This window comes from Bariatricus sp. SGI.161, assembly GCF_050313695.1.
GTDB lineage: Bacteria > Bacillota > Clostridia > Lachnospirales > Lachnospiraceae > JAFBIX01.
This window is the reverse complement of record NZ_JBNPLX010000011.1, coordinates 1-115,343: the sequence shown is the minus strand read 5'-3', so window position 1 is coordinate 115,343 and position 115,343 is coordinate 1. Positions and strand designations below refer to the sequence as shown.

The window sequence follows — 115,343 nt, the reverse complement described above, 5'->3', positions numbered from 1 at the left end:
CACAATCTGGACAATGTACGATCGGAATTGGCTCACCCCAGTAACGCTGACGAGAGAATACCCAGTCACGCAGCTTATAATTTACAGTTGCACGTCCAATACCGCGCTCCTCAATGATATGTGGTGCTTCTTTCTTCAGCACTGCAGATTCCATACCATTCCACTCACCGGAATTGATCATTGTTCCGTTCGCTTCGGTATAAGCTTCTGTCATATTTTCAATTTCTTTTCCATCTTTCGCAATAACCTGAATAATCGGAATGCCAAATTTCGTTGCGAATTCAAAGTCACGGTCATCGTGTGCAGGTACACACATGATTGCACCGGTACCATAATCGGCCAGTACATAATCAGACAGCCAGATTGGTGTCTTCTCACCGTTTAACGGATTGATTGCATAACTACCTGTGAATACACCCGTCTTCTCTTTATCCTGCATACGATCTACATTAGACTTCATAGATGCATCGTAGATGTATTTCTCAACAGCCTCTCTGGTCTCATCCGTAGCCAGGCTCTTAGCCAGTTCATGCTCTGGAGCAAGAACCATAAAGGTTGCACCATACAAGGTATCTGGTCTTGTTGTATATACCGTAATCTTTTCTTCTCTTCCTTCAACAGGGAAGTCTACTTCTGCACCGTAAGACTTGCCGATCCAGTCAGCCTGCATCTTCTTAACCTTCTCCGGCCAGTCAAGCTTATCCAGATCGTTTAACAGTCTGTCTGCATATTTAGTAATACGGAGCATCCACTGACGAAGATTCTTCTTCGTAACCTCAGTTCCACAGCGCTCACATTTTCCATTTACTACTTCCTCATTGGCAAGACCGGTCTTACAAGACGGGCACCAGTTGATTGGAAATTCCTTCTCATAAGCAAGCCCTTCTTTAAACATCTTTACAAAGATCCACTGCGTCCATTTATAAAAGTCAGGATCTGTTGTATTTACTTCACGATCCCAGTCATACAGTGCTGCAATCTCATTGATCTGACGCTTGATATTCTTAATATTCTCAGCGGTAGAAATTGCCGGATGTACTCCCATCTTAATGGCATAGTTCTCAGCAGGCAGTCCGAACGCGTCCCATCCCATCGGATGAATGATATAGTAACCCTGCTGCAATTTATATCTGCTCCATACATCAGAGATTACATATCCTCTCCAATGTCCAACATGAAGCCCATTTCCTGACGGATATGGGAACATATCCAGACAGTAATACTTCTCACGTTTTGTTCCATCTGCATTTTCTTTGACGTTAACAGGATCTTTTTCCCATCTTTCACGCCACTTTTTCTCAATTGCCTTATGATTATAAGGTACGTTTGACATCTTTCCATTCCTCCTATATTGATTACTTGGTGAGGTTCTTCACGAACCTAGTAAGCAATATACAACCTGCTGGCTTAGCGAGGTCCTTTCGAGCTTAGCAGCATGGTTGTCTCCTTACTTACTTGGTGAGGTTCTTCACGAACCTAGTAAGCAATATACAACCTGCTGGCTTAGCGAGGTCCTTTCGAGCTTAGCAGCATGGTTGTCTCCTTACTTACTTGGTGAGGTTCTTCACAAACCTGACAATAAAAAAGCCTTCACATCTCTCAAGAGACGAAAAGGCTTAGCTTCCGTGGTACCACTCTTCTTCATATGGAAGTAAAACTCCATATGCACTCATTCTTTTCTGTAACGGGAAATCCCGCTCCTGCCTATACTATTATGACTGCTTCGAACCGCCATATCATTCAACAGAAGAACTCCGAGGCGAGTTGGGAGATTACGCTTACTGTCTCGCACCATCCGACAGCTCTCTGTAAACGATAGGCTCTTAATACTCCTCATCAACGTTTCTATAATATATTAACTATTTGCCTAATTATTATATGAAGAATGTTAAAATAAGTCAAGCCCTTGTTTTACTTTCTATTATACAACAAACAAAACATTGTGCATCTTTCCATGAAAATGTATAATTTTAAGGTTGTTCCCTCTACATCTTTAGTGTATAATAGACATAAGTAAATCGTACTGAGGTGTTCAGTATAATATGATACATAAAGGAGAGATTTCCCATGGTAAATTTATTAACAGGTCCGAAAGGCAGCGGAAAAACACAACAAATGATTGAACAGGCTAACGCAAAAGCAAAAGAATGTAACGGCAATGTAGTATTTATCAAGAAAACTCACAGAGATACAGCAAGTGTTGCATTTGATATCCGTACAATTTGTATGGATGATTTTCCGACAATTACCAATACAGATGAATACATTGGATTTTTATATGGCATGTATAGTTCTAACCACGATATCGAATGTATATTTATTGATGGTATTCTAAAACATGCTGATATTTCTTTAGACAGCATGCCTGATTTTATTGAAAGACTGAAAAAGATTTCAAAGGAATGTGGCATCGAATTCTATGTAAGTATTAGTGCTGATAAATCTGATTTATCAGGAATTAATGCCGAAGGATGCACATTTTTGAACTAATATAACGATTTCAAAAGGAGAGGGCAGTCCAACCGGACTGCCCTTTATGGTACAAAAAGATGAGTGGTATCAAAGATGCAAAAAAGAAAAGAGCCAGACGCCAGAAGATGAAAAGACTTCGCATAATGTTGTGCATTCTTCTTTTTCTCTTTCTATGTATTCTACTGTTTTTGACAGTGCGTTCTTTTCATTCTGAAGAAAAAGAAGAAAAGGCAGAAACACCGCCACCTTCTGACAATATTGATACATCTAAAGTAGATGTACAGGAACTGGTTATTAACAGTACAAAACCTTCCGACTCTGAAGCACCGGTTTCTATTACCGTAAGTTCTATGGGTGACTGCACACTGGGAACGGATGTCAACTTCGCACAATCAACCAGCCTTCCCGCATATTACGATACCTATGGTCCCGATTATTTCTTCCAAAATGTACGATCCATACTGGAAGCCGATGATCTGTCAATTGTAAATATGGAAGGTACCCTTACCACTTCCGATCAACGCGCAGACAAGACTTATGCGTTTAAAGGCTCCCAGGATTACGTCAGAATTCTTACCGGCAGCTCTATAGAAGCCGCTAATCTGGCTAATAACCACAGTATGGATTATGGAGATCAAAGTTATACTGATACAATCAGTGCTTTAGATGATGCAGGCGTCGCAAGCTTTGGTTTTGATCACGTTAAAATCCTGGATATCAAAGGAATCAAAGTAGGTGTTACCGGTATCTACGAACTTGCAGAACATCTGGAAAAGAAACAGCAGGTAAAAGAGAATATAGCTGCATTAAAAGAAGCAGGCGCACAATTAATCATAATTAATTTCCACTGGGGAATGGAACGAGAATATCAGCCAAACGATACACAGAAGCAATTAGCACATCTGGCAATCGACGAAGGTGCCGATCTGGTAATCGGTCATCACCCTCATGTATTACAGGGTATCGAAAAGTATAAAGACAAATATATTGCTTACAGCCTGGGAAATTTCTGTTTCGGAGGGAACTCCAATCCAACAGACAAAGATACCATGATCTTTCAGCAGACATTTACCATTACAGAAAATGGGGTTGAAAAAGACGACAACATCAATATCATTCCATGTTCGCTTTCTTCCGCCAGCAGCTACAATGATTATCGTCCTACACCGCTAGACGAAGACGAAAAGCAACGAGTACTGAACAAAATCAAAGAATATAGTTCGAATCTGTGATGAACAAACTGACCAATAATCCATTCTTGAATTTCAACAACAAAAGTGTTAAGATGAAAGTACGCACTTGCATGGAGGTATGCTATGGATGAGACAAGTCAGAAAATCATTGACGCCACGATGTCTTTAATACGGGACAAGGGATATGTAGCTACAACTACCAAGGATATCGCAAAAACTGCAGGTGTCAATGAATGCACTCTGTTCCGTAAATTTAAAAGCAAAAAAGATATCGTTTTACATGGCGTGGCCCAGGAGAAATGGCGCGGAAATATTACTCCAGAGATCTTCCAGAATGTCACATGGGACTTGCAGCATGATCTGGAAATGTTCATGAATGCATATATGGAGAGGATGACACCCGATTTTGTGAATCTTTCCATTGGATTACGGGCACCACAGCTTTATGATGATACAGCCTCATTAATTATGAAAGTTCCACAGGCGTTCTTATCTTCTCTCGTAGATTATTTTAAAAAAATGGAAGAAAAAGGGAAATTACCACATCTGGATTTTGAATGCCTGGCGCTCACTATCTTTTCATCCACTTTTGGATATACTTTTTTACGCGCATCCTTTGATGATAAGTTGACGTCTATAGAGAAAAAAGCCTTTATTAAACAAAGCGTCGAAGTGTTTTGCCGGGGAATTCCGCAAATATAATGAATCAGGTACTATCGGATATTTATTTATCTGGCAGTACCTTAAATATTAATCTTTATGCAAGCAAGCACATGCATACAAAGGAGGTTGAAGCATGAAAATATCTGGTGCAAAATTATTTGTTAAAGCTTTAAAGGAAGAAAAGGTCGACGTACTGTTTGCCTATCCCGGAGGGCAGGCCATTGATCTGTTTCATGCCCTTTATGGCGAAACAGATATCAAAGTCATCCTGCCGCGGCATGAACAGGGATTAGTTCATGCCGCTGATGGTTATGCCCGTTCTACCGGAAAAGTTGGTGTCTGTCTTGTAACAAGCGGACCAGGTGCCGCCAATCTGGTAACCGGCATTGCGACTGCCAATTATGACAGTGTTCCAATGGTATGTTTTACAGGACAGGTGCCGACAAAACTAATCGGTAATGACTCTTTTCAGGAAGTAAATATTGTTGATATTACCAAAAGCATCAGCAAATACGCAGTTACTGTTAAAAGGAGAGAAAATCTGGCTGAAATTATAAAAAAAGCATTCTATATCGCCAAGACCGGGAAACCAGGAGTCGTGGTAGTTGACATTCCAAAAGATATTCAACAGGAATTGGGAAGCGATGATTACCCTTGCACAGTAGATACTCAGGACTGCAAGCCCAAAAACACCATTCCTTCCCTTCAGATTATCAAAGCCTTAGACATACTAGATCACTCCAAAAGGCCTGTTTTCTTAATCGGTGGTGGTGTAAATATAGCTCATGCAGGTACAGAAATGACAAAACTAATCCAACTGACCGGCATCCCTGCTGTCACGACCATCATGGGAAAAGGTGCCATACCATCCGACCATGAACTATACATTGGAAATATAGGCATTCACGGCAGTTATGCTGCAAATTCTGCAATCAGTCAGTGCGATGTACTATTTTCTATCGGGGCAAGATTTAACGACCGCATTACAGGAAAAACAGACGAATTCGCGCCAAATGCAAAAATCATCCGCGTTGACATAGATCCAATCTGCATTTCCAGAAATATTGAAGCAGATCTTTCTATCGTTGCTGACGCAAAAGATGTAATCTGCTCATTACTTGAGAAAGCCGGCCCTTTAAATATCAGAAGTTGGACAGAACAAATCAACACATGGAAAAAAGCACACCCTATCCATATATCCGGCGACGGTATGACACCTGAGTCGATTATCGGTCAGATCAACCAGATATTCAAAAATGCTATCATCGCAACAGATGTCGGACAACATCAATTATGGACGACTCAGTTTCTTGATCTCAATGAGCACAAACAACTTCTGACTTCTGGCGGTCTCGGAACTATGGGGTATGGTTTCCCGGCAGCACTTGGAGCCAAAATTGGAAACCCTGAAAAAGATGTGATCGTAATATCCGGGGATGGAAGTATACAGATGAATATTCAGGAATTAGCTACTGCTGTTGTAAATGAACTGCCGATTATTATCTGTATCTTCAACAACAGCTATCTGGGAAATGTAAGGCAATGGCAGGAGATGTTCTACCAAAAACACTATTCGCAGACCTGCCTTCGCCGCCGCAAAAGCTGTGCCGCTATCTGTAATACACCAACCCAAAACTGTCCGGAATATACTCCTGATTTTATACGTCTGGCAGAAAGCTATGGTGCAAAAGGAATCCGTGTCACAGAAGAATCGGAAATAGCAGATGCACTCACCGAAGCAAAGCAAAACCAGAAAGCACCAACAATCATTGAATTTATCATTGAACAAGAATTGAATGTACTGCCGATCGTCCCGCCAGGCAGACCGTTACAGCATATGATTTTAGAAGGCTCGCAAAAGAATGCATAATAAAAAGTGGAGGATTTCATCTTTCCTCCACTTATCGTTCCGTCAATCAGTTCAGTTCTTTATATATAAAACAGGAATTCATACAATAACGTGATCAAAGGCATGGTAATGATACAGAAAATGACAGACATTACATTAATTACGCTGGCATATTGCGCATCTTTATTATATATCTGGGCAAGCTGAGTTACCATAGCTGCCGAAGGTGCCGCTGTAGCAAGTAATACAACCATAAAGATATATTCTGCATCATTATGTAAGCCCAGGTGACCCAGGAATGCAAAGGACACTGTTGCAATCAACGGAAATACAATCAACCGCAGCAGACAGATCAGATAAGGACGTTTTTGTCTGAACACCCACAGAAGATTCACATCTCCAATGACCATACCAATGACCAGCATGCTGGCGGTACTCACCATATCGCCAAACCCACTGACACTACTGCCTATTACAACTGGAAGCCTGATTCCAGTGGCAAAAAATACGAATCCAAGGAATATGGCAATCAGATTCGGATTCAACAGAATCTTCTTATAATCTCTCTGCTGTTCCTGATTCACAACGCTTACTCCATGTGTCCAGACCAAAACAGCCTGAACCATGATAAATGCAGATGTATAGAATACCCATTCACTTCCCAGTACCGCCGATACCAGCGGAATGATCAGATAACCTGAATTCGTATAGATAATAGAAGCCTTTTCAATACTGTTAATATTTAAAGGCTTCTCAATGAGCTTTGTCACAGCAATCATCACAACATGCACAATAACTGAAAGAACCGTTGCCAGAAGCAGCCCATATACTTTGTCCTTTGTTAATTCAATTTGAAAGGAATTAAAGATTGCACATGGTGAACAGATATATACAACGATATTAGATATAATCTTACTGTCTTTCGTTTTAAATAGTCCTATCTTTACAATAATATATCCTACGACCATCGTTAAAAACATGGCCATAATCTGCTCTGCCAAAAGTATACTCAATTCCATTATTTCTCTTCCTTAATCTCCAGAGACATGACTGTGTTTGCTTCGTCCCCCTCTTTGTATTCCATGGTAATCTCCTGCCCGGTTTCACATCTGACAACATCAATATAATCAACAACTGATACGTCAAAGATATCATCAGAACCTTCCACCATGATATAATAGTGCGATGTTCCCTCTAACACTGCCTGTGCAATCTTTGTAATCTTACCTTTGATGGTTTTTACCTCTCTGGTATCTTCTTCAACCTGTTTCACCCCATTGCTCAGCAATAATTCCAGATAATTTTCTTCGCACTGGCTTACACTGTCGCCTATGGCAACAATCTGATATTTCTGAACATTTACCATAGCATACTTTTTCACAAGCCCCGCATCATCTTTTAAAGCAATAAAATATGTCGGTTCATCAGAAATATTCAACAACAGAGGAAATGTCGCAACATACCCCAGATTCTGTACCTGTCCTTCTGCGGAAGACATGGCAGAGGCTTCTGTCGCACCTTCTACTTTATAATATTTTGTCTCCATAGTACGCTGGTTCGAAAGCACAAAACCAACATTAGACTGATCTCCGTTTACAGATGTCACTCCAGTATACATCCACACATCATCATCCAGCGCCAGATAATTATATCCGTCTGTCGTTTCCAGACAGTCTTTCTGACTTAAAACGCTATTCAGGAAACCATGCTTCAATGTTCCATAATAATCAAACAACTGCACCAGAAGATCTGCAGAATATGCACGATCTACCCACTGTGGAACATCTTCAATATCATAAGTCTTGGTCTCTCCGGTAATGGCATTACATAATACTACTTTACCAACCGTTTCACCGCCAAAAAGTCCAATATTAAACTTCTTTACCGGTGCGATCCAATAAGGTACACCTTTGTCATCAATTTCAAAACTTAAGTCTCCATAGATATAGGTCGGATGTGCAAACCGCAGATGCCTGTAAATATTCCGATTCAGATGCTCGCTGGTCGTATACTTCATTCCCTCGTCAAGTTTCACAAGTTCCGTAGTCTGTGTTGCCATATTAATACGGATATAAGCCGGAATTCCATTCGAACGATTGGTAAACCATTTGATCAAATTCGCATATTTCAGCGGAGACACACGAACCGGATTATCCTGATAATTAATCTGGCTATAGATATCATCCACCTCAAACTGTGAGACCATATCTACCATACTTCCCATCTTACGGTCTCCCAGAATCTCTGCCGTATCTTTATCCAGAAGCGGAATCTTATCAAACGAAAGTTCTTCTACATCCTCCGTAAACTCTCCTTCTTCAACAGTCAACAATTTCTGATACTTTCTGGCATTTACAATCGGAGACGATAATAGAGAGCCGATCAGATAGATGATTCCGAGTCCAAGTATAATAATTCCAAAACCTTTCATCACTTTACTCTGCCGGAATTCACCTCTTCCGAGTCTTTTACGCATTGCATAACAGACCGCCAGCACAATAAATATCACAATTACAAAAAACCATGTGTCTGAAGAGTGGATATTGATTGCCGGCAATGAAATATAATAATATAAACCTGCCAGCAATACTACAATAATTGCAATTAAAAACTTCTTTTTTCCTTTCATACTACCTCCTGTTCTATACTCTAGAACTTTCTTTTCCATGCTGAAGCTGTAAATAACATTAAAAATGGAAAGATTTCCAAACGCCCTGCAAGCATATCAATGCAAAAAACCAGCTTGGATAATGGTGAAAATGCCGCAAAATTTCCTGCCGGCCCTACCCTTGAAATTCCAGGTCCGATATTATTCATTGTCGCTAACACAGAGCTGAATGTAGTCGCAAAATCCATATTATCAATAGAAATAAGCAGAACAGACCCTATCAAAAGAGCAGCGTATGACATCAAATAGACATTGACGCTTCGAAGAACTTCATGATCCACTTTTTTCCCATTGATTCTGATAATATTTACAGACTTAGGATGTGCCAGTTTCATAACCTCCTGTTTAATATTTTTCAATACCATCAGGAATCGCGAAACTTTCATTCCACCTCCGGTAGAAGATGCACAGGCTCCAACGATCATCAAAAACAAAAGTATACATTGAGAAAACATCGGCCACTCATTATAATCTGCTGTTGCATATCCTGTCGTTGTAATAATGGATGCCACCTGAAACACTGCATAGCGAAATGCTTTTAATGGATTGGGATACTGTCCGCTGATATTCAGTGTAATCGCCGCTGTCGAAAGAGATATAATCAGCAAATACGCCTTTAATTCTTCATTTTTGAAAACCATTTTGTATTCTCCGATCAACAGCAGAAAATACAAGTTAAAATTAATACCAAATAATATCATAAATGTAGTAATGACACCATCGATATATGCACTGTTAAAATATCCGACACTGGCTCCGTAATTGGCAAATCCTCCGGTACCTGCTGTTCCGAATGAAAAGATCAGGCTGTCAAAAAGTCCCATTCCACCAAAAATCAAAAGTATGATTTCTATAGATGTCAGTCCAAAGTACATTCCATAAAGAATTCTCGCTGTAGAAGTCATCTTGGGAACCAGTTTATCTTTCTCTGGCCCCGGAACCTCTGCACGCATCAGGTGCATGGTATTCTTCTTGTCCAGAGAAGTAAGCACCATAACGAATACCAGTACTCCCATACCGCCTACCCAATGAGTAAAGCTTCTCCAGAAAAGCATACATTTTGGTAACGCTTCTATGTCTTCAAGAATACTGGAACCTGTTGTCGTGAAACCGGATACCGTCTCAAAAAAAGCATCAACAAAATCAGGGATACAACCTGACAGACAAAACGGTAACGCCCCAAATAAAGACCATAAAATCCACGCACTGGCGACAATAACCATTCCTTCTTTTCCATAGATCATCCGATTCGTCGGGCTCTTTCTTCCAAACAGGAAATAAGCAACGAATAATATTACTGTGGGTATCAGAAAATACACTCCACAGAACTCCTGATAAATAAGGGATACAAAAGCCGGGAGTAGCAAAAGTACGCCTTCGACTCCCATCATCTTTCCCAATATGTATCGTATCATCTTTGTATTCATAATCTTTTCTCGTCTCCCTACGCCAAAATATCTTTCAAATCATTGATGATATGATCCTTCGTAATTACAATTACACTGTCGCCAACCTCCAGATGATCCTCTCCGTTTGGAATAATGATCCTTCTGTTTCGTCCAATACATGCAATCAGATTATTTGGCTTTGTCGGAAGATTTTTAAGCGGAACATTGGTCAGGCTACTTTCCTTTTTTATAATAAATTCCATTGCCTCTAAGCTACCATTTAATAACCGATATATAGTCTCAACATTGGCACTGCTATAAGAATTATTTCTTGCTCTTACATAACCGACAATTGCATCTGCTGCGGCACTTTTCGCCGAAATAATACTGTCAATTCCAAGACCTTCTACCATCTGCGCTCTGGAATCTTCATTCACTTTGGCAATAATCTTGCTGACTCCCTGCGTTTTAGCGAAAAGTGACATAATGATATTCTCTTCATCCATTCCTGTCAACGCAACAACTGCATCCGCATTTCCGATTCCTTCCTCCAGAAGCAGATCATGGTCTGCCGCATCTCCATGAATCACTGTAACACCTGGCAATGCCTCGCATAGATATTCACAAGTCTTTTCATTACGCTCCACAATCTTTACCTGCATACCTACCTGGAGAAGCTGTCTGGTAAGATAAAAGCAGACGTTACCGCCGCCACAGATCAAAACCTTCTTTATCTTTGCATTTCTTCGTCCTAATGCCTTAAAAAAAGCTTTCAAATCCTGATGTGCCGCTGCGATATGGAGTCTGTCACCTTGCTGCAATACAAAATCTCCATCAGGAATATAAATCTCACTCCCTCGCTTCACCGCGCACACCAATATTTTGATCTGAAACTTTCGATATATTTCAGCCAGTGACAATCCTGCTAACAGACTTTCTTCTCTCATAACATGCTCGATCAGTTCCACTCTTCCCTTCATAAAGGTCTCTACTTTACATGCCTCAGGGAGTAATAATACACGAGAAATCTCATTTGCTGCCGCAAGTTCCGGATTGACTGCCATACTCAGATGCAAATCTTCTTTTAAAATATCTATCTGGCGATAATACATCGGATTACGCACCCTCGCAATTGTATGTTTTGCACCTAGCCTCCTTGCAAGCAGGCAACTTAACATATTCATCTCATCCGTAGATGCACATGCAATAACCAGATCGGCATGTGGTACATCTGCTTCTTTCTGTATCTCAACATCAGCGCCATTCCCTGTAATACAGAAAACATCCATTTGATTCAACGATTCCCTTAACTTTCCGGCATTCTGATCAATCAAAACAATATCATAATCTTCTTCTGACAACTGTGCCGCTACTTTATGCCCGACTTTGCCATCACCAATTACTACTATCTTCATTTTCTATGATCCTCTATCTACTATTATTTTTTCATATAACAAGGAGATTATAGCACTTTTAATCTAAGAAAAAAAGCCCTTACGGGCTTTTCTTCTATGTGAAAAATCTCTATTCTTCTGCTGCTCTTTTTGCGATCTCAGCTTCCTGAACGTCAGATGGAGCCTGCTCATAACGTGCAAATTCATAAGAATATGTTCCTCTTCCTCCAGTCATAGAACGTAATACTGTACAATAACCAAATAATCCTGTCATAGGAATATCTGCAACGATCTCCTGGTAACCACCTGCAATTGGATTCATGCCAAGCACTCTTCCGCGGCGCTTATTCAGATCTCCCATAACATCTCCTGTATAATCATCCGGAACGATAACTTTAATAGAGGCAATTGGTTCCAACAGAACCGGTCCTGCTTCCATGAAACCTTTCTTGAATGCTTGAATCGTTGCAGTCTTAAATGCCATTTCAGAAGAATCTACCGGATGATAAGATCCATCATACAATACCGCTTTTACACCAACTACCGGATAACCAGCCAGAGGCCCTTTCAGAACAGACTCCTGCAGACCCTTTTCAACAGCCGGGAAGTAGTTCTTCGGTACAGCACCGCCAACAACCTCTTCTTCAAATACATATGGTGTCTCAAGATCACCGGATGGCTCGAATCTCATCTTAACATGACCATACTGTCCATGTCCGCCAGATTGCTTCTTATATTTGGTATCTACGTCTGATTTCTTCTTCAAAGTCTCACGGAAAGCAACTTTCGGAGTCTCCAGAGTAACTTCACATTTATATCTTTCTGCCAACTTGCTTACTGCTATTTCAAGATGCTGGTCGCCCATACCATAGAGCAATGTCTGACGGTTCTCACTGTCATTTACTACTTTCAAGGTTACATCTTCTGCCATCATCTTCTGCAATGCCTGAGATACTTTATCTTCATCTCCTTTATTCTTGGTTACATATTTCATATATGTATATGGCTTTGAATAATCTGTCTTACCATACAGAACCGGAGTTGTCTTAGTAGAAAGAGTGTCTCCTGTCTTTGTAGCCGTAAGTTTTGCAATTGCTCCGATATCACCGGCAAATAATTCACTTACTTCTACCGGCTTATTTCCAATCATTGTATATATCTTTCCTAATTTCTCATCCGTCTCTGAATCGGAATTGTAAAGTGTATCATCGCCTTTTAATACACCAGAGCAAACTTTAATGAATGAATATTTTCCAATGAATGGATCTACCATTGTCTTAAATACATATGCAGATTTTGCTTTTGCGAAATCATAATTTGCTTCATATATCTCATTTGTCTTGCGATTGATACCTGCACATTCTCTCCAATCAGGACTTGGGAAGAATCTGACAATATCAGATAAGAGATTTGCAACGCCCTGTGCCTGAATATTTGATCCCATTGCAACAGGAACGATACTGCCTTCCATAACCTCTGTACGCATCGCAGCACGAATCTCTTCTACAGAGAACTCATCTCCTGCAAAATAACGCTCCATATATTCATCACTGATTTCTGCAACTGCCTCTAACAATTTCTCACGATAAATTTCAAGGTTCGGTTTACAATAATCCGGAATCTCACATTCCTCTCGCTGTCCAATACCTGTATAACGTCTTCCTGCATTCTTAATAACATTGACATAACCAACTAATTTCTCATTCTCACGGATTGGCTGGAAATGAGGTGCGATTACTTTTCCGTATCTGTCAGTCAGATCCTGAACAACCTGACGGAAACTAGCATCGTCTACATCCATCTCCGTTACATATATCATACGTGGCAGGTTATACTTATCACACAATTCCCATGCTTTCTCCGTTCCTACTTCCACACCTGCCTTACCGGACACAACAATTACAGCTGCATCTGCCGCACTGACTGCTTCTTCAACTTCTCCCACAAAATCGAAGTATCCCGGTGTATCCAGTACATTAATCTTTGCTTTTTCCCACTCGATTGGTACTAAAGTTGTACTAATTGAAAATTCACGTCTCTGTTCTTCTTTATCAAAATCACTAATCGTATTACCATCTGTAACTTTTCCCATACGATTGGTAGCTCCTGATACATAAGCCATAGCCTCTACAAGGCTTGTCTTTCCGCATCCCCCATGTCCTAACAGGACAACGTTTCTAATCTCATCCGTTCTGTAAACCTTCATAATTAGCTGCCTCCTTATATTGGTAAAATCTCATGTATATATTGTACTAAAAAAAAGCTTCTATTACAACTCTTTTATACACAATTTACAACAAAGTATGCTTCTATGCTTTAAAGCGTTATAGTATTGACAAGTAATTGGGGACAGGGTAAAATGAATCGGGAACAGGGTAATTTTAATCTGGGACGGAGGAATTCTCATTTTCCCCCGTCCCCTCCCCCAAAGGAGGACTAACATGAAACATAAAATTGGTTTTGTCGGTCTGGGACTTATCGGTGGTTCTATCGCAAAAGCAATCCGGCAGTACTATCCTGAATATGAAATTGTCGCTTTTGATAAAAATAAGGAAACTTTGGCACTGGCAACCCAGGAATCTATTATTGATGTAGCTGCAACTACTATTGATGATAACTTCAATCATTGTAATTACATCTTTTTATGTACACCAGTATCTTTTAATACAGCCTATCTGAAGCAGTTAACCAATTATCTGCATGAAGATTGTATTCTTACGGATGTTGGCAGTGTAAAGTCGAGTATCCATAAGGAAGTAGAGGCTCTTGGCATTGAAGAATATTTTATCGGCGGCCATCCTATGGCTGGTTCTGAAAAAAGTGGTTTTATCAATTCTAAAGCTATGCTGATTGAAAATGCATATTATGTGCTGACTCCAACCAGGAAGGTATCGCAGGAAAAGATAGATGCCTATGTCAAGTTTGTTGAAAGTCTGCGTTCTATCCCGATTATACTGGATTATCAGGAACATGATTATGCGACCGGAACAATCAGTCATCTGCCACATATCATTGCTTCTACACTGGTCAATTTTGTCCGGGATACGGATACAGAAAATGAATTAATGAAGAATATTGCTGCCGGAGGATTTAAAGATATTACTCGAATTGCTTCTTCTTCACCGACTATGTGGCAGCATATCTGTTTAAAAAACAAAGAGAATATTTCTCATATTCTTGGAGAATATATACATTCACTTGAAAAAGCAAAAATGCTGATCGACCAGGAAGATGAACATGCACTGTACAATATGTTTGATTCATCCAGAAATTACCGTAATTCTATCCCGGATGTGTCTGCCGGTCCGATCAAGAAAACATTTGCTGTCTATTGTGATATTATTGATGAAGCAGGCGGAATCGCTGCCATTGCTACAATTCTTGCATCCAACAATCTGAACATCAAGAATATTGGAATCGTAAATAACAGAGAATTTGAAGAAGGGGTTCTGCGTATAGAATTCTACGACGAAGGTTCTTCCAAAAAAGCCGCAGAATTATTGCAGAAATTCAGGTATATTGTTTATGAGCGTTAAAAAGATTAATCCAACTACCAATTTAAAAGGAAAAATTCATATACCGGGAGATAAGTCTATCTCTCATCGTTCCGTTATGTTTGGTTCTATCGCCCTTGGCACTACGGAAATCACCCATTTTCTAAATGGCGCAGATTGTCTATCTACCATTGACTGTTTTCGAAAACTTGGCGTCGATATCGAACAACGCCCAGATTGTATTCTGGTTCACGGAAAAGGACTGCATGGTCTGTCAGCTCCCGCTGATATATTAAATGTAGGGAACAGCGGAACAACCACTCGTTTAATGTCCGGCATTCTGGCTGGGCAAGACTTTACTTCTGTGATGTCTGGCGATGATTCTCTGAATTCTCGTCCCATGGGCAGAATCATGAAACCATTGAACAGTATGGGAGCTCATATTACCAGTATTCACGGAAATAATTGTGCTCCTTTAAAAATAGAGCCGGGCAATCTGCATGGTATTGACTATCAATCACCCGTTGCATCTGCACAGGTTAAGTCTGCCGTCCTTCTGGCAGGACTTTACGCAGACGGTACCACTTCTGTTACCGAACCTGCTTTGTCTCGTAATCATACAGAACTCATGTTAAAGAGTTTTGGCGCAGACATTTCTTCCATTCAACATACCGACGGAACTGCCACTGCACATATTGCTCCATGCAAAGAATTATATGCACAAAAAATACAAGTCCCTGGAGACATCTCTTCTGCAGCATATTTTATCGCAGCCGCACTTTTAGTCCCAGGCTCAGAACTTCTGATCCAAAATGTAGGCATTAATCCGACCCGTGCCGGCATTTTAGAAGTATGCCAGAACATGGGGGCTGACATTACTTATCTGAATCAGAAAAATGCCGGTGGTGAACCAACTGCTGACCTTTTAGTCAAATACAGTCATCTCCACGGAACCACTATTAAAGGCAGCATGATTCCCACACTAATTGATGAAATTCCAATGATTGCCGTAATGGCTGCACATGCCGAAGGTACTACAGTGATTAAGGATGCTGCTGAATTGAAAGTAAAAGAAACCAATCGGATTGATACCGTCACAGAAGGACTAAAAGCCATGGGCGCTGAGATAACTCCAACCGATGACGGCATGATCATTGAAGGCGGAACATCTCTTACCGGTGCCCACATCCAAAGCTATCTCGATCATCGAATCGCCATGGCATTTGCAATTGCAGGCCTTACCGCACAAGGAGAGACAATCATTGAAAACAGCCAGTGTGTAGATGTATCATATCCCGAATTCTTTACAACACTGGAATCTCTCCAATAGGAATTTAGATTAGTTAGTTGGTAATTGGAAGGTGTACGGCGAGAGGACGGATGGGATGGTTGCCATTGCGGAGTCCTTCGCTAAGAATCCATAACAGGAAAAGAAGCAGATATTTTGTGACCAGGCTGATTCACCCCGAAATCCTGATGATTTCGAGGCTCAGCAGCCTTCTCAGATTTGGCTTGAGGCCAAATCATCGCACAAAATATCTGCTTCTTTTCCCATAACGGATTCTATCGCTTGTCCAACGAATGGCAGCCATCCCATCCATCTTCTCGCCTGACATCACCCAAATCCGCAACTTCCTCATCCGGGAGAATTCCTGCGCGTTATGCAGAGGGAAAGATCATAACAAAGATATGTCAAAAAATTGGCAGAATAACTAACTGATTCTTCCATTGAAATAATGATAAATAGTATAAAACATCGCTCCCCATTGCGCTTCGCGCTAGGAATTTCTCCAGATGAGTTCGTTCAGTAATTGGGAATGTCAGGCGCGAGGAAGCTTGGTAGGTTGGTTGCTATCCGTCTATCCAAGCGTTAGAATCCGTTGCAGAAAAAAGAGCCGCCATTTCGTGTGAGAATTTGACCTCAAGTCAAATTCGAAAGGACTGCTGAATCGAGAAATTACCCAAATTTCTCGGTGAATCAGTCCGGTCACGAAATTGCAGCTCTTGTTTCTGTTATGGATTCTCAGCGAAGGATACCGGATAGCAACCAGCCTACCAAGCTCCCTTGCGCCGTACACTTCTCAATCACCAACGAACTCATCTAAATTCCCATCAATAATATTGTACATGTACATTTTTCCCTAGATGTTCTACGCATTCTTTTAACTGTTCCACCAGATTCATCCTGACGCTCAGATTGAAAGGCAGATTGGAATTCTGATGCGCCACATTCATGGCTTTTCCTACGAACAGATTAAGTTCTGTACATTCTTCGATAATATATTTTGCCAGTTTTGCCGCTCCATTATCTGCATCGAGTTCTTCGAAGAATAATTCGTCAAATGCATCCTGTTCGTATCGTTTTAATAATCCCAAGGCTTTCCCTATCGTAAGCACACCTTCCGTTACAAGGTCAAGACCTTCTATCGTTGCTGTTGGCGGAACTGTTGGATCTGCATAATTTAACGAGGTTATAATCTCTTTTTTCAGTACTCTGGCTATGATATTCGCACTGGTACCTCCGCAGACAATCTTTTTACCTTCCTGTGCCATAAAATCACGCACCACACGCTCATCGTCTTCTTTATGTGTAGGTGGTCCGGTAAAGATGTTAATAATCCGGCGTTCGATGACCCTTGCAACTGCAACGGTTGTATCGTCCCCTGGTTTCTGCCCATACAGATCATCACATGCCTGACTTAGCATGGCGGCAAGGCGTGAAGCTGACAATGTCTGCTTTGTACATTTCAGCGTATATTCCGCCATATTTTCCCAGGTCCATCCAAAATTCAGTAATTCCCCGACTCCTGCATAGATAACACCATCACTCATGAGTACAAAACAGTCTTTTAGCTGCACTTGAAAACGATACTCTCGAATGGTCTTTCCTTCTATCACTCTTTCTTTATAAGGATAATTTACAATCTTTCCATCTCTTACAAATACACACAGCGGGTTATCATATTCTACCAGATATGCTTCTCCATTGTGGAAAATCTGCAAAATACTAAAGGTTGCATATGCTACTTCTCTGACTTTACAGACTGGTAAGGTCTTAGCAATGGTATCGACACATGCATCAATAGAAGCACCTTCCAAAAACATTGTCCCAAGGATCTTGGAAGTCAGAGTCGCAAGGATGTTCGCTTTTACACCGCTACCCATTCCATCTGCAAGAATCACGATTTCTGAATCTTCTGTCGACAACACTTCCACCTTGTCTCCACATAGTTCTTCGTGGTGTTTATTCAGACTTTTCCAAGATATATCTACACTTACACTCATCTTACTCTTCCTCTTCAAACAGAATTGAATCTCTCAGTTTTGACAAGGTCACTTTCGTCTCAGCAGTAGTCTCACCCAAAAGGCCGGCAATCTCCTGCGCCACCATCATCTGTTTATCAATAACTTTCTGTGCCATCTCTACTGTTTCCATTTTCAGGTTATAATGCTGTATTTTTGCTTTTTCTTCCCTGGTAATATCCTGATATGTCACAAGTACAGATTCCAGACTATTAATATAAATAATCGTCTCAACGACCATTAATTGCACAGACTCCAAATTGATTTTCTTGCGGATGATCTGTTGTTTTGTTCGCAATACTTCCTCAATATCCTGTGCATCAACAAATTCAAAAATGTATCGTTCCAAGGCTTCTTCTCTTGAAACCCCCAGCATCTCCTGTGCTTTTTTATTACATTCACGTATTCTGAGATCTTTATCCACAATCATAATCATATTCGGCGTTACATCCATAACTACATTGGACATAGATTCTGCCTGGGCAACCGCATATGGCAGACACATGCCGATTTCTGCTTTTTTCTGATATACTGCCACAGCTTTTGCACGACATGTCGGGTATCCACATGCCCCACAATTCAGTTCATCTTCTTTGGTATATTTTCCCATAGCATGAAGAACTTCTTTCATCTCCTGGTCCGAAGGCTTTTGATCTTCTACATGGCGATCCTTGAATATCTTATGCATATCTATCGCACTTCCATCGATTTCTGTTGCTTCTTCTCGATATGCCACCTGGTCTTCCACATCCATCTTGGCACGAATCAACGATTGATTCCATTTGTCAGAAGCAGGTCCTTTGACACACCCACCTTCACAGACATTCACTTCGAAAAAGCTATGCTGAATGTCACCTTTTTTCAATTCATCAAAAAGTTCCATGCAAGCTTTCAACCCATCAATATGTATTTTATAATAATTATCTTCTATCGAACTTGCCCGGACCGATTGAATAATACCGCCGCTGATTGGATAGAGCTGATTAACTTTGGGATTTGGATTGCCCATAGGTTTATTCTCACACTGATGTACATCTATTCCTTCTGCTTTCCACCACTTTACGATTTCTTCAAATGTCAGGATCGCGTCAATTGCTCCGCGAACACGCTCATCCCCTATAGCTTCTTCTTTCTTTGCAATACAAGGTCCTAAAAAGACAACTTTCACATCCTCACCATAGATATGCTTGATCAACCTTCCATGTGCAATCATTGGAGAAACTACCGGAGCCATCATCGGCACAAGCTCTGGATAATACTTTTCAATCAAATCATTGACACTGGGACAGCAAGTTGTAATGATATTCGTCATCTCCCCTGCTTTTAACAATTTCCAATATTCTCTGGTCACCAGTGCAGCTCCTTCTGCCGTCTCTCGCACTTCATAAAATCCTAATCTTTGCAACGCATCAACGATTTGTCCCGGTTTATCATATTCAAGGACTCCAAGATAGGACGGAGCAATAGATATGATCGTCTTCATCCCTTGGCGAAGATATCCTTTGACACGCTCCATGTCACTGGCAAATGTCTTCGCATTTTGTGGACATACCTCCAGACAATGTCCACAATTAATACAATGGTTCTTCATGATATGTGCCTGTTCATTCTCTACTGAGATTGCTTTTACTTCACAGTAGCGCACACACTTGTAACAATGTTTACAACTTGCATCTTTAAAATCAATTACCCGCACGTTTCAGCCTCCTTCAGTATCACCTCATGAAAGAAATCTTCTGCATCTTCTGGCTTTACATGATAGATTCTGTCTTTAATCTTGATACTGACCCCCTTAGAACATGCTCCCATACAGAACGAGCCGCTCAATTCAATATCAACCTTTTTCTCATATTCCTTGACCAGACTGGTCAGCGTCTCAATTACATCTCTTGATCCACGCACATGGCAAGAACTTCCAATACATATCAGAACCTTCATAATTACCTCCTTTCACTTCGACCACTCCGTGCTCTCAGTGTTCGTTGCTTCTGCACATCTACGCTCCGAACGCCACTTCGACCACTCCGTGCTCTCAGTGTTCGTTGCTTCTGCACATCTACGCTCCGAACGCCACTTCGACCACTCCGTGCTCTCAGTGTTCGTTGCACTCACATGCTTCCGCGAGAAAAGCCATGCACTTGCGAGCAGTCGCATGGCTTTCTGCACGGAAGCGCGTTCGTCGCTATGCGTTCATTATATCATTTTTGGGGGGAAAATGGAATTGTCGGGGAGTATTTGCTTTGATTTCATTTTTATTCTTTTATGTATATATAGAAAAAGAGATTTGGCACCAAATCATAGTGCCAAATCTCTCTAATTATTTTATAAATTCTATTTAATTAATACTTCTCTTTACATAACTTGTATGTAAGGTCTCATGCGCTTTATGGCTTCCTGGCTCTCCAAGATACTCTTCATAAAGCTTCTTAATTGCCGGATTCTCGTGTGACTTACGAATCGGTTTTGCAGCATCGTTCTTATACAATACGCTTGCACGGATACCGCGTACATCAGTAAAGTTGCGTACCTCACCAGATACCTGCGGCTGTCCGCCTCCGTTAACACATCCGCCAGGGCATCCCATGATCTCAATGAACTGGTAATCTGCTTCACCGGATTTTACTTTATTCAGAAGTTCTCTTGCATTGCCAAGGCCGGATGCAACTGCAACTTTCACATCCATGCCTGCCACATTATAAGAAGCTTCTTTGATACCCTGTGTTCCACGAACATCTGTAAATTCAAGATTTGCCAGTTCTTCTCCAGTCAGAACTTCAACCGCTGTACGAAGAGCAGCCTCCATAACACCACCAGTTGCACCAAAGATAACACCTGCACCTGTAGACTCTCCCATCGGATCATCGAAATCCTCATCCGGAAGTGCGGTAAAGTCAATACCACAGCGTTTGATCAGTCTTGCAAGCTCTCTTGTAGTAATCGCGATATCTACATCAGGTACCCCTGCTGCATTCTGATCATCTCTTCCGATCTCAAATTTCTTAGCAGTACATGGCATAACACTGACAGATACAATCTTCTTAGGATCAATTCCTTCTTTTTCAGCGAAATAGGTCTTCAGCATTGCACCAAACATCTGCTGTGGTGATTTACAGCTTGACAGATTCTCTGTCATATCCGGGAAGTAATGCTCACAGTATTTGATCCATCCTGGAGAACAAGAGGTAATCATCGGAAGAACGCCGCCATTCTTGATACGATCAAGCAGTTCTGTTGCCTCTTCCATAATTGTAAGGTCTGCTGCCCAGTCTGTATCGAATACTTTATCAAATCCAATTCTGCGCAGAGCTGCTGCCATCTTACCTTCTACATCAGTTCCCATTGGATATCCGAATTCTTCACCAAGACCTGCACGAACAGATGGTGCTGTCTGAACAACTACATATTTTTCCGGATCTGCAATCGCATCAATGATCTGCTTCGTGTAATCTTTCTCATATAATGCACCTGTTGGACAGACAGCAATACACTGACCACAGGATACACAACTGGTCTCACCCAGCCCCATGCCAAATGGAGAGCCGATCATAGTAGCAAATCCTCGATTATTAGTACCGATTACGCCAATTCCCTGTACTTTCTCACATGTTGCAACACACCGACGGCATAAGATACATTTATTATTATCACGAACCATATGTGCTGCGGAATCATCCAGTTCATAATGATTCATAGCACCTTTGTAATAATCTTCATCATCTACGCCATATTCACGGCATAACTGCTGCAGTTCACAGTTACCGCTTCTGACACAAGACAGACATTTTTTCTCATGGTTAGAAAGTAAAAGCTGTAATGTCTTCTTTCTGGATTCGATCAGTTTCGGAGTATTCGTATATACTTCCATTCCTTCATTGATCGGATATACACAGGCTGCCACCAGGTTTCTGGCGCCTTTTACTTCAACCACACACATACGGCATGCGCCGATTTCATTAATTTCTTTTAAATAGCACAAGGTAGGTATTTTAATTCCTGCAAGATGTGCTGCTTCAAGGATAGTAGAACCTGCAGGAGCTGATACATCAAGGCCATTAATTTTAAGATTAATATTTTCCATATTCTCCATCCTCCATTACTCTTTATAAATAGCACCGAAACGACATTTTTCCATACAAGCTCCACATTTTACACACTTATCTGGATTGATGACATGTGGTTCTCTTACTGTACCGGAAATAGCATCATTCGGACAGGTTCTTGCACACAAAGTACATCCCTTACATTTATCTGCGTCAATCTTATATGTAAGAAGTGCTTTACAAACGCCTGCCGGACATTTCTTATCTACAATATGTGCAACATATTCATCTCTAAAGTAACGTAAGGTTGAAAGTACCGGGTTCGGAGCTGTCTGACCGAGAGCACACAGTGAATTTGACTTCAGATGTGCTGCCAGCTCTTCCAGCTTATCCAGATCTTCCATAGTTCCCTGACCATTGGTAATCTTCTCTAGAATCTCTAACATACGTCTGGTTCCGATACGGCATGGAGCACATTTTCCGCAAGATTCATCTACTGTGAATTCCAAGAAGAATTTTGCGATATCAACCATACAGGTATCTTCATCCATTACGATCAATCCACCAGATCCCATCATTGATCCGATTGCAATCAGGTTATCATAATCGATTGGAACATCGAAGTGTTCTGCCGGAATACATCCGCCGGAAGGTCCTCCGGTCTGTGCTGCTTTGAACTTCTTACCGTTTGGAATACCTCCGCCGATTTCTTCTACGATCTCGCGAAGTGTTGTTCCCATTGGAATCTCAACAAGACCTGTATTTTTAACTTTTCCACCAAGAGCAAATACTTTGGTTCCTTTAGATTTCTCTGTTCCCATGGATGCAAACCAATCCGCACCATTTAAAATGATCTGAGGAATGTTTGCCAGAGTCTCAACATTGTTCAAAATTGTCGGTTTCTGGAACAGACCCTTTAATGCAGGGAATGGCGGACGCGGACGAGGTTCTCCTCGATTACCTTCAATAGAAGTCATAAGCGCTGTCTCTTCTCCACACACGAATGCTCCTGCACCAAGACGAAGCTCAATATCAAAATCAAATCCTGTATCAAAAATATTTTTTCCTAACAGGCCATATTCTCTTGCCTGTTTAATTGCGATATTTAGACGCTCAACTGCGATCGGATACTCAGCACGTACATAGATATATCCCTGAGATGCTCCGATTGCATAGCCGGCAATTGCCATTGCCTCTAATACTACATGCGGATCTCCTTCCAGAACGGAACGATCCATAAATGCACCCGGGTCTCCTTCGTCAGCATTACAACAGACATACTTCTGATCTGCAGCATTTGCAGCAGCAAATTTCCATTTCAATCCAGTCGGGAATCCTGCTCCGCCACGTCCGCGAAGTCCGCTGTCCAGAATGATCTGGATAACCTCTTCCGGTTTCATCGTTGTAAGGACTGTACCAAGAGCTTCATATCCACGGGTTCCAATATATTCTTCAATATTTTCCGGATTAATAACACCACAGTTACGAAGTGCAACTCTGTGTTGCTTCTTATAGAACTGTGTTTCCTGCAGTGGAAGAATCTCTTCACTGCTCTTTACTGTCTCATCATAAAGAAGACGTTTTACAACTCTTCCTTTTAAGAGGTGCTCGGATACAATTTCCGGAATATCTTCTTCCTTTACCATTGCATAAAAAGAGCCTTCCGGATATACAATCATAATTGGACCTAATGCACACAAACCGAAACAACCTGTCTTAACAACACCAACTTCATTCTCTAATCCGTTTTTCTTAATCTCTTCTACAAGTCTTTCTCTGATCTTCTGGCTGCCTGAGGAAGTACATCCTGTTCCACCACATACCAAAACGTGCGAACGATACATAGACCTATACCTCCTTTACTTATAATTGCTGCGCCCCTAATGTGTATTTTGTAACGACCTGTCCCTTCTTCAGATGAAGTTCAAATACCTCCATCGCTTTCTCAGGATTCATCTTCACATAAGTTACTTTTTCTTTTCCTGGTTCCAATACTTCAACAATTGGCTCATACTGGCATAATCCAATACATCCTGTTGGAGTCACACTAATCTTATCCGTCAAATATTCCTTCTGCACTGCATCTGATAGAGCCGTAAGCACCGGTCTTGCACCACTTGCAATTCCACAAGTCGCCATACCAACAACGACTCTGGTCTGTGTCTCACTTTCAGAGCGGACACCGACTTTTCCTTGATTTTTTTCTCTTATTGCTTTTAATTCTTCCAGAGATTTCATACCTTTCCTCCCTTTACGTCATAATGTTTTCCCGTCATCCACTTCTGCCTTATTCGTATCCAGATATTCCCGAATAAACTGAGACACTTCAGCATCTTTGAACGACAAGCCGCCTAATATATTCTTCATTTCCTTTGTATCAAGCACAAATCCTTTACCGTCATATTCATATTTATAATGAAAATCAATTGATTCATTGAATACTACCAGTGTATAAATAGTCGAATTAATGTCACCCAACGGCATCCTGTCAATATGAGACAATCCAAATACTGCCTTTACACAGGTGCCTTCCTGTTCCTTCGAGCAAATCGAAAAGCTTCCCCCGGTACTCTCAGCTGCCTGTTTAAAAAAAGGAATACCAAGGCCAACTCTACGGGTCGTTCTTGTCGTGTAGAAAGGGTCCGTCACCTTTTTCACTTGCTCCTCACTCATTCCACATCCATTATCAATTACCGATACTTCAAGAATGTCCTTTTCTGTATTTGCTATGACACTAATCTCTATGTAGCTGGCTCCAGCACGCACAGAGTTTTCTGTAACATCCAGAATATTCAATGCAATTTCTGTCATCATATCTATTCATATTTGGCCAGAATATCATCAATATCATCTACTGTAAGCCGGCCGTATACTTCATCATTAACCATCATGACTGGTGCCAGTCCGCAGGCTCCTACACAACGACAGGCATCCAGGGAAAATTTACCATCTGGAGTACATTCTCCTCCTACGATTCCCAGTTTTTCCATCAGCTTATTGTAAATATCACCAGAACCTTTTACATAGCAAGCTGTACCAAGACAGACAGATATACGATAACGTCCTTTTGGGTTCAAGTTAAACTGAGAATAGAATGTGGCAACTCCATAGATCTTCTCTAATGGAATACCCGTTTCATCAGAAATGATTGTCTGAACCTCAATAGGCAGATATCCATAAATATCCTGAGCCCTTTGCATAATCGGCATCAAGGAACCTTTTTCGTCTTTCAGTTCATGAATCATCTCTAACAGTTCTTTTTTTTGTTCTTCCGTTCCATTGAACTGAACTGTAGATTTTTTAGAAAGCATTCTCTTTTACCTCCCTTAGTTATTGTCAAATTTTGTCGTTTTCACCAGAAAACTCATTTCATTTTTTCATTCTAGCATACAAATTTCCAAAAATCTATAGCTTTTTCTCATGTAATTTAGTTAATTTTCCGACAGCTTCGTTTGTTATTTCACTATCATATTGTTAAAATATTTTCAATTTTAGAAACCATTTTTTGTGTATTTTGTACAATTTCATGGTTGAATTCATCTTTTTGCAATGCTATACTAAAATAAATCTATCCATTCGGGAGGTATTTATGACAATCGAAAGAATAAAAACTTTGTTAGATGCGGATGTTCTTTATGGCAATAATTGTCTGGACAGTGAAGTACATTATGCTTTCTCATCCGATATGATGAGTGATGTCCTTGCCTACGCCGATGAACACTCCGCCTTAATTACTGGTCTGTGTAATCCACAGGTCGTACGGACCGCCGAGATGCTTGACATTGTCTGTATTATATTTGTAAGAAATAAAATCCCAGACTCCAACATTCTGACTCTGGCAGAAGAAAAAGGGATTGTCATACTCTGTACACGCCACGACATGTTCACATCATGTGGCATACTATACAGCAATGGATTACTTGGAGGTGTATAACTTCATGTGTGAAAAACTTGTATTTAATTACGTTATCTCTGGAGATGACTTCACACGCGCCGGGGAAGCCAGCAGTGATGTAAAAAACAAACTAAAAGTGATGGGAATCGACAATAATGTGATACGCAAGGTCGCAATTGCTATGTATGAAGGTGAGATCAACATGGTCATTCATGCCAATGGCGGCACGATCAAGGTCGAGATCGCACCAGATAATATTCGCATGATCCTTGCAGATGTTGGCCCAGGGATTGCGGATATTGATAAAGCAATGGAACAGGGATATTCCACTGCACCGGAAGAGGTTCGCGCTCTTGGCTTCGGTGCTGGAATGGGACTCCCCAACATGAAGAAATACTCAGATTACATGAACATTGACTCAACGATAGGAGTAGGCACTACAGTCACCATGGATGTGCATTTTTAAACTGTAGGGAGGGAAACTTTTGAACAAATTCATTAATTCTGTACAACTGGATAAAAAAGCCTGCACAGGGTGTATCAACTGCATTAAATACTGTCCTACCCAAGCCATACGCGTACAGAATGGGAAGGCAAAGATCAACCCGAAATTTTGCGTAGATTGCGGCCGTTGCCTCAGGTATTGTCCACATCACGCAAAAGTGGCAATCTATGATTCCGTTGACGAAATCAAAAAATACAAATATACGGTTGCTCTACCAGCACCTTCACTCTACTCACAATTTAATAATCTTAAGAACATTGATATTGTACTGAATGCCCTGCTTTCCATGGGCTTTGATGATGTTTTTGAGGTCAGCGCTGCCGCCGAACTTGTCTCTGAAGCTTCTCACGCATATATTCAGGAACATATTGATGAAGCACCTTTCATCAGCACCGCATGCCCTACCATTGTAAGAATCATTCGTGTGAAATTCCCAACGCTGATTCCAAGGCTTCTCCCATTAAAGCCACCCGTAGAAGTCGCTGCAGAAATTGCACGAAAAAGAGCTATAGGAAAAACAGGTCTGAACTCGGAAGATATTGGCATTTTCTTTATCTCTCCATGCCCATCAAAAGTAACTTATGTAAAATCGCCTTTGGGTATTGAGAAAAGCGAAATTGATAAAGTCCTTGCAATAAAAGAAGTATATCCTATTTTACTGGAGCACATGACACACGATGAATCTACGTTAAAGCCCCTGTCTGAGTCTGGGCGGATCGGAATCGGCTGGAGCAACGCAGGTGGCGAATCCAGTGGATTGCTTACCGACAATTATCTGGCCTGCGATGGTATCATGAGTGCTTTAAGAGTATTAAGTGATCTGGAAGACGAAAAATTCCACGGTCTTAAATTTGTAGAATTAAATGCATGTAACGGTGGATGCGTAGGCGGTTCTCTGACCGTTGAAAATCCCTACATCGCTACTGCAAAATCCAAGAAGCTACATAGGAATCTCCCAGTTTCAAGATCCCATATCAAGGATTTTGAAGGACTTGATTACCACTGGTCTACCTACGTTGAATATGAACCTGTATTCCGCTTGGGCAAGTCTTTCCGCGAAAGTTTTGAAATGATGGGGTTAATCGAAGAATTGACAGAGCAGCTCCCCGGTCTTGACTGTGGCTCCTGCGGTGCACCGACATGCCGTGCACTGGCAGAAGATATTGTACGGGGAAATGCAACGAAAAATGACTGTATCTATTCTTTCCACGAATATATCGGCACTTTATCAAAAGACATCTCTTCTATGATGTCTTCTCTGGAGAAAAGCGTTGATAAAGATGAAGATACCATGCGTATGCTAAAGGATTATATATTAAAACTGACATCCGAAATCGAGAAAAAGGAGCAATGATTATGAAAACTATTCAGTCACTGATCGACTCAGGAATCTTCACACTTTGTACGGTTGGAGATTCTTCCAGAACAATATCCAAAATATTTTGCTGTGATCTTCTGAGCATTGCCATGAGTAAGGCACCTGCCGAAAGTGCATGGGTCACTGTCATGGGAAATAAAAATACAATTGCTGTTGCTTCTCTGACCGACGTTTCCTGCATTATACTGGCAGAAGGAATTACTTTTTCTGAAGAAGACCTTTCCTGTGCAGAAAAAGAGGGGATTACCGTCTTTTCAACTGATCTTCCCATCTTTGATGCCGCACTTAAATTACAGGAGTTATTACCATGATGCCCCTGTACTACGATCTGCACTTGCATTCTTGTCTGTCTCCCTGTGGTGATGATGACATGACACCCGCCAATCTTGTAGGCATGGCTGCTGTCAAGGGACTCGACGTAATCGCATTGACAGATCATAATTCATGCAAAAATTGTCCTGCTGCAATGAAACATGGGGAAGAATATGGCGTAATCGTGATTCCCGGAATGGAACTTACTACTGCCGAAGAGGTTCATGTTGTCTGCCTGTTTCCGGATCTGGAAAGTGCAATGTCCTTTGACGCATATATCTACGAACATATTCTTCCGATTAAAAACCGAGAAAATATATTCGGGAAACAACAGATCATGAATGAATTCGATCAAGTCATCGGACAAGTTGACCGGCTTCTGATCAGCGCTACTGACATATCTTTTGATCATGTATTCTCATTGGTAGAATCCTATCATGGAATTGCATATCCCGCTCATATTGATAAATCTACAACGAGCTTGCTGTCAAATCTCGGCTTTGTTCCTCCAGACAGCACATTTTCCTGTGCAGAAATTAACAATTTTGACCATCTCCATCGCATACAAAAAGAGCATCCCTACTTTTTAAATTGTAACATAATCAGTAGTTCCGATGCTCATTATCTTATAGATATCAATGAACCTTATTATCAGATTCATTCAGAATCCCGCAAGATTCCTCATATATTGAATAGTCTTATTCACCGGAATAATTAATTCCGGTGAATCTTATCCTTTGACCTTGTTCACAGATCTGCGTAATCTCCCCATCTTGTATCAGGTAAGCTTCCCCGTATATTGTCGTATTGTCGTCCTCACACAACACATAACTTCCATCTACCAGTGCATAAAATCTATTTCCCATACTGTCAGGACAGGTAATATCTTCTATTATCCGCTTTCCATCCAGCATATGTTCTCTAACTTCCTGATAATGAGGCAAAATCATCAGGTCTGTTAACCCCAGTCCTTCCATATATCTCTGATACTCTGGATCTTCTGATTCTCCTTCCAACTCCGGCTGTGCATATACGATTCTGGCACAATTCATACTTCCGGCACTGATTCCCATAACAATTCCCGAAAATCCACAGAGTAATTCTTTTAACCCCAATTCTCTAAAGAATGCATTTTGTGTTGGAACATGACCGCCTCCTAAGATCAATATATCACTCTCCTGGATCAGCCACTGGATATCCTGTGCATTCCTGCTGTCACACACCGCAATATCTGCAAGGGACAGCCCTGCATATTCAAATGCCATTCCAAAAGTATCGCACATCTCATCATTCATCTCATAATTTTCAGGGTCTGCACTGATAATCAGACACTGCGAATTCTCGTTCCATCCATCAGACAGATTCTTTACAAATTCATTTTCCTCATTCCATTGACACGGAATATCTATCCCTTCCTGTTCACACGGACAACAGGGACTGCTTGTCAAAAATACTCTCATAATAATCTTCTCCGCTTATTATCTAATAAATACCATCTTATGTTCATCAGAATATTCTTCTGTAAAATGATAATCAAGCCTGTCAAAAGTACTCATATCTTCTACACATTCTATCTGATGTTCCGCCATAAAACGCACCATCTCACCTCTTGCCATCTTGGCATACGTTCCTTTTTCCTTCACCTTGCCGCCAATCAGTTCCCCAAACACAATTTCAATCATAGAAACATTTTCCGGCAAATAACGACTTATGCATTTGCTGTATTCTTTGGAAGCCAGATTTATAACCACATCCGTTCCTTCACAGACTTTTCTGGCAATCTTATCTCCCCAGAATTCATATAGATTGTACGGTTCTTTCTGAAATCTTGCCTGCATCTCCAGGCGATATGGAACCACTCCATCTAATGGATTTAAGACACCATAAAATCCCGACAAAATTCTCAAATGTTCTTCCAGATAATCCCATGAAGTCTGATCCAGTACGGCAGGTGCCATATATTGATATTGAATTCCCTCGTATGCAAGAATTGCCGGAGTCAGGTATGTATCCAGTTTCATATTCTGAAAACGTTCATAATTCAAAGAAGCAATCTTATCATTACAATTCCAAAGTTCTTTCGCTTCCTGATAAGATAAACTCTGTATCACATTTCGCAGATACTCTGTCTCTTCCATGAAGCACGGTACTCGGCTTACTGCTATAGAATCATTGTCTATTACCATTTTTTTTGCCGGTGATATTATAATCTTCATAGTATCCTCCTCTGCTTTCTATGATTATTATACATATTTTTCTCTCAAAAGTCATTTTATTTCATCCATTATCCCAATGTCACAGCTTCGTGCATACATTCATACTCCTTCGCAAGAAAAAGTTCCGTCACGAAATCTGCCAGATCTTTCTTAAGATAATCATACATTTCTTTATTATCTTCGTATTTTTCACACATCAGTTGTTTTAATAGTTTTTCAAGCAATTTTTTTGTTGCTTCTTTTCCCATTTTATCAACTTTTCCCTGAAGTTTATAATAATCCTCTTCTGTTGCCGGTAATCCCATTGGTTTCTGTATCATCATGCATCCAAGTACATGGCGAAGCACTATTCTGCAAATATTATAAAACTGATTCTGATATTCTCCATCGTAATCATTCAGAATCTGAACAATATATTCCATCGGAAGTTTTTCCAAAAATTCCTGCTCCAGGCAGATGCATTCTATATAGCGTTCTATCGCTTCTATTCCTTGATAGGCATGGAATTGGCTAAGTGTCGGATAATCCATAGTAATCAACGTTTCCTGCGGTGCAAATCTCACATCATAATAGCGGAAGAAGCCTGGAATTGCCTTCTTTACCGTCTCTCCATAATTCTTGTTCCCATAATCACAAAATCGAACAATCATCAGATTATATTGTTCCTTGGCATCTTTTACCTTTTGAAGGATTTTCTGAACACCCGTTTCATACGCATCACTGGCCAACATCTTTTTTCGCTTTGAATCCGTGCTTGGATACATCTTTGAAGGATTCGGCTCAGCACCTGCTTCCTGCTCCTGTGCCATCCGAATGCAGAATTGAACTGCTTCCATTAATTTTCCTGCCGTTTCATAGGTGACAGAAGTACTTTCATAAGATGTATATCGTCCTGCAAGCTTTGTTACGATAGGAAGAAGTTCTTCCAGTCCATACCCTTCTTCCTCATATTCCTTTTGCATCTCATATCATCTCCCTTCTTGTTCTTCTGTCGCTCAATAAAGATCCCTAAGAGCCTGCAGATACAACTCTCGATCCCATCTGGGCACAACATCAAACCTTACATATTCTCCTCTTCCATCCGTCCTGTGATGTTCCCGGTATCCTGCACGTATCGCCCGCGCAAAAACTTCCAGGCAGGTGCTTTCCAGATATTCCAGGTCACCGTAACAGACTGTCTCATATTGTTCTTTCATAAAATGCAACAATTCATCATCCGAAATCTCATCTTGCATCTCATTCTTATACAGCATAAAGATGTCGTGTAGCCTTGCAATTGTATCCACATAATTTTCCTGAGAAATATACTGTGAATCGCAGAATTCATAGATAATCTTCGGAAGAATTCCCTCGCCAAACTCAATTCTTCTCTGCCGCCTTAAATTATCAGTCCGTTCCCGAACCAGAAGTTTTGCTTCTTCCTTCGAAAGAACCAGTCCAAACTTCTGCGCATACTCATTTGTATGAACGATAGCTGTTAATTGGTTTTGATCTGACAACATCTCTAACAGATTATTTTTTTCCACCTGACAAACGCCCCTTTCATGGTAAGTTCCATGATTATACACCCGCGGTTGGATACTTACCAGACTTGAAATTTTGGCGATTTTGTGGTAATATAAAAGCACAAAATAAAAGGATGAAGGTTTTTCAGAACTCTTCATCCTTTTTCATTTTACAGCATATACAACAATGCATTACAGATACATGCCGCGATATTGCTTCCGCCTTTTCTTCCTTTTGCTACGATGTATGGTGTATGTTCCAGTGTTAATATCATCTCCTTAGACTGCACCACATTGACAAAACCTACCGGAACACCAATCACAAGTTCCGGTCGGATCTTTCCTTCCCGGATCAGTTCATACAACCGAATCAGAGCAGTCGGTGCATTTCCAATTGCAAAGATCAGCTTTTCATTTAATTCGCAGGCTTTTTCCATACTGGCGACTGCGCGGGTCGTTCCATTTTGTTTCGCTCTTTCTGCCACATCATCGTCGGACATAAAGCAATAGACCTGACCACCATACCTTCCCAGTTCCTTTTTATTGATACCTGAACGCCCCATCTGTGTATCTGTCACAATAGATGCGCCATTTCGAATTGCCTCCAAAGCCTGTTCTGTTACGTCTTCTGAAAAGATAAGATTCCTTGCATAATCAAAATCTGCACTGGTATGAATACATCGTTTGATAATCGGAGCCTCTTTTTCCGGCAAAACGATTCCTTCCTTTTGTAATTCTTCTGTTATAATCTCAAAACTTCGCTTCTCTATCTCAGTAGGAAGCACATTTTCAATCTCCATCTTCATCAATCCGTTATCCCTCTGTCCATAATTTCATAGATTTTCTTCATATCCAGATGCTTTCGAAGGCTATCTGCCAGCAGATCATACTGAGTTTCCTTAAATGCTTTCAGATCTACACCTTCCATTTCATCTGGATCTATGCCCTTGTGTTTTGCGATTGCACGTATCATTGCCGTAGTTACTTCTTCCTTATCAAAAATGCCATGGACATAAGTTCCGTAGACATTTCCCTTAGATAATCCATCCTCACTACTTTTTTCCTGAACATAGTCTTTTATTCTGCTCATCGGCATATCCTTGCCTCTGGTCTCTCCCATATGAATCTCATACCCTTCAAATGCAATGCCAGACAGTTCCTTAAGGATTCCACCGATATGTTGAAATGTACCATTTACTCTCGTTCTGGTCTTCTGACGAACAAATGTTGTCTCCATTGGTAGTAATCCCATTCCATCGATTCTTCCACCGGCTTCCACACTTTCTGGATCACTTAGACTTTCACCAAGCATCTGATAACCGCCACAGATTCCCCATACGATCGTTCCCTTAGCTGCCGCTTTTTTCACTTCCGTCTCCAGCCCATTCTGCCGCATCCAAAGCAGATCTTCCATCGTATTCTTCGTTCCAGGCAAAATGATCATATCGGGATGTTTTAACTCTCTGCAATCTCTTACATATCTCAAAGATACACCTTTGATGTTCTCCAACGCAATAAAATCCGTAAAATTAGAGATTCTTGGCGTCCGAATTACTGCAATATCAATGAGTCCCGCTTCTTTTCGCCCATGAAAACGCTCTGTCAGGCTGTCTTCATCTTCAATCTCAACAGAAAGATAAGGAGTAACTCCTACCACTGGAATGCCGCCACGCTCTTCCAACATCTGAATTCCAGGATCCAATATTGTCTTATCTCCACGAAATTTATTAATGATCAAACCTTTGACCATATTCTTTTCTTCTTCCTCCAAGAGCATTAATGTTCCCAAAAGCTGAGCGAATACTCCTCCTCTGTCAATATCTCCAACCAGGAGTACCGGGGACTTCGCCATCTTCGCCATCCCCATATTAACAATATCATCCTGCTTTAGATTAATCTCTGCGGGGCTTCCCGCCCCTTCGATCACAATAATATCGTAAGTCTCTTCCAATTTATGGAAGGCTCTCATAATCTCAGGAACTAATTTCTTTTTATAGGCAAAGTACTCTCGGGCGCTCATATTCTGTAAGACTTCTCCGTTAACGATTACCTGCGATCCCGTATCATTGGTCGGTTTTAACAGGATTGGATTCATCTCTACCTGAGGAGCAATGCCTGCTGCTTCCGCCTGAACCACCTGAGCACGTCCCATCTCCAGGCCATTTTCCGTAATAAAAGAATTCAATGCCATATTCTGGGATTTAAAAGGTGCCACTTTATATCCATCCTGCCGGAAGATCCGACATATTCCCGCGCAGATCAGACTTTTTCCTGCATTTGACATTGTTCCCTGTATCATAATTGTCTTAGCCATGCAATCATCCTCTCATTCTCATCTTTCGTACGGACGGCAATACGATAGTAACCTTCCGATAATCCCCGGTAATTCTTACAGTCACGAATCAGGAATCCCGCGTTCAACGCTTGAGCGTAAAGCCCCGGTTTTCCCGAGAAAAATATATAGTTTGCTTTGGAACCATATATGGAATACCCCAACATCTTCATTTCTTGAATCATTGCATCTCTTTCCACAGAAATATATTCTCTTGTATCCTGTATATACTGTGCACAATCATCAAGCGCAGCTACGCCTCCCATCTGTGCCAGAATTGAGACATTCCAAGGCTGAAGCACATCTGTCATCCTTCCAAGCAATTCCTGATTGCAGCTGATTCCATAGCCAAGCCTGAGCCCAGGCATACAAAAAAGCTTCGTAAATGCTTTGACAATCAGAAGCTTAGAATAATTCTGCCTCTTTGGACACATCTCATAGAATTCAGGATAATCCAAAAAGTCGATAAAACATTCATCCAAAACCACCCAGACATCACATTCCTGACATCTGTTCAGAATCTTTTCCAATAATTCCTGCTGAATTGGCTGTCCGGTCGGATTATTGGGATTGCAGACAAAAAACATATCCATCTGTGAAGTTATCTGATCAAGAATCTCTTCTGTAACCTGGAATTCCTGAGACTTTTGAAGCTCATAATATTGAATCTCGGTTCCGACTGCCTTCAATGCCTTTTCATATTCTGCAAAAGTCGGTGCCAACAAAAGAGCCTTCCTTGGCATCACTGCAAGTACCGCTGCAAAGAATAATTCTGCCGCTCCATTTCCACAGACAATTTCTTCTTCCTGTACATGCTCGAACTTTGCGATCGCTTTACTCAATGCACTGCATTGAATGTCTGGATAATGCACAATCTGATCTGCCTGCTCACGAATCGTTTCCAATACTTGTATCGGAGGACCTAACGGATTACTGTTCACTGAAAAATCCAGGACATTTTGATTACGATAGATATCGCCTCCATGAATCTGTTCTCTCATTTATTTCTCCTGTCTAATTATTTTCTATATCATCCATAGAATGCCGATTTTAATAACACTGAAAATCACCAGTGCAGATATCGCTGTTGCATACAGCAGCGTATGTGCCTTTCTGATATCCCGAATCAAAATTGCGCGAATTGGATCTCCAATCGTTGGTTTCTCATATAATTTCCCAAAATACCATGCATTTCCTGCCAGCTGTATATCCAAAGCTCCCGCCATGACAGACTCCGTCTGCGCAGCATTCGGACTTTTATGGTTATATCTGTCTCTTCGATAAATATGGACTGCATTTTTCCAATCCATCCGTGTCAACACAGATGATAATATCATACACCATGCTGATAGTCGGGCCGGAATATAATTCACTATATCATCCAATTTTGCTGCTGCCGTTCCAAAATAAAGATATTTTTCATTCTTATATCCCACCATGGAATCCATGGTATTCACTGCCTTATAAGCAAATCCCAGCACTGCGCCACCAATCATCAGATAGAAAAGCGGTGCGATGACTCCGTCAGATGTGTTTTCTGCAACGGTTTCCACTGCCGCCTTTGTCACGCCTTCTTGTGTAAGATTCTCTGTATCTCTTCCAACGATCATGGATACTGCCTTTCTTGCCTCTTCAATCCCTTCCCGTTCCAATGCCTGATAGACCTTATCGCTTTCAGTTTTCAAGGACTTTGTAGCAAGTATCTGATAGCACATGAAACTTTCCACTGCCATTCCAAACTGCCATGCATATCCATAAGCAGCCCACAAGATCAGTGCAGGAACCGCCGCACTGATACCGACTACTATTAGCACCAGAACACCCCCACCAATACGCTCTCCTCGTTTAGACTCTGGGAAACAATTTCTGATAATTCGTTCCGCTGTCGTAATCAGATGCCCGATCAGCCGGACCGGATGATACAGCCACCTGGGATCTCCTAAGATCAGATCCAGCAAAAAACCGATCCATACTGATATTGTCATCTGTAATAAAAAGCTCATAACCTTCTCCATTTCCTACCTGATAATCATAATAACTTCCGGCAGGATACGCATATTTTTCCATAATACTCATAATCGTCCCGCCATGTACTACAAATGCTGCCCTTTCAATCCTATCTCTGCGACATTCCTCTAATGCTGCCTCAAATCCCAGAATACTTCTCCTTGAAAATTCTTGCCGACTCTCTCCGCCGGGGAATGGCAAGGTTCCGTTACTGTCAATCCACTTCTGATAATCCTCGCATTCTGCCAACTCCCGATAATTCTTATTTTCAAAAAGTCCAAAATCGCACTCTGCAAGTTCATGAATTACCGTAACTTTTCGCCCTGGATAGACAATGTCCGCCGTCTGCCTGCATCGCTTCAGCGGACTGGTATATATTCTCTGGACATCCGGATAAGATCTCTGTCTCAGAAGCTCGATTCCTTCCGTACATAAAGGTTCATCCGTTTTACCGATATATCGCTTCATTCGATTGCCCTCTGTCATCGAATGACGCAATAAAAAGATTCTCATCCTTTAATCACCTTCCCAATCCCGCAAGACACACGGTGTACACTTTCTGCCTCTTTAGCAAGTCTGGTACAGATCCTGCCCGTCTGCTCACGATATACCCTCTCAAATGGATCTGCCGGAACAATTCCGTAACCAATCTCATCACTGATCACAATCATTTCTGGATTTCTCTTTAAAATCTGCTCTGCAAAATCCTCCGGCAATATATCGTTACGCATCATCCTCTCGATATAAACATGAAAATGATGGATTCCCTGACATTCATACACATCTTCTTCTCCACAGCTTCGTCCATCTATCCATGATATCCTCGGATATATCTCCTTTGCATAATCGAGCTTACCCTGATAAGCCCCTCCGATAATTAAGATCATACAGCCAACCCTTTCACAATCACGTCCACAATGACAACCGACGCTGCCATCAGAAGTTCACACATCTGCAGAAAATATCCCGCCAGATCTCCCGTAATTCCACCAAATTTTGACATAGCCATCCGATAATAATACCAAAACACCAGCCCGGCAGTCACAATTGCCACAATTCCTAAGATCTTCCCGGTCAATACCATACTGCTGCAGATAATTGCCACATAGATAAGTAATACTCTCTTAGATGCTTTTTTTGCAGCATTCTGAGAGAATGTTGCCGCCATTCCTTCCTTTCTTGCCTGCGGAAATGTAATCACTGACAATCCGCTTAATGATCTGGATAGCAGAAAACTCCATGCAATTACGGTGACACTTCTAATCGTAAGGGAGGAATAAATTCCCAGATAAGCTAACAGATAAACCGCACAAGAGATGATGGCAAACGCTCCTGCATGAGAATCCTTCAGAATCTCAAGTCTCTTCTCCCTTGGCTGATAGGAACTGACAGCATCCTGCGTATCCAGAAATCCGTCCATATGAATTCCTCCAGTAATCGCAATCGGCACCAACAATAATAGAATGGTCCAAAAAAGATCCGAGAATAGGACACCTTGTGAAGCAGCCACTCCTTTCAAGACAAATAGTCCATATGTTATAGCTCCTATCGCACCTCCAACCAACGGAAAAAAGCACATAGCATACGATATATTTTCTTCTGTCCATTCACTCTTTGGCATAGGGATTCTGCTATACATCGAAAATGCAATTTTAAAACTATTCCATATTCTGCTCATCCTTAATTAACACTGGGATACCATACACCACTTCCGTCACTCGATCTGCCAGACTGGCAATTCTCTGATTCACCATTCCCATCATCTGCCGATACTGTTCTGTCTCAGGACTGTAACCATTGATATCCGAATTCACTTCATTGGTCACAATCGTAAGACACAACGTATGCTCTGATAAGTGAATCAATCCGTCCAGAATCTCTTCCAGTGTCTCCTTCCTTCCCTTTATCGTTCCATCCTCACGGTAGAATTCATTTGCCACAAGATTCGATACACATTCCAATAATATTCCTTCATTATCAGGAATTGGCATATTCTTTAGATCCGTGTACCGTTCCAGTGTGGTAAATCCCTTTCCGGCGCGAAGCCTGTGGTGGCGTTCTATCTTTTTCATCGTCTCTTCTCCATAAGGCTTCATTGTTGCAATATAAAGAAGGGACTGGTCCTTTCCTGTCTGCTGTCTATGCCCGATCAACCAATCCTCTGCATAAGCAGACTTACCACTTCCACTTCCGCCTGTAATCATATGTATCATTATCGATCACCAAGTTCTTCATAATCTTCTATATTATTTTCTGAAAATGTACTCATTTTGTGATAAACTTCTAAAGCCATCTCGAGAACCGGCAAAAAAGCAACCGCCCCCGTCCCTTCTCCAAGACACATATGACAATCCAGAGATGCACTTAAATTCAACTCTTCCAGGATCACATGCATTCCAGGTTCTTTTGATACATGAGAGGCAATCATATATTCCCTGGCATCAGGACATATTCTCGCTGCAATTAAGGCTGCCACAGCAGATATGAATCCATCCATCACCACCGGAAGATGGCAATAAGCTCCTCCCAGATATATGCCGGCAAGACCTGCCAGATCAAAACCTCCCACTTTACTTAATACATCCAGAGCATCTTGGGGATCCGGCTGATGGAGCGATATAGCCTTTTCAATTGTCTGAATCTTCCGATTCAGACCCTCACTGGTAAGTCCAGCACCTCTTCCAGTCATAAATTCTACCGGACGATTCAAAAGGACCGATGCCACAGCACTGCTGGTTGTCGTATTTCCAATTCCCATCTCACCAGTAGCCAGAATCTGATAACCTGCTTCTTTTTTCTCTATAGCAATCTGTATTCCAGTCATAACAGAATGAATAGCTTCTTCTCTGGTCATAGCCGGTTCCCGCGCCATATTTTTCGTTCCATACGCCACCTTATAATCGGGTACTCTGGTGTCTACCGCCATCCCAATATCAATAGGGAACAAGTCTACTCCGGCTTTTTTGCACATAATCGCTGCACTAGTGTTGCAATCCAGAAAATTTTCTGCAACAATCGCTGTTACTTCCTGACCGCTCTGTGTCACACCTTCTGCTACAACTCCATTATCTGCACACATGGCAATCAATGCTTTCTTATCAATTTTTACATCCGCAGTTCTGGTAATTCCGGCAATTCGAATGATATTTTCTTCCAGTTTCCCAAGACTGTGCAATGGTTTTGCAATAGAATTCCACTGTTTTGATGATCGTTCCATTGCCCTTCTGTCAATAGGTTCGATTGCTTTGATGATCTGCTCTAATGTCATTTTCTTTCCTCTTTTCTGCTGCATTGATCCAAAAATGCTTCTACAACCTTTAAGTTGCCGTAATAATGTATGTGCGGATATCCCGCCAATATGGTCTCTGTACTTACCATACACTTCCAGGAGCGTTCCGACAACGGCTTCTTCGCCACAAATTCCTGCCCACACTGTGTGGAATCATAGTAATGAAATTCATGTGCCGGTAATGCATCTATTTTTTTTCCGAAGGCAGTTCCCTGAGACAATGTTACATATCCAAAGCGTTTTAATGATGATGTATAGAAGCTTTTACCTTTTAACGCCCCTACCATTTCATAACTCTTTCCATCTTCAGCGGTAATACTTTCCTGCAGATACATAAAACCTCCACATTCCGCCATGCATGGCAATCCCTCTTCAAGAGCCTGACGAATTTCAAGGCGAATACTTTGATTCTGGCACAAGTCCTTTGCACATAATTCCGGATACCCTCCATAGAAGAGAAGTCCATCCAGTCTGTCAGGAAGACGCCTGTCCCTAATCGGTGAAAAGGGGATCAGTTTTACTCCCCTGTCTTCCAGAATATCCAGATTATCCTGATACATAAAACAGAATGCCTCATCTTTCGCCAAACCGATGCGCAGTCCATCATAACGTTTTTTTAAATATGAAGTCGATGTGTCCGGCAAGTCTGGCGCTGTCCGTGCCAATTTCACCAATCCATCCAGATCCAACGTCTGCTCCAATGTCTCTCCCAGATTCTTAAGTTTCAACTGAAGGGATTCTATTTCCTGCGGCATCTTAAGCCCAAGATATCGACTTTCCAACATGCAGTCTTCAATAACAGGAACGTAACCATATACTTTTACACTCGTCTCACGTTCAATCGTTTCTTTCATTCGCCCATACATCATTGGTGACAGACGATTCAAGATCACACCCGCAATCCGGCTGTCCGTCCGATATTGAAGAAACCCCTGAATCAGCGGAACAATAGAAACACTGATACCTTTACAATCCAGAATCAATACTGCCGGTGTCTCTGTCGTATCTGCCACATCATAAGCACTTGATTCCACAGATGTACCCGCAAGGCCATCATAATACCCCATAACACCTTCTATTACGGCTATATCGCATTTTGAGCCATTCTTATATAGAAGATGCCTGACTCCCTCTCTTCCACATAAAAATGTATCCAGATTATAACTATCAAGTCCAATAACTTCCCGATGAAACATCGGATCAATATAATCCGGTCCACATTTAAATGCAGCGACCCGAAATTCTCGGTTCTTTAACGCCTGTAATATTCCGCAGGTAATCATGGTCTTTCCGGTTCCACTTCTTGGTGCAGTTAACAGTATTCTAGGTATCCGACTCATTCTCTTCCATCCTCATTACACGTAAAGCTAATCACAGAGACTGGATTCTGTCCCATCATCATATGATAGCTTCCCACACTTTTTGACTTTGCCACTGATATCTGGACAATCTCTTCCTCTGTAACCTTCACCTCATCACAACACTTAACAGCTTCTGCCAAAGTTTCCAATGCAATAGCGTTAATCACTACTCGAACTTTTGGATTCTTCTGCGCCACAGTCTGTATAATTTCTTTCATATGTCCCTTACTTCCGCCAATAAACACACAATCCGGTGCCGGAAGTTCTTCTAATACATCTGGTGCTTCTCCTGCAATTACTGTAAGATTGTCGACTTTCATCCTTCTCTGATTCTGAAGTATCAAGGCAACTGCTTCTTCATTTCTCTCTATCGCATAGACATGTCCCTGATCTGCCTGAATTGCTGCTTCCACAGAAACAGAACCGGTACCTGCTCCAACATCATACACAATAGCATCTCTCTTTAGATGCAGTTTTGAGAGGCTGACACTACGAACTTCCTCTTTTGTCATAGGTACATCTCCACGCACAAATTCTCGATCCGGCAATCCATGAGTCGTCACCTGCGTTCCTCCCTTTGGATTCTCAATATACACTATTGCAAGATCTCCGCCGTTATAATCTACCAGAGATTCTGCCGTTCCCGACTCAATCTTCTCAGCTTCATACGCCAGATCGCTCCCAATGCAAACATTCAGATTGCCATACCCATATTCCATCATTTCTCGACATATGCTTCGGACTCCATCTGCATTTCCCGAAAGAGCAATCGTCTTCTTATGATTACGGATAACAGAGATTAAATTAGTTTTCCTTCCATGAACGCTGGTCAGTGCTGCATCATCCCAGGAAATGCCTAACCTGGCACAGAAATAGGCTACCGAAGAAATTCCAGGAACCACTTCCGCTTCTATATCCGGCTCCTGTTGTAATAACTGAAGCAGCTTCTTGGCACCACTATAGAACCCTACATCACCGGATAATGCGACTACAACATTCTCATACTCTGGATGTTCTTTAATATAAGCAAGTATCTCTTCCGGCTTGTAAGCCGCATAGGATGGCTGCTCTGCTTTTGCAGAAGACTCCAGCATACGCTTTGCTCCAATCAGTAACTGCGCTTTCTGACAGAGTTTTTTTCCTTGCACCGTAAAGGTATCTTCCGGCCCCATTCCGATTCCTACGATAGAAACTTTCCACTTATCTTGTAAATTTAATTCTTTCTTTAAAAACTCACACATTTCTCTATATGCAAGTCCCGTCTCCTGAAAAGGCCGTCCGATTACAACCAGTCCAACGCCCGCAAGTCTGGCAGCCTGGCATTTTTCTCTGTATCCTCCCACATTGCCAGATTCCTTCGTCACCAGATACGCAATCTCAAATTCCCGCAGCATTGCCAGATTCATCTCAACCGAAAACGGCCCTTGCATGCAGATCAGATGTCTTCCAGTAAACCCAAGATCTTCGCACTTGGCAGCTACGTTCTGCAGAGAGAGCACTCGCGCATAGACTCGCTCCTGATAATCTGTTAGTCTGGTATACTCCTCCAACTCTTTACTTCCAGTTGTTACGAGAATATTTCCTTCCGTCTGTTCCAGAAATCGAATGGCTTCCTCCATATTCTCTACACAGACACAATCCTGCATCTGACTGGATTCTCTGACCAGGCGCAGATAATCTGCATTGCACTGTTCGCAGGCAGTTCTCAGATTCTCCGTCACTTCTTTGGCATAGGGATGTGTCGCATCAACCACATAGCGTGGCCGATATTTTCGAATAAATTGTTGCATTTCTTCACAATCCATCCGATTGTGAGATACTGTAATATTCGTATCTTCTGGAAGAAGGCTCTCTCCATATGAAGTTGCAACACAGACATGTACCTGTACCTGCCTTTTCACCAAATATTCCGCCAGTTTCCTGCCCTCTGTAGTTCCTCCGAAGATTAATATCTTAATCTCTTTCATAACGATATCCCCTTGGCGTCACCATTTTTCCGTCTATTACTTTTGTATCACAATTTCCGATAAATACTGTAGAGAACATATCTACTGCTGTTTTCTGTAATTCCTTCAAGGATAGTATCTGCATTGCTTCACCTTCTCTTGCGATATTTTTTACAACACCACATACGGTATCTTCCGATTTATATCGGAGCATCAGATCACATGCCTTATCCAGATAATCTGCCCGCTTCTTACTGGATGGGTTATACAGGCAGATCACAAAATCTGCTTGCGCTGCCGCAAGAAGTCTCTTTTCGATCTTCTCCCATGGAGTCAGAAGATCACTGAGACTGATCAGACAACAATCATGGATCATAGGCGCTCCTAAGACTGCCGCACCGCCTATAGCCGCTGTCACTCCCGGAATAATCTCTAATTCAATATCCGGATATTTTTCTCCAATCTCATACATCAACCCGGCCATGCCATAGATTCCGGCATCCCCACTGCATACCATTGCTGTCGTCCGCCCTTTTGCAGCTTCTTCAAAAGCCATCTCACAGCGGCGAACCTCCTGTCTCATTGGGGTAGTCAAAAACTCTTTTTCACCGAAATATTCTCGAAGAAGATCAACATACACCGTATACCCTACGATTACATCGCATTTCTTTAACGCTTCCGCTGCTTTGATCGTCATCTGTTCATATGATCCCGGTCCGATTCCTATCACATATATCTTATTCAAAACTTATCCTCCATTCTTTTACGGCAAGTGCAACGGTGACCCCATTACCCGCTTGTTTTTTTACAATAAGCTGTCCAGATTCACTGGCACACAAAGCACTGCGTTCACACACATTATCAACACCAGTCACCCGTTCTACGAATCCAGACGACGTGAAATCGCCTTTTACCTCTTGTAATTCTTTCGAACTATATACCTGAAATTGTAATCGGTGTGCCAAACAGTATTCAAGAATTCCTGGTTCATTTGCCTTTATATCAATACTCGCAGCCTGCCAGATACTTTCCGGCCAGATATGATTCTGCCGCAGAACATTGGTGACGGCCAGTTCAATCTGTTCTGCTTCTGTATGCTTCCTACATCCGATTCCTGCGACAACAACTTTTGGAATCAGATACAATGTCTGGCTCCATGCAGGATTTCGATAAATTCCTACCGATATATCCGGTTCATTTTTTCCCTGGTCTTCTATCGGATTCCAGAGGACAAGTCCCCGTGGAAGCTTTCCTTCCACATTCTTCTCATTGCCCTGAAAATCAATCAAAACCGGCGTCTCCTTCAATATATCTGCTGAGATTCTTTTTGCTCTTTTCATATCCTGTATCTGAAGTCCGTTTTTTACTGCAAAAACATCCACTGCCCATTTTTGGTTAATATCAGTCGCTGTCGTGATCACCGGCAGTGCCTGTATCTTTTCAGAGACTAACAGAGCTAGCTCATTAGCCCCTCCAATATGCCCAGATAATAGAGGAATACAATGGATTCCCATTTCATCAATGACCAAAACAGCCGGATCCTTCTGCTTTGATCTTACATATGGCGCTATAGCACGTACTGCAATGCCTGTAGCTCCAATGAAAATCAGCGCATCCTGACTTTCAAACTGTTGTCTGGTCCAGTCTGACAGAGTAAGATCTGTCGCTTCTGGTATGCCCGTACATTTGACATCTACGGTTACCCGATACTCTTCCTCTCTCAGTCCGGCCACCACTTTGTCTGCCAGGATTTTGCCTTTTTGTGTAAAACATATGAGTGCTACATTCATTTACTCTGTTCCTTTCCGATATTCCGTAGTAAATGTAGGATCATATAACTTTGATCGCTGATAATGATTATGGCTGACAACATCTCCAACAATAATCAATGCTGTCTTTCTAATTCCATGAGACTTTGCCGTCTCTTCCAATGTCTCTATCGTACAGATATGTGTCTCTTCCTCAGGCCAGGTCGCCTTATATACAATTGCAGCCGGTGTATCCGGTTCATAACCTCCACAGATCAGTTGTTCTGTCAGTTTCGCCAGTAGTCCTGTACTTAAGAACAGTACCATGGTCGCCCTGTGCTTTGCAAATGAAGCAATGCTCTCTCTCTCTGGCACAGGTGTCTTTCCTTCTGTTCTTGTAATGACCACACTCTGCGATACATCCGGCAAAGTATATTCCAGATTCAATGCCGCCGCAGCACCACAAAAAGAGCTTACCCCCGGGCAAGAATCATATAGAATGTTCTTCTCATCCAGAATATCCATCTGCTCTCGAATCGCACCATAGAGACATGGATCTCCCGTATGCAGCCGGACAGTCATCTGACTCTTTTTTTCTGCCTGTATCATTACCTCTATCACTTCCTCCAGCGTCATGAATGCGCTATTGTAGATTTTACATCCTTCTTTCGCATATTTTAAAAGTCCCGGATTCACTAAGGACCCTGCATAGATAATTACGTCAGCCTCTTCGATCATCTTCTGCCCCCTGACTGTAATCAGATCTTCTGCCCCAGGTCCAGCTCCAACAAAATGTATCATAACGCCTCTCCTTCTTTCACAAATAACAATGTATAATACCCTGCATCTTCAGGAATCTGTTCTGTTCCATAATAGATATGCTCCGTCTTCATTCCACAGTTTTCTACCATGACAACAGATGCATCCATATCTTTTAGCTGTTCTTTTACATGCGGAAGTTTCTTTCCTGCCTTCATAAGAATCTTTGTTCCTTCTAACTGCAGAGCCTCTTCAATCTGATATGAAGCCGGAATAATGTGAATCTGTTCCGCTTTCTCAGCAATTCCTATATTCAGTCTCGCCGCTGCTGCACAGAATGATGGGACTCCGCTGACCATCTCTACCTCATATCCCTTTTTTTGAATCTCTTTATGAAGATAAATATAAGTAGAATACACTGCAGGATCTCCTAATGTTAAAAATGCCACTTTCTTTCCTTTATCCAGGCAACGACTCAAAACTTTCGCACCTTCCTCATGATTCTTTTGTAAAGTCTGCTCATCTTTTGTCATAGGCATATAAATCCCCAACAGCTCTTTTTGTTCAATCTCTGGATATGCTTCCCTGACAATCTGATAAGCAACCGTTTCCATCGGATTCCTGCCCGGAACCGCAATCACATCACATTCTCGAATAACTCGCAATGCTTTTACTGTTAAAAGCTCCGGATCTCCGGGGCCTACGCCAACTCCATATAAGATTCCTGCCATCTTCATTCTCCTTGTGTCTTTATTACTATATGATACTAGGTCATACGCTTTTGACCCTAACTTTATATTTTTCTATCAGATGTTCTGCCTGGCTGGTCTTTCCAAGAATACCATATATATTGGAAAATGTGATCGCACCAATCTGAAGCTCACCTGCTGCCCGGTAATTCAGATACTGCTCCATTCGCTCCATTATCTGCCCCATAATCCTTTCTCGCTCAGAAACTGTGCATCTGTCCAATGCATCATCTGTTGTCATACAATCCAGGAATTCACAGGTCTTTTCCCTCGAAACTCCTGCTTTTAACGCTGCCGCTGCAAGAATCTCCATCCGACAGTCCGCCCATCTTGAATGGGTATTCATAATCCCTCCGGCAACTTTAATGAGTTTTCCGATATGCCCTACCAGCAGAATACCTTTACTTCCCTGATCAATTGCCATATCTATAGTCTGTCCAATATAATTACTGCATTTAACCACTTCCTGCTCTTCAATCCCATAGGCTTGTCTCAGAAAATCCAAGCCATAATTCCCCGGTGCCGCAATCAGATATTCTTTTCCTGCCGCCATTTTCACTCTTATATCCAGGCAAATAGTATCCAACAATGCCTGCTCACTCATCGGTTCTACCAATCCGCTGGTTCCCAGAATCGACAGACCACCCTCAATTCCCAGTCTCGGATTAAAAGTCTTTGCTGCAAGACGTTTTCCTTCCGGTATGGATATCTCAACATATATGCCCCCAAGATAACCAACCTCCTCACAGGCATCCTCCACTTCTTGCAAGATCATCTTACGCGGAACGCGATTGATCGCCGCATTCCCAACTGGTTGATCCAGACCTGGTTTCGTAACTCTCCCGATTCCCTGACCTCCATCAAGAATGTACTGTCCTGTATTTGTTTTTTCCACTTTACTGTACACCATGATTCCGTTCGTGATATCAGGATCATCTCCACTATCTTTTTGGACTGCACAAGATATGCTCTGTATCTCCTTTTGATTCTCATCCCGGTATTCTATCCTGATATCATGAATCTTCAACTGAAGTTTCTTTCCCTTGGGAAGTTCCACTTCTACCTGATCTATCTGCTCTTTTGCAAATAGCATCTTCAGCGCGGCTTTCGTCGCCGCCTGTGCGCACGTTCCCGTAGTATAACCCCAGGCAAGTTTTTTCTGTGCCATTCTTTCTCTCCTGTCACATCTTTTTCTACATTCATGAATATATCTTTTTCATATGAAAGAAAAAGGAGGTGACGCCTTGCGACAATCCCTCCATACAATCAGAACTTTTCCATTCTTATGTATCATCCTGCCCTCACCGTAAGACTTTACTCTGATTACTGGCAGGTATCCTGACTTAAAACTAAAACCTAATCCCCGCCCTTCCCGTTGTCATTCTCACAACAGTGGTCCGCAGGTTTCGTCATTTCTTACAGTAGAGTGAGCTGCTGCGGATTCGCACCGCATTCCCTTTTCATCCACAAAGTGAAACCAGTCTCAATATCTATATTCTATCGGTTTATGTCAGGCATGTCAAATTCTTTTCTGCTTCCTGTTTCTATTCCCTTTTTATTCATATAAAAAACTTACATATTCATAGATTTCAGCAAAATTTATGATACATTTCCCTTCAAAAATCCTCACTGGAACTTTGTCATCAAATCCATAGATTACTGGAAATTCATCATGTTCAAAGTCATATACTAATACTTTTTTCTGTACCGGATCTACAATCCAGTATTCTCTGACTCCTGCACTGGCATATTTTTCACACTTTATAATCATATCTTTCTTTCTTCCTGATTCAGAGAGAATTTCCACAATGAAATCCGGTGCCCCATAAGTACAATGCTTAATTAATTTCCTCCGATCACACACTACAAACACGTCTGGCTGAACCATCGTCTTATCATCACAGTCGAGCTGAACATCTGCCGGCGCAACAAACGGAATACACTGCCCACCTTCTTTTTTTATATAATCTTTGATTGGCTGCCATATCTCTGTACATAATAATTGATGCAAATTCGACGGTGCCGCCATATCATAGATGACTCCATTCATTAACTCCACACGTCTTTCTTTCGGCAATGCATAATAATCTTGCACAGTATATTCCCCCGGTCTTTTCACCGAATAATCCCTTACAGATTCAGCCATCTTGTTATCTTCTTTTTTCAGCACTTTCTCTAAAGCCAACAATGTATCATATCGTGGTGAGGCAGTTACACCCGCAAAAATTTTCTGCACTGTGCCAAGAGGAACACCAGATAGTTCTGAAATCATTTCGTTCGTATAACCTAAGAGCTTCTTTCTCTCTTTCATTTCCTGTACTGTCATTTTGGTTCCTCTCTTTCATTTGTTTTCATAATTATATCTTTTATCACTCCATATGTCAATCATATTATTTCCATTTTATTTCCATATTTTTACCGTATTTCGCTCTCTCGTGCCTGAATCTCGCCACAGGCAATCATTTCTCCAGAAGCACCAGATGGCTGTGTATGAAAATCATCCGGCAACGCATGGATAATTACCGTTTTTCCAATGACATCCTCAGGATAAAACCGATCTGTATATACACACATCCACGCAATCCCATTATTACTTAGCAGAGGCGGCAAATCCCCTGCATGCTCAGGATGCTGTGATTTTACTGACTGGTAATGCCCATCAACATTTGCAAAGGGCTCCTGATCTGTTCCAGAACAGCTGCCACCTTCATGAATATGAAATCCATGAAACTGTTGACTGCTTTTTCCATTGATATCTGTAATCCCATAAATAGATGCAACCAGCACCGTTCCTCCAAACGTATCATAAAAATCCACTCTACCTCTGAGATGTGGATACTTTGCACTTCCTGCTATCTTCGCAGAAGCAGTTGGATGATTCTCCATAATCTTCATCTTACCATCACACTCCTTGTGGCATTCTATGCAAATACCTTCAGGAATATGTAAAAAGGATGGGGCGGGGAAAAAATTCATTTTCCCCGCCCCATCCTTTCATGCGTTAACAGATCAACATAGCATCTCCAAACGAAAAAAAGCGATATTTTTCTCTGACAGCCTCTTCATATGCCGACAGCACATGTTCTCTTCCAGCCAAAGCCGACACCAGCATGATGAGTGTAGACTCTGGAAGATGAAAATTCGTAATCAGACAATCCAAAACCTTAAATTTATATCCTGGATAAATGAAGATTTCTGTCCATCCACTGCATGCTTTCAAATGTCCCGTCTCATCTGCGGCAGACTCAATAGTCCTGCAGCTGGTTGTCCCTACACAGATAACTCTGTTTCCGGAATCCTTTGCCATATTAATCTTGGCCGCTGCATCTTCATCAATCTGAAAAAATTCGGAATGCATATGGTGTTCCGTAATCTCATCTACTTTAACCGGTCGAAATGTTCCAAGGCCTACGTGAAGTGTTACTCTGGCTATATCAATTCCCTTTTCTTCAATGGCTTTCAGAAGTTCCGGTGTGAAATGGAGTCCTGCCGTTGGTGCAGCCGCAGACCCTGTATGAGTAGCGTATACTGTCTGGTAACGGTTTTTATCCTCCAGTTGATGAGTAATGTACGGCGGAAGAGGCATCTGTCCCAACTGATCCAAGATTTCCTCAAAGATTCCATCATAGGTAAATTGTATCAAACGATTCCCTTCTTCTACCACATCAATGACTTCACCAATTAAAAGCCCCTCTCCAAAGCTGATCTTCGTTCCTATTTTTGCCTTTTTCCCCGGCTTTACCAGAGTCTCCCAGACATTATTTTCTTTTCTTTTTAATAATAATATTTCTATCTTGGCATCAGTTCCTACTTTTGAACCAATTAATCTAGCCGGAATTACTTTCGTATCATTAATAACCAGACAATCTCCCTCATGTAGATAATCAATAATTTCTTTAAATACATGGTGGGAAACAGCTCCAGACTCCTTGTCAAGTACAAGAAGTCTGGAGCTGGAACGATCCTCCAATGGATCCTGAGCAATTAATTCTTCCGGCAATTCATAATAAAAATCTTGACGTTTCATAATATGAATCCCTTCTTTATATATTATTGTGCATGTCCCTGATGAATCTGCTCATCCACGGACTTCTGAACCGATGGATCCTGAGGCGGCATTGCCCCTGGACCTTGCGGCGGCATCGGCGCCGGACCTTGTGGTGGCATTGGTGCCGGACCTTGCGGTGGCATTGGTGCCGGACCTTGTGGCGGCACTTGCCACCCCTGCGGGACTTGATATACTGGATATACTTTTACTTTCTTAGCATAGATAACTCTCGTGTCACAAAGCATATCATGCAATCCTCGTTTTTCACGGTCGACGCCTGCCATAATATATCCAATTCCGACAGACAAACCACACAGGAACCTCCCGACCGTCTCCCGGTAAATCACATCGATCAGATTCAGTTTCTGGCTCCCATCTTCGTTGACAACCCTCAGATTCATTGCTTTTTTTCCAAGAGTCGTCCCGGTATAATAGGTAAACAGAACGAAATACGTCACTTGAAGCACATAAAGAATAATATCTTTCCAAGTATAATGGAACAATATATTTCTTCCAGAAAGTGCACCGCCAGCTACTACCGATAATAGGATTCTCACGAGCATAAGTCCCACAAACACTACCGAACGGTCAATACAATAAGCTGCTGCTCGTACCCAAAAACCGGCGAACTCCATTGAAGGTCTATTGTAATTGTTCTGCATAGTACATCGGCACCCCGCTTTCCATATCCGCTGCGGTCTCTGTCAATATCTGAGCTTCTGATTTTGGAACCAAGTCTTTGACTTCTGCCAACAGTGAAGACAGTGTATTTTTTGAACTTTCCAATTCATAGAATTCATCAACATTTAATTCTTCACTCATTGCTTCCTTCATATCAGCGTAAAGACTGATCTCATCAATCAACCCATTTTCCAGTGCTTGATTTGCCGTATAGGTACGTCCGTCTGCAAGCTGTTTCACTTCCTCCTCGGACATACCACGTCCATCTGCTACTATCCCAACAAATTTTGAATAATATTCATCCACTTGACTCTGATAAATTGCTATCTGCTCATCAGTCATCTTGGAACTATCCTTATTGGCACCGCTGGTAATACTTACATAGCGAATTCCTAATTTTTCATATAACCCACTCATATCATACCCTGACATGATCACGCCAATAGATCCTGTTGTTGTATTTGGATTTGCATATATCTTATCTGCTGACATAGACACCATATATCCGCCAGAAGCTGCATAATGTGCCATATAATCCCAGACAGGACGTCCGGTGGTCTCCTTGTATTCTTTTAACTTCAGATAGAGCTCTTCTGATTCATATACGGTACCACCAGGTGAATCCACATACAGCAAGATGCCCTGATTATTCGAATCATCCATCAAATTATCAATATACTCCAACGTTGTTGTGTGTTGATAACCTGAAGATGTCTCAAAATAATTGCTCTCTGTCTGTTCTTGAATCGTTCCTTCTACTCTGACGATTGCAATATAGTTTTTCCCAGGCGGTTGGAAATCGTAGCCTCCCGTCAAAAGATGCTCAGCACTTTCTTCCAGCATTCTCTGTGAAAATGAATCTGTCAACGCATTTGTCAATACACTGGCCACTCCTATCGCAACAAACAGGATAGCTGCTATAATCAGACCACCAATCTGCTTTTTCTTCATGCTTTTACTCTCCATATTTTATTTACGAAGCTCGATTCCCATGCCTTCCAACGCTTTCAGAATTCTATCCATGGACTCTGAAACTTCTGAATCTTCGAGTGTCTTATCTTTCGCACGGAACACGATAGAATATGCTACTGATTTGTATCCTTCCTTAATCTGTGCTCCTTCATAAAGATCGAACAGTGCATAGCTTTCCAGATATACTCCGCCCTTTTTCTCAATGACTTCTTCAACCTGGCCTACCAGGATGTCTTTCGGCATAACCATACTGATATCACGTGTCACAGCAGGGAATCTCGCAATTCCTGTGTACTTTCTGTCAAATGATGCCCTCTCAACGATTTCAGGCATATCAATCACTGCAACGTATGCTCTTGTACCGATACCATATGCATCTGCAACATCTGGATGCAATTCTCCCAGATAACCAACAACCTTGCCATCATAAATAATATTTGCCTGACGACCCGGATGAAGATATGGTTTTCCTGCATTTGGATCATATGTTTCTTTCTTATGCAGACCAACCTTTTCAAAGAACTCTTCAACTACACCTTTCATACTGAAGAAATCTCCATCTCCATACATTCCAAGTGTAAACTGCATTCTTTCTTCCGGAAGTTCTGTGAGCGGAAGAGCCTTCGGGATGTATACATTACCTAATTCATACAGTCTGACATTCTTATTTCTTCTATTATAATTAGTTGCCAATGATGTCAGCATTCCATTCAAAGAAGTCGTACGCATGATACTATAGTCTTCTCCAAGAGGATTCATAATCTCAACCGTCTGACGAAGCGGTGAGTCTGCAGGTATCATTAATTTATCAAATACCTTTGGACTTTCAAATGAATAAGTCATTCCCTGGCTAAATCCACAGAACTCAGCAATATCACGAGCAACTTCTTCTACACGCAGCTTGAATGACAATTTACCAGTTGTAGCTTCACCTTTCGGAAGTGTAGTTGGAATATTGTCATATCCGTAGAATCTTGCCACTTCTTCTGCCAAATCAGCCATGCGGAATAAATCATGACGGAAAGTAGGCGCAATTACTTCGTTTGTCTCTTCATCATATTCAAGATCTATCTTTTTGAAGTATCCAATCATCTCTTCCTTTGAAATGTTGGTTCCAAGCAGACTATTGATTTCATCCTGATCAAAAGGAACTCTTACCGGCTCTTTTTTCTTACCATAGACATCAACCATTCCACCTACCACTTCACCAGCTCCTAATTCTTCTACCAGCTGGCATGCACGGTCGATAGCAGCCTGTGCATTATTTGGATCAAGACCTTTTTCAAACTTACCAGAAGCATCGGTACGAAGTCCGATCTTCTTACTAGATTTACGGATATTTGTTCCATCGAAACAAGCAGCTTCAAAAAGCATTGTCTGTACATCATCTGTAATCATGGAATTCTCTCCACCCATGATACCTGCAATACCGATGGATTTCTGTCCATCGCAGATCATCAGTACAGATTCGTCCATCTCTCTTTCCTGCCCATCCAGAGTTGTAAACTTTTCTCCTTTTGCAGCTTTGCGCACAATAATCTCACGGTCAGCGATTGTATCCAGATCATAGGCATGCATCGGCTGTCCATATTCTTCCATGACATAGTTTGTGATATCAACCAGATTATTGATTGGACGAATGCCTACAGAAGCCAGACGTCTCTGCATCCACTTTGGAGACGGTCCGATCTTAATATTCTTCACAACTCTTGCACAATATCTCGGGCAGAGATCACTGTCTTTTACAGTTACTTTGATATAGTCGTTAACATCCTCAGCATTTCCAGTCTTAGTTACTACCGGAGGTTGAAATTCCTTTCCGAAAGTAGCGGCAGCTTCTCTTGCAATACCTACAACACTAAAGCAATCTACACGATTAGAAGTAATCTCATACTCAAATACCACATCATTCAGTCCCAATGCTTCAATTGCGCTGGCTCCTACCTCTGCATCCTCTGGGAAGATATAGATTCCTTCTTCCGGTGCCTCTGGATACATGTCACGATTAGAGCCAAGTTCTTCAATAGAGCACATCATGCCGCAGCTCTCTACTCCACGAAGCTTACCCTTCTTAATCTTTATTCCACCTGCAACACGACTTCCCGGCTCATGTCCTCCAGCAACACGTCCCCCGTCCAGTACGACAGGAACCTTGTCTCCTTCATTCACATTATGTGCACCAGTGACAATCTGAACAGACTCACTTCCTACATTCACCTGACAGATAATCAACTTATCTGCATCCGGGTGCTTCTCAATCTTGTCAATCTGTCCAATCACAATCTTGTCCAGATCCGCATCCAGCACCTCATATCCTTCCACCTTCGTTCCAGACAACGTCATTGCGTCTGTATATTCCTGAGCAGTAACATCCAAGTCAGGAACATATGCTTTTATCCATGATAATGATGTATTCATTTTTTCTCCTTTCTGGGGACGTAGTATTCTTTCACTTTACTACGTCCCTTTTTGCATTTTATGGTGTACCCAAATGCATTTTGCCCTGTACCTTTTTAGAATTGTTTTAAAAATCTAATGTCGTTTTCGTATAATAATCTCATGTCATCGATTTCGTATTTAAGCAATGCGATACGTTCCAAGCCTACACCAAATGCAAAGCCGGTGTATTCGTTTGGATCGATTCCGCACATTTCCAATACGTGTGGATGTACCATTCCGCAGCCAAGGATTTCAATCCAGCCAGATCCTTTACAGAAACGGCATCCTTTTCCTCCGCATTTGAAGCATGTCACATCTACTTCAGCACTTGGCTCAGTGAACGGGAAATGATGTGGACGGAATTTGGTCTTTGTCTCTGGTCCAAATAATTCTTTGGCAAATACTTCCAGTGTTCCTTTCAGATCAGAGAAGGAGATGTTTTTGTCGATGACAAGTCCCTCGATCTGATGGAAAGATGGTGAATGTGTTGCATCTACTTCGTCAGAACGGAATACACGTCCTGGCGCGATCATACGAATCGGAAGTTTGCCCTGTTCCATTACACGCGCCTGTACTGGTGATGTCTGGGTACGCAGTACGATATCTTTATTAATATAGAAAGTATCTTGTTCATCTTTTGCCGGATGTCCATCCGGGATATTTAATTTTGCAAAATTATACAGATCGTATTCTACTTCCGGTCCTTCCACTACTTCATATCCCATGCCAACGAAGATTCTTTCAACTTCTTCCAGTGCAATCGTATTCGGATGACGATGTCCGACCATGTTTTTCTTCGATGGGAGTGTAACATCAATAACTTCCTGTTTCATCTTCTCCTCACGGATAGCCCTCTCCATCTTTACTTTGCTCTCTTCCAGAACAGATTCGATAGCCGCTCTTGTCTCATTGACAAGCTGTCCCACCTTCGGTCTGTCCTCTGGCGCAACATCCTTCATTCCCTTTAATACTGCGGTAAGTTCTCCCTTCTTACCCAGGAATCTTACACGCACATCATTCAATTTTTCTGGCATATCGGCAGCTTCAATTGCCTTCAATGCTTCTTCTTTGATGTTCTGTAATTTTTCTTTCATCACTTTTCTTCCTTTCTGATTTACCAACTCTTTCGAGCATAAAAAAAACTCATCCCAAAAGGGACGAGTTATCACCCGTGGTACCACCCTGATTCCCGCACCATCAATATACGGGCACTTCATTACTGCGTAACGTGCATCTACGTCATTTTCTACTATGATTTCAAAAATGCAGCTCACGTGGGAAATTCAAGCATCATCTGAACCCAAAGGGACTTCCAGCCAATGATCCCCTCTCTCTATCGGAAAATGATTCTCTACTGACACGGTCATTGCTTTTACCTATTAATACTTAATTATTGTATCATAAGAAACTATAATGTCAAGAAATTATTTCTCATTTCTCTCAAATATCTTCCCGTCCAATAACACATTCAACTCACCGCCCAGCAGAATGCAATACATACAAAAATACATCCATAACATAATCAGCACAATCGTCGTAAGACTACCATACATACTGGAAAATCCCTTAAACACATCCAGATATACAGAAAAAATCCAGGAAATTATCATCCATCCTACCGCAGAGAACATTGCACCAGGAAGCTGATAACGGAACTTGTCCCTTCTGTTTGGCAGGAATTTATAAATCATCAGTGAAAATGCAACCAAAACAATTGGCGTAATGATGATTCGTGTCTCTAACAGTTTCTCAGCCACTCCAAGCATAATTGGTATATGCTCCGCTATAAATAGATTCAGGGTATTACCAAATACAGATAACACAAGCAGAAATATAATAACGATAATGAACATAACCGTATAAATGGTTGCCCGAATACGCAAAAATACATAATTACGGGTCTCATTACATTTATACACACAATTCAACCCCGATGTCATAGCCAATACACCTTTTCCTGCTGACCATAAGGCAACTACTATAGTAATCGGGATGACTCCGGTGGACTGATTATACACCTGATTCACAATAGAAGTGATCAAAGAATCAACCGACGACGGGAACACCTGAATAACAGCAGTCATAACATCCGCTTTCGTTACCGGCGTATACTGCACCATCGTAAGCAACAGTAATATAATCGGAATCATGCACAGCATAAAAAAATAGGATGTCTGTGCTGCATATGCTCCCACATGATCTGCCGAAACTCCAGCAGTAATATTTGTAATATTTTGATAGATTTGTTTTATTTTCTTCATGGCAATCTCCAATATATTTGTTCTATATTTTACCCGATTTTTGCATATTTGTCTATCAAAACATATCTCCTTTGCTGCGTTCTGAGCATCTATTCAACTGTAATCCCTTGAAAAAAAAGCGTCAGTATATCTATATAATTCTTCCCTTTTTTAGCCATCTCATTCGCACCGTTCTGGCTCATTCCTATTCCATGTCCGTACCCGCCACCTTTGATGAAAAATATATCCCCCTCTCTTTGAATTGTAAAGAACGCACTTGGGAGCAAGGATGAACTTGCTACATTTGTTCCATCTTGTTTCCGAATCTCATATCCACTACCTCCCAATGCTCTTCTTATCTTATTCTCAGTCTCCACTGTCAGTTGACCTTTCTCTCCAACCGCACAGATTTGAAGTGCGACACCTCCTGGTCCTTCTTTGGTTACCTCTAGACTTTGCAGAGCTCCGATATCTTTTCCGGTATTAATCCCAATAAGATTCGACAAAGTCTCTACCGGTATGTCCGCCTCCCAACGATACCACGGAAGCCCTTGCTCATAATCACCTTCTGAGTCTTTTACTTCTACCGACTGAAGATAGGCATTCTGTTCATTACATTCTGTTCCCCAGGCTTCCAGATTTGTTGTCTTCCCACAAGAAGTGGAATAATAATACGTTGTGACTATCTGACCCTGATATCGAACCACCTGCCCTTTTGTCTCCTCTACCGCCTGGTTTGTCGTATTCTGAGGCAAAGAATTCCCATACACCTGATAATCCGTACTATCATTGACATGAGCCTCATATTCTGGATACGCATAATCCTGCATTTGCTGATATGCATAACTCCGAGCGCACACAGCCTGTGCTTTCAATGCTTCTAATTCATATGAAGCAGGCATCTCACTGGGTACTACTTTACATAAATACGTCTCTACCGGCAGTTCATTAATAACTATCACACCTTCTGCCGTTGTCCGAAGCTCTAATATTCCAGCATAAGACGGTGTTCCACACCCTCTTTCTATACTCTGTAATGTAATCTCTCCTCCATCTCTGGCATAGATTCGGACATTTCCGCTCTGAAACCTCGGATCATCCGGGGCGAATATAACCGACTGCATTCCTTCCGTTTCTTCTGTCTCTTCACCATATGTAATTACCAGTCCGTTAACAGCTGATATCTCCGCTGTCGGATGGGCAACTTCGGCATACCCGTCGGTCATAATCAAGACCCGAATATTCGGATTACTTATTTCCATCTGAGCTTCTGGATTCTTCTGCAGTTCTTTTTCTTTCCTATATTCTTTTTTCTCAAAATTTTGAAATGAAGAAAACAATCCTCCCACGACAAACAGGCTGATTACAAGCATCAACAAATACCGGAGACATTTATACTTTCTATATCTATTATTTCTATATCTATTATTTTTTTTCAATCTGTACGTATCCTCTTGTCCAATACTTTTTTCTCAATGTATGCTTTTTTCTCTTTAAATATAACCAAAAAGACAGCCGCATACACGACTGTCTTCTATCTTTTGTATGGCCCCAAAATGCCGGTTTCTGTATTTTGACTCCTAGCCACAGCTAGGTGGGTGTCCGCATCCGCTTTTTTGTCTTCCCCTGCACAATTCGGAGGCCTGACATATTACGGAGATATAAGAGTCCCGTTTAAAGTTTTGTAGGTTCAAAATTACAGAAGTTATCGAACATCCCAGGTTTCTACTGAGGATATTATACCCCATTTATATAGATTTTACAACCTATAAAACTGTTTTTTATAACTGTGGTCCTGCAGAAACTAATGCTTTACCTGCTTCATTTCCTTCATATTTTGCAAAGTTCTTTACGAATCTCTCAGCAAGATCCTTAGCCTTAGCTTCCCATTCAGCTACTTCTGCGTAAGTATCACGAGGATCAAGAATTGCAGGATCTACACCTGGAAGTTCTGTTGGAACTTCGAAATTAAAGTATGGGATCTTCTTAGTAGGAGCATTCAGGATATCTCCATTTAAGATTGCATCAATGATACCACGGGTATCTTTAATAGAGATACGCTTTCCAGTTCCATTCCATCCAGTATTAACAAGATATGCTTTTGCACCGCTCTTTTCCATTCTCTTAACCAGTTCTTCTGCATATTTTGTTGGATGCAGTTCCAGGAATGCCTGTCCAAAGCATGCGGAAAACGTTGGTGTAGGCTCTGTGATTCCACGCTCTGTACCAGCAAGTTTTGCTGTAAATCCAGATAAGAAATAGTACTGTGTCTGCTCTGGTGTCAGTACAGATACCGGAGGAAGTACTCCAAATGCATCTGCAGACAGGAAGATTACATTCTGTGCAGCTGGTGCAGCAGATACAGGACGAACAATCTTCTCAATATGATTGATCGGATAAGATACACGTGTATTCTCAGTTACACTCTTATCAGCAAAATCAATCTTTCCTTCTTCATCCAGTGTTACGTTCTCAAGAAGTGCATCCCTCTTGATTGCATTATAAATATCTGGTTCAGATTCTTTATCCAGATTGATAACTTTCGCATAGCAGCCACCTTCGAAGTTAAATACACCATTATCATCCCATCCATGTTCATCATCACCAATCAGAAGACGTTTTGGATCTGTTGACAAAGTTGTCTTACCTGTTCCAGATAATCCGAAGAAGATTGCTGTATTTTCACCATTCATATCTGTATTGGCAGAACAGTGCATGGAAGCAATTCCCTTCAATGGCAGATAGTAGTTCATCATAGAGAACATACCTTTTTTCATCTCTCCACCGTACCATGTATTGATAATTACCTGTTCACGGCTTGTGATATTGAATACAACTGCTGTCTCTGAATTCAGTCCTAACTCTTTATAATTTTCAACTTTTGCTTTAGAAGCATTATAAACAACAAAGTCTGGCTCAAAACTCTCAAGTTCCTCCGCTGTAGGCATAATAAACATGTTCTCAACAAAATGAGCCTGCCATGCAACTTCCATGATGAAACGGATTGCCATACGTGTATCCTTATTGGCTCCGCAAAAAGCATCTACCACATAAAGCTTCTTATCACAAAGTTCTTTCACTGCAATATCCTTTACAGCAGCCCATGTCTCTTCAGAAGCCGGATGGTTATCATTCTTGTACTCATCAGAAGTCCACCATACAGTATCTTTGGAATTTTCATCCATTACAATGAATTTATCTTTTGGAGAACGTCCGGTATATACACCTGTCATTACGTTTACTGCACCAAGTTCACTAACCTGACCCTTTTCAAAACCTTCCAATTCCGGCTTTGTCTCTTCCTCAAACAATAAATCATAAGAAGGATTGTGTACAATTTCTGTAGTTCCTGAAATGCCGTACTTACTTAAATCGATATTCGCCATCTTTGTTTTACCTCTTTTCTTTCCTTAATCATAACCGCCGTAACACTTTCTGCCTTTGCATATTTCTGCCTTTTACAGCGGCATTTGTCTTATTATTACATTTTTTTCATAAAAAGTCAATACTTTAACAATCCTTTCGCGAAAGTTAATATTTTTTATTATTCATTTATTTTTCACCAACCGCATAATCACGTCTATGTTTTTATAAAAAATGCAAGATTATATTTTCAATCTTGCATTTTGTCAATATTATAATTTATGAAACTTATCTATTATTCATATAAATATTTTATATAACCGAAATCCAGCTCCAACCATTCAGTTGATTCCAAAATATTTTTGGTTGTATTTACGTAATTTCAGCATAAAGACAACAAGCATCATACATAGAACTGCCGTCATAATTACATACAGTATGCCAACACTGCTGATATAGGAATCGTACAGATCTACACACCCATCTAACAACAGGGTAATTCCCAACGCAAGAAGTGGCTTCCCGACATCTCTGCAATATCCCTCCAGGTCTTTGCAGCTTTTTTCATTTACACCCTTCGGAAGCAAGATTGTCTTCACAATCTCTTTTTTCACTTTTAACATATAATATCCATAAAGGCAGTAGATTCCAGCCCCCAGAGCAATTGCCCCAAAGAAACCATCCAACAGCATCTGTCCTCACTCCTTACACTTGCAATATACCTTTTACAGTTTCCTTCATCTTATCTGCATCACATTCCAAAGTATGAAGTATATTGGCATCCAGAATATCTTTGATTGCCTGTGGCATCTCTACACCAGATGTCTCTTCCAACACTTTCAGAAGTTCGAATTCATCTGCATCTGCATATTTTTCATCAATTGCCGTCATAACACTCTTAACGAACTTATATGGACTCGCCGTTGATGCAATCACACATTTCTTTGCATCACCAGTCTTAATCCTATACTGTTCACAGACATGCGCAGCAACAGCTGTATGCGTATCAATTACATATCCTGTCTTTTCGTAATTCTCACGGATACTTTCGGCAGTCTCTGCTTCATCTGAATATCCAGATGCAAAATCAGATAATTTTTCCTTCATATCCTCAGTAATCGTATAGCTTCCACTATCTTTTAATTCTTCCATTAATTCTCTGGTCTTCTCAGAATCTTCACCTGCAATCAGATAGATCAGACGCTCCAGATTACTGGAGATCAGAATGTCCATGGATGGTGAGGTCGTCAGCACAAACTCTCGATTCTTATCGTATGTACCTGTCTGGAAGAAATCAAACAGCACTTTGTTCTTATTAGATGCACAGATCAGTTTATCAATCGGCACTCCCATCTGCTTTGCATAGTAAGCAGCAAGAATATTTCCGAAATTGCCGGTCGGGACTACAACGTTGATCAATTCTCCCTCTGCAATCTCTTCATTTGCCAGTAATTTTGCATAAGCATTTACATAATATGCGACCTGCGGAACCAGACGTCCAATATTGATAGAATTAGCAGAAGAAAACTGGTATCCCTTTGCTGCAAGTTCCTGAGCCAGTTCTTTATCTTCGAACATTGCTTTCACACCACTTTGTGCATTATCAAAATTTCCATGGATCGCAACCACATCTACATTACTTCCTTTTTGCGTAACCATCTGAAGTTCCTGTACTTTGCTGACTCCGTTCTTCGGATAAAATACAATGATTCGGGTTCCTTCAACATCAGCAAATCCCGCCAAAGCAGCCTTACCCGTATCACCAGACGTAGCTGTAAGAATCACAATCTCATTTTTCACATGATTCTTTTTGGCCGAAGTAGTCAAAAGATGCGGCAATATAGACAATGCCATATCCTTGAACGCAATCGTTGCCCCATGGAACAATTCCAGATAATATGTATCATCTACCTTTACCAGCGGCGCGATCTCCTCAGTGTCAAACTTACTGTCATATGCTTTACGAATACAGTCCTTCAACTCCTCTTCTGTAAAGTCTGTCAAAAACTGCTTCATAACCGCATAAGCGGTCTCCTGATATGACATGTCTTTCAACTGCTCCATTGAAACATCGAGTGTCGGAAGTTTCTCCGGCACAAATAGACCACCGTCCGGAGCAAGACCTGTCAGAATCGCTTCAGAAGCTGTTACTTTAAAGTCCGAATTTCTTGTACTTTTGTAATGTAGATTCATCTTTTTCACCCTTCTATCATCCGCTATTTTTTACTATTTGTATATTTTACCAGGCCACCTGCAGCAATCAGCTTCTGCATAAATTCCGGGAAAGCCTGTCCCTGAAACTCTGTGCCTTTTGTACGGTTATAGATCTTTCCACTGTCAAAATCAACTTCCACTTCATCACCGGCATCGATTCCTCTTGCTGCCTCTGGGCATTCAATAATCGGTAATCCAATATTGATTGCATTTCTATAGAAGATTCTGGCAAATGTCTCTGCAATGACGCAGCTTACACCTGCCGTCTTGAGACACAGAGGTGCATGTTCTCTGGATGAACCACATCCAAAGTTTTTATTCGCAACAATCAGATCTCCCGGCTTCATCTTATTTACAAAATCTGGATCAATATCTACCATCGCATGGCTTGCCAGTTCCTGAGGATCATAGGAATTAAGATATCTTGCCGGAATAATAACATCCGTATCCACATTATCACCATACTTAAATACATGTCCTACTGCTTTCATTATCTGTCACCTACTTTCTCTGGATTCGCAATACATCCTGCAATCGCACTCGCTGCAGCCACTTCTGGAGACGCAAGATAGATCAGAGAATCTACATGTCCCATTCTGCCCACAAAATTACGATTTGTTGTAGACACACACTTTTCACCTGCTGCCATAACACCCATATGACCTCCCATACATGGTCCACAGCTTGGTGTATTCACAGCACAGCCTGCATCCACAAAGATATCCAAAAGTCCCTCTGCGATACACTGTTTGTAGATCTTCTGTGTTGCCGGGATTACCATAACACGTACATCTGGATGAACTGTATGGCCTTTCAAAATTGCTGCTGCTTTTCTCATATCCTCCATACGCCCATTGGTACAAGAACCGATTACAACCTGATTGATCTTGATTGGCTCCATCGCCTCAACCTCATCAATTGTCTTAGCATTACCTGGAAGGTGTGGGAATGCAACGGTCGGACGTACCTCTGAAAGATCAATCTCAACCACTTCATCATACTCTGCATCCTCATCAGCAGTATATATCTTGTATTCCTTCTTGGAATGTTCTTTCATATAGGCTTCTGTCTGTTCATCTACCGGGAAGATTCCATTCTTGGCACCAGCTTCAATCGCCATATTCGCCATTGTAAAACGATCATCCATAGACAGATTAGCAATGCCATCTCCAACAAATTCCATAGATTTATAAAGTGCGCCATCTACCCCAATCTTACCGATAATATGGATAATGATATCTTTTCCACTGACATATGGCCCTGGCTTTCCCGTCAATACAAACTTCATTGCGCTCGGAACTTTAAACCACAACTCACCTGTTGCCATACCTGTTGCAATATCTGTGGTTCCCACACCAGTAGAAAATGCACCTAATGCGCCATATGTACAGGTGTGTGAATCTGCACCAATAATGCACTCACCACCCACAACAACACCAGCTTCTGGAAGGATTGCATGTTCCACGCCGGATTTTCCCTGTTCAAAATACCATGTTAATCCCTGTGCTCTTGCAAATTCTCTGATTGCCTTAGAGTTCTCTGCTGATTTAATGTCCTTATTCGGTGTAAAATGATCTGGTACCAGAACTACTCTATCCTTATCAAACACATTTTCTGCCATCTCCCGAAAAATCGGCAATGCCATAGGTCCGGTGATATCATTTGCCATTACTACATCTAACTTCGCCTCTATCAATTGTCCTGCCACAACAGAATCGAGTCCTGCGTGAGCCGCCAATATCTTCTGCGTCATTGTCATTCCCATCACGACAACCTCCTATTCTTCTTCATTGACTTATCTTTTGAATACTACTTTCTCCATATTTTCCGTAGCCATGCGTTCATTTTACCACAAACAAATATAGTGGTGCAAGAAAGAATCAAGAATAGTACAAGAACCACTATATTTTCTTGATCACCAGTCTTAACGGATGCAATTTTTGCTGTCGTTTTGGATTTTGCTTCCACAAGTTTCTCAGGTTCCGTCTCTGGTTTCTCTATCTCCGGTGTTTCTTTTTCTGGTTCATCTGATTCTTTCGGTTTTTCTACCAGAATCTTCTCTTCATCTTTTTTCTCTTCCGCATTATCCGCGCAGACAACTACTTCATTATCTATTTCTTTTCCTATCACCGATTCATCCGTTATTGCCATCTGATACTCGACTATATAGCGTTCTCCAAGTTCTACACACTGTAAGAACTCTCCTGCATGAATGGTAAATGAATTTCCGTTGACAGAGATCACTGCATCTTGTATCACATTACGGGAACCATCCAGAAGAACAATGGAGTTTTTCTGAAGCTGTACTCCCTCAGTAAGAATTGTATCTGTAATCACCACATTTTTTGCCACCGCATTCTGAATCTGCTGTGTTACATCCATAGTATAAGTAACAATGTCTCCCAACTGATAAGTTTTTCCCGTTTTATCTGCATGTTTCTCAACCATAAGTTCCGGGCGCTCCATCCACTTCACTTGCAGAGATACTGCTGATGGTTCCACCGTGAGCAATTGTCCAGTTCCGATATCCTGGCTTCCGCCACCAGTTTTTACAACCAGCGTTCTCCACGCTTGATTCAAAGTCCCTTTTATCTGACCACTGTCCCAACTTGTTCCGTTACCATAAGCCACATCTGATGCCAGATAGAACTGCTCTTGCCCATGCACTGTCACCTGGCCCTGCAGACGACTTTGCTGGGTTACATTTACCAGAGTCACTCCTTCGGGCAAAGAAAGCACTAATGAATTCGATGTATCCCCTTCACATGTAACAACCTCTGTTCGCTGCACGCCCTCCTCAGCACTAAAAAATGCGGTTAAATTCTCCTGAGAAAGAGCAATATCTGTATCCGGTATATTTGGCCATCCCTGAATTGCGTTCGTATACTGAATTACTGCATTACTAATATCCGCATTCAATCCCTTGAACCCATCGCTATTTGAATCACACCCATCATAAATATAAGACAATATGCAGTGCGACAGACAATAGGCTCGATCTGGTTGATCCCACCCTCCTGTCAATGTCGGTTTCATATACACATCATACCCAGGTCCTCCATACACATAATACATTGCTTTTGCCAAAAGCTGGTCCTTATCCAACTCATCGGAGGAATAAGTTCCGTTATTCGGCGAGAGTTTACCGGGTTCCAGACAATATGCCATATTTCCATCCACATAATAATAATGTGTCGAATATCCCATATATTGGACGGATGCTCCCGTTACCAAAGAGACCTCCTTAGCTTCTGCCGTCATCGTACTACCGACTCCTATGATACCTAACACACTGAGAAACAACAAAACTACAGAAAAAAAGATAGATTTTTTATTTGTTTTTTTCATTTAAACACTCCTTTTTACACAAACACACTGAATAATTGAAATGATACTTCTACCCTCCTTTCCTGTATGGTTCTTTTCTCGTTTTGGAAATTGGGAACGAATCTTCCCGATGGGGATACCCCTTTGAATGATAATGATTAGATTTCTTAGACGAGTGCTCTTATCATATCTATATTTTCTTATTTTGTCAATACCACCGTTCAAAAAAGAACCGGATTACTTCCGGTTCTTTTTTACACGAAGTTTCAATTCTTCTAAAATCTCTTTGTGGTGTTTGGATTCCATCTTCGGGAATGCTTTTACCAGACGAATACTGACTCTTGTACTGCGTCCTGCCAGCTCCGCATATTTTGTTTTCAACTCTTCTATACGAGCCTTTTGTTCTGCCATGCGATTCTTCTGCTCAGTAATCCGTTCTTTTTGTTCTGCCATGCGGGTCTTCTGTTCTTCAGATACCGTCTCCAGCTTCTCACGCAGTTCCAAAGCTGCCGAATCCAGCTGTTTCTTGGCTTCTTCCTGGAATTCCATAGTTTCCATGACATTTTCGTATATATTTTCTCCAACCTTGTCGGAGAATTCTCTCAATTCTGCCGCAATCTTCTCCATTGCTTCCAGGCGTCTGTTCAGCTTCAACACTGCCGAAACAGTTACAACAATATCAACAACCAGAATCATCCCAAGCAACACACTCAGAGCAATTCCAACCTTCACAGGAATCCACGCCAACACTTTGTGGATGAACGGATGAATCACCTTTACAATGATCACGCACGCGACACCCCAGGCAAGGGAGAACACCAGGCATACATATCCCCCGATATTCAATGGCTGATTCGTATAATCCCACCATTTATGATGAAATAATTTATCCATCAGATAACCGGTCAGTCCCTCAATCACTGTTACTACAATTGTTGAGGTTATATAAAGGAGGAATAAGTTATTTTCAAATGGCGTCAGGAACTGAACGACCACTCCGACTCCGATTCCATAGACCGGACAGATCGGACCATTTAAAAATCCCCGGTTTACAAATTTTCTCTGTTGCGTAGCTGCGTAAGCAACTTCTGTACACCATCCAAAAAAGCCATATGTAAAGAAATAAAGTATAAAAAAATATGTCTGCATACGTCAACTCCCTTCAAATTCTTATCTAGAAAGTATACTTCACATTACAGTTTCCGTCAAATAGTAAATCTTTTAGTTTCCAAACACAAACAATCGGAAAGAATATCTGCACCCCAGATATCTTTCCGATGTTTAACATGCTTTATTATCTTCTATATCATAAGATATTACTCTGACAATCTGTTCTGAAAACGCAGATATGGAATCTCTATAGGATCTATAGGATCTACCGGATTCTCAATCTGCCCTTTTTCCTTCCGCTTACGCCGTCTCAGCAATTCACCGCCTTTATTGTAGAACCAGAATGAATATGTCAGGATCTTATCTGCCTTTCCCATCTTATCCTTTGTCGTCTTTCCATACAGAGTTCCGCCAGCTTCTATCGGAACTTTTCTGCGTATCAGGGAAATCAACTCCGTCTCACAAGTTACATATTCCGGTAATTCTGTATAGGCAAGTCCCACACATTCCAGCTTATGTGAATCACTGCCTCCAATCCCCGGCTTTTTATACTTTTTAGCCAGCTTCATTGCACCCTCATTGGACTCTGCTGGTTCACAAGCATTAAAAGCCTCGATAAAATCAAACCGTTTTATGATCTCTGGTGATTTGTAGAAGCGCTTCGTATTCGTAAAGCTAAGATACTTTCCGCCACATGGATGAGCCGGTCCCAGGATTCCACCATGACGATGAACAAAATCGATCAGCATACTTACCGGCATACCTCTCAGTTCCAAAAGGCGCATCTTCACCCCTTCAGGCATAATACAGATAATGTGACCCGCATCACAGGTATCATATTCGATTCCTTTTAGTACTACAAAGTCCTCGTGAACCTTTCCTTTCATATCATACTTCCAGTGACGGTATCCTTTGTAAGTATCATGGTCGGTAATCAACATACCGTCAAAGCCTTGTTCTTTTAGCTTGGTGATATATTCATCCAATCCCACTTTACTGTCTATAGAGCCCTCTTTTACATGACAATGCATATCGATCTTCATAACAAGGCCTCCTTCATTCATATTCTAAAACTATTATATCACATTTGCTTTAAAATACAATAAAACCGGATGGCTATGGATTAAATTACCTTTTTTTCATTTAATACATTTCTTACAATCAATGCACATACCAACCATGCAATGATATAAACAACTCCTGATATCTGCATTGACGAAAAACTATACGTCACCATCATTAATATCTGCAATACACATCCAATTAATGCAATTATCATATTCTTCTTTTTACCCATAATAAAGCACCTCTCCTTCTATAGCCACTACTATATCAGGAGAGGTGTGTCATAATCGGGACTTATAATTCTTCCGTGTTAAATATTTCTATATCATCATCTTCTGTATCATTTTCTTTTGGTACTTTTTTCACTTCTTCTGGATCTTCAAAAACATCCTCTTCATCCTCTTCATCATCCAGCATCATTCTTGCCTTCTCAACTTCCGACTCTCTGGAGACTTCTTCTTTCACTTTTCTGGAGTACACTTTTTCTTTTTTTCCAACCTTCCTGGACTGCATCATGAACTGCGCCCACATTCCAATCAATGCGATTAAAATACTGATTCCATAGCCAATCCACACATTCTGATTCAAACCTGCCAACGAGGCAATCGCCAGACCTGCTGATACTCCGCCCTCTAGTCCAGTTACAATAATAACAAGCGGTGTTGTCCAAAAAACAGACAAAACTGCCAATACCAAAGCAACAACAAAATAAATAATCAACAAAAATACAGGCTGAACACCCACAAGCGAAGCACAGATACCAAACACATAAAAGAGAATCAGGAAAAAAATCCCCAAACGACGCAGCCATGCAAACAAAACCGCAACAATAACCGCACTCACTCCGATCACCGCCAAGAGTGCTGTATCATTAAGTCCGATCATCAGCGCCACGACGCCTCCAATCACCGCTCCCACAACCAAACCAACAATTGCCGTAAGGACTCTTACTATCTTCAATCCAAAGAAACAGATTGCCAAACCTATTACAATAGTCACAATCAAAGCAATCATTAACATCTGTCTGGTCCATGCCAGAAATACATTGCCGTTTTCTCCTAACATTCCCAGCAAGTCACTTCCCATCAGGTTCATCATTTCTTCCATGCCAATATCTCCTTTGTCCCCTATTACTTATTTTTACCGCTACCATTATAACATTATTTACCACTTTTATTCAATTGGGGACGTAGTATTTTGCAAAAATACTACGTCCCCAATTGAATTTTGCCCTGTACCTTTTTGTTCAAAAAAAAGTCCCTTCGAAATTCGAGGGACTTTCCAACATCACACTAAACTTGCTAAAATTCAACTGCGCCTGTCTCTGTTCCGTTAATTACATAGTAAACAGCATTTTCTTCAGGCTTAATATATAATTCCATTGTCTTAATATCGCCAACTTTTTTGCCGGATTTTGTCCATGATTTTTTTACGCTGGCAATGATTTCTTTTTCTTCTACCTGTTTTCCATAACACTGAACATAAGTACTTACTTTGATTTCTTTTTTCGCTGTTGTTTTTTTAGTTGTTGTTTTCTTGGCTGTTGTTGCTGCCTTTTTTGCAGGTGCTTTCTTCTCAGGTGTCTTTTTCTCTGTTGCTTTCTTTTCTGCGGGGGTCTTAGCCGGTTCAGCTTTTGCTTCCGGAGCTACCTTTGTCGCTGTGTTTGTTGCTGCAGTTTCTTTTACAGTTTCATTAGTTGCTGGTGTTACTTTCTTTGTGGCCATGATAATTCCTCCTCAATCTTCCTAAGCCTCATCACCTAGTTCAAGTTATTATAGCATACTTTTTCAAAAAAGCAATTTTTGCTCCTCACTATGCTATCTCCTTTTTCTTAGGCAAATATTTCCAAAATAACCCCTGCGATCACCGAAATAATATACAGAACTCCTACTATTTTTAGATTTTCTTTTTTCTCTCTGTTAATTTTAAACAATACGACCAGTCCAATTCCCGCCCCGGTACACAAACCTGCAATAACAGATGCAAAAGAGATTGCTCCGTTTAAATATAGCTGTGTCAGAATCACAGAAGCCGCACAATTAGGAATCAGTCCAATAACTGCAGCTATGAATGGCTGAAAGATTGTATCTCCTAGCAAAAATGTAGATAATTGTTCAATTCCGAAAATCTCTATGCAAAGATTCAGTACTCCAGTAAATACCAACAAATACACAAATATTTTGATTGTATGATGCCATGCCGGTTTTAAAATCGCAGACTCTTCTTCATGACATCCACATTCATCGCAGAGATTTCCACTTTCTTTTGGTATGGATATCTTCTTTTGAAAGAAAATGTCTATCGCATATCCTGCAACAATAGCGATCACCACTTTTGCCACAAGCAATATCCCAACTTCTTGTACAGCATCAGGATTCCCCAGCATAATTAAAATTGCCTCATCTGAAGTTGCAATAAATACAGACAGAAGTGTCCCCACGGAAATAATTCCTCCTGCGTAAAGATTCGCTGCCATAACGGAGAATCCACACTGAGGGATGCATCCTGCGACCGCTCCAAAGATCGGACCTGCCTTTCCTACTTTTGCCAGAACCTTTTCTGTAAATTCACCAGAATAATGCTCCAGTGCTTCTATCAATATAAAGGCTACAAATAAATATGGCAGCATTTTCAAGCAATCCAGACCGGTATCCAGTATCACGTCCTTTATCATTTCCATATATATTGTCCTTTCTGTTTTTGACCTAATAGGTCTATTTTAGATGTTGTTTCGTGAATTTACAAGGAGAAAATGAAAAAATGAGAAAATCTATCCTTTTTTCAAAAAAAATCTTGTATACTTATACTATGTTAAACTTAAGTAGGAGGGATTATTTTGAGTACATTTGAACGAATTTCATCTGGGCTTTCCGGCCTGGATTCCATCCTTGATAACATTCGTCTGGGCGACAATGTCGTATGGCAAGTTTCAACTATGGAAGAATATCTATTCTTTGTAGAACCATTTTATCAACAGGCGCTAAGCGATGGACGCAAGATTCTGTATATGCATTTCACTGGTCACCCAAAGCTTCTGGATGAATCTACCCAAGTTCCGTGCTATGAATTTGATCCATCCGAAGGATTTGAAGCTTTCACCATGAATGTTCGAAAACGAATTGCTGCAGAAGGAAAGGATGTCTTCTATATCTTTGACTGTCTGTCGGACTTGCAGGCTGCATGGGCCACCGACCTGATGATGGGAAATTTTTTCCAGGTAACCTGTCCTTATCTGTTTGAACTAAATACTGTCGCTTATTTTCCAATTCTTCGCGGGCTCCACTCTTTCGATGCAATTGCCCGTATTCAGGAGACGACTCAGCTTCTTCTGGACGTCTATAGCGATGCCAACAGCTTGTATATCAATCCGCTCAAAGTATGGAATCGTTATTCACCAAATATGTTCCTTCCACACCAATACATTACAAAGGATGGTTCTTTTCTACCTCTGCGCGGAGGATATGAAGTCAGCCGATTTTACACCCTGGTGGACAACATGACTCGCATCTATGAAAATCAGAACCTGGACAGTTGGGAACGTTTCGTATCGGATGCCAGCCGCATTTACCATAAAGACCGTACTTTTTCCGCAGAGACAGAAGATACCTTCTGCCAGAATATGATGTCACGTGATCCAAAGATTCTGGAATTGCTGAAGATATATTTTGAACCAGAGGATTATTTTCATATCTATAATCGTATGATCGGAACCGGAAGTATTGGTGGAAAAGCCTGTGGCATGCTTCTCGCGAGAAAAATCGTTGCCAAAGATGCGCCAGAAGTATTTCAACACATGGAACCACATGACTCCTATTATCTTGGTTCAGATGTCTTCTATACTTATATTGTACATAATAAGTTCTGGCGTCTTCATATCAGTCAAAAGACAAAAGAAGGATACTTCCGTCTGGCCCCTCAGATCGAAGAAGCATTCAAAAACGGAGTCTTTCCAGAAGCAACAAGGCAACAGTTTATTCGTATGTTAGAATATTTTGGGCAGCGCCCGATCATTGTCCGCTCCAGCAGTCTTCAGGAAGACGGTTTTGGAAATGCATTTGCCGGAAAATATGAATCTGTCTTCTGCATTAACACCGGTGATATCACCGAGCGTCTGACGGAACTGGAAAATGCTGTCCGCACCGTATATGCCAGTACCATGAATCTGTCTGCACTGGAATACCGGAAACAGCGCGGGCTTGGTTATAAGGATGAACAGATGGCTCTTTTGATTCAGCGTGTATCCGGTTCCATGTACGAAGATTTTCTGATGCCTAATGCTGCCGGCGTCGGATATTCCTACAGTTCCTATCGCTGGAGTGATTCTCTGGATGCTTCCTGCGGAATGCTGCGACTTGTCATGGGGCTCGGAACCCGTGCGGTCGACCGTACCGAAGGAGATTATCCACGAATTGTCAATCTGGCTCAGCCAGAAAGTTCTACCCTGACCGACAGTTGGGCAAAGCATCAATACTCCCAGCGTTATGTAGATCTGATTGACTACCGGAATAAGGCACTTGCCACCCGTTCGGTCAAAGAGGTTACTCCTTATATGGATCCATGGTATAAACGAATGGTTCTGGAACATGATTTTGATGCAGAACGAACCTTCCGGGAACGAGGACAGCATCGTGAGATCCTCTTCGCAAGTTGTGAAGGTCTTGTTCGGAATAAAGCATTTACCGAATGTATGAAGTCTCTTCTTCGCACATTGCAAAACGCATATAATTATCCGGTGGATATTGAATTTACGATCAACAGCAATGCTTCCGGTGAATTCGTCTTCAACCTGCTTCAATGCCGTCCGCTTCAGATCGGTACATCACGGGACGCAGTCACTGTTCCAGATTTTCCAAAGGAACAGACCGTCTTCTCTGTGACCAATTCCTCCATGGGAGGATCCCAGTCTGAACGGATTGACTACATTGTATGGGTAGACTCCAAGGGCTACTATCAATGTCCATATAAGCAAAAACCGGACATTGCCCGTATTATCGGTGACATCAATCATTATTTCCGAAAAAGCAACGAGAAACTTATGCTCTTCGTTCCGGGAAGAATCGGCACATCCTCACCAGAACTTGGCGTTCCAGTAACATTTGCGGAGATTCATCATTTCCATGCCATCTGCGAGATGTCTGACAGTGAAGTCGGTTACATGCCAGAACTTTCTTACGGTAGCCATATGTTTCAGGATCTGGTAGAAGCAGAGATTTTTTATACCGCCATTTTTGACAATAATAGAACAATCCATTTCAATAAGGACTTCTTCAAAGATGAACCAAATGTATTGACCAACATTCTTCCCGACTGCAGAGAATATACGGATATCATCCGAGTCTACAACCTGCATGGAAAAGGAATACATCTATACTCTGATGTAAGAAACGAAAAGACAGTGCTGGGATAAAGCACTGTCTTACGTTTTTATTAAAAACTTTTTCTCTTTTAAGGTGTTCTCTATCATATCTAGAGTATCTTCGCTGTCTGCAGTAACCTTATGATAATGATAGTTAGATGTTATATTCTTCAATGGACTGGACTTGCCACTTCGGATATCTTCCATAAATTCTCCCACTTTTCTTCTGGAATTAATATGAAGTTCTGCCTCGATATGACCATATACCCGGTGATTGACCATAACATTTTCTACACAGCCTCCCAGATCAACGATGGCGCACAATTCTTCTTCCAATTGATCATCGGTATGCTGTACTTTAAATACTCTGCTGACCGTCTTCGGAGTATTCAAGATATATCCCCGGTTTGTGGAGATGATATCGTAACCCGCCGCACGAATCAATGCAATGTCCTGCACAATGACCTGGCGGCTTACTTCATATGTGGAAGCCAGCCTGCTTCCTGACACCGGCACTGCACTTGCTTGTATCTGCCGGATAATCTCTGTTCTTCTTTCAGAACCAGTCATAAATGCTTCTCACCTCCCTGATCATATACGAACTCTTTTGCTGGTTTTCCTTGCAGCACTCATTGTCTGCACAGCTATTATACCACATGAAGATTCTTTAGGGAAATATCTAATATTGGTGCAGAATGAGTCAAAGCTCCGCTGGAAATATAATCCACGCCCAAGGATGTCAGACGTCCGATATTCTCTCTGGTAACATTTCCTGAACATTCTGTCTTGGCGCGTCCATCTATGATACGGATTGCCTCTTGCATCTCTTCTGTAGACATATTATCAAGCATGATGATATCTGCGCCTGCTTCAACCGCTTCTCTCACCATATCCAGATTCTCCACTTCCACTTCAATCTTTCTCACAAAAGGAGCATATTCCTTTGCCATCTGAACCGCTTTCGTAACACTGCCGGCTGCACCAATATGATTATCCTTCAGCAATACTCCATCCGACAGATTATACCGATGATTATATCCTCCGCCTACGCGAACTGCATATTTTTCAAAAATCCTCATGTTCGGCGTTGTCTTACGAGTATCCAACAGTTTCGTATGACTGCCTTCTAACAGTGATGCGACCGAATGCGTATAGGTCGCAATTCCGCTCATACGCTGAAGATAATTCAAGGCAACCCGCTCACCAGATAACAGGACACGGATATCACCAAGAACCTTTCCCATCAGCTGTCCATTTTTCACTTCGTCTCCATCTTTACAATACAACTGAACCTCTGTATCTGCATCCAGCAACTGGAACACTCTGGCAAATACCTCAAGCCCAGCGATAATTCCATCCTGTTTGCAGATTAGATCCACTTCGCCTTTCACCGCTTTTTTCATCACAGAATTCGTGGTTACATCCTCACTGGAAATATCTTCTTTCAACGCTTCCAGAATCAGATGATCCGCCTGTAAAGTCATTGTAATCTTATTCATAATCTAATGTCTCCTTCTCTTCACACTATAAGCGTCCAATCTTTTGTGCTGCCCGTTTTGCAAATACCATACTCTCCAGTAGCGAATTACTTGCCAGACGATTCGCCCCATGTACACCATTGCAACTCGTCTCACCAACAGCATACAGATGATCCATAGAAGTCCGGCTGTCAGAATCCACCCAGATTCCACCCATAAAATAATGCTGCGCCGGCACTACCGGAATACATTCCTTCGTTACATCGTACCCTTCTTCGAGACAATGCTGGTATATATTCGGAAAATGCTTCATAATCTCCTCTTTCGGGATATGCTCCATAGAAAGCCATACATATTCGGAACCGTCTTTCTCCATCTGTTCATGAATAGCCTTTGTCACCACATCCCGCGGCAACAGCTCATCAACAAAACGCTCTTTCTTCTTATTATATAACACAGCACCCTCTCCTCGCACAGATTCCGATATTAAGAATCGTCGTCCCGGCTTTTCAGAATAAAGTGTCGTCGGGTGAATCTGCACATAGTCCAGATGTTCCAGGCGAATGCCGTGTTTTTTCGAAATATCAAGTGCATCACCTGTCAAATGTGGGAAATTCGTAGAATGCTTATATTTTCCGCCAATACCGCCACTTGCCAGAATCGTATTCTCTGCATATACAGTCAGCTTACCATGTTCATTTTCTGCCAGAATACCGATACATCTTCCATCTTCTTCAATAATATCCGTCATAGCTGTATATTCATAAATAGTCACATTGTCAAGTTTCTTGACCTGTGCCAACAGCTTACTTGTAATCTCCTTTCCCGTAATATCCTCGTGAAATAAAATTCGTGGTTTTGAATGAGCACCTTCTCGTGTATACTCAAACTCTCCATCCTTTTTTTCAAATTCCACTCCATATCCAACCAACTCGTTGATAATATCTCTGGAACTTCGAATCATAATATCTACAGATTCTCTGCGGTTTTCATAGTGCCCCGCCTTCATTGTATCTTCAAAATAGCTGTCATAGTCAGATTCATCTCTCAAAACGCATATTCCTCCCTGAGCCAGAAAAGAGTCACTGCTCTCCAGATCTGATTTTGTAATCATAAGAATCTTCTTGTCCGAGGGCAGATGAAGTGCACTGAACAGACCAGCCACTCCTGTACCAACAATAACAACATCGGTATATATCTTCATCTTTCAATCCTTCCCGGTGCCAAAATGCCCCATTTATTCGCAGATACTTTTTGTTCTGCCTCCTCTTTACTTCGCAAGCTCCAGCATTCTCTCCAATGGTTTCACAGAAGCTTCGCGAAGCTCTTCTGTAATCTGGACTTCATTCTCTCCTGTCTCCAGAACATGCAATATCTTTTCCAAAGAATTCTTCTTCATATTTGGACAGGTCGGAACTGACTTCGGAAAATAAAACTTCTTTTCCGGATTGTTCTGACAAAGCTTATAAGAAACTCCTTCTTCCGTACAGATAATAAATTCTTTTTCTTCGCTTTCAGTCGCGTATTTAATAATCCCGGACGTACTTCCAATATAATCAGAAATCTCCAGAATCTCTGTCCTGCATTCTGGATGAGATAATACTTTTGCCTCTGGGTGTTCCTTTTTTACTTCCAGAACTTCCTCTGCCTGCATTCTTTCATGCGTCGGACAGAATCCTTCATTATACACAAAATTCTTCTCCGGCACAAGCCCTGCAATATAATGAGCCAGATTACGGTCCGGAATAAAGAAAATGTTTTTATTGGGAAGTGCCTTTACAATCTTCACTGCATTCGCCGAAGTTACACATACATCAGAATATTTCTTCAATTCTGCTGTAGAATTGATATAACACACAACCGCCAGATCTTCATATGTATCCCGCATCTTCTGAATAATCTCAGGATCTGCCATATGCGCCATCGGGCAATCTGCGCTCAGATCCGGCATAAGCACTGTCTTCTGGGGATTCAATGCCTTGGCGCTCTCTCCCATAAATTCAACACCGCAGAATACAATGGTCTGCTCTTTAAGCCCAACGGCTACTTTACTAAGATAATAGGAGTCCCCAATATAGTCTGCAATTTCCTGTACTTCCGGCTTCACATAATAATGTGCCAGTACCACTGCGTTCTTCTCTTTTTTTAACTCATTAATCTTATCTACGATAGTCATAACTTTTTCTCTCCTTTTTCAGACTCAGACCATTATACCACTGTAATTTACATATGACAAGACAGTTGTATTTACAAGTATTGTTTTTTGGAGATAAATGGAATCCTGTGGATTATAATCCCAATCACAGATATTCAAAGGTAATAAAAAAGAATGGGAAAAGATATCATAACCTTTTCCCATTCTTTTAATCTACAGATTTTAGTGATTCTGCCATGCTGATGCGTTTTAATTTGCCATTCATGACAAGATCTACAAACCAGGCAAATGCAAAAGTCAACAGTATACTATACACATAACTGACCGGTGCAATCCGGACATCAAATGCTACCTGATCTACCTTTACCTGTGACATCACGAACATATGGAAATATTTGCCAAGCACAAGCCCTGCCAGCGTTCCTATAAATGTCAATATCATGTTTTCACGGAATACATAACTTGCAGTCTCATTCCTATAAAAGCCCAGTACCTTAATCGTTGCGATTTCTTTTATACGTTCCGTGATATTGATATTGGTAAGATTATACAATACAATAAATGCCAGTCCGGCCGCACATACAATAATTACCACTACTACCAGGTTCATACTGTTCATCATATTGGCGAAACGAGTCTTGGTATCTTCAGATACCGTTACATTCGTTACTTCATCCATCTTCATCAGATCTGCAGAAAGCTGATGCACATCTGCTTTTTCTGAGGCGTTGATATAGACAGCATTCAGAGATGCGTCCTCCCCCATGTATTTCTCATAAGTTTGCGTCGTCATGTATACATAATTTCTAATGTGATTTTCAAAGATACCACTGACTTTAAGTTCCATGGTCTCATGGTCCTCATCCTGTAGTGTAATGGTATCTCCTACTTCTATCTCATAGTTCTCTGCAATCGCCTCGGAAAGAATACACTCTCCCTCTCCCGGAAAAGATATTTCAGTACCATCCGGATCTTTCAGATGTACAAATGGCGAGATATCTTCCTTCTCATCCACTGCAACCAGATTGATACCCTTCAATTGGTCTCCATGAACAAGATCCATACTCTTTTCCATCACATAGATAGACTCCGATACCTCTTTACCAAGTGACTTCTTAATCTCATCCTTTGTACTTTCCTCTGCTTCATCTGTCAATGTTACACTCATATCATAGACCTGAATGTTATCATACTGGTCACTGGCAATATTGGTCACTGAATCCCTGACACCAAATCCGGTGACAAGTAATGCTGTACATCCGCTGATACCGATTACCATCATCAGGAACCGTTTCTTATAACGAAATACATTCCGATAGGACACTTTATATAAGAATTTCAGGCGTTTCCAGATAAATGGCACTCGCTCAAGAAGCACTCGCTTTCCGGCCTTTGGCGCTTTTGGTCTCATCAGCTCCGCTGCCACCTCACCAAGTTCCTTGCGGCAAGTCAGGAACGTAGTTCCGGCAGAACATGCTACAGACACAATCAATGAGATCAGACCAAGCTGCCAATCCAATACATATGACAGTTTTCCTACATCGTACATCATTCCATAGGCATACCAGATGACATTTGGGAACAGCCAGGTTCCGCCAAAGAATCCAATCATACAACCTAACACTGCTGCTGTGCTTGAATAGAACAGATACTTGCCCATAATCGATGACTTACTATAACCCAGTGCTTTTAACACACCGATCTGCGTTCTCTGTTCTTCAATCATCCGGCTCATCGTAGTAATACATACCAGTGCCGCTACAGCGAAGAAGAATACCGGGAATACATTGGCAATTCCATTGATGATTGCCGAATCACTCTCGAAACATGCATATCCAACATTCGTATTTCGATCCAACAGATAGCTTTCCGGTGATGCAAGATCTTCGATCTCTTCTCTTGCATCCGCAATCTTCTTCTCTGCATCTGCAATCTCATCTACAAATTCCTGATAGCCTTCCCCATACTCTGCCAGACCATCGTTATATTCCTGCCATCCATCCTGAAGCTCTGCTTTATTCTTTGCGATCTCAGCTTTTCCACTCTCAATCTCAGCCTCTCCTGCAAAGAATGCATTCCAGCTTTCTGCTATCTGCTTCTTTCCAGACTCAATCTGGGCTTTGCCGGAATCCAATTCCTTCTGGGCAGCCTCCAGTTGGGCTCTTACTGCTGCAAGCTGGGCATCTGCATCATCTAAGTTCTGTCTCTGGGCATCGATTGTTTCCTGCGCTGTCTGAATCTGTTCCAGATGATTCGTAATCTCTTTCTGTTTTTGAGCAATCGCAGCGGAAGCACCTGCAAGTTTTCCATTCATAATGGCTATTCTTTGTGCAGCAGACAGGGTGCTTGTGTCAGTTCCTTCTCCGGTACTCCCTTCCGACAATCCTGAAAGTAATTCATCCACCGCCTCTTCCAATGGCGCAAGAATCGCTTCTTTTTGTTCTGGCGGAAAAGAATCCAATGCGGCCGCATCTAATAAATCAACCTGTTGTTGCAGCTTTGAGACTTGATTCTGTGCCTCATTTAGCTGATTTTGTCCAGCTTCTAATGCCGCTTTATTCTCATTCAACTGCGTCTGACTGCTTTCCAGCTGTTGTCTTCCTTCTGCTGCCTGCGCTTCTTTTTCCACTAATAGTGCCCAGTTACTTTCCAGTTCTGCCGCACTACTATTTAATACAGCTTCATTCTGAGCAAGTTCTGATTCCGCATTCTGTAGCTGTGAACGGCTGGCATCCAGCTCCTTCTGGCCATCAGCCAGTTCTTTTTTTGCATCAGCGATCTTGCGGTCCGCGTCTTCCAGCTTCGCTTTCGCCTCCTCAAGTTCTGCTCTTGCATCGGCAAGCTCTGCTTCTCCCTCCGCTCTTCCATCAGCCAGTTCCTGTTCCGCATCATTCAACTTCTCTTCTGCATCTGCCAGGATTCTTGCATAGTGATGTTCTGCCGCCTCTTTCGCCAGATCTTCCCATTCCTCTTCCTTATCATCCATATAAGCATCATATTCATCACTGTATATCTCATAATCCTGATCAAACTTCACCAGAATCTCTGTATAATAGTCTGTATCAAAGCTCTCCCATGGAAGATACATGAAGCCACTGATGCGTCCATTTCCAAGAGAAGTATTGCCTCTCTCAAACTGTATATAATTGGAGGATTGCGCCAGTCCTACAATGGTATATTCTGTTTTTGTAAAGCATTCCAGATCATCTTCATCGTTCGTATCCGAAAGCACCAGCGTCTGCCCGATATCTTTCTTGGTAAAACAAGAAGAATCCAAAAGACACTCTCCGGCATTCTTCGGCATACGGCCTTCCATAAGTTCAATTCCATTTATATCTTCCGGGAGATTATAGGCCTTTAACACCATTTCATTCTCTCCGTCAATATTGCACAGAACATCCATATTGAAGACACCTTCTGCGTACCTTACATCCTTCTGCTTAGCAAGGAAGTCCACATCCTCTTGTTCAAAGCCAAGAGAAGACAATATCCGGTAATCATAGAATTGCTTCTCCGTCAAATATTGATTGACCGTCTTTACCATAGCAGGCTGTGTCACTTTCAGACCCGAAAAAAGGCCGACTCCCAAAGCAACAATCGCAAGAATCGCAAGAAATCGGCCCATACTTTGTTTAATTTCCCGTGTAGTAGATTTCCACATATTCGACTTCATTTTCCACCTGTCCAAAAAAGCATAAATTGCAGATATTTTTCAATAATATAGAATTATTTTAACATCTTTTGGCACAAGATTCTATTAAATATCTGTGAAAAATAAATGAATCACTTGGGCGAGGTATTCACTCTGTCAGATCTTTCTCATGATAGATCTCATATAGTCTTTCGTACAGTCCCGAAAGCTTTCCATAGATATTCTTAAACACTTCCTCATAGAGCCTCTCGTAGATCTTGTGCTGCTCAAGATTCGGTTCAAAGACATCCTTTTTATGCACCATGGATTCCACGGCTTCCTCATAACTTGAGAACACACCAAGCCCTACAAATGCTGCCATCGCACATCCGATTCCGGTCACTTCATAGCTCTGGGTCCTGATTGCAGGAATTCCGAACATATCGGCGGTAATCTGGCAGATCTCCCGGCTCTGCGAGCCTCCTCCGCCAAGATACAATTCCTGAAATTTATGGCCAGATCTTCGCTCCATCAGCTTCATTCCATCCATCAATGCAAAGTTGATACCTTCTATGATTGCCCGGTATATATGAATCCTCGTATGCTGGTCTGAGAATCCAATCACTGCCCCTCTTGCGTTCGGCATGGTAATATTCGGTGTGAAATACGGCTGGAACAAAAGCCCCTCACAGCCTGCCGGGATCTCTCCCAGTCGCTGATTCAGGAGTTCTTCTGCCGACAGGCCAAGCTTCTTCGCCTGCCCAACTTCCTTTTCTGCAAACTCTTTCTTAAACCAGGAGATGAGCCAATACCCCCGGAATATCTCAATCTCCGGAGTAAATCGCCCCTGGATGATCGAATCATATGGCGGGATAAAACGTTCTGGCTCCAGATATTTATCAATGGTAAATGTTATCGTTGCGGTTGTCCCCAGACCAATGGCTGCTTTCTCCCTGCTGACACATCCAAGTCCCAGGATCTCACAGGCTTTATCTGAACCTGTTGCAATCAATTTCATTCCTTCTGGAAGGCCTGTCTCCTCCGAAGCCTGTGCGGTAATCGTACCAAGTACTTCCCCAGATTCTTTGATCTCACACAGCTTCTCTTCTTCTACATCGAATACCGGACGGGTCAGTGCTCCTTTTCTCTGCCAGTTTCTGGACTGACTGTCGAACGGGATATGCCCTACCTGGCTTGCTGCCGCATCCACCATCTGACCAGTTAATCTGAAAATAAGATATCCACTTAGCAGCAGGTATTTGTATGTCTTTTCCCACACTTTTGGCTCATTCTCCCTGATCCAGTTACAATGAGACTTCTGATACTGCACATTGGCAGTCTCCTCCATCCCCACTGCTTTAAAGAGCATACGGGTGACCTGAGAAAACTTCGGTTTTCCCTCGGCTTTTCGCTTATCCAGCCACAGAATCGCCGGGCGAAGCGGTTTTCCATTCCGATCAACACATACAACAGTATCACGGATCGTAGTGATAGCTGCCGCCTCAATCTTTTCAAATATCTCTGGATACCTCTTTTTTAAATCCTGCGATGCCTGACAGATATTCTGATAATAAAAATCGGCATCCTTTTCTGCCCAGTCCGGGTTCGGAGATTCATACGGTTCCTGGTGCTTCACCTGGCTTTTTGCCAGGATCTCGCCTCTCTGATTGATCAAAAGTGCTCTTGAACTCTGCGTTCCTACATCATACGCAAGCACGATTCTATCTTCCATTGCAGTCCCCCCTTTCACTGCTACTGGATATCTTCCCGCAAGAATCGTTTTTCCTCTTCTTTCAGATCCAGACCAAGCGTACCGCCTGGATTCATCATGTTATCTGGATCAAAATATTCTTTTAACACTTTAAATACGCCATACTCTTTTCTTCCCAGCTGACCTTCCAGCCATGGTGCAAACATCTTTCCAATCCCATGATGATGGCTCATGGACGCACCAGACTTCTGGATCGCATCCAGAATTGTGGCATGATATGCCTTAAATTCCTCAGCATCCGACATTCTTGTGATAAAGATAAAGTACAGATTCGCTCCCTGTGGATAACAGTGGGACATATGTGTAGTAACAATGGTATTCGGAAGTGCATGACATACCTTTCTCACTTCCTGATGCACTTTCGCCATATTCGACCAATTCACCGTACACTCTAACGTATCCGTCATAATTCCAAAGTCCAACAAGGTATCTCTCAGATACGGATCGTTGAATCTTCCCTTTTCCCAACTCTTGGTCACGAAAGATGTCAGACTCATTCCGCCGTATTTGTGGGCGATCCGCTTAATATTCTTCGCTACATTTTTAGAAAATCCTTTCTCTCCGTCAGTAAATCCCAGGAACAGGCATCTCTGCATATCCACATATCCACGCATATCCAGAAGATTCCAAAGAGGGGTCTCATCTACATTATAAAGGCGAAGCATCAGATTGGTCTCTTCCGGGTCAGACAGGCGGAATACGGATGCATTGCCGGCCTCGCACTGCATCATTTCCCGTGCTGCTGCCCGGGCAACCTTCCAGTTCTTAAAGATAAAGGAGAAGCGCTTTCTGTTCTCCGGCATATAGCGGAATACCTTTAATGTTACCTCCGTCAACACTCCAAAAGCCCCTTCACTTCCCATCATAATCTGATTCAGATTCGGACCGGTGGCCTCTCTTGGATAATGACTGGTCTGGATCGTTCCGATTGGCGTTGCATACTTCTGTGATAATACGATATCGGTGATACATCCATAATAAGTACTGTTCTGTCCGGCACCTCTGGTCACTACCCAGCCGCCCACACTGCTGTATTCAAAGGACTGTGGGAAATGTCCACAGGTATACGCTCTTTTGGCTCCGTATAACTGCGGTGCATTGTTCAAAGCTTCTTCCAGCTGTGGCCCTGAGATTCCACTCTGTACGGTAATCGTCTGGTCCACTTCGTTAAAGCTTAGTACTTTATTGAATCTCTTTCGCATATCCAGAGAGACCCCGCCCTTGGTCGGCTCCACCCCTCTGGTCACACTGCTGCCACCGCCATACACATACAATGGAATCTTCTGCTCCGTACAATACGCTACGATTTTCTCCACTTCTTCTGTTGTTCCCGGATACAGAACCACATCCGGCAGGCTGTCAATCTGACGCTGACGCAGTCTTGCAGCATCATACCCGGTCTTTCCATAAGCAACTGCAAGTCTTGGATAATCTTTTGTTGTTACATTGTCTTTTCCCAGAATCTCCACAAATGCATCCAGATGCTTCTGCTCCAGATTGCATGGTGCATCCAGCTTGACCGGGTCCATCCCGATATCACCTGCATAAGACTTAAAATCATCGTCCGTCATCTTGAACTTCTCCTTCATCATCTTATACAAAGATTCCTTCGGATACTTCACAAACTCTGGGTCTCCCCATCGGAAAATAGACCGATAACTGTCCTTTGGAGCAGCCTCCTTTACCCATTTTGGTTCAAATCCTTTATACGGTTTCGCACTCATTTTCATTCTCCTCTCTACTCAGTCGATTACTCGTCACAATAATATCTACACCTGATCCAAGAACATTTTCCAGCAACACATCCCCCCGTCTGACATGCCGGTCCACCAGGATATGATTGATCTCCTTCATAACATCAAAGATTCTCTCTTTTGGAATCTCGCCGGACACCCGAACCGGCAATACCGGTACTTCCGGATAGATGGTCCGGACTGTGCTGCAGATGGTTCTCATCGGATGTGTCAGCTCTGCAATGGCAAATGCTTCTCCTCTCTTACATTTATTGCCTGTAACATGGAGTATTCCTTCTACTTCTTCAATCTGCAGCGTACATCCATTGGGGCAGGTAATACACGTCATCTCCCTCATCTCTTCCCGCCTCCTTTTGCTTCCTTTCGAACGGATATCTTCACTTTAGAAGATTCTGTCAGGTGGAATCTCTGGAAATCCAGTTCCAGATGCTCCATCTCTGGCGGTTTCAGATTCGTATACTTCTTCTCGAATACATTCTTCCCATCTATCTCAATACATAACGTACCATACGGTATCGTCTCTCTGCTTCGAAAATACATCACAACATGTTCCAGTCCCTGCTCCAGATTCAGGCTCTGTGGTACCAGATACTGTAAGGATGCATCTGTATCCAGCTGTACCTTCTTCCTGCCTGGTTTCCAGTTCTTCCGATAGCCTGCCGCCGCCTTCCCGGCAAGTTCACCACTTTCAGATACATAATCCACCAGGTCATTGACATGGAGTGCATTTCCACAGGAGAACACTCCTTCTACATTGGTCATAAACAGATTATCACAGGCAGGTCCTTTGGTATGTCCATCCAGTAAGACCCCCAGATTCTCCGCAATCTCATTTTCCGGAATCAGGCCGACCGACAGAATCAAAGCATCACACTCTACCAGCCTCTGCGTTCCCGGAATCGGCTGCATCTTCTCATCTACCTTTGATATCTCTACAGCCGTCAGTCTGTCCTCTCCAAATACTCGTGTCACCGTATGGGACAGATGTAATGGGATGTTGTAATCCTCCAGACATTGAACAATATTTCTCGTAAGACCGGATGGTTCTGATTTCACTTCATAGACGCCTTCAACCTCTGCACCTTCTAACGTCAGGCGACGTGCCATGATCAGGCCGATATCGCCGCTTCCCAGAATGACACATTTCTTTGCAGGTATCTCTCCCATCAGGTTCACAAAATGCTGTGCCGTTCCTGCGGTAAAGACTCCTGATGGTCTGGTTCCATGGATGAACACCTGCTTTGCCGTCCGTTCCCGGCATCCCGTAGCCAGAATGATCGTCCTGGTCTGATACTTCTGTACACCCTTTTGGTTGACCGCTGTTATCTGGAAATCTTCCTCTTTCTTGCAGATATCCGTAACAAAGGTCTGTACTTCATACTCTATGTGCAGTTCGTGGAATTCATCTTCGAATCGCTCCACATATTCTGGTCCTGATAGCTTCTCTCCAAAACGAAGGAGACCAAATCCATCATGGATACACTGCTTAAGGATTCCTCCCAATCGCTCTTCTCGCTCAATCAAAAGCACTCTTGCTCCTTCTTTTCTGGCAGAGATTGCTGCGGAAAGTCCTGCGGGGCCTCCGCCAATTACAAGTACATCGTAACTTTGCATCATTGTACCCCCTTTGTCTTTCCATAGCATATTATGGAATTTTCCCCGGATTTTCTAACTTGTTCGACTGGAATATTCTGGTGTTCACTGATAATTCTGGTTACCAGAGGCATACAGAATCCACCCTGACACCTTCCCATTCCCGGGCGGACACGCTTCTTAATTCCATCTACCGTTGCTACCGGGATTGGGGAATTCAATGCATCCAGAATCTCTCCCTTACTGATCTCTTCACACCGGCAGACTATGACTCCATAATCTGGATTTTCCTGAATCAATCGGTCTCTTTCTTCCTCCGGGAGATTCTTCACCTGTGGAATTCCCTTTCTTTTTGGCTGGAATTCTCGATTCACTTCAACCTTTTGCGACTGTTTTAACTCATGAACCGCCATCTCTGCCACATCGACTGCAACCGCAGGCGCAGTTGTCAGTCCTGGCGACTGTATTCCGGCACAATGAATCAGGTTCTTCGTCTTACGCCCTTTTTCTATCACAAAATCTTCTTCAAACGTTGCCGGTCGGACACCCGTAAAATATGTAATGATATCTTTCTTCGAGAGCTTTTCCGACGTCATCTTCTGCTTTTCAAACACTGCATCAATGCTGGACTGTTCCGTTGCAAAGTTCTCTTTTTCATAGGTTTCAATAGCATTCGGCCCCACCAGCAGATTGTCATGGGCAGTATGGACAATGCCGCCTCCCTTGGTATGTGCTGCGTTATGGGTCAATTTCTTTATCGAAGAGATTCCCTTCACAAGGCTTCCGGTCTTTTTGTCCAGAATCGAATTGGTTCCTTTTCTGGGATGAATCGAAAAGAATCTGTCCCCTGCCATCTCAGCCACATCCTCGGCAAATACTCCGGCCGCATTGATCACCAGCTTCGGGTATATGGTTCCGCGATTGGTCTTAACACTTTGAATCCTTCGTTTTGATACTTTCATTCCAAGCACGACCGTATTCAGACTTACTTTTGCTCCATTACTCACTGCATTTTCCCCATATGCAATCGTCAATCCATAAGGGCAGACACATCCGGCACTTGGATTGTAAAGTGCAAACTGAAACTCCGGATTCAAATTCGGTTCTCTTCGGTGAAGCTCCTTTCCCGACAGAATCTGTGTGTCCGTCACCTTGCAGATGTGCTTACGCTGCCACGCATACAACCAGATAAATGGATACACGATCTTATCTGTGAAGCCAACGTACTGTCCGCATCTCTGAAATGGCACATCCAGATCTTCGCAGACCTGATCAAACATACGATTGCCCCGCACCACGTACTTCTGCTTCAATGTTCCACGTCCCAGATCCACTCCGGGATGCACTTCTCCATCATTCCTGCCTGATGCCTGCACAGCAAGATCTGCCTCTTTATCCACCAGCAGGACACCCAGCTTCCACTTCATTAATTCTCTCGCAATACTACACCCGGAGATGCCTCCGCCGATAATCAGGACATCCGGCTTCGCCCCTTCCAGCTCTTCATCCCTGAGTGAAGGAACTCTCATCGACGGCATCTGCACACCATCCAGCACTACATCATTGACCACATGGACTCCCGGCTGCTTCACCACACACATGCTGCAGGCTTCTACAATATCCTCCCACCTGGACATATGACCAGATACACGAATGATTCTTCCTTCCACCGACACCCTGACACTGTCTCCAAACCGCTTTCGCAATTTATGATTCAGTTTTTCTTCCAATGCTTCTTTTTTCATCCACTCACTTCTTTCTATGAGTCGTCCACGCGACCGACTCTAAGTTTATATTAGCAAATCTGTACATTAAAGTCAACATTTCGCTCTATTTTCTCGACATTTCACACAAAAGAAGCTATACTGTATACATACAAAATGCGTGAGCATCTTTCATTAAGATCATCAAGAGGGGACACTATGGCTGCACCAAGAAAAGATAATGTAAAAGAATTAATTCTAAACGCTACAGAAGAATTATTAGAACATAAAAAATTATCCGACATCTCCCTGGCTGAGATTGCCAGAGAGGCCGGAATATCAAAAGGAACACTTTATTATCATTATAAGAATAAGAACGATATCTTATTCGATATTACAGACAAGTATCTGGATCAGCAATATCAGGACCTGATCACATGGACGGAAGACGAGACGAAGGACACGTCTCTTCACCGGCTGGTCAAGTATGTATTGGAACGAGATGTTGCAACTGCAGATATGCGGCTTCATCTTTTCTATGATGCGATGATGGGAAATGAACAGATCCGTCAGAAGCTTCTGAGCCGGTACTGTGAATTTGCTGAGATCATCTCAAAAAAAATCGGAGAACGAACGGATTCCGTGTCCTCCGATTATCTTGCATGGCTGCTTCTGCTCCTTTCCGATGGTCTGTTCATCCATAAGACTTTGGATAATCCCAAGCTGGACATTGCAGACTTTATCAAACGGTCGGAAAGGTATCTGAGCAGATAAATAGAAATCCATATTCCTCAGATATCTGACTGTTGCTTCTGAAAGTTCCCGGCAACAGAAACTCCTTCCTCATCACACTTCCGAAGCATTTTCCGTTGCCGAAAAACATATGATTACTTCAACATATCCAATATCGGCTCAATATACTTTTGATCTGTCCAGTCGCAGCTGTCATCTCCAGCAGCCACCAACGCCTTCTCCCAGACCTCATATTCGTCTGGCTGCTTTTTTGTGACTGCTTTTCTTAACATTTTGCACAAATTTCTATCCACAACATTCATTGCTTCCATATCCCATGCTCCTCTGCAATAGAAGCAAGGAATGTCCGTTAGTCTATCTTTCATATTATGTTGTACAATCTCTTTAAATGCAGTTTCATCATAAGGAGATGCCCCAACACAAAATACTATGATTTTCTTTTCCTGCAGTATATCAATATTCTTTCTCAAAAAGGAGATACCTGCAATTCCAGATGCATAAATGCCTCCTCCAAGGATTATAATATCGTACTTTTTAATATCTCCTATCTTTGCTTTCTTCGTCTCAATCACAGGAAATCCTGTTTTCTCCGAAATCCACTCTGCATATTTCTTCGTTGCCCCATATTTTGATTGATACAATACTACACCATTCATAAAGCTTCTCCTTAAATTTTGATTCATCTCATTCTAACATGCTTCTTTGCAAAATGCTATGAATTACAGACTCTTTGGAGTTTATTTTTTATTATTGGATATCTATACTACAAATGAATCCTTCTTGTATAAAAGAGGTCAAAAACTGGATTAATACTGTACAATAGCACAAGAGATGCCGAACAGTTAACTGCTGACAGACACCCGTTTTTAATAGATTATAGCACGAAGAAAAACAGCAGGAAAGGAGCCAGCCCACGCCTTTCGGATTTTCCTTACTGTCCAGCCACTCTACATAAGATGAAGAACCGCGCGTCACATACTTGAAGCGCAGATCAATGCAGATATTTGCCAGCGCATCCGTGGAAGTATAGGCTTTCAGATGTTGGATTTGAGCCCGAATACCGAGCAATGCCGCCACGGAAGGATTGACACCTAAACTGGTCAGAATCTTGTGACACTGTTATAGAGATTGTCTTCTACCGTTATCTTAGAATCCTGAAGTGTTCTACCCCCACAGAGACTTTCGCTGCATATCATCCCGTAATTATAAGGGCATCTATCCTCTCTCAATCCGCTTTATCCCCAATCATCAACTAACATGGATCTATATGTTGTGATTTTAGATAAAGAATCAGTAAAATTGCCGCCAGCAGAAATAGATGCCCCTTCATAGGAGAAACTTATCGATGAAATTCCCGGCATATTTTCATGTACATACTCTAACCTCAAATCCGTTATCACATTATCATTTACATGAAACATATAACTTGGTTCAAAAGATACAAAAGCCCATCCACCTGGATTTATTTGAATCTTAGGCGAAATGTTAGGGCTTTGCAACTGAGCATACCTTTTTCACACAAATATTCCTTTTTTTCTTCAATTGTTATACATTCTTTTTGAGTTTCCGCCTTTACGCCATTGCTGCAAAACAGAAAAAGCGTCAGTGTAGCTGCTATTATTTTGATAACATTTTTCTTCATCAACTTCCTCCATGTATAATTAATGCTTTTTAACATGTACTTTATAAATGAAATTAATTTGTAATATACAGACAATAATATTTGTCGTTTCCCAGCGTGACCCGAAAGATTCCCCAATTTCCTTCTGGAATATTCCAACGATATAGAAACGGAGCAACTTTTCGCACGTTAACATCAATAAGACTGTCCACAGTTTCATCTTGTACCTCCACGGCTTCATTTCCAATATAAAACATATAGACGTTCTTTATGCTCTTATCATTCGCATCAAACTTTCTCGCAGCGCCCAGATCATACTGCTTTTCATACTGATCTACCTTCTCTTTTGTCAGAATTCCGGTTTTTATAAATGCAATTGGATACACCCATAACAATAAAGCAATAAGTGCTGCAACTCCGGCAATAATATATACATATCGTCTGGATTTTTTCTTCATTCTACCTCGCAGTTATCTGAAAGAGCCATGTGTTGATATGGCAGTCCGCACATGGCTCTTTCAGATGAACTCTACTTCTTTTTTTACTTTTCTAACCCTTACTTCTTTTTTTTGACTATAAGATAAACACAATTATATACGACAACCAGCCATACATATCCTTTTACAAGCGTTAAGATTAGTGGCCTGTAGTCTGGATGTGGTACCCCTGCGAAATGAATCGCAAACAAAAGAAGCACTCCTGTTACAATCAAACAATAAGAAATTAAGCGCAACGTTTTTTCCTTTTTTTTCATCCTTATCACTCACCTCTCTGTTTACAGGAAATACTAATTAATTACGGGTCTTCGCAGAATACTTCCCTTTTTCTATATTATATCTTATATCTTCATACAACACTAGAAGTTTATAATTAAACTGTCACATAAGATATATAGTCGCCATATTTGCTGCCGCCCGCAGGAGTAAATGACCATACATATTTATAATTGGTTACACTTCCGGCATACATAGCATAAACATGCGTGCGGACAACACCATATTGAACTTGTACTGCTATAACACCTAATGCTGCTGAGCCGATTTTGGCTATTACTGCTGCTGCTGACACCCCACCTACTGTAACGGCTATTATTGCTGCTAAAGCAGCCGCGGTTGTCGAAGCACCCCATGATATTTTTTTAGATGTAGTGCCCAAATCTGTATAATTAGAATACGGACCTGCCGTTTCTGGAATAGTTTCCATATCCGAAATTGCCACATATGTGGAAGTTTCTTCACCATTAACAGACATTGTAGATGTATTTTCATCATATTCAATAATGTCCAACTCATGGGTACAAACATTTTCAACCGAAATCATACGATTTCCAGTGGAAGTATAGGAATATTTGTAAATATATTCTGCGCCATTAACAGTAACTGTTTCTTCCAATTCGTTACTATAAATGTCTTTTGTGTCTTGAACTTTTACTTCTTTATCGGAAGCAAAAACCACAGTATTGAATAGCAATGCAAAACAAATCGCAACAGCAAGTATCTTCCTAATCTTTTTCATAGTATATTCTCCTTTTCTTTAACCAATTACTATATACATAATTATAATCCTTATTGGGCAAAACCCGTCACTCGAAAGCATGTATTACAGGATATCCGAATGAGTATATTTTGTCATTCACCTCCCCTTAGTTTTATCAGACACTCGCGAGATATCATTGTCTATATACTCATATTAAATATACCATTCAAGTTGTCAAGCAATTGACCATGAAGACACTCTTATTAGACCATTATATTTCTTTATTCAGAAAATAATACAGAATCCCACCATATCCGCTCATCATCCCAGGATTCATCCGTTCTTGCGGCAACAGTTTAAAATCACCAACCAATCGTATCTTCGATTTCACCTCCATTTCCTCTCCCAAAGTTTCATTCAGATATTCCATGATCCACACATTACCACATATCCCATGGCATAGGCACCAGCTATCCCTTTTCCAATACTCTCTAACTTTTGCGTATGCCCGCAATATATCTTTTTTGAGGCGTTCTTCCCATTCAGAATCTTCCACAACCTGATAACAATATATCCTCGAAGCCAGGACTCCCGCTGCTCCATGACACCATGCAACCGTATCAATCGGAATCTGTTCTGAACCTTTTCCTCTGATATCTGCCCAATTGTTAATTTGCGGACGGTATAACGACTCCTCGTACGCCCAGATATGCTCTGCCAGTTTCTTATATTTTTCTATTCCAGTCTCTCTCCATAGCGCAATTACCGGTATCAGCACTCCGCTGTTCCCATGAGCCATCCCTGCCATAGGCGGTGTTCCTTTTTCTGTAATCCAACCAATTCCGGCTTCTTGCTTCTCCCTCTTTTGTTCCAATACCCTGAATGCCCGTTCTGCCATATCCAGGTATCCCCGATTACCGGTAACCTGATATGCAAGAAGCAATACTTGTGCTGCTCCTGCATTTCCAGAGAGCAGGTCATAATTTTCATCCTTCTCTATCAACTGTTCCACAATTCTTGCATGTTTCCCGGCATATTCCAGATACTCCGCTTCTTTGCTCTGTCTGTATAAGGTCAGATAGACATAGAGAATCGAACTTTCTCCGTTATATGCCCCTGTATTTTCTGACTGCAGATCGCCAAGCGATGACATCCCCCTGTCCGTATACTGAAAAAGCATATGCTTCAACGTTGTATAGATTTTTCTTATTTTTTCTGCATTTTCCACCAAATATGAATGATACCCTCCGACATTTCCCGAAAAGTCTACTTCCGTCCGCCGGATTCTATCTGCCAGACGACACTCATCCGCACATCCTGCACTACCTACCTCCGGCTGGATGGCTCTGTCCGATAATGCATACATTAGCAATAACATTCCCGCCAATCCGTCATATAGATACATCCCCATCGGACTGATATTCCATGTCTTGCTTCCTTCTGAGGAAAAATGTGCTATACGCCAGTTCACCTCTGTCTTCACCGGATTCCATACTGCGTGTTTCAGTACCTTTTCTGTCAGCCTTATAGCGATTGATTCCATATCCTCTCGCGTCATTACTGCCTGATCACTCTCCTCTGCACGGTATACACGATTCATACACTTTTCCTGGTTTTCTGACGTTAGTTCTAATGATATTCGGATGTATTCCGCTTGACTCTCAAGATCCGCCTCATCCAGATCATCTAGTCTCTGATACAGCATCTCCATACCCGAACATGCGAAATATCCGGTCATCTCCTCACCCTGCGCCGTTACCAGATTCCTTCCATCCAGACAATAATAAAAATACGGAATATCTCCATTCAAAAGACTCTTGATCTCACTCTCAACAATCTGCCTGTCATCTTCCCCACGCCCCTTCCATAAGGAATGTAAGAAGATCTCTCGCTCTGCCCCGTCCATCATCAGGCTGGGATGATAGGAACTTGATAAAAGCATGCTATACCGCTGCGTATCTGCTGCTAAGACCCTGCTTCTGGTTCCCTGTAATAACCTTAGCATCTTTTTGAATTCTTTTTTATGGCTTATCACTTGAGAATAAGCGCTTGTGTATCCGTCCAGGATCTCTTCTTCATATAATACCGGATGATAAAACTGCCCCTGAACAGCAGCCAGGTTCTGCGTATTCTGTGAATACGGATACGCATACTCAATATGCATCTCTGATGTTCTGCCACCAACGACTCTTGGGACTCTAAACGGATACTTCTGTCCCTCAATTCCACTGATTCCGCTTCCATCCACTCCATTGCCACTGCGATTCCAACTGTAAACAGGCAGCAAGCCTGTACATAACACGGATCTCGACAGCTGATAAATTATCTCTTCGCCTGCCGTTGTCCTGCTCCTGTTATGCGGATGATTCACGAAAGTCTCCAGATCGACCAATATCGGATATTCCCCTGATGCAATGACATTCTCACAGTGCAGGTCTTTCGTCCCAAGAAAATATGCCAGGAACAACTGAACTCCCAGTCTCTTGTAATATCTTCTGATCGACTCCTGCGAAGTACAGGCCTTATATTCTACAATGGCGCTCCAACTGTGATCCTGATACGACAGCATTCCATAATATCCTTGTGTGATTCCGGTTTTTCCTTCCAGCCATTTTAAGAGACTCTGATAATTCTGCTCATTCTCCATAGAATGCGGCTTGTACAATAGTTCCATGCCATTATCCAGTCTAACTTTTAAAACCTGTCTCCCCCGATTATGTACATCCGAGAATCCACCTGAGATCCTTGTGATCTTCTTCGTTTTCTTTCCTTCGCACAGAATCTGCCGAATCTGATCCCGTTCTGTCTGAAAATGCAGAATAACTTCGGCATAATATTCAGACAAGCATTCTATGCGTTCTTCCATACACCTGTATAACACAGGATACTTTTCAAACAATGTCTCTATAAACTCCGGCTTACAGACAACTTCCCGGCAAAAATAATCATATTCCTTTTTTGAATCCTGTCCTTGCAGATATCCTTTCAATCTATAATTATGTAATTCTGCAATTAATGTCCTTAAGCAAATTGCCTGTAATTGTTCTGCCAGGTGCAACATGTAGTCTTGATAGATCTCTTCTGTATAAAACTTCTCCTTACCTTGTAATAACTCTGCTAATCTTTCTTTGCCATATCTTAGTATTTTCTCATAAAACTCTGTGAAAAACACTTTTTCTTCCATTCGCCTTTTAAAAGGAGAATTTTCCTGACCGCTTAATGGCATATTAATATATTCTATTAATCCTCCATTACCCAATCCATTATTACTTGTTATCTTTCTTACCTTGTATGGCTTTCCCTTCATATAAGCATTCAAATTAGTGTTGTGTTTCATAGAGATTCTTAAGATATCTTCGCCTAATAACCTTTTCCAGAATTCATATTTTTTCTCATCAATTTTACATTTCGGATTCTCAGTAAATTCTCTTTCGGATAGATAACTTTTTTTCACATCATCCTCCTCCATACTTTTACAAATCATATTTGCAAAATGCAAAAGCAGTATGTATCATAATAAGAACCTACCACTTTTACCTTCCAGAAGATTAGCAACAGTATATTGTCAGAAAATGACCACACCCAACAGTCTTAGAATCGACACTATAAAGCCGCTCCTTGTATGGCAGTAATTTGTCAATTTCCACAAGTTCTTCTGGTAAATCTCCTACACACTCAAACAGAAATTTTTCTTCCATATACTTTCCCTCGCTTTCTTTAAAATTATGAAACTTTTTCGTCATCAAAAAAAGAAAGATTTACATGAACCCCATCCTCTTGTACCTGACAACCAAAAGTACCATCATATTTTTTGACTATTTTTTTTATGCTTTTTATTCCATATCCATGTATATTCTTATTCTTTTTCGTAGAAATAAGTTCTCCACTTTTTTGCAGCGGTAATTCTTCAATACTATTTATTATTTCTATAGAAAAAATAAAATTCTGCTTTTTCATTTTTACCTCTATGCGCTTGCCCTTATTTTGTATCTTTTCACAAGCCTCTATTGCATTGTCTAACAGGTTGCCGAACAAAGAAATACACTCATTGTCCGAAAAAGGCAACCCTGTAAGTTGTGTTGTAGATATACAAAACTTAATATGTTTCCTCTCTGCTTCTGCTTTTTTCTGACTTAGTATAAAATCCAACACACCTTCGCCAGTCCAATTCCGTATATCCGTATATAAAAGTTCTCTACTAATCTCTTCTATATACTTGCTCAACTTCTCCCATTCCTGCTCCCGCTCATATCGTTGCAAAATAATAAAATGGTTCTTCATATCATGGACTATTTGATGCGTCTTTAACATCTCTTGGTATTTTTCACTCATCATATTTTCCCGTATGATTAAAATTTCTTTTTCCTTCTTTAAAATCTGATATTTAAGAAGGAAAAGTCCTGCAAATAAGATCATTACCGAAATTATCAGTAAAGAAATCCCACTGTCAACTCCCCGTATCTGTTCTTTACCTTTTACCATTCGTACCATCACAATCTGATAATTTCTCATGAGCATATAAAGCAAAAAATTCATTGCCAACAAAATCCATCTGTACTCTTGTATTTCTCTGCCAATATCTGCTTTCTTCATCTTTAACATATGAATCATATACCAGATTATTACTCTGGAAACTACATAAATAGTACTTTTCCAACAAGACACCGCATAAATAAAAACCACATGTTTAAAATCTGCTTTCAGAAAATCCATACACAAAAATGCAAAGAAAAAATCTAACACCGCAATTAATATATAACCGGCGAACACAACTCCTATAATCGAAAACCATGCTTTTCTTTTAATCGACCATACACACAGACTTGTTACAATAATACTGAAAATCAGCATAACATACGAGAAAAAAGCCACTGATCGGTTCACCGCTAACAAACTCCCCAAAACTATAATATTTCCCCATATTATAATCTTCTCTTTCTTCCCCAGATACTCCTTCTCCAGTATCGTAATATACACGATCTGGTACACCAGCCATATTTCCCATATGGATGTTGCAGCCAAAACACCTTGCAATACCACTTCTCTCATTCCTGATTCCTCCAGTATTGGCTAATCTGATCTTTTACTTTCATTATCTGTGCCCGGCTAATCGTTATCCTTTCATTTTCCTCAAGATAGACGGTATTCCCCCTTACTCTTATAATGTGATTCATATTCACTATGTAACTCCGGTCCACCAATATAAATATGTCACTATCTAGTTCTTTCAGAAGCTGACTGATCGTTATCCTCTCCCTACAAACATCATCCGCCATAACATATTCGACGTATTTTGAAGCCTTCGCCTTTCGAATGCAGATGATATCCTTATAATAGATCTTTCTTCGATCCAGGTTCGTACCAATCCAACGATACTCTTTGCTTTCCCGAACCATTCTATGGATTAGCCCCCGCATGACCACCGGAAGCCTATAGTCCATATCTTCCTTCATGATATATTGGTATGCATTCAGTCTGTAACTTTCTGCTGCGAATTCTGAATGCGAAGTCAGAAATATAAGATACATCTCCGGGTATTTTTCACGCACAATCCTTCCCAACTCCACGCCACTTATCTTCGGAAGTTCTATATCTGTCAAAAGGATATCACACCCACAACCCTTCTCCAGATAATCCAGGAATCCCTCTGCCTTTGTATACTGCACAATCTCTATTTCTACCGAAGGATCTGCCGATGACTCTATACATTGATACGTCATCTCACGCATATTCTTCTCATCTTCAACAATCGCAATCTTTATCATAAGTACCGCTCCTCAGACAAAACATAATATCGATTCTCATTTATATTATGAAACACAGTTTCTTCTTCATTAACATAAAGTTTAAACGTTTTTTCCCACAATATATGATCCGCATCCTGCTTTATGACCTTTCCACAGTGATATATATACTCTCCCTCTTCTCCATTTGATACCTTGTCCATAATGTCTTCCACCACATCTCCAACCCTCATGGAATGCAGTACCGGATTCCATCTGCCCAATAATTGGCTTATTTTCACTTTCGTTAGTGGTACCTTGGTACAACGCCATTTTTTTTTAGGAAATACCTCTTCAATATCCATTTTCAAATACTTCAATATTATATTGAATTCCGTTTCTCCACTTTCATAGGGATAGCCTAACTCCAAATACGCATAGATATGCCAAACTGCTTTTTGCAGATAACGAATATCCTCAGTTACCTCATATCTTTCTCGCAACCAGGAAATACTCTTCTTTAAGACCTCTTTGCTCGACAATCCAAGGCTCTCGATATTACCAACTCCCAATTTAATGCTCTCAACTTCAACTATATTATATATCATCGTACTATGCCATCCTTTTATCTTTACAGCGCGCCAAGATTTACTATTTGTAAATCAATTGCATATTTCTTGTAGTATTAAAGTTTTTATCTTCTCACCTGAATTTATTATAGCATAATCCAATTTTTAAAAAGAGATTTTGGCCTTAAACAGTATGACTTCTGACCATTGATTAAAAAATCATCAAAAAGCACGCACTCTGAAAATTGTTTCTCTTCTAAGAATGAAGGTGGCGCTCTGCATTCGCAATAACCTTTTTGACAACAAAAAACAACTTACCAAATAATCTTATAACTATTTCTGTAAGTTGTTCTGTATACAAACCAACACTGTCATAAAGAAAACACCAAAACAAACTTCGATAAAACAATTGCTGTTCTTTCTTTACCTTTTCCATTAACACAATCCCTTCATTTAACAGAAAAAACAGGATAGAAACAACCGCGACTGCTCCTCGCAAGGCTCTCCATTTTACCTTTGTTGCCTGCGACATTTCATATAATTCTTCTCCATCTGTAATTTCTATGACTTCCGCATTTGGATCTTTATCCAAAATTGTCTCTGTCGCTTTTTGAATAATATTTTCCTTATCTTCTCTACTTCCAGCAAGTATCATACCGGTAAACTGTATTCCGTTTCCTGATTGATATACCTCTTTCATAGCGGAATAAGGAATCAAGATTCCCGGATATATTTTATCTTTAACAAACCCTATAATTTCAAAATCTGTGTTATGAATAGAAACCAAATCTCCCTCTTTATAAGAATACTTTTCTGCATATTTTTGGTTCAAAAGACATACTTTTTTACCCTCCTTCAATTCGTAATTTTTAAACATACGTCCTTTTATTTTTGGAAATGGGTACATATAACACTCATCTATGCCTTTGACTGGAACATACTGATGTCCCCACTCAGCGAAATCTTCCTCATAATATCCGCTCACTGATACATTTTTCGCACCTTCTATTTTCATATCCAAGAAATCATCACTAAACCAATCAATCTGAACAGCTCTGTCCATGTTTTCAAATGTCGTAAAATGAATTACCTGATCTACAGACCTTATGTTTGCCAAACAAAATGCCGGCAATAAAAGACCTAAATAGAAAGAAATAATATACATAACATATTCTTTCTTTCGATATGTAATTTTAAATAATATTTGTCGAAGCTGATAATTGATTCTATTCATATTTTGTTCATACTCCTACTTATAGCAACGATAAATTTTTTTAGCATTTGGCATTACAATATAAACGCTTTCTTGATCATCAACTGCCATTTGCGTCGCCTCTTCATCCTGAAGTCCCGGCAAACACGCAATAGTCTCTTCATATACGCCATCCTTATTCAAACGATATACTGCACCACCTGATACGGAAACACATAGAATGCCTTTTTCATCTACACGAAAAGAAGTAATATTGAATCCATATGGCAATTCACATATTAATAGTTATTGGTTGAATCGGTTAATTTCTTTTATGAGATAATAAATACCCCCTGTAACCATCCATCAATCCTTCTACCGTAACTTCTGTTTCCGCATCTTTTTACCACGGAAATCTCCTCCTTTGACGGTCATTTTCAAAAACTGCTGTCTGTTTAACCACAGGAGTTTCCTGATCCGCATAAGCAAAAGTCACAATCTGTGGGATTTCATTCAGCACAAAACCTTCAGGAGCTTTGGTTTCTACGATTTTATAGGAGCCAAGCGGAAGATCATTTAACACGTCTTTCCCATTCTGGCCCGTGGTCAGTGTTTCCACCAGAATATCTTTTGCATATTCCAGAATCCTGTTTCCTTCCCCAAACCCGTTCCAGCTATGGTTTTCCAATTCCGCAGCGTTCTCTCCGGTAAGGTGCGCAGAATGCACACTCAAATGCCAAGTATCCATCCGAGCAGGCGATAAAATTGTCAAGGTACGCTGAAATGGAATTTGGTTTTGAATAAAAAGAAATGTGCCCCTTCACTAATCACATGTTAGAAGGGGCAAAAATTAACCTGTTTTCAATTTTTTTCAGACTGTGTATACATCATTTATGACTATAAAAATAATATTGATGATTATCAAAAAAATATATATGAACTAATGGGAATTAATTCAAATGTTGGTATTATGACACCGCCATAGCTGATGGCAACGAAGATAAGATTAATGCCATGCTCCCCGATAATCTCCCAAAGGACATTCAAAAACTTTATAACAAAGCCCACAAATAAAATTTGCCAGGCGTAACTGCCTAGCATTTACATTTTATCTAAGCACGAAAAATAGAAATATATCAAATCGACACCTCTGTAATGTTTTGTCCACGTGTTCGTCATTGTCATACCGTTTCTTATGGCTACATTTCGAGAGGCTATATTGGTATCTCTGATGATAGAGCAGACTTCATCTACTATTATTTTGAAATAACCACTGTCCCCATCTTGAAAAACGGATGCACATCTGCTAAAATTGGTTTGCAAACCATTTTGTATGGCAGGGGGTGATTGATTGGCAGTACGAAGTGACGGACTTCAGACGGAAAAACGGATCTTGCAGGCTTGTGTCAGGCTGTTTCTGGAAAACGGATACCATCAGACGACCATGCTGCAGATTCTCAGGGAAGCAAAAGTTTCATCCAGCAGTTTTCAGAACCTTTTCCACAGCAAGGACGGCGTTCTGATGGAACTGGTGAAATTCATGTTTGAAAACCAGTTCGGGATCGCCAGAAATGTTGCGGGCGAGGCGCTCCCGCCGGTGTATGTCTATGCGGCAGAAACCGCGCTCCAGATCACGCTGACGGAGCTGAATGAAAATCTGCGGCAAATCTATCTGGAAGCCTACACGCAGGAACACCTGCTGGACTACATCCAGCGCGCCACGGCAAAGGAACTGTACCGGATCTTCGGTCCGTATCAGCCGGAGCTTACGGAGCAGGATTTTTACGAGCTGGATTTTGGCACAGCAGGACTGATGCGCGGCTATATGGCCAATCCCTGCACGGCGGATTTTACGCTGGAGCGGAAGCTGAACAAATTCGTGACGCTTGCGCTGCGGGGCTACAAGGTGCCGGAGGAGGATCTGCAGAAGGTGCTGGTCTTTCTTGCGGGGCTGGATATGCGCGGCATTGCCCAGTCGGTCATGGAGGATCTGTTCCGCCGGCTTGCCATGCGCTATGAATTTTCCCTGGACGGACTTCTTCCACAGGGATAGAAGCAAACAAAGAGGATTTGCAAGGGAGTACTCCCTTGCATAGGGAATCCCCCTATGCAATCTCCCTATGAATCAATTCCTTTTCTGAGGAGTACAGAGAAGACAAAAGAAAGGAAAGATTATGAAGAAAAGATTTTTCAGTATTCTGCTGAGCCTTTGCATGGTGCTGATGCTCTTTCCGGTCACAGCCTTTGCGGAGGACCCGTCCGGTAGCATTACGATCAACGGCCCGGATAAAGTCTGCGCGAAGCAGGACTACGAATTCACCGTAACGGCGGCGGGCGGCGTGACCCTGGACAAGGAGTTCGGGTATGACCTCGGCGGCATGGGCAGCGGCGTGGATCTGACAATCGATGAAGACGGCGTGGGACACGGCGTGCTGTCTGCGGAACTGTTCAATCAGGCTACGAACGGCTTTGATGTGCGCGCACATGGAATGACGGAGGACGGAAAAACCGTGTCCACAACCAAGCACGTCGAGGTCTCACCGGAGCACATCTACGAGGACGGCGTCTGCGGCTGCGGCGCGGTGCTGACGTACATCGTGGAGTATGACGGCGGCGCCGAGTTCGGCCTTTACGCGGATGTCAAGACCCACGGCAAGGATCTCACCCTGAGCAGTGAGACCTTCAAGCGTGCGGGCTATATCCAGACCGGCTGGCAGGGCTCGGACGGCAATTTTTATGAGCTCGGCGGCGTCTATTCCACGGACGAGGATGTGACGATGTATGCCGTGTGGGACAAGAGCATCACCCTGAGCGTGCCTTTCACCACCACAGTGAAGCTAGGCGGCAGCGTAGCCCCCGGCAAGACGACGTTTGATCTGGCCGTCGTGGATGCCAATGCAAGCGAAGAGACCTACAAGGACGTGACCGTCTCCGGCTCCGTCACCACAAACGGAGCAGGCGACTATGAAGGCATCCTGACCCTCACCGGTCCCTCTCGGCAGCTCTGGGATATGCTCAGCGAGGGCGCGTTTGTGCAGCAAGTGGACGCAGACGAGGAAGGCTGGACCTATGACGATACGGTGTGGGGTCTAAGTCTGGAGGAAAAGGAAATCGTTGCCCTTGCCTCTACGGATGATGCAGCGCCGGCCTATTCCGTGCAGGTTTACACCACAAAAGTCGAGGATTCGGACAACGGCCCGTACTACCAGATTAACTATACGGATCCGCAGGATAAGATGCGCTTTACCAACATCTATACAAAATCCACAACCGAACCGACGGAAACAACAAAACCGACGTCAAACACCCCAACCACTAACGCAACGACGAGCGTACAGACAGGCGACAATAGCAATCTCATGCTGTGGCTTGTTCTGCTCGCTGTATCGGCTGCAGGTGTGATTAGTACAGGCGTGTACAGCAGACGCAGGAGAAGCTCCCGGACTAAATAAACGGGACAAAACATAACAACAGTTAGCAAACACCCTGCAAGACTAAGAATCCTGCAGGGTGTTTCTATGTCATAATGTATGTCATACCGCAAGGCAAGGATACTGCCCTGCGGTATGATTTTCGCCGTGAAAATTATCCTTCTCTGTCGTGGGATCGGTGCCAGGGCTTGTGCTTGCCCTCAGCCTGTAACCGTATCATCATCTTTTGCATTGTGCAAAACTCTTCCATGTTCATATTGAGTACCGGCTTTTCACGAGTAATTGGCATTAGGGACAACATTTTTCATATTGAAGAACATATGTTGCTTCATTTCCCTTCGGGCGAGTCATATTCTGGTGATCGTAGAAATCCAGCAAATCGAGTGCATTGCTGTACTTTTCGATTACAGAAAGCACCTGTTTGCTGTCCAGTTCATTCTCCGTCCTTTTCATAATTCGTATCACTTCTCCCAATTGTTTGATACGATTATCATTCACCGCATACCCTTTTAATATGTACTGTTTTAATACAGAATTAGCCCAACGGCGAAATTCCACACCACGTTTGGATTTTACACGATAACCAACGGAAATGATTACATCGAGGCTGTAAAATGCTACCGGTTTATCTGAATTTGGAATTTGCAAAAAATGCAAATTGCTTTTTTCTTCTACTTCATCTTCTTTAAGCACATTTCTGATATGACGGAAAATGACTGAAACATCCCTTTGAAAAAGCTCAACCATTTGCGCCTGAGTCAGCCATACTGTTTCATTATCCACAGCTACAGGTAATTTCACCTGCTTATCTTCCGTTTCAAAAATGACAATTTCATTATTATTCTGCATCCTGCTCCTCCTTTTTCATTTTCCCGATCAGTTCTTCATATTTTAGCTGATACTCGATCAGTCGTGGAACATATTCCGGTGGTCTCCTGCGTATCCTGATTAAATATCTCAATCTGAATACTTTCTTTCAACTTACGATACAAAACTTCAAAATATAGTTCCTGTTCTTTACATGGTAATTCTTCAAATCTAATATTTTTCCCATCCAATATAAGCCTTGAAAATTCCGGTTTTAAGAGCTATTTAAATATTCCATACTGCTCATCTGTAACTGGCTCTAACCATTCGCTTGAGTCATCCTTACCTGGTACTTCTATCGCAAGATGAGAAAACCACGAATCTGGTGTAACACCATGCCAATGCTTCACTCTTGGTAGAATATTAACACACTCCGTTCTCTTCAAAAAATTTCTGCATCTTATCGAAAGGAATTACATCCAGGTTGTCATAGAGATCTGTATGGACTGCATCAGGAATAGTAAAAAGCTCCTTATTTGCAGCATACTTACTGTTCTTAACCATAGCCTCATATGCATCTTTTCCGAAATAATAGCTGTGTGCTTTCTCTCCATGTATGATAAGAACAGCACTTCTGATTTCATTACTATATTTCAGAATCGGCTGGTTCATAAACGACTGACAGCCGATGCTATTCCATCCTTCATTGGAATTAAGGCTTCTTTCATGATAACATCTCCCCTTATAATACTCGCTGTAATCCTTTACAAAAAATGGTGCGTCATCAGGGACCGGGAGTGGCATACATCCACCTGCTCGTGAATACTCACCCTTTTTATATTCCTCAGTTCTAAGAGCATTCATAGCCTGTTTCTTTGCAAATCGGGCTTCTTCACTGTCCTCTGAATCAAAATATCCGTTGGCATTCACTCTTGTCATATCATACATAGTGGACGCAACCGTTGCCTTGATTCGTGTATCAAGTGTAGCTGCATTAATTGCCATACCTCCCCAGCCACAAATACCAATAATACCAATCTTATCGGCATCTACGTTATCCTGTACGGAAAGGAAGTCAACGGCAGCCATAAAATCCTCTCTCTGCCATTGTCTGTGCGTACAATCCAGCACACTGCTCCTTTACCGCACCGAATGGACCACTTACTGCAATTGCCGGAAGCTTGCCCTCTGCATTCTTTGGAATATACATATCTGCTACAAGAGTAATTCCATATCGATTCATGAATGTAATCTTCTTATGATCCACCTTTTCGCTCTTAGGAAAAGTCTTATCCCACGCTGTAACCATCTTAAGCTCTTCTGTCTTCATAATATCAAATACCTCCGTATTAAAAATTCTATTGAAATGAAAGCCTTTTTGCTTTATGATATAATCATAAGACCTAAACTTAACTTTAGGTCAAGTATTATTTTCAAATTTTGAAAGAAGGTTTTTATGTACACAATTGGTCAGGTATCTGAGATGTTTCATCTCCCTATTTCTACCTTGAGATATTACGATAAAGAAGGATTTTTCCCTAATCTTAAACGCAAAGGCAATATTAGGCACTTCAGTGATAATGAACTTGAAGCAATCCGAGTAATCGAGTGCTTAAAACAATCAGGTCTTGAGATAAAGGATATAAAACAATTCTTTGAATGGGTTACAGAAGGCTCCTCCAGCTATCAAAAACGAAAAGAATTATTTGAACATCGAAAAGCTGCCGTCAAAGACGAAATAAAACAACTTGAAAAAACTCTTGCTATGCTGGAATTCAAATGTTGGTATTATGACACCGCCATAGCTGATGGCAACGAAGATAAGATTAATACCATGCTCCCCGATAATCTCCCAAAGGACATTCAAAAACTTTATAACAAAGCCCACAAATAAAATTTGCCAGGCGTAATTGCCTGGCATTTACATTCTGCTGCCATCTTCAAAATATTTGTATAGTATTACATAACCAAAGCAATTCTGAGCATAAGAAAACCAACCATTGTTTTGATGGTTGGTAAATTGACATGATTATTACCAGGATACTTTATTGGAAAATTCCTGTGTTTTATAGCAATAACCGTTGCTAATTCGATACACGCACACGCTACCGGGAAAACCAATCTCTCAATTCCCAAATTTATTACTGATTTTTCTACTGGTCTCGTAAGAAATCCTATATACAATAAAACAACCGCCAAAGTGGTTGACCTGTAATGAAATGTTGAAATTCCACCTAGTCCGCCAGAAAATTGCATCAAATCCTTGAAATCAAAATGTTTACCGCAGTATTGTGGACAATGCAAAAGATGATGATACAGGTGCAGAACAAGGCAAAGAAAATCCGCAGACCAGCACAAGCCCAGGCACCGAATCCACGACATAGAAACACCCTGCAGGATTATAAGTCCTGTAGGGTGTTTCTATCTGTTTCTATAATCTGTTCCGTTTATTTAGCTTATGAGCTTCTTCTGCGTCTGCTGTATACACCTGTAGCGATCACACCTGCAGCAGATACGGCAAACAGGACGAACCATAAAGCAAAGTTGCTGTTGTCACCTGTCTGCACGTTTGTTGTTGTACCGTTCTTCGAATTACTATCCGTTGTCTTGGCTATGGATTTTGTATAGGTGTTGGTAAAGCTCATCTGAGGCACCGCATATGCATCATCAGGGATTTCGTAGTAACTGCCATTGTCCGACGTCACAAGGGTTGCCGGGAAAATGAGCACAGAAGAAGGAGGTAAGATTTCATCGTCATATGCAAGAGCAATTTCTTTATTATAATAACGAAGTCCCCACACCTTGTCGTCATAGCTCCAACCTTCTTCGCCTGCGTTCACCTGCTGTACAAATACTCCGTCACTTAACATATCCGGAAGATCCTCTGAAGGACCGGTAATCGTCATGGTGCCTTCGTAGCTTCCTGCTCCGTTTGTGGTAATGGACGCAGTGACCTTCACGTCTTCAGATGACAGATCATTTCCCTGATAGTCTACAAGTTGCAGATTGAAAACTGTTTTTCCAGGTGCAACATTGCCGCCCTGCTTTACTGTGGTAGTAAATGGAATTTCGATAATCTCGTCCCAGACAGGGTACATGGTCACATTCTCATTAGTAGTATAAGTGCCGCCAAGATTGTAGCGTTCGCCCTCCTCGTCCATCCATCCGGTCTGGACATAACCTTCGCGGGTAAAGGTATCACTGCTCAGGGTGAAAGGCACGCCGTGGATCTTGGTGCCCTCCGCGATGCTGCCCGTGCTGCCTTCACCGCCATTATAGGTGATGGTGTAGGCGCGTGGCTCAAATCTCGCATAGAGAGTGATGTCTCTGGTAACAGCCTCTTCAAAATTATATTGATATGTGAGTGTTTCGTCCGTGTACCAGCCTGCAAAAGTATAGCCTTCCTTAGTTGGATTAGTAACAGGCTGTAACGCTTTTGCAGTGCTGGTATTGACGAACCACTGGGTCGGGACGGAGCTGCCGCCGTTTGAATTAAAGCTAACGGTGTGATATGTGCCGATAACCTGGCCCCCTCTATTATTTATGCCGCCGTAGTAAACGCCGCCGCTGATGGTGCCCATGTACTTAACCTCGCTATAGAACGTTGTGTAGCTGCCGGAGCTTGTGGTTTTAAGACTGGTTACGTCACCTATAAAAACCGTATCCTTAACAATACCGCCATTCGAGGTAAAACTACTTCCAGAAACAACGACACGCACGCCGCCTCCATACTCTGCGCTGCAATTCTCAATGGCGCCGCCGTTCATGGTAAAGTTACCTTTATTGTCGACATTCACACCGCCACCGCCGCCGCTTTTACTGGATGCGCTGCAGTTCTCAATGGCGCCGCCGCTCATGGTAAAGTTCCCTGAATGGTTGACAAACACACCGCCACCACTAGATGCGCTGCAGTTCTCAATGGTGCCGTCGTTCATGGTAAAGCTTTGTTCGCTGGTATACACGCCGCCGCCACTAGATGCGCTGCAGTTCTCAATGGTGCCGCCGCTCATGGTAATGTTTCTGATGGTATACACGCCGCCGCCTTGATCAGATGCTCTACAGCCTTTAATAGCGCCGCCGTTCATGGTAAAGCTGCCACTGTCGATACACACGCCACCGCCATACTTTGCGTAGCATTTCTCAATGGTGCCGCCGTTCATGGTAAAGCTGCCGTTGCTGATATACACGCCGCCGCCTTTCGAGGACGCATTGCCGCCGGTGATCACGCCGGATTTGGCGACGCTGCTATCCCGCAAAGTCAGATTGCCGTTGCTTCCCACATTTATCACCGAACCGCTGCCGGTCATCTTGATCACATGGCCGTTGAGGTCAAGGGTGACAGTTTTATTCACATTCAACGTCGTGTCGATGGTATAGTTCCTATCCAGTGTCACCGTACCGCCGATTTCAGCTTCGTCCAGCAAATTCTGCAGTTCAGTGGCGTTGCCCTCTTCTCCTTCCGCAAAGACCGTCACCGGGAAGAGCATCAGCACCATACAAAGACTCAGCAGAATACTAAAAAAACGTTTTTTCATATATATTATTTCCTTTCTTAGCTTTTCTGTACTCCGTAGAAAAGGAATTTGTTCAGAGGGAGATTGCATAGGGGAAACGCCCCTATGCAAGGGAGTACTCCCTTGCAAATCATCTTTGTTTGCTTCTATCCCTGTGGAAGAAGTCCGTCCAGGGAAAATTCATAGTGCATCGCAAGCCGGCGGAACAATTCTTCCATGACCGACTGGGCAATGCTGCGCATATCCAGCCCCGCGAGGAACATAAGCACCTTCTGCAGTTCTTCCTCCGGCACCTTATAGCCACGAAGCGCCAGCGTCACGAATTTGTTCAGTTTCCGCTCCAGCGTGAAATCTTCTGTGCAGGGATTTGCCATATAGCCGCGCATCAGTCCTGCCGAGCCAAATTCCAGCTCGTAGAAATCCTGCTCCGTAAGTTCCGGCTGATAAGGACCAAAGATACGGTACAGCTCCTTTGCCGTGGCCCGCTGGATGTAGTCCAGTACGCGTTCCTGCGTATAGGCTTCCAGATAGATCTCCCGCAGATTTTCATTGAGCTCCGTCAGCGTGATCTGGAGCGCGGTTTCTGCCGCGTAGACATACACCGGCGGGAGCGCCTCGCCCGCAACACTTCTGGCCATGCCGAACTGATTTTCATACATGAATCCCACCAGCTCCATCAGAACGCCGTCCTTGCTGTGAAAAAGATTCTGAAAACTGCTGGAGGAGACTTTCGCTTCCCTGAGAATCTGCAGCATGGTCGTCTGATGGTATCCGTTTTCCAGAAACAGCCTGACACATGCCTGCAGGATCCGCTTTTTCGTCTGTAGCCCGTCACTTCGTACTGCCACTCGATCACCCCCTGCCATACATCTTGGCTTGCAAGCCAATTTTAACAGATGTGCGTCCGTTTTTCAAGAGACAAATAACACTTTAGTATATTATCAAGAAGTCTTGCGGATTCCCTCTTGTCTTTTCTTGTGGAGTAGGCATAGACATTCATGGTGGAAATGAAATTCCTCGAAGGCATCCAGATGATAATCGTGTGACTCCTTTCGCTATCAGCCATTTCACCTCTAACACAATACTATCCCACCACGTCCAGCATGTTCTCAATAAAAATTCCATACCCCTTCGTTGGGTCATTCACCAGCACATGGGTCACCGCGCCCACCAGCTTGCCGTCCTGGATAATCGGGCTCCCGCTCACGAGTGATTGTCATTAGGGACAACACTTATGATTGTTAAATGAGTTGGTGGTACTATAATGATTGCAAAACAACAAAGGACAGGTTATCATCTTGATTTATTCAAACAAACCGGATACTTCACACTTTGCATAGAGCCTTTGCAAGTCGCATAATAATAATTTGATATAACTCATTTAGAAAACAGAACTTATTTGCTGGTAATCTATACTCATTTCACATTTATACGCAAAGTTTTTAACTTTCTTCTTTATTATGATTTCCATACTGCTCTAATGCTGTTTCTAATTTCTTGAAATCACAGCATGTCTTTTTCAAAAAAACAAAATTGTGAGATTTTGTATCATATCTCTGATTGAAAACATTTGTCGCTTTTTCCTCTATACTCTCCCAATTTTTTTCTTAAATATCGTATCTCATTAGATTCATATGTATCAACTTTTGGATCAATTTCTAATGCGGTTATAATTTCTTCGTTAACAGGAATCATATTATTATAAAGAAGATTTGCTATTTCTTTCCCTGAAGTTTCTGTAACAAATGTAGTAATAAGAGCACTTCTCTTATTCTTTCCTTCTTTCTTGCGCTCCTCTGTTGTCTGTGATGTTAGCGGAATCATATACTTCTTATCACCTACTGATGTAACAATTCCAGCAAACGGTCTATTATTAAATTTAACACTTACTCTGTAATCCTCTTTATGCAGATATTTTAGGTATTCCTTATCCACATAGTAAAGAACGGGCCTTTCTTTCTCCATCTTTCTCCTTTAAAAAAAGCTGTTTGTCATAAAACAAACAGCTTTCTTGTCCACTATAGCAGGACCTCTCTCATTTTGAATCGTCCACTGAAGCAGGACCTCTCTCATTTTGAATCGTCCACTATAGCAGGACCTCTCTCAAAACAAGTTGCCTTGTTTATTTACATTATATGCCGTATTATTAAAACATATACAGATTTTAACAGTATACCAAAGGTATTATGCTGTGTCAATCTTTTCTTTTTGTACTTTAATATTACTCTAGTCTCACAGCAATGTCAACCATATTTCTGTGAACTATCCATTAACTTCAGTTCAATTTTAACTGTGATTATCCTTGAAATCCCTTACTTTTCTGCTCTCCGATTCATTACTCGTAAAGCCAAGACTCAATGCTCCAGCATATATATATACAAGGAACCATATCCTCTTGACAATATCACAATATCACGATATCGTGATACCGTATTCACAGAAGAGGGAGGCTGAGATACTATGCCGGTGTTGTCAAGATTTTATGGAATCGTTATCAGAATGTACTTTTTGCAAAGTGAACACAACCCGCCGCACATCCACGCAATTTATAATGATGACGTTGCTGCAATCGACTTTATGACAGGGGATGTGCTAGAGGGGCATCTTCCCCCGAAAGCGTTAACGATGGTGCGGGAATGGCTGTCTATTCACAAAGATTCTTTACAAGACGCAAGAGTTTCGGAAGCTCCCTCCGTTGGAATAAGGAGGTGTATGTATGTTCCACAAGGTCAAAAATGTTTTTCCCATTTCCGACTTCAAACTGAATGTCCAGTTCAGCGAAGGCGTCACCAAGGTGTATGATATGAAACCGCTGTTTGAGAAACTTCCGGTTTTCAGGCGGCTTCAACAGGATCCGGCTTTGTTCGCCTGCGCAAGTGTGGATACAGGCGGCTATGGGATCCTTTGGGACGATGAACTGGATTTGTCCTGTGACGAGCTGTGGGAAAACGGTACCGTTGTCAAAACACCTTTTGACGGGTTGATGGCATTCAGCGATGCGACAGAGCTGTGGGGGCTGAACGAAAGCACCCTGAGAAAAGCGATTTCCTACGGAAAACTGGTCAATGGTATAGATGTTTGTAAATTTGGCAAGCAATGGGTGGTTTCCATTGATGCCATGGAGCGAGAATATGGAGCGGCTTCAAAAAGATAAGCTGTAAATATGCCGGTGGCTCCGCCTCCGGCATCGCATTTACCCCGCTGCATCCAGCATATTTTCGATAAATATCCCATATCCCCGTGTCGGGTCATTGACCAGCACATGGGTAACCGCCCCCACCAGCTTTCCATCCTGGATGATCGGACTTCCCGACATTTCTTTTTCTTCAGGACTTGATTCAGCAATCATGATCGTAAGGGCAACCAATGTTGAATCCTCCATTTTCTTTTTCCCGTCTACAAACAACGCATTATTCTTATCCAGAAAATACAAAAACATGGTTGCTGCGATTCTTTTGTTTCCATCAAAAAAGCTATGATTCTTCGTTACAAAGTATAAAAGATTGGCTGCTTTTTCTTCCAGAGATTCGTAAATATCCACTCCTCCGAAAGACTGATAAATATTTCCGATACTGCCTTTGAAGGAATCATCCTTCTCTTTGCCGAACAGATCTGATTCATCCCCAAATCGCATACTCTGAATCACGTCCATACATTCTTCATATTGAAGAACATATGTTGCTTCATTTCCTTTTGGACGAGTCATGTTCTGGTGATCGTAGGAATCCAGCAAATCGAGTGCATTGCTGTACTTTTCGATTACAGAAAGTACCTGTTTGCTGTCCAGTTCATTCTCCGTTCTTTTCATAATCCGTATCACTTCTCCCAGTTGTTTGATACGACTATCATTCACCGCATAACCTTCCAATATGTACTGTTTTAATACGGAATTGGCCCAACGGCGAAATTCCACACCACGTTTTGATTTCACACGATAACCAACGGAGATGATGACATCTAATGTATAAAATGGAACTAATTGCTTTACACCTTCAACACGCATTTTTTGCGTGTTGTTAATTTTATCCACTTCTGATTCCGAAAAAACATTATTTATATGTTTTCGAATTGTTTTTTCATCTCGCTCAAATAGTAACGCCATTTGATTAGCGCTCAGCCACACCGTTTCACTTTCTACATTAACCTCTAACTTTATCTGATGATCTTCTGTTTCAAAAATTATGATTTCATTCCTGTTCATTAAATACCTTCCTTTCCATTTCTTCTTTCAGCCCATTTTTCTCCAGATATTGATTCATTTTTACATAATATATCAACATCCTAAGCAAATACTCAGGCATTTTCCTTCTGCCTGCTTCCCATTCTTCCAAATTGCGAAGTGGGATACCTATATACTCTGAAAATGCTTTTCTGCTCAAGCCTAAACCGGCTCTGATTCTCTTTAACTTATCTGCCTGTTCTTGTAATTCTTCTCTTTTTTCCATGATAAAACCTCATTTTTCGCAAAATAAAACCACCTTTTCGGTGGTTCTATTCTACAATATCCAATCTACTTTGTCAATGCTCCAGCATATTCTCTATAAAGATACCATATCCTCTCGTCGGGTCATTCACCAGCACGTGCGTCACAGCACCCACCAGTCGCCCATTTTGAATCACAGGCGAACCTGACATTCCCCGTACAATCCCACTTCTATCAAGGTAGTCATGCGAACTGCGTATTTTTAACTAGAAGCTGTCGAGTTCTTTTGCAAAGATAAAATAACAATTAAGGTTTAAATGTATTTATTATTCTATCATTTACTTCAGCAAATGCCTCTCATTTTAGTGGAAAACAAATGTCGATTTCCATATATCCATCATCACCTACGTTTCGATATATATCAAGTATCGGTCTTTCATCAAGCTGATTTCCGGTCTTTGAAAGCCACCTGCAGAACATCTCTTGATATACCATAAAGAGAAATTGTGGGAATCCCTTAAAATGATAAACTGCATATTTACCGCCATCAAAGGTATGAGTCAAGATACTGGTATCCTCTTTCAGCACCGGGTGGTCCGGTGAAATTGTCTGGCAAAGTTCATACATGCATCTGTCTTCATCCGTAATTGACGGATCATCAATGGTACATTCAATATAAAGCGTATCTTCCGAAGACAAATGTTCATACTTTTTAATAAACTTACACCATTCTTCCGGCAGATTATGATAATTGCCTTTCTTACGCTCATACACAACCATAAAGCTGTTAAGATACTCGACCGTAATCAGTTTTTCCGACTCTTCTAATTCGTCAAGTGATATCCCATGTGCAAAAGAACTCCGTTCCACCATTTGTTCACTGAGCTTCCTGAAATCAGCCGGAGTTACATTCAGATGTTTCTTAAATGCCGTTGCAAAATTAGAAGACGAATATCCATAATCTACACCAATTTCTGTAATGCTTTTATCCTTTTCTACTTTAAGTCTCCAGGCACTTCTTTCAAGCCGGACACGTTTGATAAACTGATACAATGCTTCATCGGTATCCTCTTTAAACATTCGCATAAGATGATATTTTGAATAAGAACAATGTCTGGCCACATCATCCACCGTAATTTCTTCATCTATATTTTCAAATATATAACTAATCGCTTTGTTGATCACTGCACTTCGAATCGTAGTGCTGTCTTTCTCACCCACTGCAGATCACCTGCTTTCCATCATCTTCTTTTGTTTCGTGATCAGCCATGCCGAAACGATCGCTGTCAAAGCTTCTGTCGCCGGAGCCGCCATCCATACTCCTGTCATTCCCCATATAGCCGGGAAGATGAATGTAAATGCAAGAAGAAGAATCATTCCTCTTAGAGACGATATCAGAGCAGAACTTAACGCATCACCGCAGCTGGTAAAATACATCGAATTTATCACATCATATCCCATAATCAGAAATGTAACAGCGTAAAATCGAAATCCTGCGGATACCATATCTGCTACACTGCTGCTGCATCCAAACATACCTGCGTAACTTCTCCCTAATACGAAAAAGCATACTGCAAACAAAGCGCCTATTCCAAATAATATCTTATTCGTCAGAATGCGCAGCTGCATTGCTGTTTTCTGTTCCTTCGCGCCCCAGCAAACACTTACAAGAGTCGTCAGCCCCTGTCCGAAACCAATAGCAATCATGCTGTATCCGTATACTGTAAACCCAAGAATCGTGAACGCAGCAACCCCCTCTGCTCCAACATATTTCATCAACACATAGTTAAATGCAAACATAGATATTGCACTTGCCATCTCCCCGATAAATTCAGAGGAACCATTAAAAATGGTTTCTTTATTCACTGCTCTGTCAAATCTGTAATGTCTAAAACGTATGCCTACTGACAGTCTAATGAAATATATAAACTGAACAATGACTGCAATCACCTGCACAATAAGTGATGCTATAGCACTTCCCTGTACTCCCATCGCTAGTCTGCCTACCAGAATGTCATCAAGGATTGCATTTAGAATACAACTTATGATACTTACAAGCATGCACACCTGAGGCTTTCCATCCACGCGGATAAACATTCCAAATATGGTTCCAATCACCATCAGGGGGTAATTGAAAAGCATGATCCTATAGTACCCGGTAAAGTATGCAGACAGGTTCCCGTCTGCTCTCAATACCTTTAGGATAGGAGTGAACAATCCCGATATTACCAGTGATACTAATATACATATCACCGCAGCCGTTACAATCGTCTGTGAAAACACTTCGGAGGCCTTGCGTTCATCCTTTGCTCCAAGCAGTCTTCCACAGATTACCGTTCCACCAACACCGATGCATAACCCTACGCCCAGGTAAAAGTAAAGAATCGGTAATCCCAGATTAATAGCTGCCAGCGCATCTTCACCTACATAATTGCCAGTGAAATAACCGTCAGTTATTGTGATTACCGTTTCCAAAAGCATTGCTATGATACTTGGGATTGAAAACCGAAGGATAGTCTTAAGTTTATTTTCTTTGATTTGATCAATATCCATAATTACATCTCTCCTTTACAGAATTCCATTATAGAGATGTAATAATTACTATACTTCTGAATTCGTGCTATCTGCAAAAAGCGCCGTATTTCTTTATCTTATCAAACCAGATTGAATGTATGCATCAAACATTCATTTCAAACGCAATATCAGCTCTTTCAAATGGAAATTTTTCTTTATCAACAGGCATTTCTACAAAACCATTTTTTCGATACAAATGTAATGCCTGCACACATTTCCTATTTGATACTATAATAATTCTATTAATTCCCTGTCCTTTTGCATACTCAATACAAGCCTTAAGGCAGGCATTACCTGCTCCTGTACCTGTATACATTCCTTTTGCTGCAAATTTCATGATTTCCCAATCACAAACATTTCTGATATCCACCTTTTGTTCATCTCAATAAAATCATTTTTGTATTTTTCGTCTTGTGGTCTTCCTTTGTGCAAGCTGTAAGTTGATAATCTCAAGTTTTTCGGAAATCGCTGTTAAGTCATCAACTTTAGACTCGATAACAGTTTCTCCAAGCAAAGTGCTTACAGGTGTTTCAAGCACTTCCGATATGGAGATTAACATGTAACGCATATTAACATTTATGAATATTACAAACCATTCTTTATAATTCCTTTATCGTTACATCATAACACAGATCATCTCCATTACCAAGTCTGCATAATTTCAAAGATGTTTGGTTTACCTGTTTCAACACTTAGATACTACGACAAAGAAGGACTGTTCCCACATATGGAGCGTTCTTCCGGCATTCGCAAGTTTTCAGAATCCGAAATAGAAGCACTTCGTGTGATTGAATGTCTCAAGAAGACCGGTATGGAAATCAAAGACCTCAAACCGTTTATGGACTGGTGTGCTGAAGGTCCTTCTACTTATTCCAACCGCAAAACATTTTCCAC

Annotated in this window: 106 protein-coding genes, 1 other RNA gene, 4 pseudogenes, 1 riboswitch and 2 other annotated features (1 of these 114 running past the window's edge); of the genes and pseudogenes, 19 read left to right on the top strand and 92 right to left on the bottom strand. The window is 41.7% G+C overall.

What is annotated here, in order from left to right:
• A protein-coding gene (gene leuS, locus ACQRBH_RS08645; protein WP_427742877.1) for a leucine--tRNA ligase crosses the window boundary here: on the bottom strand, positions 1 to 1,333 show its 5' portion. The gene continues 1,097 nt to the left of window position 1, outside the view; only the first 1,333 of its 2,430 coding nucleotides appear in the window; it begins with the start codon at positions 1,331 to 1,333; its stop codon lies beyond the left edge, outside the window.
• Between the two features lie 266 nt (positions 1,334 to 1,599).
• Positions 1,600 to 1,849 (bottom strand) — a binding site (T-box leader).
• Between the two features lie 218 nt (positions 1,850 to 2,067).
• Here leuS and ACQRBH_RS08640 point away from each other — a divergent pair.
• The 4 genes from ACQRBH_RS08640 (at position 2,068) to ilvB (ending at position 6,198) form a co-directional block, all read left to right on the top strand.
• Complete coding sequence (locus ACQRBH_RS08640; protein ID WP_427742879.1) at positions 2,068 to 2,490, top strand: hypothetical protein; 423 nt, start codon at positions 2,068 to 2,070, stop codon at positions 2,488 to 2,490.
• A gap of 59 nt (positions 2,491 to 2,549) precedes the next feature.
• Positions 2,550 to 3,704, top strand: coding sequence for a CapA family protein (locus tag ACQRBH_RS08635; RefSeq protein WP_427761375.1), 1,155 nt, complete (start codon positions 2,550 to 2,552; stop codon positions 3,702 to 3,704).
• 84 nt (positions 3,705 to 3,788) lie between these two features.
• Positions 3,789 to 4,367, top strand: a complete 579-nt coding sequence (locus ACQRBH_RS08630) for a TetR/AcrR family transcriptional regulator (protein WP_235231750.1) — start codon at positions 3,789 to 3,791, stop codon at positions 4,365 to 4,367.
• A gap of 94 nt (positions 4,368 to 4,461) precedes the next feature.
• Complete coding sequence (gene ilvB / locus ACQRBH_RS08625) at positions 4,462 to 6,198, top strand: biosynthetic-type acetolactate synthase large subunit (protein ID WP_427761374.1); 1,737 nt, start codon at positions 4,462 to 4,464, stop codon at positions 6,196 to 6,198.
• Positions 6,199 to 6,257: 59 nt separating this feature from the next.
• Here the strand turns inward: ilvB and ACQRBH_RS08620 are convergent, their stop codons facing one another.
• The 5 genes from ACQRBH_RS08620 to ACQRBH_RS08600 form a co-directional block, all read right to left on the bottom strand.
• Entirely contained in the window at positions 6,258 to 7,196 is a 939-nt protein-coding gene (locus tag ACQRBH_RS08620; RefSeq protein WP_235231752.1) for an AEC family transporter, read from the bottom strand.
• Entirely contained in the window at positions 7,196 to 8,806 is a 1,611-nt protein-coding gene (locus tag ACQRBH_RS08615; RefSeq protein ID WP_427761373.1) for a CvpA family protein, read from the bottom strand. Before ACQRBH_RS08615 ends, ACQRBH_RS08620 begins: the two co-directional genes overlap by 1 nt.
• 20 nt (positions 8,807 to 8,826) lie before the next feature.
• Positions 8,827 to 10,272 carry a TrkH family potassium uptake protein gene (locus ACQRBH_RS08610; RefSeq protein ID WP_427742884.1) on the bottom strand — a complete coding sequence of 482 codons (1,446 nt, stop codon included), beginning with the start codon at positions 10,270 to 10,272 and terminating at the stop codon, positions 8,827 to 8,829.
• 17 nt (positions 10,273 to 10,289) lie between these two features.
• Complete coding sequence (gene trkA / locus ACQRBH_RS08605; RefSeq protein WP_235231756.1) at positions 10,290 to 11,648, bottom strand: Trk system potassium transporter TrkA; 1,359 nt, start codon at positions 11,646 to 11,648, stop codon at positions 10,290 to 10,292.
• Positions 11,649 to 11,757: 109 nt separating this feature from the next.
• Positions 11,758 to 13,833: an elongation factor G gene (locus ACQRBH_RS08600; protein WP_427742886.1), complete on the bottom strand. Its 2,076-nt coding sequence runs from the start codon at positions 13,831 to 13,833 to the stop codon at positions 11,758 to 11,760.
• A gap of 235 nt (positions 13,834 to 14,068) precedes the next feature.
• Between ACQRBH_RS08600 and ACQRBH_RS08595 the strand changes: the two genes are divergently transcribed.
• Together ACQRBH_RS08595 and aroA are read left to right on the top strand one after the other, a co-directional pair.
• The gene (locus ACQRBH_RS08595) at positions 14,069 to 15,163 is read left to right on the top strand and encodes a prephenate dehydrogenase/arogenate dehydrogenase family protein (RefSeq protein ID WP_427761372.1); all 1,095 of its coding nucleotides are present in this window, start codon (positions 14,069 to 14,071) and stop codon (positions 15,161 to 15,163) included.
• Positions 15,153 to 16,451 carry a 3-phosphoshikimate 1-carboxyvinyltransferase gene (gene aroA / locus ACQRBH_RS08590; protein ID WP_427761371.1) on the top strand — a complete coding sequence of 433 codons (1,299 nt, stop codon included), beginning with the start codon at positions 15,153 to 15,155 and terminating at the stop codon, positions 16,449 to 16,451. The genes ACQRBH_RS08595 and aroA overlap by 11 nt, the downstream gene beginning before the upstream one ends.
• 782 nt (positions 16,452 to 17,233) lie before the next feature.
• Here the strand turns inward: aroA and ACQRBH_RS08585 are convergent.
• The 8 genes from ACQRBH_RS08585 to ACQRBH_RS08550 form a co-directional block, all read right to left on the bottom strand.
• Positions 17,234 to 18,406 carry a SpoIIE family protein phosphatase gene (locus tag ACQRBH_RS08585; protein ID WP_427761370.1) on the bottom strand — a complete coding sequence of 391 codons (1,173 nt, stop codon included), beginning with the start codon at positions 18,404 to 18,406 and terminating at the stop codon, positions 17,234 to 17,236.
• 1 nt (position 18,407) lies between these two features.
• Positions 18,408 to 20,120, bottom strand: a complete 1,713-nt coding sequence (locus ACQRBH_RS08580; RefSeq protein ID WP_427761369.1) for a [Fe-Fe] hydrogenase large subunit C-terminal domain-containing protein — start codon at positions 20,118 to 20,120, stop codon at positions 18,408 to 18,410.
• The gene (locus ACQRBH_RS08575; RefSeq protein ID WP_427761368.1) at positions 20,111 to 20,362 is read right to left on the bottom strand and encodes a (2Fe-2S) ferredoxin domain-containing protein; all 252 of its coding nucleotides are present in this window, start codon (positions 20,360 to 20,362) and stop codon (positions 20,111 to 20,113) included. The genes ACQRBH_RS08580 and ACQRBH_RS08575 overlap by 10 nt, the downstream gene beginning before the upstream one ends.
• A 397-nt stretch (positions 20,363 to 20,759) precedes the next feature.
• Positions 20,760 to 22,502 (bottom strand): NADH-dependent [FeFe] hydrogenase, group A6, encoded by a 1,743-nt coding sequence (locus ACQRBH_RS08570; protein WP_427761367.1) that lies wholly within the window; start codon positions 22,500 to 22,502, stop codon positions 20,760 to 20,762.
• Positions 22,503 to 22,517: 15 nt separating this feature from the next.
• Positions 22,518 to 24,308 carry an NADH-quinone oxidoreductase subunit NuoF gene (gene nuoF / locus ACQRBH_RS08565; RefSeq protein WP_235231765.1) on the bottom strand — a complete coding sequence of 597 codons (1,791 nt, stop codon included), beginning with the start codon at positions 24,306 to 24,308 and terminating at the stop codon, positions 22,518 to 22,520.
• A gap of 19 nt (positions 24,309 to 24,327) precedes the next feature.
• Positions 24,328 to 24,702 carry a (2Fe-2S) ferredoxin domain-containing protein gene (locus tag ACQRBH_RS08560; RefSeq protein WP_427742895.1) on the bottom strand — a complete coding sequence of 125 codons (375 nt, stop codon included), beginning with the start codon at positions 24,700 to 24,702 and terminating at the stop codon, positions 24,328 to 24,330.
• Between the two features lie 18 nt (positions 24,703 to 24,720).
• Positions 24,721 to 25,278 (bottom strand): ATP-binding protein, encoded by a 558-nt coding sequence (locus ACQRBH_RS08555; protein ID WP_427742896.1) that lies wholly within the window; start codon positions 25,276 to 25,278, stop codon positions 24,721 to 24,723.
• Between the two features lie 2 nt (positions 25,279 to 25,280).
• Positions 25,281 to 25,775, bottom strand: a complete 495-nt coding sequence (locus tag ACQRBH_RS08550) for a complex I 24 kDa subunit family protein (RefSeq protein ID WP_235231769.1) — start codon at positions 25,773 to 25,775, stop codon at positions 25,281 to 25,283.
• A gap of 278 nt (positions 25,776 to 26,053) precedes the next feature.
• Here ACQRBH_RS08550 and ACQRBH_RS08545 point away from each other — a divergent pair, with 278 nt between their 5' ends.
• The 5 genes from ACQRBH_RS08545 to ACQRBH_RS08525 are packed head-to-tail and all read left to right on the top strand — an operon-like array spanning position 26,054 to position 29,272.
• The gene (locus ACQRBH_RS08545) at positions 26,054 to 26,398 is read left to right on the top strand and encodes a DRTGG domain-containing protein (RefSeq protein WP_235231771.1); all 345 of its coding nucleotides are present in this window, start codon (positions 26,054 to 26,056) and stop codon (positions 26,396 to 26,398) included.
• A gap of 4 nt (positions 26,399 to 26,402) precedes the next feature.
• A complete protein-coding gene (locus ACQRBH_RS08540) occupies positions 26,403 to 26,825 on the top strand; it encodes an ATP-binding protein (RefSeq protein ID WP_235231772.1) in 423 nt (140 codons plus the stop codon).
• A gap of 19 nt (positions 26,826 to 26,844) precedes the next feature.
• Positions 26,845 to 28,218 (top strand): [Fe-Fe] hydrogenase large subunit C-terminal domain-containing protein, encoded by a 1,374-nt coding sequence (locus ACQRBH_RS08535; protein WP_427761366.1) that lies wholly within the window; start codon positions 26,845 to 26,847, stop codon positions 28,216 to 28,218.
• 2 nt (positions 28,219 to 28,220) lie between these two features.
• Positions 28,221 to 28,553, top strand: a complete 333-nt coding sequence (locus ACQRBH_RS08530; RefSeq protein ID WP_427742899.1) for a DRTGG domain-containing protein — start codon at positions 28,221 to 28,223, stop codon at positions 28,551 to 28,553.
• Positions 28,550 to 29,272, top strand: a complete 723-nt coding sequence (locus tag ACQRBH_RS08525) for a PHP domain-containing protein (protein WP_427742900.1) — start codon at positions 28,550 to 28,552, stop codon at positions 29,270 to 29,272. The genes ACQRBH_RS08530 and ACQRBH_RS08525 overlap by 4 nt, the downstream gene beginning before the upstream one ends.
• Here the strand turns inward: ACQRBH_RS08525 and ACQRBH_RS08520 are convergent.
• From ACQRBH_RS08520 to ACQRBH_RS08315, 42 genes are all read right to left on the bottom strand, one after another.
• Positions 29,253 to 30,014 (bottom strand): Type 1 glutamine amidotransferase-like domain-containing protein, encoded by a 762-nt coding sequence (locus ACQRBH_RS08520; RefSeq protein ID WP_427742901.1) that lies wholly within the window; start codon positions 30,012 to 30,014, stop codon positions 29,253 to 29,255. The two genes, ACQRBH_RS08525 and ACQRBH_RS08520, sit on opposite strands and share 20 nt — an antisense overlap.
• Positions 30,015 to 30,032: 18 nt before the next feature.
• Positions 30,033 to 30,770 carry a peroxide stress protein YaaA gene (yaaA, locus tag ACQRBH_RS08515; RefSeq protein ID WP_427761365.1) on the bottom strand — a complete coding sequence of 246 codons (738 nt, stop codon included), beginning with the start codon at positions 30,768 to 30,770 and terminating at the stop codon, positions 30,033 to 30,035.
• A gap of 68 nt (positions 30,771 to 30,838) precedes the next feature.
• Positions 30,839 to 31,732, bottom strand: coding sequence for a DUF6179 domain-containing protein (locus tag ACQRBH_RS08510; RefSeq protein ID WP_427761364.1), 894 nt, complete (start codon positions 31,730 to 31,732; stop codon positions 30,839 to 30,841).
• A 33-nt stretch (positions 31,733 to 31,765) separates the two neighbouring features.
• The gene (locus ACQRBH_RS08505) at positions 31,766 to 32,296 is read right to left on the bottom strand and encodes a DUF6323 family protein (RefSeq protein WP_427742904.1); all 531 of its coding nucleotides are present in this window, start codon (positions 32,294 to 32,296) and stop codon (positions 31,766 to 31,768) included.
• 149 nt (positions 32,297 to 32,445) lie between these two features.
• A complete protein-coding gene (locus tag ACQRBH_RS08500) occupies positions 32,446 to 33,081 on the bottom strand; it encodes a precorrin-8X methylmutase (RefSeq protein ID WP_235231781.1) in 636 nt (211 codons plus the stop codon).
• The gene (locus ACQRBH_RS08495; RefSeq protein WP_427761363.1) at positions 33,081 to 34,589 is read right to left on the bottom strand and encodes a cobyric acid synthase; all 1,509 of its coding nucleotides are present in this window, start codon (positions 34,587 to 34,589) and stop codon (positions 33,081 to 33,083) included. The genes ACQRBH_RS08500 and ACQRBH_RS08495 overlap by 1 nt, the downstream gene beginning before the upstream one ends.
• Positions 34,571 to 35,608: a pyridoxal phosphate-dependent aminotransferase gene (locus ACQRBH_RS08490; RefSeq protein WP_427761362.1), complete on the bottom strand. Its 1,038-nt coding sequence runs from the start codon at positions 35,606 to 35,608 to the stop codon at positions 34,571 to 34,573. The genes ACQRBH_RS08495 and ACQRBH_RS08490 overlap by 19 nt, the downstream gene beginning before the upstream one ends.
• A 24-nt stretch (positions 35,609 to 35,632) precedes the next feature.
• Complete coding sequence (gene cbiB / locus ACQRBH_RS08485) at positions 35,633 to 36,565, bottom strand: adenosylcobinamide-phosphate synthase CbiB (protein ID WP_427742928.1); 933 nt, start codon at positions 36,563 to 36,565, stop codon at positions 35,633 to 35,635.
• Positions 36,453 to 37,127, bottom strand: a complete 675-nt coding sequence (locus ACQRBH_RS08480) for a histidine phosphatase family protein (RefSeq protein WP_235231784.1) — start codon at positions 37,125 to 37,127, stop codon at positions 36,453 to 36,455. The genes cbiB and ACQRBH_RS08480 overlap by 113 nt, the downstream gene beginning before the upstream one ends.
• A complete protein-coding gene (locus ACQRBH_RS08475) occupies positions 37,124 to 37,501 on the bottom strand; it encodes a bifunctional adenosylcobinamide kinase/adenosylcobinamide-phosphate guanylyltransferase (RefSeq protein WP_427742907.1) in 378 nt (125 codons plus the stop codon). Before ACQRBH_RS08475 ends, ACQRBH_RS08480 begins: the two co-directional genes overlap by 4 nt.
• The gene (locus tag ACQRBH_RS08470) at positions 37,498 to 38,292 is read right to left on the bottom strand and encodes an adenosylcobinamide-GDP ribazoletransferase (RefSeq protein WP_427761361.1); all 795 of its coding nucleotides are present in this window, start codon (positions 38,290 to 38,292) and stop codon (positions 37,498 to 37,500) included. Before ACQRBH_RS08470 ends, ACQRBH_RS08475 begins: the two co-directional genes overlap by 4 nt.
• On the bottom strand, positions 38,273 to 38,827 hold the full coding sequence (locus ACQRBH_RS08465) for a bifunctional adenosylcobinamide kinase/adenosylcobinamide-phosphate guanylyltransferase (RefSeq protein WP_427742909.1): 555 nt from the start codon (positions 38,825 to 38,827) through the stop codon (positions 38,273 to 38,275). Before ACQRBH_RS08465 ends, ACQRBH_RS08470 begins: the two co-directional genes overlap by 20 nt.
• Positions 38,827 to 39,882 carry a nicotinate-nucleotide--dimethylbenzimidazole phosphoribosyltransferase gene (gene cobT, locus ACQRBH_RS08460; RefSeq protein WP_427742911.1) on the bottom strand — a complete coding sequence of 352 codons (1,056 nt, stop codon included), beginning with the start codon at positions 39,880 to 39,882 and terminating at the stop codon, positions 38,827 to 38,829. Before cobT ends, ACQRBH_RS08465 begins: the two co-directional genes overlap by 1 nt.
• Entirely contained in the window at positions 39,879 to 41,243 is a 1,365-nt protein-coding gene (locus ACQRBH_RS08455) for a cobyrinate a,c-diamide synthase (protein WP_427761360.1), read from the bottom strand. Before ACQRBH_RS08455 ends, cobT begins: the two co-directional genes overlap by 4 nt.
• Positions 41,240 to 43,231 carry a precorrin-6A reductase gene (cobK, locus tag ACQRBH_RS08450; RefSeq protein WP_427761359.1) on the bottom strand — a complete coding sequence of 664 codons (1,992 nt, stop codon included), beginning with the start codon at positions 43,229 to 43,231 and terminating at the stop codon, positions 41,240 to 41,242. The genes ACQRBH_RS08455 and cobK overlap by 4 nt, the downstream gene beginning before the upstream one ends.
• On the bottom strand, positions 43,218 to 43,955 hold the full coding sequence (cobJ, locus tag ACQRBH_RS08445) for a precorrin-3B C(17)-methyltransferase (protein ID WP_427761358.1): 738 nt from the start codon (positions 43,953 to 43,955) through the stop codon (positions 43,218 to 43,220). The genes cobK and cobJ overlap by 14 nt, the downstream gene beginning before the upstream one ends.
• Positions 43,948 to 45,000, bottom strand: coding sequence for a cobalt-precorrin 5A hydrolase (locus ACQRBH_RS08440; protein ID WP_427761357.1), 1,053 nt, complete (start codon positions 44,998 to 45,000; stop codon positions 43,948 to 43,950). The genes cobJ and ACQRBH_RS08440 overlap by 8 nt, the downstream gene beginning before the upstream one ends.
• A complete protein-coding gene (cobM, locus tag ACQRBH_RS08435; protein ID WP_427761356.1) occupies positions 45,001 to 45,759 on the bottom strand; it encodes a precorrin-4 C(11)-methyltransferase in 759 nt (252 codons plus the stop codon).
• Complete coding sequence (gene cobI / locus ACQRBH_RS08430) at positions 45,756 to 46,448, bottom strand: precorrin-2 C(20)-methyltransferase (protein WP_235231795.1); 693 nt, start codon at positions 46,446 to 46,448, stop codon at positions 45,756 to 45,758. The genes cobM and cobI overlap by 4 nt, the downstream gene beginning before the upstream one ends.
• A 40-nt stretch (positions 46,449 to 46,488) precedes the next feature.
• Positions 46,489 to 47,634 (bottom strand): cobalt-precorrin-5B (C(1))-methyltransferase CbiD, encoded by a 1,146-nt coding sequence (gene cbiD, locus ACQRBH_RS08425; RefSeq protein ID WP_427742918.1) that lies wholly within the window; start codon positions 47,632 to 47,634, stop codon positions 46,489 to 46,491.
• Between the two features lie 143 nt (positions 47,635 to 47,777).
• Positions 47,778 to 47,963: riboswitch (cobalamin riboswitch) on the bottom strand.
• Between the two features lie 58 nt (positions 47,964 to 48,021).
• Positions 48,022 to 48,792, bottom strand: coding sequence for a Uma2 family endonuclease (locus ACQRBH_RS08420; RefSeq protein WP_427742919.1), 771 nt, complete (start codon positions 48,790 to 48,792; stop codon positions 48,022 to 48,024).
• 89 nt (positions 48,793 to 48,881) lie between these two features.
• Positions 48,882 to 49,361: a superoxide dismutase family protein gene (locus tag ACQRBH_RS08415; protein ID WP_427742920.1), complete on the bottom strand. Its 480-nt coding sequence runs from the start codon at positions 49,359 to 49,361 to the stop codon at positions 48,882 to 48,884.
• Between the two features lie 106 nt (positions 49,362 to 49,467).
• Positions 49,468 to 50,493, bottom strand: coding sequence for a tRNA preQ1(34) S-adenosylmethionine ribosyltransferase-isomerase QueA (gene queA, locus ACQRBH_RS08410; protein ID WP_235231800.1), 1,026 nt, complete (start codon positions 50,491 to 50,493; stop codon positions 49,468 to 49,470).
• Between the two features lie 23 nt (positions 50,494 to 50,516).
• Entirely contained in the window at positions 50,517 to 51,176 is a 660-nt protein-coding gene (locus tag ACQRBH_RS08405) for an RDD family protein (protein ID WP_427761355.1), read from the bottom strand.
• Positions 51,157 to 52,146, bottom strand: coding sequence for a signal peptide peptidase SppA (gene sppA / locus ACQRBH_RS08400; RefSeq protein WP_427761354.1), 990 nt, complete (start codon positions 52,144 to 52,146; stop codon positions 51,157 to 51,159). The genes ACQRBH_RS08405 and sppA overlap by 20 nt, the downstream gene beginning before the upstream one ends.
• 18 nt (positions 52,147 to 52,164) lie before the next feature.
• Positions 52,165 to 54,585, bottom strand: a complete 2,421-nt coding sequence (pheT, locus tag ACQRBH_RS08395; protein ID WP_427742923.1) for a phenylalanine--tRNA ligase subunit beta — start codon at positions 54,583 to 54,585, stop codon at positions 52,165 to 52,167.
• A 95-nt stretch (positions 54,586 to 54,680) separates the two neighbouring features.
• Positions 54,681 to 55,700 (bottom strand): phenylalanine--tRNA ligase subunit alpha, encoded by a 1,020-nt coding sequence (pheS, locus tag ACQRBH_RS08390; RefSeq protein ID WP_235231808.1) that lies wholly within the window; start codon positions 55,698 to 55,700, stop codon positions 54,681 to 54,683.
• 56 nt (positions 55,701 to 55,756) lie between these two features.
• Positions 55,757 to 55,982 (bottom strand) — a binding site (T-box leader).
• A 48-nt stretch (positions 55,983 to 56,030) separates the two neighbouring features.
• Complete coding sequence (locus ACQRBH_RS08385) at positions 56,031 to 56,867, bottom strand: YihY/virulence factor BrkB family protein (protein ID WP_347376460.1); 837 nt, start codon at positions 56,865 to 56,867, stop codon at positions 56,031 to 56,033.
• Positions 56,868 to 56,956: 89 nt separating this feature from the next.
• Entirely contained in the window at positions 56,957 to 58,219 is a 1,263-nt protein-coding gene (locus ACQRBH_RS08380) for a SpoIID/LytB domain-containing protein (RefSeq protein WP_427761377.1), read from the bottom strand.
• A 171-nt stretch (positions 58,220 to 58,390) separates the two neighbouring features.
• Positions 58,391 to 58,573: non-coding RNA, 6S RNA (gene ssrS / locus ACQRBH_RS08375), on the bottom strand.
• A 54-nt stretch (positions 58,574 to 58,627) separates the two neighbouring features.
• Positions 58,628 to 60,232: a phosphoenolpyruvate carboxykinase (ATP) gene (gene pckA / locus ACQRBH_RS08370; protein ID WP_427742925.1), complete on the bottom strand. Its 1,605-nt coding sequence runs from the start codon at positions 60,230 to 60,232 to the stop codon at positions 58,628 to 58,630.
• 318 nt (positions 60,233 to 60,550) lie between these two features.
• Positions 60,551 to 60,901 carry a hypothetical protein gene (locus ACQRBH_RS08365; RefSeq protein WP_427761353.1) on the bottom strand — a complete coding sequence of 117 codons (351 nt, stop codon included), beginning with the start codon at positions 60,899 to 60,901 and terminating at the stop codon, positions 60,551 to 60,553.
• 13 nt (positions 60,902 to 60,914) lie between these two features.
• A complete protein-coding gene (gene thrC / locus ACQRBH_RS08360; protein ID WP_427761352.1) occupies positions 60,915 to 62,402 on the bottom strand; it encodes a threonine synthase in 1,488 nt (495 codons plus the stop codon).
• Between the two features lie 23 nt (positions 62,403 to 62,425).
• Positions 62,426 to 62,914: a 3-isopropylmalate dehydratase small subunit gene (locus tag ACQRBH_RS08355; protein ID WP_235233584.1), complete on the bottom strand. Its 489-nt coding sequence runs from the start codon at positions 62,912 to 62,914 to the stop codon at positions 62,426 to 62,428.
• Positions 62,914 to 64,188, bottom strand: coding sequence for a 3-isopropylmalate dehydratase large subunit (leuC, locus tag ACQRBH_RS08350; protein WP_427761351.1), 1,275 nt, complete (start codon positions 64,186 to 64,188; stop codon positions 62,914 to 62,916). Before leuC ends, ACQRBH_RS08355 begins: the two co-directional genes overlap by 1 nt.
• Before the next feature lie 44 nt (positions 64,189 to 64,232).
• A complete protein-coding gene (locus tag ACQRBH_RS08345) occupies positions 64,233 to 65,771 on the bottom strand; it encodes a thioester domain-containing protein (protein WP_427761350.1) in 1,539 nt (512 codons plus the stop codon).
• A gap of 216 nt (positions 65,772 to 65,987) precedes the next feature.
• Positions 65,988 to 66,899 carry a putative ABC transporter permease gene (locus ACQRBH_RS08340; protein ID WP_427761349.1) on the bottom strand — a complete coding sequence of 304 codons (912 nt, stop codon included), beginning with the start codon at positions 66,897 to 66,899 and terminating at the stop codon, positions 65,988 to 65,990.
• A gap of 167 nt (positions 66,900 to 67,066) precedes the next feature.
• Positions 67,067 to 67,903, bottom strand: a complete 837-nt coding sequence (locus ACQRBH_RS08335; RefSeq protein ID WP_235233580.1) for a PHP domain-containing protein — start codon at positions 67,901 to 67,903, stop codon at positions 67,067 to 67,069.
• A gap of 80 nt (positions 67,904 to 67,983) precedes the next feature.
• Positions 67,984 to 68,157: a hypothetical protein gene (locus ACQRBH_RS08330; RefSeq protein WP_427761348.1), complete on the bottom strand. Its 174-nt coding sequence runs from the start codon at positions 68,155 to 68,157 to the stop codon at positions 67,984 to 67,986.
• 62 nt (positions 68,158 to 68,219) lie between these two features.
• On the bottom strand, positions 68,220 to 69,032 hold the full coding sequence (locus ACQRBH_RS08325; RefSeq protein ID WP_427761347.1) for a hypothetical protein: 813 nt from the start codon (positions 69,030 to 69,032) through the stop codon (positions 68,220 to 68,222).
• 194 nt (positions 69,033 to 69,226) lie between these two features.
• A complete protein-coding gene (locus ACQRBH_RS08320; RefSeq protein ID WP_235233576.1) occupies positions 69,227 to 69,649 on the bottom strand; it encodes a DUF6465 family protein in 423 nt (140 codons plus the stop codon).
• 107 nt (positions 69,650 to 69,756) lie between these two features.
• Positions 69,757 to 70,605: a putative manganese transporter gene (locus ACQRBH_RS08315; protein ID WP_427761346.1), complete on the bottom strand. Its 849-nt coding sequence runs from the start codon at positions 70,603 to 70,605 to the stop codon at positions 69,757 to 69,759.
• 156 nt (positions 70,606 to 70,761) lie between these two features.
• Between ACQRBH_RS08315 and ACQRBH_RS08310 the strand changes: the two genes are divergently transcribed.
• Entirely contained in the window at positions 70,762 to 73,332 is a 2,571-nt protein-coding gene (locus ACQRBH_RS08310) for a PEP/pyruvate-binding domain-containing protein (RefSeq protein WP_427761345.1), read from the top strand.
• A gap of 9 nt (positions 73,333 to 73,341) precedes the next feature.
• Here the strand turns inward: ACQRBH_RS08310 and ACQRBH_RS08305 are convergent, their stop codons facing one another.
• From ACQRBH_RS08305 to ACQRBH_RS08260, 10 genes are all read right to left on the bottom strand, one after another.
• Complete coding sequence (locus ACQRBH_RS08305; protein ID WP_235233570.1) at positions 73,342 to 73,851, bottom strand: transcription repressor NadR; 510 nt, start codon at positions 73,849 to 73,851, stop codon at positions 73,342 to 73,344.
• Positions 73,852 to 73,928: 77 nt separating this feature from the next.
• Positions 73,929 to 74,780, bottom strand: a complete 852-nt coding sequence (gene nadC, locus ACQRBH_RS08300) for a carboxylating nicotinate-nucleotide diphosphorylase (RefSeq protein ID WP_235233569.1) — start codon at positions 74,778 to 74,780, stop codon at positions 73,929 to 73,931.
• A gap of 25 nt (positions 74,781 to 74,805) precedes the next feature.
• A complete protein-coding gene (locus ACQRBH_RS08295; protein ID WP_427761344.1) occupies positions 74,806 to 75,963 on the bottom strand; it encodes an L-aspartate oxidase in 1,158 nt (385 codons plus the stop codon).
• 66 nt (positions 75,964 to 76,029) lie between these two features.
• Positions 76,030 to 76,935, bottom strand: a complete 906-nt coding sequence (nadA, locus tag ACQRBH_RS08290; protein WP_427761343.1) for a quinolinate synthase NadA — start codon at positions 76,933 to 76,935, stop codon at positions 76,030 to 76,032.
• 187 nt (positions 76,936 to 77,122) lie between these two features.
• The gene (locus tag ACQRBH_RS08285) at positions 77,123 to 80,539 is read right to left on the bottom strand and encodes an FtsX-like permease family protein (protein WP_427761342.1); all 3,417 of its coding nucleotides are present in this window, start codon (positions 80,537 to 80,539) and stop codon (positions 77,123 to 77,125) included.
• Positions 80,540 to 80,714: 175 nt separating this feature from the next.
• Positions 80,715 to 82,277, bottom strand: coding sequence for an FGGY-family carbohydrate kinase (locus ACQRBH_RS08280; RefSeq protein WP_427761341.1), 1,563 nt, complete (start codon positions 82,275 to 82,277; stop codon positions 80,715 to 80,717).
• Positions 82,278 to 82,297: 20 nt separating this feature from the next.
• A complete protein-coding gene (locus ACQRBH_RS08275) occupies positions 82,298 to 84,040 on the bottom strand; it encodes an FAD-binding oxidoreductase (RefSeq protein ID WP_427761340.1) in 1,743 nt (580 codons plus the stop codon).
• Complete coding sequence (locus ACQRBH_RS08270) at positions 84,021 to 84,407, bottom strand: DUF1667 domain-containing protein (protein ID WP_427761339.1); 387 nt, start codon at positions 84,405 to 84,407, stop codon at positions 84,021 to 84,023. Before ACQRBH_RS08270 ends, ACQRBH_RS08275 begins: the two co-directional genes overlap by 20 nt.
• Complete coding sequence (locus tag ACQRBH_RS08265; RefSeq protein ID WP_427761338.1) at positions 84,404 to 85,687, bottom strand: NAD(P)/FAD-dependent oxidoreductase; 1,284 nt, start codon at positions 85,685 to 85,687, stop codon at positions 84,404 to 84,406. The genes ACQRBH_RS08270 and ACQRBH_RS08265 overlap by 4 nt, the downstream gene beginning before the upstream one ends.
• Positions 85,684 to 87,408, bottom strand: a complete 1,725-nt coding sequence (locus tag ACQRBH_RS08260) for an NAD(P)/FAD-dependent oxidoreductase (protein WP_427761337.1) — start codon at positions 87,406 to 87,408, stop codon at positions 85,684 to 85,686. The genes ACQRBH_RS08265 and ACQRBH_RS08260 overlap by 4 nt, the downstream gene beginning before the upstream one ends.
• A gap of 177 nt (positions 87,409 to 87,585) precedes the next feature.
• On the opposite strand from ACQRBH_RS08260, the gene ACQRBH_RS08255 reads away from it, so the two are divergent.
• Positions 87,586 to 88,140: a TetR/AcrR family transcriptional regulator gene (locus ACQRBH_RS08255; RefSeq protein ID WP_427761336.1), complete on the top strand. Its 555-nt coding sequence runs from the start codon at positions 87,586 to 87,588 to the stop codon at positions 88,138 to 88,140.
• A 113-nt stretch (positions 88,141 to 88,253) separates the two neighbouring features.
• Here the strand turns inward: ACQRBH_RS08255 and ACQRBH_RS08250 are convergent, their stop codons facing one another.
• The 13 genes from ACQRBH_RS08250 to ACQRBH_RS08190 all read right to left on the bottom strand — a co-directional run bounded on the left by ACQRBH_RS08250 (position 88,254) and on the right by ACQRBH_RS08190 (position 99,427).
• Complete coding sequence (locus ACQRBH_RS08250) at positions 88,254 to 88,775, bottom strand: flavodoxin domain-containing protein (protein ID WP_427761335.1); 522 nt, start codon at positions 88,773 to 88,775, stop codon at positions 88,254 to 88,256.
• Positions 88,776 to 89,581: 806 nt separating this feature from the next.
• Positions 89,582 to 89,761: a hypothetical protein gene (locus tag ACQRBH_RS08245; RefSeq protein ID WP_235233551.1), complete on the bottom strand. Its 180-nt coding sequence runs from the start codon at positions 89,759 to 89,761 to the stop codon at positions 89,582 to 89,584.
• 53 nt (positions 89,762 to 89,814) lie between these two features.
• Entirely contained in the window at positions 89,815 to 90,198 is a 384-nt protein-coding gene (locus ACQRBH_RS08240) for a hypothetical protein (protein WP_427761334.1), read from the bottom strand.
• 412 nt (positions 90,199 to 90,610) lie between these two features.
• A complete protein-coding gene (locus ACQRBH_RS08235) occupies positions 90,611 to 91,255 on the bottom strand; it encodes a hypothetical protein (protein WP_427761333.1) in 645 nt (214 codons plus the stop codon).
• Between the two features lie 232 nt (positions 91,256 to 91,487).
• Complete coding sequence (locus ACQRBH_RS08230; RefSeq protein WP_427761332.1) at positions 91,488 to 94,670, bottom strand: type 2 lanthipeptide synthetase LanM family protein; 3,183 nt, start codon at positions 94,668 to 94,670, stop codon at positions 91,488 to 91,490.
• A gap of 94 nt (positions 94,671 to 94,764) precedes the next feature.
• Positions 94,765 to 94,914, bottom strand: a complete 150-nt coding sequence (locus tag ACQRBH_RS08225) for a hypothetical protein (RefSeq protein WP_427761331.1) — start codon at positions 94,912 to 94,914, stop codon at positions 94,765 to 94,767.
• 25 nt (positions 94,915 to 94,939) lie between these two features.
• Positions 94,940 to 95,809 (bottom strand): sensor histidine kinase, encoded by an 870-nt coding sequence (locus ACQRBH_RS08220; protein ID WP_427761330.1) that lies wholly within the window; start codon positions 95,807 to 95,809, stop codon positions 94,940 to 94,942.
• 208 nt (positions 95,810 to 96,017) lie between these two features.
• Positions 96,018 to 96,221, bottom strand: coding sequence for a hypothetical protein (locus tag ACQRBH_RS08215; RefSeq protein WP_427761329.1), 204 nt, complete (start codon positions 96,219 to 96,221; stop codon positions 96,018 to 96,020).
• Between the two features lie 40 nt (positions 96,222 to 96,261).
• Positions 96,262 to 96,981 carry a LytR/AlgR family response regulator transcription factor gene (locus ACQRBH_RS08210; RefSeq protein ID WP_427761328.1) on the bottom strand — a complete coding sequence of 240 codons (720 nt, stop codon included), beginning with the start codon at positions 96,979 to 96,981 and terminating at the stop codon, positions 96,262 to 96,264.
• On the bottom strand, positions 96,978 to 97,547 hold the full coding sequence (locus ACQRBH_RS08205; RefSeq protein WP_427744628.1) for a hypothetical protein: 570 nt from the start codon (positions 97,545 to 97,547) through the stop codon (positions 96,978 to 96,980). Before ACQRBH_RS08205 ends, ACQRBH_RS08210 begins: the two co-directional genes overlap by 4 nt.
• A 217-nt stretch (positions 97,548 to 97,764) precedes the next feature.
• Entirely contained in the window at positions 97,765 to 98,742 is a 978-nt protein-coding gene (locus ACQRBH_RS08200) for an ABC transporter permease (RefSeq protein WP_427761327.1), read from the bottom strand.
• Positions 98,743 to 98,757: 15 nt separating this feature from the next.
• A complete protein-coding gene (locus ACQRBH_RS08195; RefSeq protein WP_427761326.1) occupies positions 98,758 to 98,904 on the bottom strand; it encodes a hypothetical protein in 147 nt (48 codons plus the stop codon).
• Positions 98,905 to 99,103: 199 nt separating this feature from the next.
• Positions 99,104 to 99,427, bottom strand: a complete 324-nt coding sequence (locus tag ACQRBH_RS08190) for a prealbumin-like fold domain-containing protein (RefSeq protein ID WP_427761376.1) — start codon at positions 99,425 to 99,427, stop codon at positions 99,104 to 99,106.
• Between the two features lie 624 nt (positions 99,428 to 100,051).
• Between ACQRBH_RS08190 and ACQRBH_RS08185 the strand changes: the two genes are divergently transcribed.
• Together ACQRBH_RS08185 and ACQRBH_RS08180 are read left to right on the top strand one after the other, a co-directional pair.
• A complete protein-coding gene (locus tag ACQRBH_RS08185) occupies positions 100,052 to 100,753 on the top strand; it encodes a TetR/AcrR family transcriptional regulator (protein WP_427761325.1) in 702 nt (233 codons plus the stop codon).
• 121 nt (positions 100,754 to 100,874) lie between these two features.
• The gene (locus ACQRBH_RS08180) at positions 100,875 to 102,152 is read left to right on the top strand and encodes a hypothetical protein (protein ID WP_427761324.1); all 1,278 of its coding nucleotides are present in this window, start codon (positions 100,875 to 100,877) and stop codon (positions 102,150 to 102,152) included.
• Between the two features lie 267 nt (positions 102,153 to 102,419).
• Here the strand turns inward: ACQRBH_RS08180 and ACQRBH_RS08175 are convergent, their stop codons facing one another.
• The 3 genes and pseudogenes from ACQRBH_RS08175 to ACQRBH_RS08165 all read right to left on the bottom strand — a co-directional run bounded on the left by ACQRBH_RS08175 (position 102,420) and on the right by ACQRBH_RS08165 (position 104,271).
• Positions 102,420 to 102,980, bottom strand: coding sequence for a virulence RhuM family protein (locus ACQRBH_RS08175; protein WP_427761323.1), 561 nt, complete (start codon positions 102,978 to 102,980; stop codon positions 102,420 to 102,422).
• Positions 102,970 to 103,092 carry a hypothetical protein gene (locus ACQRBH_RS08170; protein ID WP_427761322.1) on the bottom strand — a complete coding sequence of 41 codons (123 nt, stop codon included), beginning with the start codon at positions 103,090 to 103,092 and terminating at the stop codon, positions 102,970 to 102,972. The genes ACQRBH_RS08175 and ACQRBH_RS08170 overlap by 11 nt, the downstream gene beginning before the upstream one ends.
• Positions 103,093 to 103,361: 269 nt before the next feature.
• Positions 103,362 to 104,271 (bottom strand): annotated as a pseudogene (locus ACQRBH_RS08165) (alpha/beta hydrolase).
• A 123-nt stretch (positions 104,272 to 104,394) separates the two neighbouring features.
• Here ACQRBH_RS08165 and ACQRBH_RS08160 point away from each other — a divergent pair.
• Positions 104,395 to 104,832 (top strand): MerR family transcriptional regulator, encoded by a 438-nt coding sequence (locus ACQRBH_RS08160; RefSeq protein WP_427761321.1) that lies wholly within the window; start codon positions 104,395 to 104,397, stop codon positions 104,830 to 104,832.
• A gap of 562 nt (positions 104,833 to 105,394) precedes the next feature.
• Here the strand turns inward: ACQRBH_RS08160 and ACQRBH_RS08155 are convergent.
• From ACQRBH_RS08155 to ACQRBH_RS08140, 4 genes and pseudogenes are all read right to left on the bottom strand, one after another.
• Positions 105,395 to 107,473 carry an InlB B-repeat-containing protein gene (locus tag ACQRBH_RS08155; RefSeq protein ID WP_427761320.1) on the bottom strand — a complete coding sequence of 693 codons (2,079 nt, stop codon included), beginning with the start codon at positions 107,471 to 107,473 and terminating at the stop codon, positions 105,395 to 105,397.
• Between the two features lie 125 nt (positions 107,474 to 107,598).
• Positions 107,599 to 108,300, bottom strand: a complete 702-nt coding sequence (locus ACQRBH_RS08150) for a TetR/AcrR family transcriptional regulator (protein ID WP_427761319.1) — start codon at positions 108,298 to 108,300, stop codon at positions 107,599 to 107,601.
• Positions 108,301 to 108,536: 236 nt separating this feature from the next.
• A pseudogene (locus tag ACQRBH_RS08145) lies at positions 108,537 to 108,659 on the bottom strand (SpoIVB peptidase S55 domain-containing protein); the annotation flags it as partial.
• Positions 108,660 to 108,894: 235 nt separating this feature from the next.
• Positions 108,895 to 109,417, bottom strand: a pseudogene (locus ACQRBH_RS08140) (type III toxin-antitoxin system ToxN/AbiQ family toxin).
• 495 nt (positions 109,418 to 109,912) lie between these two features.
• On the opposite strand from ACQRBH_RS08140, the gene ACQRBH_RS08135 reads away from it, so the two are divergent.
• Both ACQRBH_RS08135 and ACQRBH_RS08130 read left to right on the top strand, forming a co-directional pair.
• A complete protein-coding gene (locus ACQRBH_RS08135) occupies positions 109,913 to 110,254 on the top strand; it encodes a DUF4160 domain-containing protein (protein WP_328282614.1) in 342 nt (113 codons plus the stop codon).
• Complete coding sequence (locus tag ACQRBH_RS08130; protein WP_427761318.1) at positions 110,169 to 110,606, top strand: DUF2442 domain-containing protein; 438 nt, start codon at positions 110,169 to 110,171, stop codon at positions 110,604 to 110,606. Before ACQRBH_RS08135 ends, ACQRBH_RS08130 begins: the two co-directional genes overlap by 86 nt.
• A gap of 39 nt (positions 110,607 to 110,645) precedes the next feature.
• Here the strand turns inward: ACQRBH_RS08130 and rhuM are convergent, their stop codons facing one another.
• The 6 genes and pseudogenes from rhuM to ACQRBH_RS08100 form a co-directional block, all read right to left on the bottom strand.
• Positions 110,646 to 111,653, bottom strand: coding sequence for a RhuM family protein (gene rhuM, locus ACQRBH_RS08125; protein ID WP_427761317.1), 1,008 nt, complete (start codon positions 111,651 to 111,653; stop codon positions 110,646 to 110,648).
• Entirely contained in the window at positions 111,640 to 111,897 is a 258-nt protein-coding gene (locus ACQRBH_RS08120; RefSeq protein WP_235233535.1) for a helix-turn-helix domain-containing protein, read from the bottom strand. The genes rhuM and ACQRBH_RS08120 overlap by 14 nt, the downstream gene beginning before the upstream one ends.
• 73 nt (positions 111,898 to 111,970) lie before the next feature.
• A pseudogene (locus ACQRBH_RS08115) lies at positions 111,971 to 112,102 on the bottom strand (SpoIVB peptidase S55 domain-containing protein); the annotation flags it as partial.
• A 130-nt stretch (positions 112,103 to 112,232) separates the two neighbouring features.
• Positions 112,233 to 113,096, bottom strand: coding sequence for an AraC family transcriptional regulator (locus ACQRBH_RS08110; protein ID WP_427761316.1), 864 nt, complete (start codon positions 113,094 to 113,096; stop codon positions 112,233 to 112,235).
• A gap of 6 nt (positions 113,097 to 113,102) precedes the next feature.
• The gene (locus tag ACQRBH_RS08105; protein WP_427761315.1) at positions 113,103 to 114,428 is read right to left on the bottom strand and encodes an MATE family efflux transporter; all 1,326 of its coding nucleotides are present in this window, start codon (positions 114,426 to 114,428) and stop codon (positions 113,103 to 113,105) included.
• Between the two features lie 124 nt (positions 114,429 to 114,552).
• A complete protein-coding gene (locus ACQRBH_RS08100; protein ID WP_427761314.1) occupies positions 114,553 to 114,786 on the bottom strand; it encodes a GNAT family N-acetyltransferase in 234 nt (77 codons plus the stop codon).
• A 330-nt stretch (positions 114,787 to 115,116) separates the two neighbouring features.
• On the opposite strand from ACQRBH_RS08100, the gene ACQRBH_RS08095 reads away from it, so the two are divergent.
• The coding region (locus tag ACQRBH_RS08095; RefSeq protein WP_427761313.1) for a MerR family transcriptional regulator at positions 115,117 to 115,343 on the top strand (227 nt) is incomplete at its 3' end.

Coding starts and splice junctions, on each gene's coding strand:
- ACQRBH_RS08495 (WP_427761363.1), bottom strand. CDS start 34,589: ATGGCTAAGACAATTATGATACAGGGAACAATGTCAAATGCAGGAAAA.
- ACQRBH_RS08545 (WP_235231771.1), top strand. CDS start 26,054: ATGACAATCGAAAGAATAAAAACTTTGTTAGATGCGGATGTTCTTTAT.
- ACQRBH_RS08245 (WP_235233551.1), bottom strand. CDS start 89,761: ATGAAGAAAAATGTTATCAAAATAATAGCAGCTACACTGACGCTTTTT.
- ACQRBH_RS08320 (WP_235233576.1), bottom strand. CDS start 69,649: ATGGCCACAAAGAAAGTAACACCAGCAACTAATGAAACTGTAAAAGAA.
- ACQRBH_RS08500 (WP_235231781.1), bottom strand. CDS start 33,081: ATGAAGATGGAGATTGAAAATGTGCTTCCTACTGAGATAGAGAAGCGA.
- trkA (WP_235231756.1), bottom strand. CDS start 11,648: ATGAAGATAGTAGTAATTGGTGATGGCAAAGTCGGGCATAAAGTAGCG.
- ACQRBH_RS08640 (WP_427742879.1), top strand. CDS start 2,068: ATGGTAAATTTATTAACAGGTCCGAAAGGCAGCGGAAAAACACAACAA.
- ACQRBH_RS08355 (WP_235233584.1), bottom strand. CDS start 62,914: ATGAAAGCAGTAGGACATGTATTTAAGTATGGTGATAATGTGGATACG.
- ACQRBH_RS08420 (WP_427742919.1), bottom strand. CDS start 48,792: ATGACAGTACAGGAAATGAAAGAGAGAAAGAAGCTCTTAGGTTATACG.
- nuoF (WP_235231765.1), bottom strand. CDS start 24,308: ATGTATCGTTCGCACGTTTTGGTATGTGGTGGAACAGGATGTACTTCC.
- ACQRBH_RS08620 (WP_235231752.1), bottom strand. CDS start 7,196: ATGGAATTGAGTATACTTTTGGCAGAGCAGATTATGGCCATGTTTTTA.
- cobT (WP_427742911.1), bottom strand. CDS start 39,882: ATGACATTAGAGCAGATCATCAAAGCAATCGAACCTATTGACAGAAGG.
- ACQRBH_RS08575 (WP_427761368.1), bottom strand. CDS start 20,362: ATGAAGGTTCTGATATGTATTGGAAGTTCTTGCCATGTGCGTGGATCA.
- ACQRBH_RS08270 (WP_427761339.1), bottom strand. CDS start 84,407: ATGAGGGAGATGACGTGTATTACCTGCCCCAATGGATGTACGCTGCAG.
- ACQRBH_RS08330 (WP_427761348.1), bottom strand. CDS start 68,157: ATGGGTAAAAAGAAGAATATGATAATTGCATTAATTGGATGTGTATTG.
- ACQRBH_RS08530 (WP_427742899.1), top strand. CDS start 28,221: ATGAAAACTATTCAGTCACTGATCGACTCAGGAATCTTCACACTTTGT.
- queA (WP_235231800.1), bottom strand. CDS start 50,493: ATGAAACGTCAAGATTTTTATTATGAATTGCCGGAAGAATTAATTGCT.
- ACQRBH_RS08595 (WP_427761372.1), top strand. CDS start 14,069: ATGAAACATAAAATTGGTTTTGTCGGTCTGGGACTTATCGGTGGTTCT.
- leuC (WP_427761351.1), bottom strand. CDS start 64,188: ATGGGAATGACAATGACGCAGAAGATATTGGCGGCTCACGCAGGACTC.
- ACQRBH_RS08295 (WP_427761344.1), bottom strand. CDS start 75,963: ATGAAGATATATACCGATGTTGTTATTGTTGGTACAGGAGTGGCTGGT.
- ACQRBH_RS08520 (WP_427742901.1), bottom strand. CDS start 30,014: ATGAGAGTATTTTTGACAAGCAGTCCCTGTTGTCCGTGTGAACAGGAA.
- ACQRBH_RS08240 (WP_427761334.1), bottom strand. CDS start 90,198: ATGAAGAAAAAATCCAGACGATATGTATATATTATTGCCGGAGTTGCA.
- ACQRBH_RS08235 (WP_427761333.1), bottom strand. CDS start 91,255: ATGAAAAAGATTAGGAAGATACTTGCTGTTGCGATTTGTTTTGCATTG.
- ACQRBH_RS08440 (WP_427761357.1), bottom strand. CDS start 45,000: ATGAATGTAGCACTCATATGTTTTACACAAAAAGGCAAAATCCTGGCA.
- cobK (WP_427761359.1), bottom strand. CDS start 43,231: ATGAAAGAGATTAAGATATTAATCTTCGGAGGAACTACAGAGGGCAGG.
- ACQRBH_RS08105 (WP_427761315.1), bottom strand. CDS start 114,428: ATGGATATTGATCAAATCAAAGAAAATAAACTTAAGACTATCCTTCGG.
- ACQRBH_RS08155 (WP_427761320.1), bottom strand. CDS start 107,473: ATGAAAAAACGTTTTTTTAGTATTCTGCTGAGTCTTTGTATGGTGCTG.
- ACQRBH_RS08265 (WP_427761338.1), bottom strand. CDS start 85,687: ATGATGCAAAGTTACGATGTACTTGTAATTGGCGGAGGCCCCGCAGGA.
- ACQRBH_RS08205 (WP_427744628.1), bottom strand. CDS start 97,547: ATGATATATAATATAGTTGAAGTTGAGAGCATTAAATTGGGAGTTGGT.
- cbiD (WP_427742918.1), bottom strand. CDS start 47,634: ATGGCACAGAAAAAACTTGCCTGGGGTTATACTACGGGAACGTGCGCA.
- ACQRBH_RS08525 (WP_427742900.1), top strand. CDS start 28,550: ATGATGCCCCTGTACTACGATCTGCACTTGCATTCTTGTCTGTCTCCC.
- ACQRBH_RS08345 (WP_427761350.1), bottom strand. CDS start 65,771: ATGAAAAAAACAAATAAAAAATCTATCTTTTTTTCTGTAGTTTTGTTG.
- ACQRBH_RS08100 (WP_427761314.1), bottom strand. CDS start 114,786: ATGAAATTTGCAGCAAAAGGAATGTATACAGGTACAGGAGCAGGTAAT.
- pheT (WP_427742923.1), bottom strand. CDS start 54,585: ATGAATACATCATTATCATGGATAAAAGCATATGTTCCTGACTTGGAT.
- ACQRBH_RS08180 (WP_427761324.1), top strand. CDS start 100,875: ATGAAGAAAAGATTTTTCAGTATTCTGCTGAGCCTTTGCATGGTGCTG.
- ACQRBH_RS08275 (WP_427761340.1), bottom strand. CDS start 84,040: ATGAGTGCGAAACCGTATAAAGGATTTGAACCAAAATGGGTAAAGGAG.
- ACQRBH_RS08280 (WP_427761341.1), bottom strand. CDS start 82,277: ATGGAAGATAGAATCGTGCTTGCGTATGATGTAGGAACGCAGAGTTCA.
- ACQRBH_RS08220 (WP_427761330.1), bottom strand. CDS start 95,809: ATGAAGAAAGCAGATATTGGCAGAGAAATACAAGAGTACAGATGGATT.
- sppA (WP_427761354.1), bottom strand. CDS start 52,146: ATGAAGAAAAAGCAGATTGGTGGTCTGATTATAGCAGCTATCCTGTTT.
- ACQRBH_RS08475 (WP_427742907.1), bottom strand. CDS start 37,501: ATGATCTTAATTATCGGAGGGGCTTATCAGGGTAAGCTCGATTATGCA.
- pheS (WP_235231808.1), bottom strand. CDS start 55,700: ATGAAAGAAAAATTACAGAACATCAAAGAAGAAGCATTGAAGGCAATT.
- ACQRBH_RS08550 (WP_235231769.1), bottom strand. CDS start 25,775: ATGCTTTCTAAAAAATCTACAGTTCAGTTCAATGGAACGGAAGAACAA.
- nadA (WP_427761343.1), bottom strand. CDS start 76,935: ATGACTATCGTAGATAAGATTAATGAGTTAAAAAAAGAGAAGAACGCA.
- ACQRBH_RS08540 (WP_235231772.1), top strand. CDS start 26,403: ATGTGTGAAAAACTTGTATTTAATTACGTTATCTCTGGAGATGACTTC.
- ACQRBH_RS08415 (WP_427742920.1), bottom strand. CDS start 49,361: ATGAAGATTATGGAGAATCATCCAACTGCTTCTGCGAAGATAGCAGGA.
- ACQRBH_RS08135 (WP_328282614.1), top strand. CDS start 109,913: ATGCCGGTGTTGTCAAGATTTTATGGAATCGTTATCAGAATGTACTTT.
- rhuM (WP_427761317.1), bottom strand. CDS start 111,653: ATGAACAGGAATGAAATCATAATTTTTGAAACAGAAGATCATCAGATA.
- aroA (WP_427761371.1), top strand. CDS start 15,153: ATGAGCGTTAAAAAGATTAATCCAACTACCAATTTAAAAGGAAAAATT.
- ACQRBH_RS08455 (WP_427761360.1), bottom strand. CDS start 41,243: ATGAGTCGGATACCTAGAATACTGTTAACTGCACCAAGAAGTGGAACC.
- ACQRBH_RS08570 (WP_427761367.1), bottom strand. CDS start 22,502: ATGGAAAATATTAATCTTAAAATTAATGGCCTTGATGTATCAGCTCCT.
- ACQRBH_RS08510 (WP_427761364.1), bottom strand. CDS start 31,732: ATGCAAAAGGAATATGAGGAAGAAGGGTATGGACTGGAAGAACTTCTT.
- ACQRBH_RS08250 (WP_427761335.1), bottom strand. CDS start 88,775: ATGAATGGTGTAGTATTGTATCAATCAAAATATGGGGCAACGAAGAAA.
- ACQRBH_RS08315 (WP_427761346.1), bottom strand. CDS start 70,605: ATGGAAATGATAAAGGACGTGATACTGGATACCGGTCTGGATTGCTTG.
- ACQRBH_RS08585 (WP_427761370.1), bottom strand. CDS start 18,406: ATGAGTGTAAGTGTAGATATATCTTGGAAAAGTCTGAATAAACACCAC.
- ACQRBH_RS08120 (WP_235233535.1), bottom strand. CDS start 111,897: ATGGAAAAAAGAGAAGAATTACAAGAACAGGCAGATAAGTTAAAGAGA.
- ACQRBH_RS08365 (WP_427761353.1), bottom strand. CDS start 60,901: ATGCTGTTGGATGGTTTCTTTGGGGCAATTGCTCTGGGGGCTGGAATC.
- ACQRBH_RS08285 (WP_427761342.1), bottom strand. CDS start 80,539: ATGGGCCGATTTCTTGCGATTCTTGCGATTGTTGCTTTGGGAGTCGGC.
- pckA (WP_427742925.1), bottom strand. CDS start 60,232: ATGGCGAATATCGATTTAAGTAAGTACGGCATTTCAGGAACTACAGAA.
- ACQRBH_RS08610 (WP_427742884.1), bottom strand. CDS start 10,272: ATGAATACAAAGATGATACGATACATATTGGGAAAGATGATGGGAGTC.
- ACQRBH_RS08480 (WP_235231784.1), bottom strand. CDS start 37,127: ATGAGAATCTTTTTATTGCGTCATTCGATGACAGAGGGCAATCGAATG.
- ACQRBH_RS08200 (WP_427761327.1), bottom strand. CDS start 98,742: ATGAATAGAATCAATTATCAGCTTCGACAAATATTATTTAAAATTACA.
- ACQRBH_RS08210 (WP_427761328.1), bottom strand. CDS start 96,981: ATGATAAAGATTGCGATTGTTGAAGATGAGAAGAATATGCGTGAGATG.
- yaaA (WP_427761365.1), bottom strand. CDS start 30,770: ATGAAGATTATAATATCACCGGCAAAAAAAATGGTAATAGACAATGAT.
- ACQRBH_RS08615 (WP_427761373.1), bottom strand. CDS start 8,806: ATGAAAGGAAAAAAGAAGTTTTTAATTGCAATTATTGTAGTATTGCTG.
- ACQRBH_RS08630 (WP_235231750.1), top strand. CDS start 3,789: ATGGATGAGACAAGTCAGAAAATCATTGACGCCACGATGTCTTTAATA.
- ACQRBH_RS08325 (WP_427761347.1), bottom strand. CDS start 69,032: ATGGAAGAAATGATGAACCTGATGGGAAGTGACTTGCTGGGAATGTTA.
- thrC (WP_427761352.1), bottom strand. CDS start 62,402: ATGAATCTACATTACAAAAGTACAAGAAATTCGGACTTTAAAGTAACA.
- ACQRBH_RS08465 (WP_427742909.1), bottom strand. CDS start 38,827: ATGATACATATGATTACAGGCGGAAGTGGAAGTGGTAAGTCTGCTTAT.
- cobM (WP_427761356.1), bottom strand. CDS start 45,759: ATGATACATTTTGTTGGAGCTGGACCTGGGGCAGAAGATCTGATTACA.
- ilvB (WP_427761374.1), top strand. CDS start 4,462: ATGAAAATATCTGGTGCAAAATTATTTGTTAAAGCTTTAAAGGAAGAA.
- ACQRBH_RS08305 (WP_235233570.1), bottom strand. CDS start 73,851: ATGACTGGTTCTGAAAGAAGAACAGAGATTATCCGGCAGATACAAGCA.
- ACQRBH_RS08225 (WP_427761331.1), bottom strand. CDS start 94,914: ATGGAAGAAAAATTTCTGTTTGAGTGTGTAGGAGATTTACCAGAAGAA.
- ACQRBH_RS08335 (WP_235233580.1), bottom strand. CDS start 67,903: ATGAAGATCGATATGCATTGTCATGTAAAAGAGGGCTCTATAGACAGT.
- ACQRBH_RS08255 (WP_427761336.1), top strand. CDS start 87,586: ATGGCTGCACCAAGAAAAGATAATGTAAAAGAATTAATTCTAAACGCT.
- ACQRBH_RS08215 (WP_427761329.1), bottom strand. CDS start 96,221: ATGGGAAATATGGCTGGTGTACCAGATCGTGTATATTACGATACTGGA.
- ACQRBH_RS08380 (WP_427761377.1), bottom strand. CDS start 58,219: ATGCTTGTAATCAGCCTGTTTGTCGTGGGAGGATTGTTTTCTTCATTT.
- ACQRBH_RS08160 (WP_427761321.1), top strand. CDS start 104,395: ATGTACACAATTGGTCAGGTATCTGAGATGTTTCATCTCCCTATTTCT.
- ACQRBH_RS08405 (WP_427761355.1), bottom strand. CDS start 51,176: ATGCAGAACAATTACAATAGACCTTCAATGGAGTTCGCCGGTTTTTGG.
- nadC (WP_235233569.1), bottom strand. CDS start 74,780: ATGAATAAGATTACAATGACTTTACAGGCGGATCATCTGATTCTGGAA.
- ACQRBH_RS08490 (WP_427761362.1), bottom strand. CDS start 35,608: ATGAGAGAACAGATTCATGGAGGCGATATCTATCGTAATCAAAATGTC.
- ACQRBH_RS08555 (WP_427742896.1), bottom strand. CDS start 25,278: ATGATGACAGAAATTGCATTGAATATTCTGGATGTTACAGAAAACTCT.
- ACQRBH_RS08560 (WP_427742895.1), bottom strand. CDS start 24,702: ATGAAATCTCTGGAAGAATTAAAAGCAATAAGAGAAAAAAATCAAGGA.
- cobI (WP_235231795.1), bottom strand. CDS start 46,448: ATGGCAGGAATCTTATATGGAGTTGGCGTAGGCCCCGGAGATCCGGAG.
- ACQRBH_RS08340 (WP_427761349.1), bottom strand. CDS start 66,899: ATGCAGACATATTTTTTTATACTTTATTTCTTTACATATGGCTTTTTT.
- ACQRBH_RS08385 (WP_347376460.1), bottom strand. CDS start 56,867: ATGAAGAAAATAAAACAAATCTATCAAAATATTACAAATATTACTGCT.
- ACQRBH_RS08470 (WP_427761361.1), bottom strand. CDS start 38,292: ATGAGCAGAATATGGAATAGTTTTAAAATTGCATTTTCGATGTATAGC.
- ACQRBH_RS08130 (WP_427761318.1), top strand. CDS start 110,169: ATGTTCCACAAGGTCAAAAATGTTTTTCCCATTTCCGACTTCAAACTG.
- ACQRBH_RS08635 (WP_427761375.1), top strand. CDS start 2,550: ATGAGTGGTATCAAAGATGCAAAAAAGAAAAGAGCCAGACGCCAGAAG.
- ACQRBH_RS08260 (WP_427761337.1), bottom strand. CDS start 87,408: ATGAAAAAAGAAGCATTGGAAGAAAAACTGAATCATAAATTGCGAAAG.
- ACQRBH_RS08175 (WP_427761323.1), bottom strand. CDS start 102,980: ATGCAGAATAATAATGAAATTGTCATTTTTGAAACGGAAGATAAGCAG.
- ACQRBH_RS08600 (WP_427742886.1), bottom strand. CDS start 13,833: ATGAAGGTTTACAGAACGGATGAGATTAGAAACGTTGTCCTGTTAGGA.